Source organism: Streptomyces sp. NPDC101181 (assembly GCF_044767975.1).
In the GTDB taxonomy this organism is placed as follows: Bacteria; Actinomycetota; Actinomycetes; order Streptomycetales; family Streptomycetaceae; genus Streptomyces.
Window position 1 is genome coordinate 113,471 of record NZ_JBIWOX010000013.1, and the last position, 86,923, is coordinate 200,393.

Annotated in this window: 78 protein-coding genes, 1 pseudogene and 1 riboswitch (1 of these 80 only partly in view); of the genes and pseudogenes, 42 read left to right on the forward strand and 37 right to left on the reverse strand. The window is 73.3% G+C overall.

Annotation, left to right across the window (positions count from 1 at the left end; all coding sequences use genetic code 11):
• The 3 genes from ACIRRU_RS20255 to ACIRRU_RS20265 form a co-directional block, all read right to left on the reverse strand.
• A protein-coding gene (locus ACIRRU_RS20255) for a SpoIIE family protein phosphatase (protein ID WP_403682334.1) crosses the window boundary here: on the reverse strand, positions 1–1,061 show its beginning. 1,408 nt of this gene lie to the left of the window's left edge; 1,061 of the gene's 2,469 nt are visible here — the first part of the coding sequence; it begins with the start codon at positions 1,059–1,061; its stop codon lies beyond the left edge, outside the window.
• A 240-nt stretch (positions 1,062–1,301) separates the two neighbouring features.
• A complete protein-coding gene (locus ACIRRU_RS20260; RefSeq protein WP_403682337.1) occupies positions 1,302–2,540 on the reverse strand; it encodes a glycoside hydrolase family 26 protein in 1,239 nt (412 codons plus the stop codon).
• Between the two features lie 106 nt (positions 2,541–2,646).
• Positions 2,647–3,936, reverse strand: coding sequence for a cytochrome P450 (locus ACIRRU_RS20265; RefSeq protein WP_403682339.1), 1,290 nt, complete (start codon positions 3,934–3,936; stop codon positions 2,647–2,649).
• A gap of 234 nt (positions 3,937–4,170) precedes the next feature.
• Here ACIRRU_RS20265 and ACIRRU_RS20270 point away from each other — a divergent pair, with 234 nt between their 5' ends.
• Both ACIRRU_RS20270 and ACIRRU_RS20275 read left to right on the forward strand, forming a co-directional pair.
• Positions 4,171–4,644: a tyrosinase family oxidase copper chaperone gene (locus tag ACIRRU_RS20270; protein WP_403682341.1), complete on the forward strand. Its 474-nt coding sequence runs from the start codon at positions 4,171–4,173 to the stop codon at positions 4,642–4,644.
• Positions 4,645–4,663: 19 nt separating this feature from the next.
• The gene (locus ACIRRU_RS20275; protein ID WP_403682344.1) at positions 4,664–5,527 is read left to right on the forward strand and encodes a tyrosinase family protein; all 864 of its coding nucleotides are present in this window, start codon (positions 4,664–4,666) and stop codon (positions 5,525–5,527) included.
• Between the two features lie 60 nt (positions 5,528–5,587).
• Here the strand turns inward: ACIRRU_RS20275 and ACIRRU_RS20280 are convergent, their stop codons facing one another.
• From ACIRRU_RS20280 to ACIRRU_RS20335, 12 genes are all read right to left on the reverse strand, one after another.
• On the reverse strand, positions 5,588–5,869 hold the full coding sequence (locus ACIRRU_RS20280; protein ID WP_363203967.1) for a chaplin: 282 nt from the start codon (positions 5,867–5,869) through the stop codon (positions 5,588–5,590).
• A gap of 151 nt (positions 5,870–6,020) precedes the next feature.
• Positions 6,021–7,169 (reverse strand): GNAT family N-acetyltransferase, encoded by a 1,149-nt coding sequence (locus ACIRRU_RS20285; RefSeq protein ID WP_403682348.1) that lies wholly within the window; start codon positions 7,167–7,169, stop codon positions 6,021–6,023.
• Complete coding sequence (locus tag ACIRRU_RS20290; protein WP_363203969.1) at positions 7,166–7,834, reverse strand: lipopolysaccharide biosynthesis protein; 669 nt, start codon at positions 7,832–7,834, stop codon at positions 7,166–7,168. Before ACIRRU_RS20290 ends, ACIRRU_RS20285 begins: the two co-directional genes overlap by 4 nt.
• Positions 7,831–8,964 carry a glycosyltransferase gene (locus tag ACIRRU_RS20295; RefSeq protein WP_403682351.1) on the reverse strand — a complete coding sequence of 378 codons (1,134 nt, stop codon included), beginning with the start codon at positions 8,962–8,964 and terminating at the stop codon, positions 7,831–7,833. The genes ACIRRU_RS20290 and ACIRRU_RS20295 overlap by 4 nt, the downstream gene beginning before the upstream one ends.
• Positions 8,961–9,773: a polysaccharide deacetylase family protein gene (locus tag ACIRRU_RS20300; RefSeq protein ID WP_403682352.1), complete on the reverse strand. Its 813-nt coding sequence runs from the start codon at positions 9,771–9,773 to the stop codon at positions 8,961–8,963. The genes ACIRRU_RS20295 and ACIRRU_RS20300 overlap by 4 nt, the downstream gene beginning before the upstream one ends.
• Positions 9,763–11,484 (reverse strand): murein biosynthesis integral membrane protein MurJ, encoded by a 1,722-nt coding sequence (murJ, locus tag ACIRRU_RS20305; protein ID WP_403682354.1) that lies wholly within the window; start codon positions 11,482–11,484, stop codon positions 9,763–9,765. The genes ACIRRU_RS20300 and murJ overlap by 11 nt, the downstream gene beginning before the upstream one ends.
• Entirely contained in the window at positions 11,481–12,860 is a 1,380-nt protein-coding gene (locus ACIRRU_RS20310) for an O-antigen ligase family protein (RefSeq protein WP_403682357.1), read from the reverse strand. The genes murJ and ACIRRU_RS20310 overlap by 4 nt, the downstream gene beginning before the upstream one ends.
• Before the next feature lie 2 nt (positions 12,861–12,862).
• Complete coding sequence (locus ACIRRU_RS20315) at positions 12,863–14,335, reverse strand: exopolysaccharide biosynthesis polyprenyl glycosylphosphotransferase (protein ID WP_403682359.1); 1,473 nt, start codon at positions 14,333–14,335, stop codon at positions 12,863–12,865.
• Positions 14,332–15,507, reverse strand: coding sequence for a glycosyltransferase family 4 protein (locus ACIRRU_RS20320; protein ID WP_403682362.1), 1,176 nt, complete (start codon positions 15,505–15,507; stop codon positions 14,332–14,334). The genes ACIRRU_RS20315 and ACIRRU_RS20320 overlap by 4 nt, the downstream gene beginning before the upstream one ends.
• 539 nt (positions 15,508–16,046) lie before the next feature.
• Positions 16,047–17,096 (reverse strand): polyprenyl synthetase family protein, encoded by a 1,050-nt coding sequence (locus ACIRRU_RS20325; protein WP_403682365.1) that lies wholly within the window; start codon positions 17,094–17,096, stop codon positions 16,047–16,049.
• Positions 17,093–18,151, reverse strand: coding sequence for a hypothetical protein (locus ACIRRU_RS20330; RefSeq protein WP_403682367.1), 1,059 nt, complete (start codon positions 18,149–18,151; stop codon positions 17,093–17,095). The genes ACIRRU_RS20325 and ACIRRU_RS20330 overlap by 4 nt, the downstream gene beginning before the upstream one ends.
• Before the next feature lie 283 nt (positions 18,152–18,434).
• Positions 18,435–19,259, reverse strand: a complete 825-nt coding sequence (locus ACIRRU_RS20335; protein WP_403682371.1) for an aldo/keto reductase — start codon at positions 19,257–19,259, stop codon at positions 18,435–18,437.
• 402 nt (positions 19,260–19,661) lie between these two features.
• Here ACIRRU_RS20335 and ACIRRU_RS20340 point away from each other — a divergent pair, with 402 nt between their 5' ends.
• Positions 19,662–20,957 (forward strand): alpha/beta fold hydrolase, encoded by a 1,296-nt coding sequence (locus tag ACIRRU_RS20340; RefSeq protein WP_403682374.1) that lies wholly within the window; start codon positions 19,662–19,664, stop codon positions 20,955–20,957.
• Between the two features lie 63 nt (positions 20,958–21,020).
• Here ACIRRU_RS20340 and ACIRRU_RS20345 read toward each other — a convergent pair whose 3' ends face one another.
• Positions 21,021–21,593, reverse strand: coding sequence for a rhodanese-like domain-containing protein (locus tag ACIRRU_RS20345; RefSeq protein WP_403682377.1), 573 nt, complete (start codon positions 21,591–21,593; stop codon positions 21,021–21,023).
• 221 nt (positions 21,594–21,814) lie between these two features.
• On the opposite strand from ACIRRU_RS20345, the gene ACIRRU_RS20350 reads away from it, so the two are divergent.
• The 14 genes from ACIRRU_RS20350 (at position 21,815) to ACIRRU_RS20415 (ending at position 34,049) form a co-directional block, all read left to right on the forward strand.
• Positions 21,815–22,411 carry a helix-turn-helix domain-containing protein gene (locus tag ACIRRU_RS20350; protein ID WP_403682379.1) on the forward strand — a complete coding sequence of 199 codons (597 nt, stop codon included), beginning with the start codon at positions 21,815–21,817 and terminating at the stop codon, positions 22,409–22,411.
• A gap of 125 nt (positions 22,412–22,536) precedes the next feature.
• Positions 22,537–23,502 carry an NADPH:quinone oxidoreductase family protein gene (locus ACIRRU_RS20355; RefSeq protein WP_403682382.1) on the forward strand — a complete coding sequence of 322 codons (966 nt, stop codon included), beginning with the start codon at positions 22,537–22,539 and terminating at the stop codon, positions 23,500–23,502.
• Positions 23,499–24,689 carry an acyl-CoA dehydrogenase family protein gene (locus ACIRRU_RS20360; RefSeq protein WP_403682384.1) on the forward strand — a complete coding sequence of 397 codons (1,191 nt, stop codon included), beginning with the start codon at positions 23,499–23,501 and terminating at the stop codon, positions 24,687–24,689. Before ACIRRU_RS20355 ends, ACIRRU_RS20360 begins: the two co-directional genes overlap by 4 nt.
• Complete coding sequence (locus ACIRRU_RS20365; protein WP_403682386.1) at positions 24,686–25,801, forward strand: acyl-CoA dehydrogenase family protein; 1,116 nt, start codon at positions 24,686–24,688, stop codon at positions 25,799–25,801. The genes ACIRRU_RS20360 and ACIRRU_RS20365 overlap by 4 nt, the downstream gene beginning before the upstream one ends.
• 146 nt (positions 25,802–25,947) lie before the next feature.
• Positions 25,948–27,564 carry an ABC transporter substrate-binding protein gene (locus ACIRRU_RS20370; protein ID WP_403682389.1) on the forward strand — a complete coding sequence of 539 codons (1,617 nt, stop codon included), beginning with the start codon at positions 25,948–25,950 and terminating at the stop codon, positions 27,562–27,564.
• A gap of 23 nt (positions 27,565–27,587) precedes the next feature.
• Positions 27,588–28,553 (forward strand): ABC transporter permease, encoded by a 966-nt coding sequence (locus ACIRRU_RS20375; protein WP_403682392.1) that lies wholly within the window; start codon positions 27,588–27,590, stop codon positions 28,551–28,553.
• Positions 28,546–29,403, forward strand: coding sequence for an ABC transporter permease (locus ACIRRU_RS20380; RefSeq protein ID WP_403682394.1), 858 nt, complete (start codon positions 28,546–28,548; stop codon positions 29,401–29,403). The genes ACIRRU_RS20375 and ACIRRU_RS20380 overlap by 8 nt, the downstream gene beginning before the upstream one ends.
• Positions 29,404–29,498: 95 nt before the next feature.
• Positions 29,499–30,431 carry an ABC transporter ATP-binding protein gene (locus ACIRRU_RS20385; protein ID WP_403682513.1) on the forward strand — a complete coding sequence of 311 codons (933 nt, stop codon included), beginning with the start codon at positions 29,499–29,501 and terminating at the stop codon, positions 30,429–30,431.
• Positions 30,424–31,101, forward strand: a complete 678-nt coding sequence (locus ACIRRU_RS20390; RefSeq protein WP_403682397.1) for an ABC transporter ATP-binding protein — start codon at positions 30,424–30,426, stop codon at positions 31,099–31,101. The genes ACIRRU_RS20385 and ACIRRU_RS20390 overlap by 8 nt, the downstream gene beginning before the upstream one ends.
• 174 nt (positions 31,102–31,275) lie before the next feature.
• The gene (locus tag ACIRRU_RS20395) at positions 31,276–32,148 is read left to right on the forward strand and encodes a phosphatidylinositol-specific phospholipase C/glycerophosphodiester phosphodiesterase family protein (RefSeq protein ID WP_403682399.1); all 873 of its coding nucleotides are present in this window, start codon (positions 31,276–31,278) and stop codon (positions 32,146–32,148) included.
• Between the two features lie 120 nt (positions 32,149–32,268).
• Positions 32,269–32,460: a hypothetical protein gene (locus ACIRRU_RS20400; protein WP_363203990.1), complete on the forward strand. Its 192-nt coding sequence runs from the start codon at positions 32,269–32,271 to the stop codon at positions 32,458–32,460.
• A gap of 79 nt (positions 32,461–32,539) precedes the next feature.
• Complete coding sequence (locus ACIRRU_RS20405; RefSeq protein WP_403682402.1) at positions 32,540–33,280, forward strand: hypothetical protein; 741 nt, start codon at positions 32,540–32,542, stop codon at positions 33,278–33,280.
• A 97-nt stretch (positions 33,281–33,377) separates the two neighbouring features.
• Positions 33,378–33,767: a hypothetical protein gene (locus ACIRRU_RS20410; protein WP_363203992.1), complete on the forward strand. Its 390-nt coding sequence runs from the start codon at positions 33,378–33,380 to the stop codon at positions 33,765–33,767.
• A gap of 102 nt (positions 33,768–33,869) precedes the next feature.
• Positions 33,870–34,049 (forward strand): hypothetical protein, encoded by a 180-nt coding sequence (locus tag ACIRRU_RS20415; protein WP_403682405.1) that lies wholly within the window; start codon positions 33,870–33,872, stop codon positions 34,047–34,049.
• A 177-nt stretch (positions 34,050–34,226) separates the two neighbouring features.
• On the opposite strand, the gene ACIRRU_RS20420 is transcribed toward ACIRRU_RS20415, so the two are convergent.
• A complete protein-coding gene (locus tag ACIRRU_RS20420) occupies positions 34,227–34,436 on the reverse strand; it encodes a DUF6480 family protein (protein WP_363203994.1) in 210 nt (69 codons plus the stop codon).
• Between the two features lie 148 nt (positions 34,437–34,584).
• On the opposite strand from ACIRRU_RS20420, the gene ACIRRU_RS20425 reads away from it, so the two are divergent.
• Positions 34,585–35,790 carry an aromatic acid exporter family protein gene (locus tag ACIRRU_RS20425; RefSeq protein ID WP_403682408.1) on the forward strand — a complete coding sequence of 402 codons (1,206 nt, stop codon included), beginning with the start codon at positions 34,585–34,587 and terminating at the stop codon, positions 35,788–35,790.
• Positions 35,791–35,904: 114 nt separating this feature from the next.
• Positions 35,905–36,096, forward strand: a complete 192-nt coding sequence (locus ACIRRU_RS20430; protein ID WP_403682411.1) for a DUF6381 family protein — start codon at positions 35,905–35,907, stop codon at positions 36,094–36,096.
• Between the two features lie 171 nt (positions 36,097–36,267).
• On the opposite strand, the gene ACIRRU_RS20435 is transcribed toward ACIRRU_RS20430, so the two are convergent.
• Both ACIRRU_RS20435 and ACIRRU_RS20440 read right to left on the reverse strand, forming a co-directional pair.
• Positions 36,268–37,287, reverse strand: coding sequence for a PHP domain-containing protein (locus ACIRRU_RS20435; protein ID WP_403682414.1), 1,020 nt, complete (start codon positions 37,285–37,287; stop codon positions 36,268–36,270).
• Between the two features lie 142 nt (positions 37,288–37,429).
• A complete protein-coding gene (locus tag ACIRRU_RS20440; RefSeq protein WP_403682415.1) occupies positions 37,430–39,046 on the reverse strand; it encodes a helix-turn-helix domain-containing protein in 1,617 nt (538 codons plus the stop codon).
• A 145-nt stretch (positions 39,047–39,191) separates the two neighbouring features.
• Here ACIRRU_RS20440 and ACIRRU_RS20445 point away from each other — a divergent pair, with 145 nt between their 5' ends.
• Complete coding sequence (locus tag ACIRRU_RS20445; protein WP_403682418.1) at positions 39,192–39,809, forward strand: hypothetical protein; 618 nt, start codon at positions 39,192–39,194, stop codon at positions 39,807–39,809.
• Between the two features lie 150 nt (positions 39,810–39,959).
• Entirely contained in the window at positions 39,960–42,551 is a 2,592-nt protein-coding gene (locus ACIRRU_RS20450) for a SpoIIE family protein phosphatase (protein WP_403682421.1), read from the forward strand.
• A gap of 231 nt (positions 42,552–42,782) precedes the next feature.
• On the opposite strand, the gene ACIRRU_RS20455 is transcribed toward ACIRRU_RS20450, so the two are convergent.
• A complete protein-coding gene (locus tag ACIRRU_RS20455; protein ID WP_403682423.1) occupies positions 42,783–44,144 on the reverse strand; it encodes an FAD-dependent oxidoreductase in 1,362 nt (453 codons plus the stop codon).
• 452 nt (positions 44,145–44,596) lie between these two features.
• A riboswitch (cyclic di-AMP (ydaO/yuaA leader) is annotated at positions 44,597–44,784 on the forward strand.
• A 5-nt stretch (positions 44,785–44,789) separates the two neighbouring features.
• Between ACIRRU_RS20455 and ACIRRU_RS20460 the strand changes: the two genes are divergently transcribed.
• Positions 44,790–45,623 carry a transglycosylase SLT domain-containing protein gene (locus ACIRRU_RS20460; RefSeq protein WP_403682426.1) on the forward strand — a complete coding sequence of 278 codons (834 nt, stop codon included), beginning with the start codon at positions 44,790–44,792 and terminating at the stop codon, positions 45,621–45,623.
• 90 nt (positions 45,624–45,713) lie between these two features.
• Here ACIRRU_RS20460 and ACIRRU_RS20465 read toward each other — a convergent pair whose 3' ends face one another.
• The 3 genes from ACIRRU_RS20465 to ACIRRU_RS20475 all read right to left on the reverse strand — a co-directional run bounded on the left by ACIRRU_RS20465 (position 45,714) and on the right by ACIRRU_RS20475 (position 49,052).
• Positions 45,714–47,237 (reverse strand): helix-turn-helix domain-containing protein, encoded by a 1,524-nt coding sequence (locus tag ACIRRU_RS20465; RefSeq protein WP_403682428.1) that lies wholly within the window; start codon positions 47,235–47,237, stop codon positions 45,714–45,716.
• Between the two features lie 164 nt (positions 47,238–47,401).
• Positions 47,402–48,208, reverse strand: a complete 807-nt coding sequence (locus tag ACIRRU_RS20470) for an SAM-dependent methyltransferase (RefSeq protein WP_403682430.1) — start codon at positions 48,206–48,208, stop codon at positions 47,402–47,404.
• Positions 48,183–49,052, reverse strand: a complete 870-nt coding sequence (locus tag ACIRRU_RS20475; protein WP_403682432.1) for a helix-turn-helix domain-containing protein — start codon at positions 49,050–49,052, stop codon at positions 48,183–48,185. Before ACIRRU_RS20475 ends, ACIRRU_RS20470 begins: the two co-directional genes overlap by 26 nt.
• Before the next feature lie 207 nt (positions 49,053–49,259).
• On the opposite strand from ACIRRU_RS20475, the gene ACIRRU_RS20480 reads away from it, so the two are divergent.
• Both ACIRRU_RS20480 and ACIRRU_RS20485 read left to right on the forward strand, forming a co-directional pair.
• Complete coding sequence (locus ACIRRU_RS20480; RefSeq protein ID WP_403682435.1) at positions 49,260–49,631, forward strand: hypothetical protein; 372 nt, start codon at positions 49,260–49,262, stop codon at positions 49,629–49,631.
• 179 nt (positions 49,632–49,810) lie between these two features.
• Positions 49,811–51,454 carry a GMC oxidoreductase gene (locus ACIRRU_RS20485; RefSeq protein ID WP_403682436.1) on the forward strand — a complete coding sequence of 548 codons (1,644 nt, stop codon included), beginning with the start codon at positions 49,811–49,813 and terminating at the stop codon, positions 51,452–51,454.
• A 76-nt stretch (positions 51,455–51,530) separates the two neighbouring features.
• On the opposite strand, the gene ACIRRU_RS20490 is transcribed toward ACIRRU_RS20485, so the two are convergent.
• The 3 genes from ACIRRU_RS20490 to ACIRRU_RS20500 all read right to left on the reverse strand — a co-directional run bounded on the left by ACIRRU_RS20490 (position 51,531) and on the right by ACIRRU_RS20500 (position 56,162).
• Positions 51,531–52,010: a carboxymuconolactone decarboxylase family protein gene (locus ACIRRU_RS20490; RefSeq protein WP_403682438.1), complete on the reverse strand. Its 480-nt coding sequence runs from the start codon at positions 52,008–52,010 to the stop codon at positions 51,531–51,533.
• Positions 52,007–53,086 carry a dihydrodipicolinate reductase gene (locus ACIRRU_RS20495; RefSeq protein WP_403682439.1) on the reverse strand — a complete coding sequence of 360 codons (1,080 nt, stop codon included), beginning with the start codon at positions 53,084–53,086 and terminating at the stop codon, positions 52,007–52,009. Before ACIRRU_RS20495 ends, ACIRRU_RS20490 begins: the two co-directional genes overlap by 4 nt.
• 121 nt (positions 53,087–53,207) lie before the next feature.
• Positions 53,208–56,162 carry a CARDB domain-containing protein gene (locus tag ACIRRU_RS20500; protein WP_403682442.1) on the reverse strand — a complete coding sequence of 985 codons (2,955 nt, stop codon included), beginning with the start codon at positions 56,160–56,162 and terminating at the stop codon, positions 53,208–53,210.
• Positions 56,163–56,633: 471 nt separating this feature from the next.
• On the opposite strand from ACIRRU_RS20500, the gene ACIRRU_RS20505 reads away from it, so the two are divergent.
• From ACIRRU_RS20505 to ACIRRU_RS20520, 4 genes are all read left to right on the forward strand, one after another.
• On the forward strand, positions 56,634–58,274 hold the full coding sequence (locus ACIRRU_RS20505; RefSeq protein ID WP_403682445.1) for an MFS transporter: 1,641 nt from the start codon (positions 56,634–56,636) through the stop codon (positions 58,272–58,274).
• A gap of 3 nt (positions 58,275–58,277) precedes the next feature.
• On the forward strand, positions 58,278–58,733 hold the full coding sequence (locus ACIRRU_RS20510) for a VOC family protein (RefSeq protein WP_403682449.1): 456 nt from the start codon (positions 58,278–58,280) through the stop codon (positions 58,731–58,733).
• A 97-nt stretch (positions 58,734–58,830) separates the two neighbouring features.
• On the forward strand, positions 58,831–59,232 hold the full coding sequence (locus ACIRRU_RS20515; protein ID WP_403682452.1) for a DUF6221 family protein: 402 nt from the start codon (positions 58,831–58,833) through the stop codon (positions 59,230–59,232).
• 435 nt (positions 59,233–59,667) lie between these two features.
• Positions 59,668–59,871 carry a cold-shock protein gene (locus ACIRRU_RS20520; RefSeq protein WP_363063445.1) on the forward strand — a complete coding sequence of 68 codons (204 nt, stop codon included), beginning with the start codon at positions 59,668–59,670 and terminating at the stop codon, positions 59,869–59,871.
• 140 nt (positions 59,872–60,011) lie between these two features.
• Here ACIRRU_RS20520 and ACIRRU_RS20525 read toward each other — a convergent pair whose 3' ends face one another.
• Positions 60,012–60,260, reverse strand: coding sequence for a hypothetical protein (locus ACIRRU_RS20525; RefSeq protein ID WP_403682455.1), 249 nt, complete (start codon positions 60,258–60,260; stop codon positions 60,012–60,014).
• A 181-nt stretch (positions 60,261–60,441) separates the two neighbouring features.
• On the opposite strand from ACIRRU_RS20525, the gene ACIRRU_RS20530 reads away from it, so the two are divergent.
• The 8 genes from ACIRRU_RS20530 (at position 60,442) to ACIRRU_RS20565 (ending at position 65,874) form a co-directional block, all read left to right on the forward strand.
• Complete coding sequence (locus ACIRRU_RS20530) at positions 60,442–60,669, forward strand: DUF5133 domain-containing protein (protein WP_363204012.1); 228 nt, start codon at positions 60,442–60,444, stop codon at positions 60,667–60,669.
• Positions 60,670–60,688: 19 nt separating this feature from the next.
• A complete protein-coding gene (locus ACIRRU_RS20535; RefSeq protein ID WP_403682457.1) occupies positions 60,689–61,780 on the forward strand; it encodes a glutamate--cysteine ligase in 1,092 nt (363 codons plus the stop codon).
• 170 nt (positions 61,781–61,950) lie between these two features.
• Positions 61,951–62,514 (forward strand): type 1 glutamine amidotransferase domain-containing protein, encoded by a 564-nt coding sequence (locus ACIRRU_RS20540; RefSeq protein WP_403682459.1) that lies wholly within the window; start codon positions 61,951–61,953, stop codon positions 62,512–62,514.
• Between the two features lie 291 nt (positions 62,515–62,805).
• On the forward strand, positions 62,806–63,708 hold the full coding sequence (locus ACIRRU_RS20545; RefSeq protein ID WP_403682461.1) for a siderophore-interacting protein: 903 nt from the start codon (positions 62,806–62,808) through the stop codon (positions 63,706–63,708).
• Positions 63,709–64,116: 408 nt separating this feature from the next.
• Positions 64,117–64,674 carry an FABP family protein gene (locus ACIRRU_RS20550; RefSeq protein ID WP_403682463.1) on the forward strand — a complete coding sequence of 186 codons (558 nt, stop codon included), beginning with the start codon at positions 64,117–64,119 and terminating at the stop codon, positions 64,672–64,674.
• Positions 64,675–64,759: 85 nt separating this feature from the next.
• A complete protein-coding gene (locus ACIRRU_RS20555; RefSeq protein WP_403682465.1) occupies positions 64,760–65,188 on the forward strand; it encodes a DUF4190 domain-containing protein in 429 nt (142 codons plus the stop codon).
• Positions 65,189–65,216: 28 nt separating this feature from the next.
• On the forward strand, positions 65,217–65,603 hold the full coding sequence (locus ACIRRU_RS20560; RefSeq protein WP_403682467.1) for a VOC family protein: 387 nt from the start codon (positions 65,217–65,219) through the stop codon (positions 65,601–65,603).
• Positions 65,604–65,796: 193 nt separating this feature from the next.
• A complete protein-coding gene (locus ACIRRU_RS20565) occupies positions 65,797–65,874 on the forward strand; it encodes a 50S ribosomal protein bL37 (RefSeq protein WP_373558710.1) in 78 nt (25 codons plus the stop codon).
• A 297-nt stretch (positions 65,875–66,171) separates the two neighbouring features.
• Here ACIRRU_RS20565 and ACIRRU_RS20570 read toward each other — a convergent pair whose 3' ends face one another.
• The 8 genes and pseudogenes from ACIRRU_RS20570 to ACIRRU_RS20605 all read right to left on the reverse strand — a co-directional run.
• Positions 66,172–67,107 (reverse strand): carbohydrate kinase, encoded by a 936-nt coding sequence (locus tag ACIRRU_RS20570; RefSeq protein WP_403682470.1) that lies wholly within the window; start codon positions 67,105–67,107, stop codon positions 66,172–66,174.
• Positions 67,104–68,093: a zinc-dependent alcohol dehydrogenase family protein gene (locus ACIRRU_RS20575; protein WP_403682472.1), complete on the reverse strand. Its 990-nt coding sequence runs from the start codon at positions 68,091–68,093 to the stop codon at positions 67,104–67,106. The genes ACIRRU_RS20570 and ACIRRU_RS20575 overlap by 4 nt, the downstream gene beginning before the upstream one ends.
• Positions 68,090–68,962 carry a carbohydrate ABC transporter permease gene (locus ACIRRU_RS20580; protein ID WP_403682474.1) on the reverse strand — a complete coding sequence of 291 codons (873 nt, stop codon included), beginning with the start codon at positions 68,960–68,962 and terminating at the stop codon, positions 68,090–68,092. Before ACIRRU_RS20580 ends, ACIRRU_RS20575 begins: the two co-directional genes overlap by 4 nt.
• Positions 68,959–69,921: a carbohydrate ABC transporter permease gene (locus tag ACIRRU_RS20585; RefSeq protein ID WP_403682476.1), complete on the reverse strand. Its 963-nt coding sequence runs from the start codon at positions 69,919–69,921 to the stop codon at positions 68,959–68,961. Before ACIRRU_RS20585 ends, ACIRRU_RS20580 begins: the two co-directional genes overlap by 4 nt.
• Positions 69,918–71,288 (reverse strand): ABC transporter substrate-binding protein, encoded by a 1,371-nt coding sequence (locus ACIRRU_RS20590; protein WP_403682478.1) that lies wholly within the window; start codon positions 71,286–71,288, stop codon positions 69,918–69,920. Before ACIRRU_RS20590 ends, ACIRRU_RS20585 begins: the two co-directional genes overlap by 4 nt.
• A 159-nt stretch (positions 71,289–71,447) precedes the next feature.
• Positions 71,448–72,209 carry a DeoR/GlpR family DNA-binding transcription regulator gene (locus ACIRRU_RS20595; RefSeq protein ID WP_363204024.1) on the reverse strand — a complete coding sequence of 254 codons (762 nt, stop codon included), beginning with the start codon at positions 72,207–72,209 and terminating at the stop codon, positions 71,448–71,450.
• 348 nt (positions 72,210–72,557) lie between these two features.
• Positions 72,558–73,694: a PQQ-dependent sugar dehydrogenase gene (locus ACIRRU_RS20600; protein ID WP_403682481.1), complete on the reverse strand. Its 1,137-nt coding sequence runs from the start codon at positions 73,692–73,694 to the stop codon at positions 72,558–72,560.
• Positions 73,695–73,922: 228 nt separating this feature from the next.
• Positions 73,923–74,519 (reverse strand): annotated as a pseudogene (locus tag ACIRRU_RS20605) (TetR/AcrR family transcriptional regulator); the annotation flags it as partial.
• A 239-nt stretch (positions 74,520–74,758) separates the two neighbouring features.
• Here ACIRRU_RS20605 and ACIRRU_RS20610 point away from each other — a divergent pair.
• From ACIRRU_RS20610 to ACIRRU_RS20625, 4 genes are read left to right on the forward strand one after another with little or no spacing between them, the layout of a single operon-like run.
• Positions 74,759–75,337 (forward strand): (2Fe-2S)-binding protein, encoded by a 579-nt coding sequence (locus ACIRRU_RS20610; RefSeq protein WP_403682484.1) that lies wholly within the window; start codon positions 74,759–74,761, stop codon positions 75,335–75,337.
• The gene (locus ACIRRU_RS20615; protein ID WP_403682486.1) at positions 75,334–76,326 is read left to right on the forward strand and encodes an FAD binding domain-containing protein; all 993 of its coding nucleotides are present in this window, start codon (positions 75,334–75,336) and stop codon (positions 76,324–76,326) included. The genes ACIRRU_RS20610 and ACIRRU_RS20615 overlap by 4 nt, the downstream gene beginning before the upstream one ends.
• A complete protein-coding gene (locus ACIRRU_RS20620; RefSeq protein WP_403682488.1) occupies positions 76,323–78,491 on the forward strand; it encodes a xanthine dehydrogenase family protein molybdopterin-binding subunit in 2,169 nt (722 codons plus the stop codon). The genes ACIRRU_RS20615 and ACIRRU_RS20620 overlap by 4 nt, the downstream gene beginning before the upstream one ends.
• Positions 78,484–79,614 (forward strand): XdhC family protein, encoded by a 1,131-nt coding sequence (locus tag ACIRRU_RS20625; RefSeq protein ID WP_403682490.1) that lies wholly within the window; start codon positions 78,484–78,486, stop codon positions 79,612–79,614. The genes ACIRRU_RS20620 and ACIRRU_RS20625 overlap by 8 nt, the downstream gene beginning before the upstream one ends.
• Before the next feature lie 334 nt (positions 79,615–79,948).
• On the opposite strand, the gene ACIRRU_RS20630 is transcribed toward ACIRRU_RS20625, so the two are convergent.
• Positions 79,949–81,436, reverse strand: a complete 1,488-nt coding sequence (locus ACIRRU_RS20630) for an SWF or SNF family helicase (protein ID WP_403682492.1) — start codon at positions 81,434–81,436, stop codon at positions 79,949–79,951.
• The gene (locus ACIRRU_RS20635) at positions 81,433–84,453 is read right to left on the reverse strand and encodes an SNF2-related protein (protein WP_403682495.1); all 3,021 of its coding nucleotides are present in this window, start codon (positions 84,451–84,453) and stop codon (positions 81,433–81,435) included. Before ACIRRU_RS20635 ends, ACIRRU_RS20630 begins: the two co-directional genes overlap by 4 nt.
• A 259-nt stretch (positions 84,454–84,712) precedes the next feature.
• Here ACIRRU_RS20635 and ACIRRU_RS20640 point away from each other — a divergent pair, with 259 nt between their 5' ends.
• Together ACIRRU_RS20640 and ACIRRU_RS20645 are read left to right on the forward strand one after the other, a co-directional pair.
• Positions 84,713–85,876: a fatty acid desaturase family protein gene (locus ACIRRU_RS20640; protein ID WP_403682498.1), complete on the forward strand. Its 1,164-nt coding sequence runs from the start codon at positions 84,713–84,715 to the stop codon at positions 85,874–85,876.
• 104 nt (positions 85,877–85,980) lie between these two features.
• A complete protein-coding gene (locus ACIRRU_RS20645) occupies positions 85,981–86,163 on the forward strand; it encodes a hypothetical protein (protein WP_403682500.1) in 183 nt (60 codons plus the stop codon).
• The last annotated feature ends 760 nt before the right edge of the window (positions 86,164–86,923 follow it).

Here is an 86,923-nt window from a genome sequence, read left to right on the forward strand (position 1 = left end):
TCGTGCGGCGGCGGGACGAAGCCGACGCTCTCCCCGATCCGTACGACCGCCTCCGGGCACCCCTCGCGGACCGAACTCATCGCCGCCCGCCGCATCGAGGGCGGCCCCTCGGGCATCACCGGGGGCTCTCCCCGGCGGCCACCGCCGATCGCGGGCTCCAGCAGATCGACGAAGACGAAGTCCGCGAACCGGGGCACGGCGAAATCCGCCAGCTCCTGGGCCGTACGCTGCACGTCCAGGGTGCTGCCGATGCTGGCCCCCGCCTCGTTCACCAGCGCCAGCAGCCGCCGCGCGTTCCACCGGTCGGTCACGTCGAGCACCATGTAGCCGAGGCCGATCCGGTCGTCCCGGGCATCGGCCAGCGGGAAGAAGGAACCGGCATACGCCCGCCTGCGGTGCGGATCGGCCCAGCTCCAGCCCAGGTACTCGTAGTCGGTGATCGGCACACCGGTCGCCAGGACCTGCCGCATCAGCCGTTCGAGGGGTGCCGCGAGCGCCCCGGGCAGCACGTCGCCCGGCCGTCGGCCCAGCCGCTGCTCCCGGGGTACGCCGCCGAAGCGCTCCAGGGTGTCGTTGAGCCACAGATAGCGCAGCTCCGGGTCGAGCACGGCCATGCCGACCGGCGACCGGGCCAGGAAGTCGTCCAGGACGGCCCCCTCCATCGTCCAGTGAGGGGTCAGCTCCCGCCCGGACACCAGGAAGGCCTCGCGCCCCGCGACCTGGAACGAGGCGGAGACCCGCACGTCGACGTCGGCCGAGCGGCCCTGGCTCGTCCGCAGGGCGATGCGCCCGCTCCACCCCGCCCCGGTCCGGCAGCGGGCGGCCACCGCCGCCGTGCGCCGGGGGTCCGGCGAGCCGGCCAGCAGCAGCCCGGCGGACCGGCCGGTCACCTCGGCGGGCGGATAGCCGAGCAGCGCCTCCGCGCCGCGGGTCCAGCCGATGACCGTGCCGTCCCCGGCGATCACCGCCGCCGCCTCGTCGCCCACCCGCACCGCGCCCGGCGGGGCGCCGGAGGGCAGGGGTCCCGGCTCCCCCGGGGAGCCATCGTCGGCGGACGACATGCACCTCACCACCCTCCGTAGGTTTCCATGGTCGCGCGTCGCCCCCGGCCGTGCACCGGTGCGCGGTCACCGGGCTCCGGCGCCGCGCCGCTCCCTCGTTCGGCGGAGTGACGGAGCGGGCGGTCCCCGCGTTGGGGGAGTGGCAAGCGGTTGCTTGCCCGCCTGCCCCCGCGCTGGACCCGTGTGGGTGGACGGCTCCGGCCCTCGTGTTCGAGGGCCGGAGCCGTTTCCGTGTCCGGGTCAGTAGCGGAAGCAGACCTTGCGCTCCTTGGCCCAGGGGCCCAGCCAGTCGCCGAACGGGACGGTGAAGCACCACGTGCGGGTCCCCGGCTCGACGGGCTCCGTCGGGGTCGGGGACGGCGGCACCGGCGTGGTCGGCCGGACGGACGGCGGGGGGGTCGGGTCCGGGGTCGGGTCGGTGCTCGGCGAGGGCGTGGGAGTCGGGGTCGGCGTGGGGGAGGGCCGCTGCGGCGCCGCCATCTCCGTCAGCATCGTCCGGAACACCTTCGAGGACCGCGGGTTCTCCTTGCACTGCCAGACACCGTGCGGGCAGTAGTCCGTGACGGTCTGGTAGAGCGGCTGGTGCCGGTCGATCCATTCAAGCATCCGCCGCATGTACTCGGGGTTGTCGCCGTTGCGGAAGAGCCCCCACTCCGGGAACGAGATCGGCTTGCCGCGCTCCTTGGCGAAGTCGACGTGCTTCTGGAGGCCGTACGGATCGGTGATCTGGTCGTCGAACGTCTCACCCGGCGGCTGGTCGTAGGAGTCCATACCGATGATGTCGACGACGTCGTCGCCCGGGTAGCACTCGGTCCACGGCACCGCGTCCCGCCCCCGGCTGGGCGTGAAGTCGAAGCGGAACTCCTGGCCCGGCACCGCGCGCATCGCCGTGACGATGCGTTCCCAGTACGCCTTCCAGGACGTGGGGTCCGGTCCGCACCGGTGCGTGTAGGTGGTGCCGTTCATCTCCCAGCCGAGCACGATCACGGTGTCCGGGACGCCGAGCCGCACCAGCCGCTCCGCGAGGCGGGTGAAGTGCTGGTCGTAGTCGCCTGCCGCGCCCGCCCGCAGCAGCGTGCGGACCTCGCCGTCCGGGACCCGGTCCTCGTTGCGCTCCAGCATCGGCACGTTCAGGACGAACATCCGGTCCTTGTCCGCCTGCCGCCAGGAGGCCCAGGTCTCCAGGAAGTCGGGGGTGCCCTCGATGTTCACCCACAGATCGCCCGGCAGGTAGGTGTGGCCCACCCGCAGCTCCGCCCCGCCGAGCCAGCGCGAGAAGTCGCCCATCCTGCGCACCCCGTCGGGCCCGAAGTCCAGATACGCGCCGTGTGCGGTGCCGCTCCCGGCCGGCTGCGGTCCGGGAGCGGCGCTGTCCATGGAATCGGCCCCCGGTGACCGGCCCGCGATGCCCCCGCCGGCCAGGAGGCTGAGAGCCACCGCCGCGATGCACGTACTGACAAGACGGCGCTTGGCCGGCATGACTCCTCCTGGCTGCGGTGAATTCCGGCCTTTTCTTCGGCCGCCTGGAGAGAGGCTTCCATGCCTGGCAGTCCCTTTATCGTATTCAGCGCCTCGGACGTGCCGTTCAGGTGAATGTACGGCCGAACGTGAACGGCAGGGAGCCGACGCGGTTGTCGAAATTCGAATCCACCAGACGCGGATCTCCCATGGCGCCGATGACCGGACGCCTGCTCAGCAGTTCCCGGAAAAGCGCCGTCATTTCCAGCCGGGCCAGATGCGCCCCGAGACAGTGGTGCGGTCCGCCGCCGCCGTATCCCAGATGCGGATTGGGCGACCGGGTGATGTCGAAGCGGTCCGGGTCGGTGAAAACCTCCGCGTCGCGATTGGCCGACGCGTAGACCAGGGCGACCTTCTCGCCCGGGAGAAACGTCCTGCCGCCCAGTTCGTGCGCGGTGGTGACCGTTCTGCGGAACTGGATGATCGGCGTCGAGTGGCGGACGATCTCGTCGACCGCGCCGTCGATGTACCGCTCGAAGTCGGACGCCAGCAGCGCCCGCTGCTCCGGGTTCCGGTCCAGCAGGTACAGCCCGTGCGCGATGGCGTTGCGGGTCGTCTCCACCCCCGCCACCAGCAGCAGCGAGAAGAAGGCGCCCAGCTGGCGGCCCGACAGGGCCTCGCCGTCGATGTCCGCCGTGACGAGCGCCGAGAGGAGGTCGTCGCCGGGACGGCGGCGGCGCTCCCGGGCGAGCCGCGCCATCAGGAACTGCATCCGGGCCAGGGCCGCCACCCCCCGGCCGGGAATCCGCAGCCGGGCCCGCCCCCGGCGCTCCACGCCGACGTGCTCCGACGCCTGGTCGATCCGGTCGGCGATCCACGGGCGGTAGGCGGCCGGGATGCCCATCAGGTCGCAGATCACCTCCAGCGGCAGCCGGGACGCCGCCGAGGGCATGAAGTCCCCGGGGCGCTGCGCGATCAGCTCGTCCACCAGGCGCGCGGCGAGGGCGTCGATGTTCTCCTCGGCGTCGGCCAGCAGCCGGGGGGTGAAGCGGCGGGAGATGATCCGGCGCAGGGCCGCGTGCTCCGTCCCGTCCATGTTGACCATCGCGTTCCCGAACAGGGCCTTCGCCCACCCGGCGGGCTCCGGTGTGGTGACCCCCGGGGCGCTCGCGAAGACCTGCGGGTTGCGGCTCGCGGCCCGGACGTCGGCGTGCCGGACCAGGGCGTAGAACGGGGTGCCGGACGTACGGGCGGTGCCGGGCCGGGGCGTGAACAGGACGGGCGCCTCCAGCTCGCGCAGCACGGCGAACGCCTTCAGCCGCTCGGGGCGTGGCAGCCGCCAGAAAGCCGGATCGGCCAGGTCGACGTCCGGTGCGCCCGGCGCACGGCCTTTGGACATCGGGAACGGAACGGTCATGCCCACACCTCCACGAGTTCGACACGCCATGCTCGGCGGTACGGGCCCCGGCGGGCCGTCCGACGCGGCGCGCCGCCGCCGATGACCGCGCACGCTCACGCTTTTGAGGGAACGTGGCCGATGACGCTGTGCGCCGTACGCGGCACCCACGAGAACTGTTTCACCCTCGCCTCGTTGTCAACATCGCCATCAGCGGCACCTCGGACGAGTTAACGAGAGGCAGGCAGTCACCCCATGAGTCCCACCCCCGCCGAGCCCGGCGGCGCCCGTGGCCCCGCCCGCCGGATCGTCCTGCGCGGCGCCTTCACCGCCGCCGCGGTCACCGGCACCGGTCTCGCCCTGTCCCCCCTGCTCGGCCGGGAGCCGAGCGCCATGGCCGGACCCGCCCCCGCCCCCGCACCGGAGCACGTCCGTCCCGCGGCCGAGCGGTTCAGGGAGATGTACCGCGGCCGGGAGATCCGGGGGACGGCGACCGCCGTCCCCGCGAGCGCCGGTGACGGCGACCGGACCGCCCTCTCCGCCGTGCCGGACACCGAGGTCCGGATCGACGGCCGCCGGCTGCACATCATGCGCCGGGCGGACGGCACCTACCTGAGCGACGTCACGCACTACGAGTCGTTCCCGACGCTGCTGGAAACGGCCCGCGCCGCCGTCGACGAACTCGGCCCCACCGCCCGGCTCGCGCCCACCGCCGCGCACCACATGTGAACCAGGAGGAGCAGCACCGGTGTACACCCGCAAGAACCAGCGCGACCTCACGCGCACCGAGAAGCGCCGGCTCATCGACGCAATCCTGGAACTGAAGCGCTCGGGGCGCTACGACGACTTCGTCGTCATGCACCGGGAGTTCTACGTCATGGACACCGAGAACCGGCCCCGTCCCGCCCATATGACGTCGTCGTTCTTCCCCTGGCACCGACGCTACCTGCTGGAGTTCGAGAAGGCCCTCCAGCGTGTCGACGCGGGCGTCAGCGTGCCGTACTGGGACTGGACCGTCGACAACAGGCCCACCTCGTCGCTGTGGGCGGAGGACTTCCTGGGCGGCAACGGCAGGCCGGGCGACCGCCAGGTCACCACCGGCCCGTTCGCCTTCGCGGCGGGCAACTGGACCGTCGGCCGCGGCGTCACCGACGAGAACTACCTCACCCGCAACTTCGGCAGGCCCGGCAGCAACCCGGTCTCCCTGCCCACCAAGGACGACGTGGCGCGGGCGCTGAAGGACCCGGTCTACGACACCGCGCCCTGGAACAGCGTCAGCACCGAGGGCTTCCGCAACCGCGTCGAGGGATGGGGCATCCGGGACGTGCGCACGGTCGCCAACCACAACAAGGTCCACCAGTGGGTCGGCGGTCCGATGGCGGGCGCCGCGTCCCCCGAGGACCCGGTCTTCTGGCTCCACCACTCCTTCATCGACCTGCTGTGGGACCGCTGGCGCAAGGCCCACCCGCGCTCCGCCTACCTGCCGGGCCGCAAGCCCGCCTCACCCGGCCGGGAGCGGGCCTACGTCTTCGGACTCGACGACCCGATGCCCCCCTGGAACGTGACCCCCGCCAAGCTCCTCGACCACAGCAGGACCTACCGCTACGCCTGACCCGGACGACAGCAGGCCCCCTCCGTGAAGGAGGGGGCCTGCTGCTTCAGGCGGGGGAGATCAGCGGCCGTAGCCGTAGTCGCCCTTGTCGTCGTGGCCCTCGGAGGCGTTGACGCAGGTGTTGCCGAAGGCCGGGTTGAGCAGACCGATCACGTTGATCGTGTTGCCGCAGACGTTGACCGGCACGTGGACGGGGACCTGGACGCTGTTGCCCGAGCCGACACCGGGGGAACCGGCGGCGAGGCTCTGCGCACCCGCGTCCGCGGACGCCATGCCGGCGCCGCCGGCGATGAGGGCGCCGGTACCGGCCATCACGGCGGCAACCTTCGTCATACGAGACATTCAGAACTCCTTGTAAAGAAGGGGGTTGTGCTGCGGACGCGAGGCCCGCACCCCCTGTCAACGCGAGAACCGCCGGACGGTAACGGATCAGCTCATAGGTGATATCTCCGACGCGTCCGTCCGGTACCGCCGCCCGGTCCGGCCACCCGGCTCAGCGCCCGACCAGCGGCAGCGCGGTGAGCCGTTCGTGCCAGTCCCGTGCCGCCGGGAACCGGGCCTTCACCGTCTCCACCGCCCGTTCCCGTACCGCCACCTGGGACTCCCGCAGCCGCAGCAGCGGCTCCAGACCGGGGCGGGCCAGCAGCAGCCGCTGGTTGACGACGGGGACCGGCTGCCAGTGGTTCTTGTAGCTCTCCGCGCCGCGCAGCAGGCTCAGCACCTCGCGGCCGGTGTCGGACGCCTGCTGGGCCACCTCCCGCAGCAGCATCGTCGACACATCGACCTTCCGCTCACGCAGCGCCGGGTCCGCGCCGTACAGGTAGCCGCCCGCCAGACGGCCGGACTGGAGCGAGAGGTTGGCGGCCACCACCGCGCCGTCCAGCCGGAACTCGGTCATCGCCGCCGTGCCGTCCGCGACCATCCGTCCCACGGACCGCACCAGGTGGTCCGAGAACCGCGCCCGCAGATGCTCCGGATTGACGCCCCGGCCCTCCCACTGGCGCTCGTGCAGCCGCAGCAAGGTGCCGATCGCCTCGGGCACCCGCTCCCGCGCGACCGGGAGCGCCTGGACGCCCAGGGCGTCGACCTTGCGCAGCTTGGACCGCAGCCGCTGGCCCCGCGAGCCGGTCAGCCGCGCCACCAGATCACTCAGCGGCTCGGCCCGCAGCTCCATGCACGTCGAGTCCGTCAGCCGGCTCCGGGCCCCCGGCCACCGCCCGAAGAGCAGCTGGGCCGACGCGTCCGGCCGGACCTCCCGCAGGTCGACCACGGTGTGCCGGGCCGCCCGCTCCAGACCCCGCTGGAGCGCCCCGACCGCGTACCCCGCCTCCTCCTCGTCCAGCAGGATGTCGAAGAAGTCGGAGATGGCCCCGCCCATCGGGACCAGCAGCGGCATCGGCCGGTGCACCAGCATCAGCGGGGCCGCCCCGATCAGCCGTCCCGACCGGCGGACCAGCAGCACCCGCAGGCGGCCCTCCTGGCCGTAGGACAGCCACCACGAGTGCAGCCAGGCGTGGCTCTGGAAGGGCGTCGCGGTGGCGCAGCGCCGGTGCAGGGCGCCCCACTCCCCGGCGAGCGCGCCGAACTCCCCGAAGTCCCGGCACAGGGTCACCGAGATGTGGCCGGTGCGGAGGGCGCTCATCGGACCAGCTCCCGCTCCTCCTGCGCCACGCTCTCCCCGGCGGGCGCGGGCACCTGCGCCGACACGCTCCAGCCCGCCCGGCGCGGCCGCACCAGCAGGACCAGACCGCCCAGCAGACCACCGGCGGCGGCCCCCACCGCCATGCCCAGCGGCACGGACGGCGACACCGGCTGCTCCGGCGTCATCGCGTGGGTGAACTTGATCAGCTTCACCCCGGTGTCCTTGGAGACATGACCGCTGCTCACGATGACCGCCTCGATCACCGCGTTGGCGATGTCGGCCGCCTTGTGCCGGTCCTCGGAGGTCCCGGTCACCGCGATCATCGGCGAGTCGGGAGAGGTCTCCGAGCGGACCTGGGAGCGCAGTTCACGCATCGGCTCACCGGCCGCCCCCTGCGCGTACGAAAGGGTCGCGTCGCTGGTGACGAGGCGCCCGTACGACTGCGCGTAGCCCAGGGCCGCCGTCGGGTCGGTCTCGTCCTCGGCGACCGCCATCGCGTAACTGGTGGCCTCGTACTGGGGGGAGGCGAGCACGCCGTACGAGAGCCCGGACGCGGTGCCGATGATGGCGCAGACAGGCAGCGGCCACCACTGGGGCAGCCGGGTGAGTGCGGTGCGCAGCCGACGGACGACGGCGTGGCGCTGCTGCTCGGTTGAGTCGGTCATGAAAAGGCTCTCCGGTTCGGTGGGGCGGTGTCGAGGGCGTACGCGTAGACATCCATCAGGCGCTCGCTGCTGCGCTTGATGGCGTAATGGCCGACGGCCCGGGGCGGCCGCCGGTCGGGGCGCAGGTTTATCCGCTGCCGCAGCCGGGCCGTCAGCTCCTCGGGGCTCCCGGCGATCCGGGTGGCCCCCGGGGCGTGGGCGGCGGGCAGGTCGTCGATGGCCGGGCAGGCGTCGTGCAGCACCGGAAGACCGGCGGCCAGCGCCTCCACGGCGGCCAGTCCGAAGGACTCCTCGCGGGAGGTGGAGACGAACACGTCGAGCGCGCTCAGCAGCGCCGGGACCCCGGGCACCGGTCCGCCGTCCGCCTCGTCGCACTCGCCGAGGAACCGCACCCGGTCCGTCACCCCGAGCCGCACCGTCAGCGCCCGCAGCGCACCGGCCTCCGGGCCGTCCCCGGCCAGCAGCAGCCGCGCCCCGGGGAGCGCGGCGACCGCGCGGACCAGTACGTCGAAACGCTTCCCGGGCACCAGGCGCCCGACCCCGCCGACCACGAAGGCGTCCGCCGGGATCTCCAGCGCCGCCCGCACCGCCGCCCGCCGCCGCTTATCGAAGCGGAACCGGTCCGCGTCGATCCCGTTGGGGACCAGCCGGATCCGGTCGGCGGGCACGCCCCAGTCCCGCAGCCGCCCGGCCACGGTCGAGGACACGGCGACGGTGGCCGCCCCGAGGCGTTCGGTGGCCAGGTAGAGGGAGCGGACGGGGCGGGTGAGCGGGCGGCCCTCGATCTCGGCGCGCCCCAGGGAGTGTTCGGTCGCCACCGTCGCCCGGGTCCCGGCGAGGCGGGCCGCGATCCGGCCGTACACGCAGGCCCGGTACAGATGCGTGTGCACCAGGTCGTAGCGGCCGTCCCGGATCAGCCGGGCCAGCCGCCCGACCGCCCGCAGATCCCGGTTGCCGCCCATGCCCAGATGGGTCACCCGCACGCCGTCGGACCGCAGTCCGTCCGCCACCGCGCCCGGGTTGGTGAGCGTCACGACGTCGCACTCCACGGGCAGATGACGCAGCAGCAGCCGCAACTGCTGCTCGGCGCCGCCGACCCCGAGCCCGGTGATGACGTGCAGCGCCCTCACCGCGCGCCGCCGCTGCGCGCGGGGGCGGCCGCCCGGGAGCCCGCGCCGGGGACCGCCCCGTGCCGCAGCCCGTGCCGCAGGTCCTTGGCCCACAGCCGCACCCCCCGGTCCGCCTGGCTGATGTGGGTGCGGGGCAGCGCGAACCGGCTGAGCAGTGGGCCCGGGGCCAGCGCGCACCCGTAGCCGTAACCGGCCGAGCGGGCGGCCTCGGTGACCCGGGGGTCGAGGATGCCGTACGGGTAGCAGAAGCCCTCCGGGGCCGTGCCGGTGAGGTCGCCGATCAGCTCCCGGCTCTCGCGCGTCTCGCGGCGCAGCTCCTCGTCCGGGAGCGTCGTCAGGTCCTGGTGGTACAGCCCGTGCGAGCCGACCTCCATGCCCGCCTCGGCGATCCGCCGGATCTGCTCGTGGGTCAGCAGCGGCTTGCGCGGGCCCAGCGGGTCCCACTCGTTGACGCCGCCCGGCCGTCCCGGCAGCACGAACACCGTGGCCCGGCACCCGTGCCGGCGCAGCACCGGCAGCGCCTCGTGGAGGAAGTCGGCGTACCCGTCGTCGAAGGTCAGCCCCACCAGGCCGCGCCGCCCCGCCGCCTCCGCCCGCAGCAGCTCACCGACCCCCACCCCGGTGAGCCGTCTGCTGCGCAGCCAGGACAGCTGCTCGTCCAGGCGGCGGGGGGAGACGGTGATGCCGTACGGGTCGTCGCCCGGGTCGGTCACCGAGTGGTACGTGAGAATCCACGGCTGACGGCGGGTGTGCGGGCGGTGCGGGGACGAGGGGGCGTCGGCGCGACGTGCCGAGCGGTCAGCGGCCATGAGGAAACCTCCGTCGGATGAGTGCCAGCAGGGAAGCGACGTCGGGCGAGCGCAGGGCGAGCCCGGTCAGGAAGAACACGGCCGGGACGAGGAGGCACCCGGCGGCCAGACTCAGCACCGGGTCGGGCACGAGCGGCGCGGCCGCCCAGCCCACCGCGCCCGCCACCAGCGCGGCCCCGCCCAGGCGGCCGAGCGACAGCGCGACGTCCCGGGTCCTGATGGGCACCACCCGGGTGCCGAGCCCCATCAGCAGGAGCAGCGCCGTCGTGCTGATCCCGAAAGCGTTGGCCGTCGCGATGCCGTCGACGCCGAAGCGGTACGTCAGGGCGTAGCCCGCGCCCATCGTGACCAGCAGCCCGGTGCCCATGGCGAACGCCGGGAACCAGGTGGGCCGCCCGGAGGCGAAGAACGGCCGGCTCAGCGCGCCGACCAGGCAGTGCCCCAGCAGCCCCAGCGCGTACACCCGCATCACCTGGGCGGTGGTGTCGGTGTCGGAGACGTCGAACGCGCCGCGCTGGAAGAGGACTTCGATGATCTGGGGGGCGTAGCCGAGCACCACGGCCGTGCCGAGCAGCACCACCATCCCGGCCAGGGCGAGGTCCCGCTCCACCCGCCGCCGCGCCTTCTCCCGCTCCCCGGCGGCCATGGCCTGCGCGACCACCGGGAAGGTCACCGTGCAGATCATGAGCGACAGCACCATCGGCATCTGCGCGACCTTCTGCGCGTAGTTCAGATGCGAGATGGCCCCGGCGGGCAGGGTGGAGGCCAGGAACCGCTCGACCAGCACCTGCGACTGACGGCTCACCACGAACAGCACCACGGGCATGAGCACCGCGAAGCCCAGCAGGGGAGTGGTGCGCGCCGCCTTCCGCCGGGCCCGCCCGAACCGCGGCACCCGGGGGCGGGGGAGCGACACCAGCTTCAGGAACATCGGGAGCTGGGTGAGGATCATCAGCGCGCTGCCCACCGCGACGCCCGCCGCGGCCGCCCGCACCCCCCACACCGCGTGCAGGGCCAGCGTCATGGCGATGATCCCGACGTTGTACGCGGCGTACACCCCGGCGGGCGGCAGGAAGCTGCGGTGCGCGCGCAGCGCGGCGCTGAAGTAGCCGGTGATCCCGAAGGTGAGCACGGTGACGGCGGTCAGCCGGGTGCAGTCCACCGCGAGCCGCGGGTCGGCCAGCCCCGGGGCCAGGACGCCCACCACCCAGGGCGCTCCGGCGATGAGCAGCGCGGCGCCGCAGGAGAGCAGCACGAACACGCGGGGGAGCGTCGCCCCCACCAGCTCCCGCACGGGGTCGGAGCCGGAGCCCTTCGTGCCTCCCTCCGCGTCCCGCCGGGTGAGGGCCAAACTGAAGGCGGGGACGAGCAGCAGCGCCATCCCGTCCTCGATCAGCAGCGTCGCCGCCATCTCGGGGACGGTCCACGCGATCAGGAACGCGTCGCTGGCGTCGCTCGCGCCGAAGTACCGGGCGATGGCCTGGTCCCGGACCAGGCCGAGGACCGCCCCCAGCACCGTGAGCACCGCCGTGGCCGCCGCCGCCCGGGCGAGGAACGAACCGAGGCGGGACTCCTCGCCGCCCCCCGGCTCCGCCGCGGTCCCCGGGGCGGCGGGACCCTCGGGGCCAGAACCGGGCGCCGGGAGCAGCGGCGGGGCCGGCGCCCGCACCTCCCTCGGCTCCGCCTCGGTGCCCGTACCGCGCTCGCTCATGCGGTGACCGCCCGCTCCGCGCGGTCCGGCTCCGACAGGGCCCACCAGGCGGCGAGGCCCAGCACCACACCGCTGAGCACCGTGGTGGGGCCGCCGATGTCCGCGTAGAGGAAGTTGACGCAGCTCCAGGTCATCAGGGCGACCGCCGCCAGCCCGCAGTCCACCGCCGCCCCGCCCCGCGAGCGGGCCGACACCAGCCTGCGCACGGCCCCGGCCAGGATCGCCGCCCAGCTGCCGAGGATCGCGGTCAGCCCGATGAGCCCCTGTTCGCCGAGGACCAGCAGATACATGTTGTGCGGCGACAGCAGGGCCTGCCTGCGGAATGCCTGTCCCGCCCCGGCGGTGTCACTGCCGGAGGAGAGACCGATCGAGGCGTGGGCGTCGCGGTGGGCGGGGAAACCCTTGAGGCCGACCCCGGTGGCGGGGTGCTCGCGCCACATCGACCCGGCCGCGCTCCACATGGCGTACCGGTCGCTGACCGACTGGTCGGGGGCCCGGGTCACCTGGGTCACGCTCGCGGCCCGGTCCGCGATCATCTGCGAGCCGACGCCGAACCCGCCGACCAGCACCACCGCGGCGGCCCCCAGCACCGCCAGCGACGTCAGGGCCTGCCGCCGCCCGGCCAGCGCCAGGGCCACCAGGCCCGCGACGGCCGTGGCGATCCACACGCCCCGGCTGAACGAGAGCGCCAGGGGCACGATCAGCGCGACGGCGAGGACGGCGGCGACCGGCCGCAGCCGGGCGGGGGTCCGGCCCCGGGCACCCAGGGCGCAGGCCGCCGCGACGAGCAGTCCGTAGGCGACGACCGTCGCCATGCCCATGATGTCGCTGGGACCGAAGGTCCCGACCGCTCGGATCTCCTCGCCCATATACGAGGCGCCGGTCCCGGTGACGTACTGATGGACACCGGTGACGCCCTGAATGACCGCCAGGACCACCAGCGACCCGGCCACGATCCGGAACCCGGCCGCGTCCCTGAGCAACAGGAACACGGCGACCGGAACGAGCACGAACACCTGGAGGTAGCGGACCAGGCCCGGCAGCGCCGCCGCGGGGTCGGCGGCCGTGACCGCGGCCACCGCGAAGCCGACGGCGGGCAGCCCCAGGACGAGCGCGGCGGTGGCGCTGAGCGGCTGCCGGCGCAGATACAGCAGGCGCGCCACGCACACCAGTACCGCGATGCCGGAGGCGACGTCGGCCGGGCCCACGGCCGCTCCGCCCCCACCGGTCAGGCTGTGCGGCAGGGCGGGCAGCAGGACCGTCGCGATCAGCGGCAGCAGCGGCCACCGGCTCCGCCACCCGCCCGTCGACCGACGGGGCACGGGGCGCGGTCCGGCCACCGGGGCGGGGGCGGGCGGGGTCAGGGTGGCGGCCATGGTCAGCTGCCTCCGAGACGGAACACGGAGCCCGCCGTCCTGGCCAGCACGCACGCGTCCTGCCACAGCGACCAGGTCTCGATGTACCGGTTGTCGAAGCGGGCCCGCTCCTCGATCGAGGTGTCCCCGCGCAGACCGTTCACCTGGGCCAGACCCGTGATGCCCACCGGCATCCGGTGGCGCGCCTGGTAGCCGGGGTGGGTACGGCTGAACTGGGCGACGAAGAAGGGGCGTTCGGGCCGCGGCCCGACCATGCTCATGTCGCCGCGCAACACGTTCCACAGCTGCGGCAGTTCGTCGAGCGAGGTACGGCGCAGCGTCCGCCCCACCCGGCTCATCCGTCCGTCGGACGCGACGTTCCACCGGGTCGCCGACTCCTGGGCGTCGGCGCGCAGCGTACGGAACTTCAGCAGGACGAACGGGCGGCCGTGGCGGCCGACGCGCTCCTGGCGGAAGAGGACGCCCGGCCCGTCGGAGAGCCGCACCGCCAGCGCGCAGACCGCCAGTACGGGGGCCGCCAGCAGCAGGCCGGTGGCCGCCAGCACCGCGTCCGTCGCCCGCTTCACCCCGTGACCGAACGGACGGCGCGTGCCGTCGTCCAGGAGCCGGGCGTCGAAGCCCCAGAGGTGGTCGGCGCGGTCGGCCGCGCCGCGCGGCGGCACGGCCGCCGCCCCGGGGGCGGTGACCAACCACAGCCGGCAGCCGTGCTCGGCCAGCACGGCCAGGAGGGCCGCGCCGTCCGGGACGGACTCGGGCGGGGCGGTGAACACCACGTCACGCACGCTGTTCTGCACCACCGCCCGCCCCACGTCCTGGGGTGTCCCCAGGACCGGCAGCGGAAGGGCGCCGGAGCCGGCCGCCGGGTCCTCGTCCGGACCGACCAGCCCGACCGGGCGCATCCCGTACTCCGGGTGCTTGAACAGCGCCGACGTCACCTGACGGGCCGCCGGTCCCTGACCCGCCACCAGGGCGGAGCTGGGCCGCCGGACGGCCGCCCGCCGCCGGGCCCGGTGCACCGCGGCGCGCCCGGCACAGGTGAGCGCGGTCTGCGCCCCGGCCCCGTACACGAGCACCGTCCAGCCGATGGCGTGCTGCGGGGCCCAGACGTCCAGCACCTCCATCGTCACGTACCACTGGAGCAGGGCGAGACCGAGGAGCGCGGGCAGGTCGGACAGCGCCGAGGGGGACAGCCGCATCCGGTACAGCCCGCGACGGGCGAAGAACAGCACCTGCGCCAGGGCCTGGACGGCCACCACCGCCCAGGGCCACGACGCCGGGACGACCAGCGCGAACGTCACGACAGGGGCCAGCGCGTCGACGCACACCAACTGCGCGACCCGCCCGCAGCGCCGGGCCCGGCGCACCCCGGGCCGCACCCCGGGGCGTCCGTCGCTTCTTCGGGGCGGATGAACCGTGTGCGTCTGCACGGCTGTGGCCTGTGCCGTGCCGGGGACCGGTGCACTCTCCATCGTCATCGCTCGGTGCGCTTCCTCGTCGTGGGGCCGGACATGCCGACAAGTTCCTGGTAGAGACCGGCGACCGCCCCCGCGGTGCGTCGTACGTCGAAGGCCGCCCGGGTGTGGCGCAGGGCCCGGCGGGACACCGCCTCGCGCAGCTCCGGGTCGGTGAGCAGGGAGGTCAGCGCCGCGGTGAGCGCCGCGGGGTCCTCGGGCGGTACGAGACAGTGCTCCTCGTCGCCCGGCGGCAGGCTCTCCCGCGCGCCGTCCACATCCGTCATCACGACGGCCCGGCCGCAGGCCATGGCCTCCAGCGGGGCCAGCGCCATGCCCTCCCAGCGGGAGGGAAGCACCAGGACGTCCGCCGCGTGGAGCCACGGCCGTACGTCCTCGCTGGCTCCGGTGAACAGCACACCGGGCGGGGCCGACGCCTCCAGCGCCTCCCGGTCGGGTCCTTCACCCACCAGCACCAGCCGGGCCCCGGGCACCCGCACGTCCCGCCAGGCCCGCAGGAGGACGTCCTGCCCCTTCTGCCGGGTGAGCCTGCCGACGCAGACGGCCAGCGGCGCGTCCGCGTCGACGCCTTCCAGCAGGGGCAGCGAGGCGCGGGCCGCCGCGCGGTCGGCGTGGCCTCCGGGACGGAACCGGTCGAGGTCGATGCCGTTGTGGATGACCGACCAGCGGGCACAGATCCCGGCCCGCTGTCCGGTGCGGCGTTCGGACTCGCTGACACAGAGGATGTGATCGGCCCAGCGCGCCCCGAACCGCTCCCAGCCGAGGGCGAGTTCGGCGGTGCGCCCGCCGACCGCCTCGAACGACCAGGCGTGCGGCTGGAACACCGTGGGGACCCGTCCGCGCACGGCCATCCGGCCCGCGAGACCGGCCTTGGCGCTGTGGGCGTGCACCACGTGCGGGCGGCTGGCGCGGACGATCCGGCGCGCGGCCGCGACCTCCCCGGCCAGCCGGGGCCCGGGGGCCCGGGTGGCCGCCCAGGCGTGCACCTCCGCCCCGGCGGCCACCGCACCGGCGGCGAGCGGACTGTCCGGCGGACACGCCACCACGGGACGCAGCCCCGATCCCGCCTGGGCCCGGACGAGGTCGGTGACGACCCGGGCCACTCCACCGTCGACGGGCTGAACCAAATGAAGGACCGTCAATTGTCTTTCTTCAGTACGACACATCTGCAGCACGCACGGCTCTCTTCGTTCAATCCGGTGAGTAAAGCCGAAGTGCACTTTGGCAGAGATGTGGCGAAATGGTGCGTGTGACTCGCTCATACGACCACATGGGGAGTACGTGCCCGACAGGGCCGTCCGGGTGGTCACGCGGCGGAATCGCGCGAGGCGGCGTGAGCGGGAACGTCAGCGGGCGAAAGGGGCCTCGGAGGGCTTCCGTACCGAATTCCCGGGCCTTCGCCGACCGGTTCGCGGGCGGCCTCCGGGCCTTTTCGCGGCGTGCCGTGCGCGGCTGTTCGCCGCACCGGATGGCAGCACCACGTACTTTTCCCGGTTAGGCCGTTCTCGTGTCCATGAACGCGACGGCCCCGGACCGGAAGGCGTGGCTCCCGGCCCGGGGTGTGCGGCTCGTCCCGCCGTCCGGCCGCTCCGCCGAGAAACGGACGCACCGCGACGGGGGAGCGCGGCGGGTATGCGAACGGCCCTCGTCCGCCGGGCGTTTCCGGCGAGGGCGGGCGACGGGCGCTCTTCTGTCCGGCGTCCGCCCCCGGGGTTCAGCCGCTGCGGTCGACGAGATACGGGATCAGGGTCCGCAGGTCCTCCCGGGCGCCTTCGGCGATCCCCACCCGGTCCAGGCAGTCACGGGCGGCGGCCAGGTGCCCGTGCGCCTCGTCGGTGGTGGCCCGGCGCCCACCGGCGGCCTCGATCAGCCCGGCCGCCCGGCGGGCCGCCGCCTCGTCGAGGGGGCCGGGCGCGGTGAGCAGGGCCGTGAGCCGCCGGGCCGCCGGATGGTCGGCGGCCAGGGCGGCCAGCACCGGGTAGGTCTTCTTGAGCCGCCGCAGATCGCTGTACACCGGCTTGCCCGTGATCCGCGGGTCGCCCCAGATCCCGAGCAGGTCGTCCACCGCCTGGAACGCCACCCCCAGATGGCGGCCCGCCCGGTCCAGCGCCTCGACGGTGCTCGCCGGAGCGCCCGCCAGTACCGCGCCCACCGCCGCCGCGCAGCCGAGCAGCGACCCCGTCTTGTGCTGGGCCATCGCCCGGTACTCGTCCGGCCGCACGGCATCGGGACCGGTCCACGGGCGGGACTCGAACAGCAGGTCCTGCGCCTGGCCGTGCACCAGATCGCGCAGCGCGAGCGACAGTCGGCGCACCGCGGCCGCACCGGCGGGGCCGGGAACCTCCGCCAGGGTCGACACGGCCAGCGCGAACAGGGCGTCCCCCGCGAGGACCGCCGGCCCGGTCCCGTACGCCTTCCACACCGTGGGGCGACGGCGGCGGATCTCGTCGCCGTCCATGATGTCGTCGTGGATCAGCGAGAAGGTGTGGACCAGTTCGACGGCCACCGCCCCGGGCACGGCCCGGCTCCCGTCGCCGCCGACGGCCTCCGCGCCGAGCACCGCGAGCGCTTGGCGCACCCCCTTGCCCTGCGAGCCGGGCAGCGGCTCACCGCCCGCCCCGGCCCAGCCCAGCGAGAAGGCGGCCGTCTCCGCGTGCCAGGGATGCAGCCCGCCGACCGACTCCACCAGCGCCGGCCGGACCAGCTCGCGGCACCGGTCGAGTATCCCGGCGGGGCCGGTCCGGCGGGTCGTGGACCGTGTCATCGGCGGTCGTCCCCCTCGCCCGCCCGCGCCGCCTCCACGCCCAGTTCGGCGTACGCCTTCTCCACCATCTCGCGGGCGTTGAGCAGGCCGATCCGGTCCAGCCGGTCCCGCAGGCCGTCCAGGTCGGCCGCCGTGGCGGCGCGGTCCCGGCCCAGCCTGGCCCGTGCCTTGACGAGGCCGAGCGAGGCCAGGGCCTCGCCCCGGGGCTCGTCCATCGCCCGGAACTCGCCGAGCGCCTGCTCGTAGACCGAGCGCGCCTCCTCGTAACGCCCCGCGCGGAAGAGCACGTTGGCCCGCATCTTGTGGTTGTACGCCAGGGCGCTGGACAGGTTCATCTCGCGGCAGGTGACCTCGGCCTCGGCGAGCAGGCCCAAGGCGCGTCCGGTCGCGCCGTCCCGCAGGGAGACGATGTCGGCGATGCCGCGCAGCGCCCAGGCCCGGCCCCGCCGGTCGTCCGCCTCGCCCGCCAGCGCGGCCGCCTCCTCGAACATCTCCAGCGCGGAGTCCAGGCCGCCGGTGTTGCGGTGGATCTGCGCGATGCCCTCCAGGGCCCACACCGTGTGCCGCGCCTCGCCCCGGGCGCGTGCCTCGGCCAGCAGCTGTTCGTGCAGCGTCGCGACCGTCGCGTAGTCGCCCTGGATCCGGCCGGTCTCGGCGAGCCCCGCCAGCGAGTAGCCCCGGGCGACCGGGTCGCCGCCCCGCTCGCCCAGCTCCGCGGCGAGTCCCAGCAGCCGGAACGCCAGCCGCAGCGCCCCGCGTTGCCGGGCCAGCGTGCCGCCGCTCCACAGTGCCCAGGCCATCGCCCCGGTGTTCCCGGCCGCCCGCGCGGCCCGGTAACTCGCCTTCCAGGCCCGGTCCGCCTCCGCCACCTGCCCCAGCCTGCGGTGGGCCTCGGCCACGGCGAGAGAGGAGCGCGCCACTTCTTCCTGCGATCCGGACCGCTCGGCCTGCCTGAGATGGCGTAGGCCCTCGGCCAGTACGTCGGTGAGGGAGGCGTTCACCGACATCTTGGTCAGCGCTCCCTGGTATTCGGGCGCCAGTGCCTTGGTCTGCATGGGTGCCTTCCGCGCGGCGCCGGACCCGCGCCGGACCAACTATCCACTCCATGTATACATGGCGAGTATAGTCGGTCGGTCGTCCAGGCCCGGAGCATGTGGGGGTGGGCGCCGCCCGAACTCCGGCGGCGAACCGTTCTGTCGCCGGTCAAGACGACAGCCGGGCGTGCGGGGTTGCTCGCCCGGCCCAGGTCGTTCTCCTGCCGCTTACCGGACCGTTGCCGCGTGGCCATGCGCGACGGCGCACCGGGGCCCCGAACAAACGCCCCTGACCTGCGTCCGCTCAGTTGAAGGTGTCGGGGTCCGGGCCGGTGCGCATGCCCCGGTCCAGCGCGGCGACGGCGTCCATCTCCTCGGCGGACAGCTCGAAGTCGAACACGTCGATGTTCTGCCGGATCCGCTCGGGCGTGACCGACTTGGGGATCACGATGTTGCCCAGCTGAAGGTGCCAGCGCAGCACCGCCTGGGCCGGGGTCTTCCCGTGCCGCTCGGCGATGGAGACCAGCGCGTCCTCCGTGAGCAGGGCGCCCTGGGCGAGCGGGCTCCACGCCTCGGTGGCGATGCCGTGCTCGGCGTGGAAGGCGCGCAGCCCGGTCTGCTGGAGCCCCGGGTGCAGCTCGACCTGGTTGACCGCGGGGACGAGCGTGCCGGTCTCCAGCAGGCGGCGCAGATGGGCGGGTTGGAAGTTGGAGACCCCGGCCGCGCGGACGCGGCCCTCGGCGGCCAGCCTCTCCAGGGCGCGCCAGGTCTCGGGGTACAGGTCGTGGGCGGGCACCGGCCAGTGGATCAGGTACAGGTCCACGTGGTCGAGGCCCAGCGCGGCCAGGCTCGCGTCGAACGCCGCGAGCGTCGCGTCGTACCCCTGGTCGGTGTTCCAGAGCTTGGTGGTGACGAACAGCTCCTCGCGGGGGATCCCGGACTCCGCCAGTGCCCGGCCCACACCGGCCTCGTTGCCGTAGGCCGCGGCGGTGTCGATGGAGCGGTAGCCGGCCTCCAGGGCGCCGGTGACCGCGGCGGTCGTCTCGTCGTCGGGCACCTGGAAGACGCCGAAGCCGAGCTGGGGGATGCTCACGCCGTTGTTGAGGGTGACGGTGGGGACGGTGGACATGTGGGGGCCTTCCGGTGGAACGGTGCACGCCGCCTTCAATGGCGTGCGACGTTTACAGGCGTACACAATAATTGCGTACGCGGGATATGTGCAAACGCGGACGAGGTGTGGGGGCCGGCCCGGGACGCTTATGCGTCCGCCACGGCCGCCTTAGCCGCCGCCGTCCCGTCCGGGTGGACCTTGCCGACCTGCTCGAACCGGATCATGTCGCCACGCTAGGGCCGCCGCGCCCGCGGCGCACACGGGCCGGGACTGTCCGGGCGCGGCGGACTCCGGACGCGCGCACCCCGTGCCGCGCGGCGCCGCCCTCCCCGCCCCGCGGTCCCGGCCATGTGCTGAACTGGGGCTTCCGCCCGGATACTTTCGCCCGGACCGGCCCGCACCCCGGATTCAGGAGTTCTCGTGAGCAGTTACCGGCAGCCCGGTGTCGTCCTCACCGACCGGCACTTCACCGTGCCCCTCGACCACAGCGATCCGGGCGGCGAGCGGATCGAGATCTACGGCCGGGAGGCGGTGGCGGCCTCCCGGGCCGGTGACGAGCTGCCCTGGCTGCTCTACCTGGAGGGCGGCCCCGGCTTCGGGGCGCGCAGGTTCGTCGGCGCGGAGGCCTGGCTCGGCCGCGCTCTGCGCGAGTTCCGGGTGCTCCTGCTCGACCAGCGAGGCACCGGCCGGTCCACCCCCGTCAACCGGCAGACCCTCCCGCTGCGCGGCGGCCCGCGCGAACAGGCCGCCCACCTCGCGCACTTCCGCTCCGACTCCATCGTCCGGGACTGCGAGCTGATCCGGCCCCAGGTCACCGGCGGCGCCCCCTGGACGGTCCTGGGGCAGTCCTTCGGAGGCTTCTGCGCGGTGCGCTACCTCTCCGCCGCCCCCGAGGGCCTGGCGGCGGTCCTCATCACCGGCGGACTGCCCTCGCTGGACGCCCACGCGGACGACGTCTACCGCGCCGCGTACCCGCGGATCGAACGCAAGGTCGCCGCCCACTACGCCCGCTACCCGCAGGACATCGGGCGGGCCCGCGCCATCGCCGCGTACCTGGCCGAGCACCGGCCCGAGGGCGCCGGGCACCGGCTGACCCCCGAGGGCTTCCAGTCGCTCGGCATCATGCTGGGCACCGGCAGCGGCAGCCACCAGCTCCACTACCTGCTGGAGAACGCCTTCGTCCGCACCCCGCACGGCACGGAGCTGTCCGACGCCTTCCAGGAGGCGATGCGCACCGCGACCTCCTTCGCCGGACACCCGCTCTACGCCCTGCTGCACGAGGCCATCTACGGACAGGGCGAACGCCCCACGGACTGGTCCGCCGAACGCGTACGGGCCGAGTTCCCGCAGTTCGACGCGGCTGCCGCGCTCCAGGGCGACGGGCCGCTCCTGTTCACCGGCGAGACGATCCACCCCTGGCACTTCGACGTCGACCCGGCGCTGCGCCCGCTGGGCGAGACCGCCGGACTCCTCGCCGCGCGCACGGACTGGCCCGTCCTCTACGACCCCGAACGGCTCGCCGCCAACGAGGTCCCCGTCGCGGCCGCCGTCTACCACGACGACATGTACGTGGACACGGCGCACTCGCTGCGCACGGCGCGGGCGATCCGGGGGCTGCGCACCTGGGTGACCGACGAGTACGAGCACGACGGAGTCCGGGCGGGCGGCCCCCGGGTCCTGGACCGGCTGCTGGCCCTGGTGCGGGACGAGATCTGAGGGGACCGCGGCAGGGGCTCGGGCCGCTGGCCGTCCGGAGCGGTCCCGCACGCGCTCCCGGGGTCAGCGCTGGAGCGCGTCCAGCGTGGCCGTGAGGTCGGTGGTGGAGCGCGGGGCGCGGTTGTAGGGGAGCTTGGAGAGGACCGCGGCCATCCCGCAGGTGTTGCTGACCGCCGAGTACACCAGGCCCCCGCCGACACCGGCCGACAGCCAGCGGGCCGCCGGGTGGCGCAGGCCGGCCACGAGACCGGCCACCACCAGCGAACCCGCCGCGAGCCGCACCTGGCGCTCCATCGGCCAGGTGGAGCGCGCCCCCTCCGGGCGGTCCAGGCCGCGCCCGTCGCCCTGCCAGGCCGAGGTGCCGCCGGTCAGCGTCACCGCCTCGATGTCGGCGCCCGCGAGGATCTCGCAGGCCCGCGTGGAACGGACCCCGGAGGCGCACACCACCAGCAGCGAACCGCGCGCCGAGGCCGACTTCAGCGCGGGCAGCGCGTCGGGGAGCTTGTCGAGCGGGATGTTCAGGGCACCGGGCACATGGCCCGAGACGTATTCGCCGGGAGCCCGCACGTCGATGACGGTGAACTCCTCCAGGCGGGCTGCGGCCTGGGCGGGGGAGAGAGATGCGGGGCTGGTCACGAGGGGTTCCTTATCTTCACCGGGCGGCGCGGGAGGGCAGGGACTCTACACGGCGGCCCGGCGCCGGACCGCGGTCACGCACACCGCGTCCCGGGCCCACGGGCCATGCGCCCCGACCGTACGAGAAGGCTCCTCGGCCCCCGTACACCGGGGCCCGCCCTCCTCTTGTTGACAAACCTCCTTGCCGATTCTGCAATAGGGGCATGAAGGAACGTGGGGGCATGAAGGAACTCGACCGGGACGCTCCGGCACTCGACGCGGTGCTCTCCGGGGTCGGTCCCCGGCTGCGCCGACTGCGCAAGGACCGGGGCGTCACCCTCTCCGCGCTCTCGGCCGCCACCGGAATCTCCGTCTCCACGCTCTCCCGCCTGGAGTCCGGTGGCCGCCGCCCCAGTCTGGAGCTGCTGCTCCCGATCGCCCGCGCGCACGAGGTCCCGCTGGACGACCTGGTCGGCGCCCCCGCGGTGGGCGACCCCCGGGTGCGGGCCAAGCCGATCGTCCAGCACGGGCGGACGATGCTGCCGCTGACCGCGCGGCCGGGCGGACTCCAGGCGTACAAGATGATCCAGGAGCCCGGGGGCGACGCCCCGGAGCAGCGTACGCACGAGGGCTACGAGTGGCTGTTCGTGCTCTCGGGGAAGCTCCGGCTGCTGCTGGCCGAGCACGATCTGGTGCTGGGGCCGGGGGAGGCCGCCGAGTTCGACACCCGGCTGCCGCACTGGTTCGGGCCCGCGGAGGACGGTCCGGTGGAGTTCCTCAGCCTGTTCGGCCCCCAGGGCGAGCGCATGCATGTGCGGGCCAAGCCGAAGCGAGGCTGAGGCGGCCCGTTCCGGGGGCCGCCCCGGGGTGTTCCCAGGGAGGCAAGCGACCGCTTAGTATGCGCCGTGCAGTGGTAATGCCGACAGCGGCAGCGGTTGAGCCGACAGTGTTGTGGAGGCCCCTCATGCAGGCATGGCGAGTGCACCGGAACGGCGAGCCGGGCGAGGTGATGCGCCTGGAGGAGACGGACCGGCCCACGCCCGGCGACGGGCAGGTGCTCGTCCGGGTCCGCGCGGCGAACGTCAACTTCCCCGACGCCCTGCTCTGCCGCGGGCAGTACCAGGTGCGGCCGCCGCTGCCGTTCACCCCGGGCGTCGAGGTGTGCGGCACCACCGAGGACGGCCGGCGGGTCCTCGCCACCCCCGCCCTGCCCCACGGCGGCTTCGCCGAGTACGTCGTCGCCGACGAGGCCGCCCTGCTGCCCGCCCCCGACACGCTGGACGACGCCGAGGCGGCCGCCCTGCACATCGGCTACCAGACCGGCTGGTTCGGCCTGCACCGCCGGGCGCACCTCCGCTCCGGCGAGACCCTGCTCGTCCACGCGGCCGCCGGTGGGGTCGGCAGCGCCGCCGTCCAGCTCGGCAGGGCGGCGGGCGCCAGGGTCATCGGCGTCGTCGGCGGCCCCGAGAAGGCGGCCGTCGCCCGCGAACTGGGCTGCGACCTGGTGATCGACCGGCGGAGCGAGGACATCGTGGCCGCCGTGAAGGACGCCACCGGCGGGCGGGGCGCGGATGTCGTCTACGACCCGGTCGGCGGCGACGCGTACGCCAAGTCCGCCAAGTGCATCGCCTTCGAGGGGCGGCTGCTCGTCGTCGGATTCGCCAGCGGCGTCATTCCGACCCCGGCCCTCAACCACGCCCTGGTGAAGAACTACTCCGTCGTCGGACTGCACTGGGGCCTCTACAACACCAAGGACCCGGACGCCGTCCGCGCCTGCCACGACGAGCTGACCGCTCTGGCCGCCCAGGGCATCGTGAAACCCCTGATCAGCGAGCGTGTCGCGATGAGCGGGGCCGCCGACGCCGTCCAGCGCGTCGCGGAGGGCACCAGCACCGGCCGCATCGTCGTCCTGCCGGGAGACGCCCGATGAGCCCCGCCCCTGACGCCGCCGAGGTCCGCCGCCGCACCCGCGACCTGCTCGCCGCGCACCCGCCCGCCACCACCGGGCGCACCGACTTCCTCACAGCCCGGTTCGACGCGGGGCTCGCCTGGGTCCACTACCCGGTGGGGCTCGGCGGGCTCGACGCCCCCCGCTCCCTCCAGCAGGTCGTCGACGCCGAACTGGCCGCCGCCGACGCCCCGGACAACGACCCGCGACGGATCGGCATCGGTCTCGGCATGGCCGCGCCCACCATCCTCCGCTTCGGCACCGAGGAGCAGAAGCGGCGCTTCCTGCGCCCCCTGTGGATCGGTGAGGAGATCTGGTGCCAGCTCTTCAGCGAGCCCGGCGCCGGGTCCGACCTCGCCGCCCTCGCCACCCGCGCGGTCCGCGACGGCGACGACTGGATCGTCGACGGCCAGAAGGTGTGGACCTCCAGCGCCCACCTCGCCCGGTGGGCGATCCTCATCGCCCGCACCGACCCCGCCCTGCCCAAGCACCGGGGCATCAGCTACTTCCTGTGCGACATGACCGACCCCGGCGTCGAGGTCCGGCCACTGCGCCAGATCACCGGCGAGGCCGAGTTCAACGAGGTCTTCCTCTCCGGCGTCCGCATCCCCGACAGCCACCGGCTCGGCCCGGTCGGCGACGGCTGGAAGGTCGCCCAGACCACGTTGATGAACGAGCGCGTCTCCATCGGCGGCTTCCGCATCCCGCGCGAGGGCGGCATGATCGGCCCGGTCTCCGCCACCTGGCGGGAGCGCCCCGCCCTGCGCACCCACGACACCCACCAACGCCTGCTCACCCTCTGGGTGGAGGCCGAGGTCGCCCGGCTCACCGGGGAGCGGCTGCGCCAGCAGCTGGTCGCCGGACAGCCCGGCCCCGAGGGCTCGGGCGTGAAGCTCACCTTCGCCCGCCTCAACCAGGAGATCAGCGGCCTGGAGGTGGAACTGCTCGGCGACGAAGGCCTGTTGTACGGCGACTGGACCATGGTCCGCCCGGAGCTGGTCGACTTCACCGGCCGGGACGCCGGATACCGCTATCTCCGCTCCAAGGGCAACTCCATCGAGGGCGGCACCAGCGAGGTCCTGCTGAACATCGTGGCCGAACGCGTCCTCGGACTGCCCGCCGAACCCCGCAACGACAAGGACGTCGCCTGGAAGGACCTGAGCCGATGACCGCCCCCGCCCAGCCCGCCACCCCCGATCTGCTCTACTCCCAGGACGAGGAGGACCTGCGCGCCGCCGTGCGAGCCCTGCTGGCCGACCGGGCCGACGCGCCGACGGTGATCGCGGCGGCCGAGTCCGGCACGCCGTACGACCGGCGGCTCTGGGACGAGCTCGCCTCCGGCATCGGCGCCGCCGGGCTCCTGGTCCCCGAGCGGCTCGGCGGCCAGGGCGCCTCCCACCGTGAGGCCGCCGTGGTCCTGGAGGAGCTGGGCCGCGCCGTGGTCCCGGCCCCGTACCTGACCAGCTCCGTGATGGCCACCGAGACCCTGCTCGCGCTGGCCGGGGCGGACCGGGGGGCGGCCGCGCTCCTGGGCGAGCTCGCCTCCGGGAGCCGCACGGCGGTGCTCGCCGTCCCCTTCGCCACCCCGCCCTCCGGCGCGGGCAGCGCCACCGCCGGCCCCGGCGGCACGGTCCGGGGCGTCGCGGACGCGGCCGCCGCCGACGTCCTGCTGGTCCCGACCGCCGAGGGCCTGTACGCGGTCGAGGCGACCGCCCCCGGTGTGCGCGTCGAGCCGCTGGTCCCGCTCGACCTGACCCGCCCGCTCGCCGCCCTCACCGTGCCCGGTACGACGGGCACCCGGCTGGCTGCCCCGGAGGCGAGCACCGCCGCCGTACGGCGCGGGCTGCTCGCCGGAGCCGGACTGCTCGCCTCGGAACAGCTCGGGATCGCGGAGTGGTGCCTGACCGAGACCGTCCGATACACCCGCGAGCGCCACCAGTTCAACCGGCCCGTCGGCTCCTTCCAGGCGCTCAAGCACCGGATGGCCCAGCTCTGGCTGGAGGTCGTCTCGGCCCGCGCCGCCGCCCGCAACGCCGCCGACGCCCTCGCCACCGGCAGCCCGGACGCCCCGCTGGCCGTCGCGGTGGCCCAGGCGTACTGCTCCGGCGTCGCGGTCCACGCCGCCGAGGCGTGCGTCCAGTTGCACGGCGGCATCGGCATGACCTGGGAGCACCCGGCGCATCTGTACCTCAAGCGCGCCAAGGCGGACTCGATCGCCTGCGGTCCGGCGGGCGCCCACCGCGATGCCGTGGCCCGGCTGGCGGACCTCCCGGCCCCGTAACTCCCGTCCCGCCCGCACCGCGTATCACCGGCCCCGGTGCACCCCGTCCCACCTGCTGAGGCGGGGGTGTACCGGGGTCTTTACCGTGCTGTTTAATTGCACACTGTTCGCAACAACAGTCGATCTCGAACAGGGATGTGCAGAGTATGACGGCCCGATCGATACGCGGGGCGGCCGCCGCCGCGCTGGTGACCGCACTGTCCCTGACCGCGGCGGCCTGCTCCAACCCGGACAGCCCCCAGGGCGGTTCGGCGGCCGGTTCCGCCTCGGCCGTCGTCGGCATCGCCTACGAGCCCGACAGCCTGAGCCCGCTGCTCGGCTACGGCAAGGACGGCAACTCCAAGATCTTCGACGGACTGCTCGCCCTCGACGGGGACATGAAGCTCCGGCCCGCCCTGGCCACCGCGCTCCCCGAGGTCAGCGCCGACGGACTCACGTACACCTACCGGCTCCGCGAGGGCGTGAAATTCAGCGACGGGAAGCCCTTCGGGGCCAAGGACGTCGTCTTCACCTACCGCACCATCCTGGACGAGAAGACCAACAACCCCTCCCGCACCGAGCTGGACGCCGTCAAGGACGTCACCGCCCGGGGGGAGGACACCGTCGTCTTCACGCTCAAGTACCCCTACGCGCCGTTCGCCCAGCGCACCGTCCTGCCCATCGCCCCCCAGCACGTCGCGGGCAAGCAGGACGTCAACAACGGCCCCTTCACCACCAAGCCGGTCGGCACCGGGCCCTACGTCCTGACCAACTGGTCCAAGGGCGAGAAGCTCAGCTTCACCGCCAACCCCGACTACTGGGGCGGGGCACCCGAGGTGAAGAAGTTCACCATGGCGATCATCAAGGACGACGACGTGCGCGCCACCCGGCTGCGCTCCGGCGACCTCGACGGCGCGATCCTGCCGCCCAACCTCGCCAAGGGCTTCGCCGACGACCAGGGCAGGAAGACCTACGCGGCGGACAGCTACGACTACCGCACGGTGACCCTCCCCACCCACAACAAGGTCGCCGGTGACACCGCCGTGCGCCGCGCCCTGGACGTGGCGGTGGACCGGCAGACCATGGTCGACGCCATCCTCAACGGCAGCGGCAAGCCCGCCTACGGGCCCGTCCCCACCGACAGCGAGTGGTTCACGAAGGGCACCGAGCGCCCCCACGACCTCGCCGCGGCGAAGAAGATCCTGGACGAGGCCGGGTGGAAGCCCGGCAAGGACGGCGTCCGGGTCAAGGACGGGGTGCGCGCCACCTTCCCTCTCTGGTACCTCAGCGGCGACAAGCTCCGCCAGGAGCACGCTCTCGCCTACGCCTCCGACGCCAAGAAGGCGGGCATCGACATCCGCACCGAGGCCGGGACCTGGGAGGTCATCGAGCCCCGGATGAAGCAGGACGCGGTGCTCGCGGGCGGCGGCTCGCCCGCCGACCCCGACTTCGACCAGTACACCCTGCTCAAGTCCTCCCTCGCGGGCGACGGTTTCAACAACATGGCCTGGTACGACAACAAGGCCGTGGACGCCGCGATCGAGGCCGGGCGCAGGAGCGGGGACAAGGCCGAACGGAAGAAGGCCTACGACACCGTCCAGCGTGAACTGGTGAAGAACCCCGGCTACACCTTCCTCACCCACATCGACCACCTCTACGTCGTCGACGACCGCTTCGGCCCCCTCACCACGCAGGTCGAGCCGCACGACCACGGGCTGGCCTCCGGCCCCTGGTGGAACGTCGAGAAGTGGAAGACCGAGGACGCCGGGGGCTCGGACACGTGAGCCGCCGCCTCCCCTGGGGGCCGATGGCACGGATGGCGGGACGGCGCGCCCTGTTCGCCGTCCCGGTCCTCCTCACCGTCACCTTCGGCGTGTTCGCCGTCGCCGCCGCGTCCCCCTTCGACCCGGTCAAGGCCTACGCCGGCACCGCGGGCCTCACCGCGTCCCAGGAGAACCTGGACCAGCTGCGGGTCAACCTCGGGGTCGACCAGCCCCTGGTGACCCGCTGGTGGAACTGGCTGACCTCCGCGCTCCAGGGCGACTTCGGCGACTCCAGCGTGATGCGGCAGCCCGTCGCCGACGTCATCACCGAACGCATGGGCTGGTCCGCCCTCCTCGCCGCCTCCGCCTTCCTCGTCGCGATCCTGCTCGGCACCGGACTCGGCGTCCTCGCCGCCCGGCGCCCCGGCGGCTGGCTCGACCGGGCCGTCAGCTCCGCCGCGTACACCCTGGAGGCCGCCCCCGCCTTCTGGCTCGGCCTCCTCGCCATCTGGTTCTTCGCCCTGAAGCTGGACGTCCTCCCGGCCGGCGGGCTCACCGACGCCGCCAGCGAGGTCATCACCTTCGGCCAGGTCGCCTCGCACCTCGTGCTGCCCGCCGCGGTCCTCGGAATCTCCCAACTGCCGTGGTTCTTCCTCTACGTGCGCCAGGGGGTCACCGACGCCCTCGCCGAGGACCCGGTGCGCGGCGCCCGCGCCCGGGGGCTGAGTGAGCGGACCGTGCTCCTCGGCCACGCCCTGCGCTCCGGGATGCTGCCGATGCTCACCCTGATCGGCTCCCGCGTCCCCGAACTCATCACCGGCGCGCTGCTCGTCGAGACGGTCTTCAGCTGGCCCGGGATCGCCGCCGCCACCGTGCAGGCCGCGACGTCCGTCGACTTCTCGCTGCTCGCCGCGCTCACCGTCCTCGCCACCGCCGCGGTCCTCCTCGGCAACCTCTTCTCCGACCTCCTCTACGGACTCGCCGACCCCCGGGTGGCCTTCGATGGCTGAGACCGCACTCGCCCTGCCGGGCCGCACCTCCCGCCGCGTCCGGGTCACCGCCTCCGTGACCGTGGTCGTCGCGGTGGCGCTCGCCGTCCTGGTCGTGCCGCCGCTGGCCCAGCTCGACGAACAGGCCGTCGACCTCGCCGCGAAGCTCCGCCCGCCCTCCCTCGCCCACCCCTTCGGCACCGACGACGTCGGCCGCGACCTGCTGCTGCGCTGCGTCTACGGACTGCGCGTCTCGCTGCTCGTCGGCCTGGTCGCCGCCCTCACCGCCACCGTCGTCGGTACCGCGACCGGCGCGCTCGCCGGGGCGTTCGGGGGCTGGCCGGACCGGATCGTGATGCGGCTCGTGGACACCCTGTCGTCCGTCCCGCACCTGCTGCTCGGCATCTTCATCGTGGCCATGTTCCGGCCCGGCGTCTGGCCGGTGATCATCTCGGTGGCTCTCACCCACTGGATCTCCACCGCGCGGATCGTCCGCTCCGAGGTGCTGTCCCTGCGCACACGCCCCTTCATCGACGCGGCCGTCTCCGGCGGGGCCTCCCGCACCCGCGTCGTCGTGCGCCACCTGCTGCCCGGGGTGCTCCCGCAGGCCGGTCTGGCCGCGGTGCTGATGGTGCCGCACGCCATGTGGCACGAGTCGGCGCTGTCCTTCCTCGGGCTCGGGCTCCCCGCCCACCAGGCGAGCCTCGGCAACCTCGTCCAGTCCGCGCGGGGTTCGCTGCTCGCCGGGGACTGGTGGCCCACCCTCTTCCCCGGCCTCTTCCTGATCATCCCGACCCTCGCGCTGGCCGGACTCGCCGGAGCCTGGCGCGACCGGATCAACCCGCGCCGGAAATCGGAGCTGATGCTGTGACCGCCGACCGCGCCCCCGCGGACCTCGCCGCCGCTGGCCGCGCCTCCGCCGAACCGCCCGTCCTGGACGTACGGGACCTGTCCGTACGCTTCCGGATGCGCGGCGGCCGGGACATCGCCGCCGTCACCGGCGCCGGCTTCTCCCTGGCACCGGGGGAGTGCCTGGCCCTCGTCGGTGAGAGCGGCTGCGGCAAGTCCGTCCTGGCCTCCGCCCTGCTCGGGCTGCTCCCCGCCAACGCCGCCACCACCGGCAGCGCCGTCCTCGGCGGGGACACCGACCTGCTCACCGCCGACGAACGCACCCTCGCCCGCACCGTACGGGGACGGCGCGTCGGCCTCGTACCGCAGAGTCCCGCCGCCCACCTCACCCCCGTGCGCACCGTCCGGTCCCAGCTGGAGGAGACGCTGCGCGAGCTGACCGGGGCGCGGGGGAGCGGCCTGCGCGAAGCGGCCGCTACGGCCGCGGCCCGCGCCTCGTTCCCGGACGGCCACCTCGACCGCTACCCGCACGAACTCTCCGGCGGTCTCGCCCAGCGCGCCGCCACCGCCCTCGCCCTCATCGGCGACGCCCCGCTGCTGCTCGCCGACGAACCGACCACCGGCCTGGACCGGGACCTCGTCGAGCGGACGGTGGACGAACTGCGCCGCCACACCGACGAGGGCCGGGCGCTGCTGATCATCACCCACGACCTGGCCGCCGCCGGACGCATCGCCGACCGGGTGGCCGTGATGTACGCCGGACGCATCGTCGAGATGGCGGACGCGACGGACTTCTTCGGCGCCCCCGGCCCCCGCCACCCGTACGCCCGGGGTCTGCTGAACGCCCTGCCCGAGCGGGACTTCACCCCGATTCCCGGGATGCCGCCCGAACTGGGCGCGCTGCCCGAGGGGTGTGCGTTCGCCCCCCGCTGCGCGCGGGCGGACGCCCGCTGCACCGGCGAACGCCCGGCCTTCACGGGGGGCCTGGCGTGCCACCACGCGCCGGACGGCCGCGCCCTGTCCCTCACCAAGGAGGCCGCCGGTGCTTGAACTGACCGGGATCACCGCCGGGTACGACCGCCGTGACCCGGTCGTCCGCGATGTCACCCTGCACGTGGCGCCGGGCGAGGCGGTCGGACTGCTCGGCCCCAGCGGCTGCGGCAAGTCCACCCTGGCCAAGGTCGCCGCCCTCCTGCACCGCCCCGACGCCGGGACCATGACCCTGGACGGCACCCTTGTACGGGGCTGGCGCCACCGCGCCCCGCGGGAACAGCGCACGGCCGTCGGTGTCGTCTTCCAGCAGCCCCGGCTCGCGGCCGACCCCCGGCTCAGCCTCCGCGAGCTGATCGCCCAGCCGCTGCGTTCCACCGGCCGCCGCCGGGAGGTCCCGCACCGGGTGGCCGAACTGGCCACGCTGGTCGGCCTCTCCGACGAACTGCTGGACCGCCGCCCGCACGCGGTGAGCGACGGCCAGCTCCAACGGGCCTGTGTGGCGCGGGCCCTGGTCCTTGAGCCCCGGCTGCTGATCTGCGACGAGATGACCGCGATGCTGGACGCGTCCACCACCGCCGCCCTGGTCGCCGTGGTCGAGCGCTACCGCGCCACCTCCGGCGCGGCCCTGCTCGCCGTCGGACACGACCGGGTGCTGCTGGAGCGCTGGTGCGACCGTACGGTCCGGTGGGGCGAACGGAGCGGCACGGAGAGCGCCCTGACGGTCTGACGGGCGGTGGGCCGGGGCAGCGTGCCGGGGGCCCGGAGGCGGGAGCGGCGCACGAGTGGCCGGGGCGTGAAACGTGGTCGAACAGCTGTCAGGTACCTGACCGGAAGGGCCCGTGCGACTCCATACTCGTCGCGACCGTCCCCCTCCCACCCGTCCGCCGCTCAGGGAGTTCCCATGGCCCACCCCACCCGTCGCCGCGCGCTCACGGTCGCCCTCGCCACCGCCGCCGCGGGCTTCGTCGTCCCCACCGCGACGGCCGTCGCCGCGCCCGCCCGTCCGCACGGGCCGCGCCCGCTGCGTCACGCCCATGCGCACAACGACTACCTCCACCCCCGCCCGCTGCACGACGCCCTCGCGCACGGATTCACCAGTGTCGAGGCGGACATCTTCCTGGTAGACGGCGACCTGCTCGTCGCCCACGAGCCCGCCACCCTCGACCCCACCCGCACCCTCGCCTCGCTCTACCTGGACCCACTGGCCGCCCTGGTGCGCGCCGGACACGGCAGCGTTTACCCGCGCCACCGCGCCCCGCTGCAACTGCTCGTGGACATCAAGGCCGACGGCGTCGCCGCCTACCGCGAACTGGACCGGCAACTGCGCCGCCACCACCGCATGATGACCCGCGCAAGCCACGGCCGCGTCCACCCCGGCGCGGTCACCGCGGTCATCTCCGGCGACCGCGCCGCCCGCGCCCCGATGGAGGCCCAGCGCACCCGCTACGCGTTCTACGACGGCCGCCTCGACGACCTCGGCACCGCGGCCCCCGCCTCCTTCGCCCCGCTGGTCAGCGCCAACTGGACCCAGAGCTTCGGCTGGCGCGGTACGGGCCCCTTCCCCCGCGCCGAGCGCGACCGGCTCCGTACGCTGGTCGCCACCGCCCACCGCGAGGGCCGCCGCATCCGTTTCTGGGCCACCCCCGACCTGCCCGGCCCCGAACGCGAGGCCGTCTGGACCGAACTGCTCGCCGCGGGGGTCGACCACCTCAACACCGACGACCTCCCCGGACTCGAACGCTTCCTGCGCGACCGCCGGACCGTGGCCCCGTAACGGACCGCCTCCCGGAAGTACCCGTTCGGCGGACACGCCGGTCCGCCGAACGGCCCCTCCGCTCCGCGAGACTGGCGGCCGACCGCCGCACATCAGGCACGGCGGCGGAGGAGGTTGGTCATGGCCGTTTCCATCTCACTGCTGCTGCTCCTGGTGATCCTCGCGGTGGTGTTCCTGCGCAACGGCCTGAAGGTCTCGCACGCGCTGGTCTGCGCCCTGCTCGGCTTCTTCCTGGCCGGTACGAGCGTGGCGCCGTCGATCCACGACGGAGTGGGCGCCACCGCGCACCTGGTCAGCAACCTGCACCCCTGACCCGGTCGGACACCCGCGCCCTTCGCCGGTTCCCCGCTGCCGCCCGCATCCGCTCCGGCCGATCCCGCACAATGGGCAGATGGCTTTTCCGCCCCCGGGCCGGCACTCCGGCGCCGCCCATCACGAACACTGCAACACCGGCCTGTGCTGCCGGTGCCAGACGCGGATCTGGACCACCAAGGCGGGCACCGAACGGCTCTGCGGTCCATGCGCGGCCTGCTGCCACGCCTGCGGCCGCGCGCCCGCACCCCACCTCGACGGGCTCGACGGCGGACTCTGCGCCGAATGCCGCGGCCTGTGCGGCCGCTGCCACCTGCCCAAGCGGGCCGACGGCTCCTGCGGCTGCGACCGCTGGCGGGAGAACGCCAAGGGCAACCCGCGTGGCTACGTCCTCCAGGCCCTGCCGCCCCAGCTCCTCCAGGCGCTCGGCGGCCGGGTGCCCAGCACCGTCCACGACCTCATCCACCAGGAGACCGGCCCCCGCACCGCCGCCCAGCTCCGCGAACGCATCGAGCGCCGCTGGAACCTGCGCTGGGCCCACGCCCTCGGGGAACTCGACGAGGACGGCCGCCGCCGCTGGAGCGCCCAGGAGATCGCCGAGCACCTGCTGCGGTCCGGACCGTGCGCGGACCCGCAGTGCGAGGACGGCTACCTCCTCACCACCGACACGCCCTGCACGCGCTGCCGCCGGCCCCTGCACCGGTTCGTCACCTCCGTCGCCGACCACACCGCGACCCCCGAGCACGCCCGCGCCACCGCGGCCGGAATCCGCGAGGCGATGCGGGAGAACCGCTCACGTAGACGCCCCCCGCCGCGCTGAGCAGCCGCGCACTGTCGCACCCCGTCGGCGGCACACCCGGGCAAGCCGGACCGTACGCGCGTGCGGTCGAGGCTCTGCGGACCGGCCCGCACGGCCTATGCTCGCGCTCATGGAGCAACGGGAAGTCGTGAAGCGCGTGATCGGCATCCTCACAGAGGCGCGCGAAATGCAGCGCCTGCTGGAGGCGGACGTCGAACGGGAGGACCTGGACGCGGGGGCGGGCGCCGTCACCGCTCTGCTGAACGAGACCATGCCCCACATCGCCATCCCCGACGACTTCTCCGTCGAGGAGGTGGTGGCCGTGGTCGGACGTGAGGTGGGAGGTGCGGTCGAGCAGCTGGTGAGCGCCTTCACCCTGGCGTTCACGATGCTCGCGCAGGTGCACGACTCCGGCCAGACGGAGGTGTCCTCGGCCGACGTCCTCCAGGATCTCGCCCTGCGGGTCGAGGGCGGCGGGCCGGAGGAGGGCGAGGAGCCGCTGCTCTGACGGCCGGTCCCACGGACCGCGCTCCGGCCCCCTGCGTTCCGCGGTGCGGATATGCATAGTGGAGGGAGAAGCGCGTATCTCCCTCGCGGCATGGAGGCAGCTGTGGGAAAGAGCACCGACCTGGCCCGCGCCAAGGCGCGTCGGCTCAAAGGCATGATCAAGGAATCGGACGGCATCGCCCTCGACGACGAGCGGATGAAGGCCGAGGGTCGCAAGGAACAGGCCGAGGCCCGCCGTGAGGAGATCCGGGCACGCGCGGCACGGACCGCATCCCACGGCTGAGACCGGCACAGAAGTGCCCGTGACGCCCCGTGCGTCACGGGCACTCGTCATTCCCGCCCGGGACGGGCCGTTCTCCCGCCGCTCGCTGTCCACTGCGTGAACGGCCCCTGGGGCCTGTCGTCATACCGCCGCCCGTCGCGCGGCGTCCGGGCGACGACGGCAGTGCGACGGCAGGCCCTAGCCGAACCCGAAGATCCGGGCGATGAAGAAACCCGCGACCGCCACCGCGCCGAGCACGATCAGGACGGTCCATACGGCCGGGTGCTCCCACAGGCCCCCGTCCGGGCGTTCCTGGTGGGCCTCGCTGATGGAGCCCTCGGCCGGTGGGGTCTCGCCGGGGGGACGCGGTTGCGGGGGGCCTGTTCCTCTGGAGTGCGAGATAGCCATGCCTCCAGGGTCTCCCCGTACGCCGCGCCGCGCACCCCGTCCCGATCGCGGAGCCCCGCGGACGCCCCGGGTTCCCATCGCGGGGCCATACGGACGCACCGGCGGGGGAGTCCCGCTGCTCCGCGCCGAAAACGGGGACCGTCAAGGAATGCCCGCCGTCTCCGCCCCCGTCGTCAGACTCGTGCAACGCACCGCCGAGCCCGCGGGGGTCCAGACCCTGCGTTCCACGGCCGCCGCCGTCATCGCCTACTCCGTGGCCGTCTGGGCGCTGCCCGAGCCGGCGCCGCTGACCGCGCCCCTCACCGCGCTCCTGGTCGTCCAGGTCACCCTCTACGCGACCCTCACCACCGGCGTCCGCCGGGTGAACTCCGTCGTCGTCGGCGTGCTCATCGCCATCGCCTTCAGCTCCCTGGTGGGGCTGACCTGGTGGAGCCTCGGGCTGACGATCTTCACCTCGTTGCTGGTCGGGCGACTGGTGCGGGTCAACGAGTTCGTCCCCGAGGTGGCCATCAGCGCCATGCTCGTCCTCGGCGTCTCCCAGGTCGCCGACACCGCCTGGGACCGGGTGTGGGAGACGTTGATCGGCGCTGTCGTGGGGCTGCTGTTCAACCTGGTGTTCGCCCCGCCCGTATGGGTCGGGACAGCGGGCTCCGCCATCGAGTCGCTGGCCTCCCGCATGGGCACGATGCTCCGGAGCCTGGGGGAGGAGGTGGTGGGCAGCAACCCCGTGCCCCGCGCTGCCGCCCGGCTCCACGAGGCCCGCAGACTCGACCACGACATCGTGGAGGTGGACGCCTCGCTGCGGCAGGCGGAGGAGAGTCTCACCCTCAACCCCAGGGTGAGACAGGGGCTGCTCCACCGGGTGGTCCTGCGCACCGGCCTGGACACGCTGGAGATCTGCGCGGTCGTGCTGCGCGTCCTCTCCCGCACCCTCACCGACCTGGCCAAGGCCCGCACGGAGGAGTCGCTGTTCCCCGCCGACGTGGCGGGGCTGCTCCAGGAGCTGTTCGGCCGGCTCGCCGAGGCGATCGAGAGCTTCGCGGTCCTGGTCACCACGCCGCTCGCCGCCGACGCGGAGGAGGCGGAACGCCGGCTCGCCGACGCCCTCACCCGCAGCCGTGCCACCCGCGACCAGGTGGCGGACCTGCTCCTGGAGGACGTCCAGGAGCATCCCCGTCAGTGGCAGCTGCACGGGGCCCTGCTGGCCGAGATCGACCGGGTCCTCGACGAACTCGACATCGACCAGCGCACCCGGCGGCTCGGCGAGGAACTGGACCGCCGGGCCGCCGAGGCCCACTCCCGCCACCCCCGGCTCCGGGCGATCCGGCGCAGGCTGGACCGGCGGTCCGGCTGACGCCGTGCTCCGGCGCGTGGACGCGGCCCGCGCGGGATGCGGAATCGGCCGGCCGCTGGTTCGCTGGGGGCGGTGGCCTTGCCGCCGACATGTCACAGCGTCCAAGGAGTGGTGATGAGCGGTTCGGACGAACCCGCCGACCTGGCTCGGCAGATGCGTGAGAAGGCCCAGCAGCTGGCCGAGGCCGCGGAGCGTGCGAGCGACCCGCAGGAGAAGGAGCGGCTGGAGAAGAAGTCCCGGACGATCCGGGACCGGAGCGTGCAGCAGAGCGCCATGGCCGCGGGCGACATCTACCCCGAGAAGTAGCCCCCGGCCCCACCGGTCGGAAATTCCCGCGTGCCCGTCCCGGTCCCCCCGGGGCGGGCGATCACGCTCCCGCGCCTCCCTCGCGCCGGATGCCCCCGTGTGCCCCGCCCCCGCGGCGTCCGCGTCTGCCGCACGTCCGGGGCGCGGGGAGTCCGTGCGGCGCCGCCGAGGTCACCCGGCCCACTCCAGCACCCGCTCCGCGCTCCACGTCGTCACCACCCGATCCGCCGCGACCCCGCACTCCTCGGCGCGGGCGCAGCCCGACAGCTGCCAGTCCAGCTGTCCCGGAGCGTGCGCGTCCGTGTCGATCGCGAAGAGCACGCCCGCCGCGACGGCCGCGCGCAGCAGCCGGAGCGGCGGGTCCTGCCGCTCCGGACGGCAGTTGATCTCCACCGCCGTCCCCGCCTCCGCACAGGCGGCGAACACCCGTTCCGCGTCGAACCGCGACTCCGGCCTGCCGCGCCCGTCCAGCAGACGGCCCGTGCAGTGGCCGAGCACGTTGGCCCGCGGGTGGCGCACCGCCGCCTCCAGACGCCGGGTCATCGGACCCGGGTCCATGCGCAGCTTGGAGTGGACGGAGACCACCACCACGTCGAGCTGTTCCAGCAGTTCGGGCTCCTGGTCGAGCGAACCGTCCGGGAGGATGTCGCACTCGATGCCCGTCAGGAGGCGGAACGGGGCCCACTCGGCGTTGAGCCGCTCCACCACCGTGAGCTGCTGCCGCAGCCGCTCCGGCGACAGACCGCGCGCCACCGTCAGCCGGGGCGAGTGGTCGGTGAGCACCGCCCACGCGTGGCCGAGCTCCGCCGCCGTCCGGCCCATCTCCTCGATCGGGCTGCCGCCGTCCGACCAGTCCGAATGCAGATGACAGTCCCCGGTCAGCAGGGCCCGCAGCTCCTCCCCGCCCTCGGGAACGGTCTCGGCCGCCGCCTCCCGCTCCAGCCGGTCCAGATAGCCGGGCACCTCTCCGGCGAGGGACTCGCGGATCACCTCAGCGGTGCGGGGACCGATCCCGGTGACCCGCTCCAGGGAGCGCGCCGCCACCCGCTCGGCCGCCTCCCCGGCGGCCATCGCGTCCACGGCGGCCGCAGCGGTACGGAAGGCCTTCACCCGGTAGGTGGCGGCCTGGGAGCGTTCCAGCAGGAAGGCGATCCGCCGCAGGGCGGCGGCGGGGTCTCGCTCCGGGCCCATGGCCACCTCCGCCTCCGTCGCCCTGTGCGCCTCCCCGGACGGGAAGCGGTGGCGGTGGCTCCGGTCGCCCGAGCGCCGACCGCCTGTCACCCAGCATGGCCGCCGCCGGGCCCGCACGCCTCCGCTGGCGCCGCCTGCCGGCTCAGCGCCCCGCCGCCTCCCCCACTCCGCCGCTCTCCCCGTCTCCGCCGTTCTCCCGGCCCCCGCCGGTGCCCCCGGCCTCGTCGGCGTCCCGCACCGGTGCCCAGCGCCCGGCGCCGGTGTCGTAGTCGTGGACGGGCCGCCCCCGCGACCCGCTCGTCCGGAACGGGCGCCCGTCGTCATCGACCCGTACGGTGCCCGAGCGGCCGCCGCTGCTCCACGTCAGCTCGGCGAACCAGTCGCAGTCGCAGCCGACCGTACGCCCGGTGACGAGCAGGATCTCCGGGTCCGACGAGGAGACCCGGTAGGGGAAGGCGATCGCCTCGATCGGCACGCCGGAGTCATTGCCCGGCACCGAGTGCGCGACGGGTCGGGGCACGTCGAGGTCGACGTCGAACATCCTCGGGGTGAGCGATCCGCCGCATCCGGAACTCATCCGGTACACCTGCCCCGGGGCGGGCGACCGGCGTTCGACGACCCGGATACGCAGTGCCTCCAGCACCACCGCCCGCTGGTCCCGGCCCTGCACGGTGATCCGGACCCCGGTCTCGTCCGCGTGCACCGCGCCGAGCGCGGTGGCCCACGCCCTCGCGTCGGCCTCGACCGGAGGCGGCGGGACGGCCGAGGGCGCCCGGTCCAGCAGGTAGGAGTGGTCGCAGCCGTGCTTCCAGACCTGGTCGTCACTGATCCAGGTGAACGGAGTCCGAGCGGACCCGGACCCGGAGCTGGTGCCGGAGTCGCTGCCGGGTCCCGCACCAGCAGCGCCACCGGGCCCGGTTTCCGGCTTCGGTGAGACCTGCCGCGGCCCGGTCCCCGGCGGGGCGCTCGCCTCCGGCCCCTTTGACGGTGTTCCCCGCGGCGCCTTCGGGGACGAGGAAGCCCCGGGCCGGGGTGAGCCGGAACCTGGGAAGGGCCCGGCGACGCCCGCCGAGGGGCGGCCCGGCCCGTCGGCTCCCGACGGTTGCCGTTCCTGTCCCGGCGGGAGCGGCAGCCCGGACCCTCCGAAGGCCGCCACCACGGCGAGCACCACCGCGGCGGCGGCGAGGGCGGCGAGCGCCTGCCCCGACCGCCGTACGCGGCGCACCCGCCACGCCTGCCGCATCCGCCGCGCACGGCCCGCCGGACCAGCTTCGAACCCGCCCCCGCCCCCGCCGCCCGGTCCGCGCTCGCCCACCCCGCCGACCAGCACCGGCACGGAGTCCTCCCGTGCGCCCGCCACCCCGGTTCCGGCCACCGCCGGGGAAGCCTCGCCCCGCCCCTGCCCGGACTCCGCTCCCGGCCGGTCGACGCGCTCCGCGACGGCCCGGACCCACAGGCGGTGCAGTGCCTCCCGTTCCTCGCCGGGCGCTCCGCACAGCCGGGCCAGCCGCTCCACCGGGGCGAACTCCACCGGCACCGTCCGCCCCGTGCAGTACCGGTGCAGCGTCGAGCCGCTGATCCCGATGCGCCGGGCCAGCGAGGCGTACGTCCGGCCCGAACCCTCCCGCAGGGCGTTCAGCCGCTGCGCCAGAGCGTCACGGGCGTACCCCTCGGTCCCGTCGCCACCACCCTCACCCAAGCCGTCCGCCTCCCACCGCTGTTCCAGGGCGTTCCAGCCCTCCGGGAACACCCACGTCACCGGGGGTGGGACGGTTCCAGCCCGGCCGGAAACCGTGCCGGGCTTGTCCTGATCCGGAGCGGCCGCCCAGGCTGGTGCCCGTTCCCGTACGACTCGTACGGCAACACGACCGACCGTCCGAACGGGGAGCACCACCACCATGCGCATGAGCCGCCCGCACACGATCCGTACCTTCTTCCTGGCCACCGCGGCAGCGGGCCTGGCCCTCACCGCGGCGGCGCCCGTCGCCGCGGCGGCCACGCCCGCACCCGCCCCGACGTTCCTGAGCGCCAGGGAACTGCCCGCCTCGCTCACCCCGTGGACGGCGGGCGCGGTACGCCGGGGGCTGCCCGAGGAGGGGTCCCCGTGCACGGCCGGGACCGCCCCCTCCGCCCAGAGCCGCTACCGGGACTTCCGTACCGAGCTGGACACCGGCGCCCGCCAGACCGTCACCGTCGCCGCGACCACCGCGGGGGCGAAGGACCTCGCGGCGAAGCTGCGGACCGCGGTGGAGACCTGCCTGGACCGGCTCGCGGAGCAGAACCCCGGCCTGGCGGGAGAGGCGTCGCACCAGGGCCGGATCGCGGTGGAGGACGGCGCTCACGTCTACAGCGTCGACACCTCCTCCCCGGGGACCGGCACCACCGACATCCGGCTGCTGTCCGTGGGCCGCGACGGCCGCGCGGTGACCGTCGTCGAGTGGTGGCAGCTGGGCGAACTGGACGGCGCGCCGCTCACCGGGTTCAAGAAGACCACCCGTACCGCCGTCGCCAAACTCTACTGACCCGCGGCCGCGGGTCGCCGGGCCTCGCCCCGCACCCGCGGCCGCGACGGGCGGGCCTCACCGCCCCGGACCCGCGACCGGCCGCCCACGGGGGTGGCGGCCGGTCGCGCCGAAGGTGCGAGGCCCCCCTGACCGGGACATCCTGGCTGTGTGACCCGGCACGACAGGACCCGGAACACCCCGCCCGCCGGAAGCGGGGCCGCGGACGGGGCGCACGGGAACGGCCGCGTACCGGACGAGCTGTCGCTGGTCCTTGCGCAGTCGCTTGTCAGCGCCGTCGAAGCGTGCCCCGGCTACGCGGGCGGGGTCTACCTGCGCACCGGGACGCCGGGGCTCCTGCGGCTCGCGGTGCTCGCCGGACTCCCCGGGCCGCTGTTCCGGCCCTGGTGGCGGATCCACGTGAACCGGCCCTTCCCGGTGTCCGAGGCCTACCGCACGGGACGCCCCGTGCTGCTGGCCGACGCGGAGGAGGGGATGCGCCGCTTCCCCCAGCTGATGGCCGGGCTGCCGTTCCCGTTCGGCTCGCTGTGGGCCCCGGTCACCGGGCCGGGCGGCAGCATGGGCGTACTGGCGATCCTGCGGCCCTCCACCCCGGGGAACCCCATCGCCGCCGCCGACGGCGACCGGCTCCACCAGCACGGTGAGCGGCTCGGCGCCGCCCTCACCGACCTGGAGGACCGGGGCGTCGACTGCGTCTGGGAGGCCGAACCGGTCCCCGTGCAACTGCCCGCCGCCGCCGCGCCCCCGGTGCGGGTAGGCCGCTTCGACTGGGACCTGCACTCCGGCCGGGTCACCGCCGACGACGAACTGTGCCGGATCCTCGGCTTCGCGCCCGCGGTCTTTCCGGGCACCGTCGACGCCCTCGCCGAACGGCTGGTCCCCGAGGACGTCTACGGGCTGTGGGCGCTGGCCCGGCAGACCGTGGAGTCGGCCGAGCCGGTCGTCCGCCGGATGCGGCTGCGCGGCCCCGACGGCAGGTCCCATCTGCTGGAGCTGTCCGGCCGCTGGACGCAACCGCGCGGCGACGCGGCCTCCAGCCACCTGACCGGCTTCCTGGTCGACCTGGGAGCGGGCCCCGTCGTCCCGGAGGCCGCCGACCGGCTGCCCCGGGGCATCCTCTCCCTGGACCGGCTCGGCCGGATCACGTACGCCAACGGCCTCGCCGAGGAACTGCTCGGGCACCCCCGGGCGGAGCTGGTCGGCCACGGCGTGTGGCAGGCGCTGCCGTGGTTCGGGCACGAGGCCTACGACGACCACTACCGGGCCGCGCTGATCGCCGACGAGCCGGTCCACTTCCTCGCCCGCCGCCCGCCCTCCCGCTGGCTGTCCGTCTCCCTGTACCCGGGCCACGACGGGGTGAGCGTCGTCCTCCAGGCGGCCGGACAGCCCGCCCACGCCCCCGGTTCCGTGACCGCCCCGGGCCTGGGGATCGGCTCCACCGCGGACCGGTCCTCGGCGTTGTACCGGCCGGTGGCCCTCGCCATCGCGCTGACCGAGGCGGTCACGGCCCGGCAGGTCTCCGCGGTGGTGACCGAGGAGTTGCTGCCCGCGTTCGGCGGCCGTCAGCTCGCCATCTACCTGCTCGACGAACGCCACCTCCACCTGGCGTGGGAGACGGGGTTCCCCCAGGGGTTCCTCGACCGTTTCGACGGGGTCGGACTGGACGTCCGCATCCCCGGGGTGGAGACCCTGACCACCGGCCGTCCGATCTTCTTCGAGTCCATGCAGCGCCTCGCCGAGGCCTATCCGGGCATCCCCATCGACGCGGACGTCGGGGCGCGGGCGTTCCTGCCGCTGATCGCCTCGGGGCGCCCCGTCGGCTCCTGCATCCTCGGCTTCGACCGCCCGCGCGGCTTCAGCCCGGAGGAGCGCACGGTGCTGACCGCGCTGGCCGGGCTGATCGCCCAGGCGCTCCAGCGCGCCCAGCGCTACGACAGCGAGTCCGCGCTCGCCCGCGGACTCCAGGACGCCCTGCTGCCGCACCGGCTGCCGGAGATCGACGGGGTGGACACCCTGGGGCGCTATCTCTCCGGCACCCAGGGCATGGACGTGGGCGGCGACTGGTACGACGTCATCGAGACCGGGCACGAACTGGCCCTGGTCATCGGCGACGTGCAGGGCCACGGCGTCGCCGCGGCGGCCACGATGGGCCAGTTGCGCAGTGCGGTGCGGGCCTTCGCGTTGAACAACTACGACCCGCAGGAGGTGATCAGCGGGACGAACCGGCTGCTGATCGACCTCGACCCGGGCCAGTTCGCCAGCTGCTGCTACATCGCCCTCGACCCGGCGACCGGGGTGGCCCGTGCCGTACGGGCGGGGCACCCGCAGCCCGTCCTGCGGCGGCCCGACGGCCGGACCGAGGTGCTGGACCTGCCCGGCGGCATCGTGCTCGGGATCGACGGCCAGGCCACGTACCCGGTCACCGAGATGCGGCTCGATCCGGGCGCCATGCTCGCGCTCTTCACGGACGGCCTGATCGAGCGGCCCGGGACCGACATCGACGAGGGGATCGAACGGCTGCGTGCCACCGTGGAGCGGATCGGCGCACTGCCCCTCGCCGAGGCGGCGGACCAGGTCATCGGCGAGGCCCGCGCGGCTGTCGACCGCCCCGACGACATCGCCCTCCTGCTGGCCGCCCGCTGGGCCCGGCCTGCCGCGTCCCACCGCCCCGCCACGGCGCGCACCCCCGGTCCGGACCTGTGGCGGACCTTCCGGGGGCCGGACCCCCGGCGTACGGCGTAGCCCCCGGCACCGGCGGCACGCCGGTGGTCCCGGAAGCCTGCTCCTCGGGGCCGGGCGCCGACGAGCGGTCCCCGGTCCCGGGCGCGCGGACGGCCCCGGCCGGGACCGGGTCGTGGTCCCGGCCGGGGCCGCGGGTGTCCGCCGGGGCGAGACGCGGCCCTGGTCCGCGCGTACGACCCGGACCTGAGCGCCGCCGAGACCCCCGAGCGGCTCACCCGCCCCGGCCGGAGGTCAGGCGCCCGAGGCGTCCAGCATCCCGTCGCGCTCCACGACCTTGATCCGCTCCCGGCCCTGGGCCGTTCCGAGCGCCTGCTCGTGGGCGTCCAGCTTGTGCCAGCCCTCCCACGTCGTGAAGCGGACGCCGCGGCTCTCCAGGAAGGTCTCGACGGCCTCCGGGGCGGGCGCTGCCGGTTCGGGCAGCCGGCCGGCGGCGCGGTCCTCCAGGAGGCAGGCCACGGTCTCGTTGGCGTCGCCCTTGGTGTGCCCGATCAGCCCGATCGGACCGCGCTTGATCCAGCCCGTGACGTAGACGGAGGCCATGTGCTCGTCCCCGGCGATGACGCGGCCCGCCTCGTGCGGGACGGTGCCGGAGTCCACGTCGAAGGGGAGCTTGGACAGCTCCTCCGAGTAGTAGCCGACGGCGCGGTAGACGCTCTGCATGTCCCAGTCGGTGAACGTCCCCGTACCCCGGACGTTGCCGGTGCCGTCCAGCTCGGTGCGCTCGGTGCGCAACGCCGTGACCTCGCCGTTCTCACCGAGGATCTCGACGGGGGACTCGAAGAAGTGCAGGAACAGCTTGTGCGGGCGGTCGCCGACATCGCGGATCGCCCAGTTCTCCAGGGTCTGCGCGACCATGTTGGCCTGCTTGTTCTCCCGCCGGGTGGCGATGGAGCCCTCGTCGTAGTCGATGTCCTCGGGGTTGACGATGACCTCGATGTTGGGGGAGTGGTCCAGCTCCCGCAGTTCCATCGGGCTGAACTTGGCCTGGGCCGGGCCACGCCGCCCGAACACATGCACCTCCAGCGCCTTGTTGGCCTTGAGGCCCTGGTAGACGTTGTCCGGGATCTCGGTCGGCAGCAGCTCGTCCGCCGTCTTGGCCAGGACCCGGGCCACGTCCAGCGCCACGTTGCCGACGCCGAGGACGGCGACCTTCTCCGCGGTGAGCGGCCAGGTGCGGGGGACCTCGGGGTGACCGTCGTACCAGGAGACGAACTCGGCCGCGCCGTAGGAGCCGTCCAGCTCGATGCCCGGGATGTCGAGGGCCCGGTCGGCCTCCGCGCCGGTGGAGAAGATCACCGCGTCGTAGAAGGACCGCAGGTCGTCCAAACCGATGTCGTCGGGGTAGGAGACGTTGCCGAAGAGGCGGATCTGCGGCTTGTCCAGCACCTGGTGGAGGGCCTTGACGATGCCCTTGATCCGGGGGTGGTCGGGAGCCACGCCGTAACGGATCAGGCCGAAGGGCGCGGGCATGCGCTCGAAGAGGTCGATGGAGACCCCCGGGTCCTGGCAGACCTCGGATTTGAGCAGCGCGTCCGCAGCGTAGATACCGGCGGGGCCGGCTCCGACAATGGCGACGCGGACGGGGCGTGTCATGGGCGTGGTGATCCTTCGGGGCGGGCGAACGCGGGCAGGTACAGCGTACGTCGGAGGTAAGGGTGGGCTTACTAGCCTCCACCTCACACCGTAAGCGATCGCCCGGCGGACCGTTCGGCCGACCCCGCCGAACCTGTCCGGTATGACCGTTTCGGTTGGTCGGTATGGTCGATTTACCGTTTTTGAAACGCTCATCCTTAAACATGCTATTGGGACTTTTGAGGACTTTTGCCCGTGCGTTTCTCCGGCCTTGTCCTGGGAAGTGGCGAGCGTCACGTCGTGGCGCGCGGACGAGTATCCGGAAGGTTCGGTTCCCTTTGGTGCGGGGAAAGTTGACGGCGTGACGGGACGGCCCCCGGAGCGCATTCCCTTTTTTCGATCATGCGGAGAAAGGGAATTGCGGAATGCGGGGCTTGTTCCGCTCGCCGTTTCTCGCCTACGGTCGCCGCAATCCGGATGGAACGCCGAATCCTGCCGCCGTCCGGTAATCCGCTACCCACTCGCGTACGGCAGGAGCGGGGGACCCAGGTAAGTCGCCGAACCGTCACCGGAACGGCTTGGGGTGAAGTCGCGTCTCCACGCGGCCAGACATCTCCCGTCTGAACCCGACAGCTCACCTCGCAGGCGCCGGAGAGGAAATCCCCCATGCCCGCACAGGGTAAGCATCGTCGTCCCAAGTCCCTCCCGTCGATCCGCGGCCTCGCCGCCGTGACCACGGGCGGAGCCGTCCTCGCCCTCCCGGTGATCGGCGCCACCACCGCCGCCGCGGCCCCCGCCCCGGCCGCCGTACCGCACCAGGGCACGCCCGCCGCGGCCGCCGCCCCGGCGAATTCCGCCGCGAAGTCCGCCGTGAAGGCCGCGCCCGCCCAGCATTCCGTGGCGTCCGGAGAAACCCTTTCCAAGATCGCTCGCGAATACTCCGTGAGCGGCGGCTGGAAGAAGCTCTACGAAGGCAACCGGAAGGTCGTCGGCGGGAATCCCCACCTCATTCACCCGGGTGTCACGCTGACCATCACCGCCAAGGCCGCCGCCCCGTCCGGCGACACGGCGGACAAGGCCGCGACGGGCGGCGCCCGCGGCGCGTCGGCGGAGCGCGCCGACCGTTCGGAGCGCGCCGCGGCCCCGGTCGCCCAGGCCGCCGAGAAGGCGACCACGTACTCCGACGACCTCGACGGCTGGATCCGGGAGTCGCTGGCGATCATGGCCGAGCGCGGGATCCCCGGCAGCTACGAGGGCATCCACCGCAACATCCTGCGCGAGTCCTCCGGCAACCCCAACGCCATCAACAACTGGGACTCCAACGCCGTCAAGGGCACCCCGTCCAAGGGTCTGCTCCAGGTCATCGACCCGACCTTCCAGGCCTACCACGTGCCCGGCACCTCGACCGACAGCTACGACCCGGTCGCCAACATCACCGCGGCCTGCAACTACGCCGCCGACCGCTACGGCTCGATCGACAACGTCTTCGGCGCCTACTGATCCGGCCGCTTCGACCCACCGGACCACACAGAGGGCGGTGCCACCCCGGGGACGGGGGGCACCGCCCTTCGCCGTCGGCCGCTCGCGCGCTCAGACCCGCCGGTAGGTTCGGCCGCCGCGCCGGGGCAGGGTCCGCGGGTCGTCCCCGGCACCGGTGGCCTCGGTGGTCCTGAGCGCCAGATGGAGTTCGGCGCGGACCGCGGCGTCGTCCAGGTTCCGGTCCAGGCGCTCGGCGCACTGGGCGAGCCAGACCGTCAGGGTGGTGCGGTGGACGTGGAGTTCGGCCGCGGCCGGGGCGGTCCGCGCCCGGTGACGCAGCCAGCAGGCCAGCGCGATCCGCAGCCGCGGTTCGAGACCGCCGACCAGTCCGGTGGCCCAGGCGAGGGCGGGCGCGGTGTCCAGGACCCCGGGCGGCAGCGTCTCCAGCCGGGCCCGGCCGGACGGCCCGTCGGCCGCGTCGCCCCCGGCCGCGTCACCCCCCGGCGGGGTCCGGGCCGGGCCCTCCTGCCCGTCGGCGTGACCGGTGCCGGGACTCTCACCGGACACGGGCGCGCGCAGGGCCAGGAGGAGATGGGCCCGCACGGTGACGTCGTCCAGGTCCGCGTCCAGCAGGGCGGTCAGCTCACGCAGCCGGGACCGCAGGGTGCCGGGGGAGAGGCCGAGGGTCGCGGCGGCACGCGGGGTGCTGCCGGTGCGGAGCCAGACCAGGAGCAGATGCCGGTGCTCCGGGGCGAGCGGGGTGAGGACGGCTCTCGCCCACCGGCTGTAGGAGCCGGGCTCCAGGAAGCGGGCCAGGAAGGCGGCGTCGGCCGGGACGACACGGTGGGCGGGGGTGGCGTTGTGCCGGGCGGCGGCCGCCTCCGCGTGCGCGGTGGGCATCTCGGCCAGTGGCAGCGGACCGGCGAGGCCCGCGAGGAGATGGTGGCGTTCGCCGACCCGGGAGACCAGCCGGAGGATGCGTCCGTCGTCCCGCCCGCAGTGCAGCTCGGCGACCAGGAGCTCGCCGTCCAGCTCGCCGATGAGGACGCAGGAGCCGCCGTGTCCGGCGAGGGTGGGGCGCGCGGCCCGCCAGAGCACCTGGTGGGCGGTGGGGATGTCGGGGCCGGTGAGCCGGTAGACCGTGACGTGGGTGAGGCCGTCGGCGCCCAGGGTGTTGGTGACGGCGGTGAGGTGGCCGCCCAGGAGCAGCCGGAGCAGCGCGCTGTGCAGCCGCATCTGCTCGGCGCGCAGTTCGGCGGCGCGTTGCCCGCGGACCTCCAGCAGGGCTGCGGTGGTCGCGGCGACGAGGTCGGTGTGCTCGGCGGACACCGCGGACGACGGGTGCAGGACGAGGAGCGCCCCGGCCGCCGGACGCAGGACGTGATGCGGGTGGTCCCGGGGGTGGGCGGCGGCCTGGACGCCGGTGGCCGCCGCGACGGCCGGGGTGCTGTAGACGGCACCGGCGATCGGGTCGGCCAGCACCGCCGACCCGCCGATCAGGGTCGCGGCCTCGCTGATCAGATGGGCGCCGGAGCGCGTCGCGGCCCGCATCAGCCGGACCGTCGCCGCCTCCCGCAGTTCACGGGCGCGCGACGGATCGGCTTCGAAGGGCTCTGCCGTTCCTCTGGTGCTCATGCTGCGCGCCTCTGCGGGCCGAGCGCGCCGCGCCCCCGGGCGATCCGGGTGCGCGGCGCGGCGGTTGCGGACAGGGTCGAGGGGATGGCCCGTACCGGTCGGACCGGATCAGGGCGTGGCGCCGGACCTCGCGAGCCCGGTGCGGCCGGCGGGACGCATTCCCCCTACGGGACGCGGGCGACGGCGCCCCACCCGGCCCGCGCCGTGGTGGTGCCGGTGTTCGCGTCGGGCCGCCAGTTCGGCCAGGACACCATCCCCGGCTCGACCATCTCCAGCCCGTCGAAGAACGCGATCGTCGTCTCCGGCTCACGGAAGATGTAGGGGATCGCGCCCGAGGAGTTGTACTCGTCCTGCACCGCGCGGTGCGCCTCGTCGGATGCGGTGGAGTGCGAGAGCGAGAGGTAGCTGCCCGACGGCAACCGCTCCACCAGCCGTCGTACCAGGGATAGCGCGTCGTCCCAGTCCACGATGTGCCCGAGCACGTCCGAGATCACCAGGGCCACCGGCCGCGTCAGGTCCAGGGTCTCGGCGGCGCCCGCGAGGACGGTGTCGGTGTCCCGCATGTCCGCCTCGACGTACGCGGTCGCGCCTTCGGGGCTGGACGTCAGCAGGGCGTGGACGTGGAGCAGGACGAGGGGGTCGTGGTCGACGTAGACGATCCGCGACTCCGGCGCGATGCGCTGGGCCACCTCGTGGGTGTTGTTCGCCGTCGGCAGACCCGCGCCGACGTCCAGGAACTGCCGTATCCCGGCGTCCCGGGCGAGGTAGGTGACCGTGCGGCGCAGGAAGTCGCGGGACTCCTTCGCGAACGTCTCGATCAGCGGGTACTTGCCCCGGTACGCGTCGCCCGCGGCCCGGTCCGCGGGGAAGTTGTCCTTCCCGCCGAGCCAGTAGTTCCACACCCGGGCGCTGTGCGCGACGGACGTGTCGATCTGTGCGGGCAGTTCAGGCCCGTTCCCGGTCGTGCTCATCCTTCAGGATCTCCCTTGTTCGGGCCGGGCGTATCGCCATGACGCACGACATGTCCAGCATCGCTTGATATTCCTGTACGGCCGGATTGGTGTCCCAGACCTCCGCCGTCCCGGGCAGCCCGCCGCCGCGGACCACATGGTCCGCGATCTCCCGGATCTCCACCCGGTACAGACTGAGGGAGGGGATTCCGGTCAGCGGGTGCGGCGGCGCGCTCTCCGCGTGCAGTTGCACCGTCACATCCTGCCGTTCCGCCGCCTCCTGGAGCGCGTCGAGCTGATCGCGCATCACCTGGGGGCCGCCGACCCGGCAGCGCAGCGCGCTGACCGGCAGCACCGCCCAGACCCGCGTCTGCTGTTCGCGCAGCCGCTTCTGACGCTCCGCCAGCAGGTCCGCCCGCCGCGCCCGCGCTCCGGCGTCCAACTCCGGGCGCAGGGCCGCGTCCACGGCCATGGTGTAGGCCCGGGTCCGCAGCAGCAGTGGTACGAGCGCGGGGTCCCAGGTGCGGACGACGCTCGCGGCGGACTCCACGCTCATCAGGTCCATCAGCCACGGGTCCATCGCGTCCCGCCACGGATGCCACCAGCCGGGCATGTTGGCGCTGTTGAGCCGCCCCATGATGTCCTCGGCCTCCGTGGCGCCCGCCCCGTAGAGGCCGAGCAGCGCGGACACCTGCCCGACGTCGAGCGAGGTCTGGGCCTGTTCCAGCCGCCGCAGCGTCGTCGGATGCCAGCCGAGCCGCTTGGCGACCTGCGGTACGGACAGGCCAGCGCCTTCCCGCAGATGCCGCAGACGCGCCACCAGGACCAGGTGTTGCGCCGTCCGGCCCGACCGCTCCCGCGCCACGTGGTGCCCCCTCCCGCTCCGGCTCGAACTATTCGACACTCCGCGCAGCCTGAGCGCAATGCATACAGCGCACCTTGCGACGACCGCACGTCGCTTCCATGGTGAGTATCTCCGATGCCCCCACCGGCGCCCCGAGTACCCGCACCCCCGGCGAACACCACCGCACCCGACGGCGATTCCGCACCACCGCACCCTGGAGCCCACCCCGTGACCCACCCGAATCCGCTGTCCGCGGTCCCCTCCCGGAGGCCGTCCGCCGCCCGCCCGCTCGACCTCCGAGTCCGTGCTCAGCGAGTCCAGATCGACGAACTCATCGTCGACGACCCGCACGCCGTCCTCGCCCACGCCGAACGCGCCGCCCTCGACGCCCCGGACACCGCGGCCCTGCTCGGGCACGACGCCGACACCCCCCTTAGCCTCCCGGCCGCCGCCGCGCTGCTCTGCGCTCTCCACGAGCCCCACGAACTCCCCGCCATGGGGCTGCGTTTCACCCGGCACACCACCCACGTCACCGCGCACAACCAGCAGACGGAGCCGGTCTCCCTGGAGCTCTCCCACGCCCCCGAACAGGGGCGTTGACCCGCCCCGCGCGGTGGACACCCAGCTCTCGCGGCGGTGACGGCGACGCCGGCCGCCGCTCCCGGCATGTCCGGCGCCGCGCCGTCGCGTGCACCGGAAGTTACCCCCAGGTTTCTCGTGACTTACCACACAATTGACAGTAGAACCTGTTTCACTCTGTCGAGAGTGAGGTACGTCACATGGCTGACCTTGCCATGCACAAGAGCGGGGCCAAGGGTGTCTCGCGCCGAAAATTCATCACAAGAACAGGTTCTCTTCTTGGTGCCGCGGCGATCGCCGGGCACACCACGTCGGCCTGGGCGGACGTCCGCCCGGCGGCGGCGCCGATCGGCTCGGGGGCACGCGTATCGGCGCTCGTCATCGGCACCGGATACGGCGGATCGGTCGCCGCGCTCCGGCTCGCCGAGGCCGGCGTCGACGTCCACATGATCGAGATGGGCATGGCCTGGGACACCCCGGGCGCGGACGGCAAGATCTTCGCCAACACCACCCGGCCCGACGACCGCTCCTTCTGGCTGCGGACCCGGACCAAACAGCCGCTGAGCAACTTCCTCGGCTTCCCCATCGACAAGAACGTCAACCGCTACACCGGCATCCTCGACGCCGAGGAGTTCAGCGGCATCACGGTCTACCAGGGCCGGGGCGTCGGCGGAGGGTCGCTGGTCAACGGCGGCATGGCCGTCACCCCCAGGCGGGAGCACTTCGCCTCCGTCCTCCCCACGGTGAACGCCGCGGAGATGTACGCCACCTACTACCCGCGCGCCAACAGCGCGCTGGGCGTCACCACCATCGACCCCGCCTGGTTCGACACCGTCGACTGCTACCAGTACGGGCGGGTCGGCCGGAAGCACGCCCGGCGCTCCGGCTTCCCGTTCCTCTTCGTACCGGCCGTGTACGACTGGGACTACATGGAGCAGGAGGCGGCCGGGACCGTACCGAGTTCCGCCCTCGACGGGGAGATCCTCTACGGCAACAACCACGGCAAGAAGTCGCTCCAGAAGACCTACATCCAGCGCATCAGAGCCACCGGGCGGGTCACCATCTCCCCGCTCCACCAGGTCACCTCGGTCGCTCCGGCCCCCGGCGGCGGCTACACCGTGCTCATCGACCAGCTGGACACCGGCGGCCGGACCACGGTCACCAAGTCCGTCACCGCGGACAAGGTCTTCTTCGCCGCGGGCAGCGTGGGCACCTCCAAGCTGCTGGTCGCCCTCCGGGCCACCGGCGCACTGCCCCTCCTCAGCAACGAGGTCGGCAACGGCTGGGGCGACAACGGCAACGTCATGTGCGGCCGCGCCAACCACCTGTGGGACCCCACCGGGAAGGTCCAGGCCTCCATCCCCACCGGCGGTATCGACAACTGGGACGCGGGCGGCGCCTTCGTCGAGATCGCCCCGCTGCCCACCGGCATCGAGACGTACGCCTCGTTCTACCTGTCCATCACCAGGAACCCGCACCGCGCCCGGTTCAGCTGGAACGCGGTGGCGGGCCGGGCCGAACTGGACTGGCGGACGGACTGGAAGCAGCCGTCCATCGACGCGGCGAAGACCATCTTCGACAAGATCAACCGCAAGGAGGGAACGATCTACCGCACGGACCTGTTCGGCACCTACAAGATCTGGGGCGACCACCTCACCTACCACCCGCTGGGCGGCGCGGTCCTGGACAAGGCCACGGACAACCACGGCCGCCTGCACGGCTACCCGGGCCTGTACGTCATCGACGGCGCGCTCATCCCCGGCAACACCAGCGTGAACCCCTTCGTCACCATCACCGCGCTGGCCGAACGCAACATCGAGCGGATCATCGCCACCGACCTGTAGCGGACGCGGCGGGCGAAGAGCCCGGGGCCGGGAGTGCCAACCCGGCGGCCCCGGACTCCGTCAGTGACCGGCTCCCTCAGTGACCTGGCAGAGCGCACACCGCGTCGATCCCCAGCACGTGGTTGAGCCGCCCGAAGGCCAGCCACGAGCCGATGCTCATGCTCAGCTCCACGATCTCCGCCTGGCTGTAGTGCGCCGCCATCCGCGCCCAGAAGGCCTCGTCCAGACCGTGGTGGTCCAGCGTGTACCGCTCGGCGTACTCGGCCGCGAGCCGGGTCCGCTCGTCGAAGGCCTCGGTCGTACGCCACCGCGTCACCGCTTCGGCGAACTCCTCCTCGACCTTCGCCCCGTCCCGCTCGGTCCGCCAGTCCAGGCAGAACAGACAGCCGTTGAGCTGGGCGACCCGCAGCCGGGCGGCCTCGAACTCCCGCAGCCCGAGCGTCGTGTGCTCGTAGACGGACATCGAGAAGGCGGCCGCGGCCCTGCCGATGCCGGGGACCATCTCCCCCCACACGTAGCCGATGGGCTCCTGGCCCTCCGGGACGTCGATGATCATGCCGGTCTCCTCCCCAGCCTGCCGACCGCGGGCCGCAGCGGGACGTCGAGTGCGTCGTACAGCCCGGGTTCCGCCTCCACCAGCCAGTCGATGGCCGTGACGAGCCGGCCCACCGCGGTGGCGTTCCCGCCCGCCGACCGGTTCTCGCCCTCGTCGGACGCCTCGACCGTCACCTCGATCCGGGGGCGGCCCTCGATCACCACCCGGTGCGCGCCCACCCCGTCGGGCGGGGAGGGCCAGTCCGGGGCGCAGGAGGCGTGGATACGCGTGATGTGCTCGATCACGATGCGCGGCTCACCGCCGACGATGCCCTGCACCTCGAACCGTACGGCCCCCTGGGTGCCCGCGGCGAAGTCGCCCATCGTGCGGGTGGTCACCGTCTTCTTGAGCGCCCGCCGGTCCAGCGTCTCGCGGATCTCGTCGAGTTCGACGTCCAGGGCCCGTGCCATCAGACGGATCTGGCCGCCCCACGCCATGGTGGGGACACCCTCCGCCAGCATCAGCGGCTGGTAGTCCAGCGGGTGCCCCATGCCGATCAGATGGCGGACCGACTCCTCCTGCTCATAGGTGGAGTAGTCGAAGATTTCCTGGCAGCGGATGACGTCCACCTCGGTGCCCAGCCCGCTGACCAGCAGCGGCAGCACGTCGTTGCCCCAGCCGGGGTCGACACCGGAGACGAACAGGGAGCCGCCGCCCTCCGCGACCGCGGCCAGGAGGGGGTCGCGCAGTTCGGGAGGGGCGTTGCGCTGGTCGTAGAGCGGATAGAGGGAGGGCGTGACGACCACCGCTCCCGCCCGGATCGCCCTGCCGATGTCGGCGAGGGCGTCGTCGGGGCGGATGTCGCCGGACGCCGCGTAGACCACCGCCCCCGGCCGGGCGGCCAGGACGGCGGTGATGTCGTCGCTCGCCGCCACCCCGAGCGGGCCTCCCAGCCCGGCCAGTTCACCCGCGTCGCGGCCCGCCTTGGCGGGGTTGTGGACGAGGACGGCGGTGAGCGCCAGCGCCGGATGGGCCGCGACCGCGCGGATCGCCGCGCGGCCGACGTTGCCGGTACCCCAGACAACCGTGGGAATCATGCGCGGAGGGTAGCCCCGGGGTCATGGACTTCCCAGAGGCATCACCTCACCAATTCGCCTCGGATACACGGGTGTTCCCGGGCCGACGGCGAACCGCCGGCCCGGGAACCGGTCGCGGGGTCTACCGCCGCGCCTGTACACCGCTCGGGCTGCCGGTGATCGTGAACTGCGAGCCGGGCTCGATCAGCACATGGCCGTCGCGCGAGTTGGTGATGCTCACGCCGGTGAGCGTCGCGTTGCCGCGTGCGCCGCCCATGGCGAGGATGCCGGAGCCGTTGTTGGACTTGTCGATCCGGACGTTCGTGATCTTCACGTCGGGCATGAGACCGCCACCCGTCTTGAACTGGATGCCGTCGTAGGTCGAGTCGAGGATGTCGGTGTCGCGGATGGTCACCCCGGGGATGGGCAGGTTCTGCGGGAACAGGGTGATCGCGCCGAACTCCTGGTCCTCGTTCCAGAATGCCCCGCCGGTGCGGTGCAGCGCGTTGTTCGCGATCAGCGTCTGACCGGAGAACGGCAGCGGGTCGTGGTCGGTCGCCAGCATGATCCCCGGGTAGTTCATGGTGTCGGCGATGATGTTGTTCTCGATGCGGTTGCCGTAACCCCCGTAGACCGCGATGCCGTTGGCCCGCCACGGCAGCTGGATGGTGTTGTTGCGGAAGCTGTTGTCGTGGCCGATGTCGACGGACTGGTCCTTGACGTACTTGCTGGACCAGACCGCGAGGGCGTCGTCACCGGTGTTGCGGAAGGAGGAGTTGTACACCGTCGAGTTGCGGGTGCCGTTGGCGAAGTTGATGCCGTCGGCGTAGGTGTTGCGGATACGCATCCCGGTGAACTCGACGCCGTCGCCCGGATTCCACAGGGCCTGGATGTTGTCGTAGTCCCGGCCCGCCCAGACGCCGACGTTGGCGTGCTCGATCCACACGTCGCTGATCTTGGTGCCCTTGCCGAAGCGGCCGTTGAGCGCGACGCCGCCCTCGTGGTTGCCGTCGCCGCCCCGGATGGTGCCGGAGCCGAAGATGGCGATGCCGGAGATCTGCGTGTTGTGGTCGATGTCGAAGCCGAAGTTGCCCTCGTGCGGGTGGTTGATGCCGCCCGCCTCGTGCGGCGGGGTGAGCGTGTAGAGCTGGGAGTGCCACATGCCCGCGCCCCGCACCGTGACGTCCCGGATGCCCACCTGGTTCCACTGACCCCGGTCCAGCGGGTCGTCGGTGAGGATCTTCTGCTCCTGGCGCCACTGGCCCGCCGGGATCCAGACACAGTCGATGGCGCCTTCCTGATTGGCCGTCACCGCGCGCTGGATGGCCGCCGTGTCGTCGATCCCGTCGTTGGGGACCGCGCCGTACGTCGTGATGGAGACGCAGCCCGCGGGCTGCGCGGAGGGCGGCGCGACCTGCTCCAGATCGATCAGGTCGATGATGTGGAAGGCGGCGTTGTCGCTCGCGTCCCGCTGGAGGCGGAACTTCGTGCCCGCCGGGTAGCTCCGCGCGAGCAGGGCGTGGGACTCGTCGAAGAGCCGCCGCGCGTCGCCACCGGGGGTGTTGGTGAGCCCTTCGGGGCTGTCGGTGCTGCCGTAGAGCCAGCTGTGCTTGGAGGACAGGTCGAGCTTGCGGACGAACGTCCCGTCCGCGTACAGGCTGATGGTCGCCTCGCGTCCGCCGCCGCCCGGGGCGTCCGGGACGGAGTTGCGCACCACGATCGAGTTCGACGCCGAGGTCGAGGTGAACTCCACGTAGTCGCCCGTGGTGTTGAGCCGTACCGACTCCCGGCCCGAGGACTCGGTGGCGAAGTTGGTGTGGCCGAAGGTGCGTTCGGCGTCCGCCTTCAGCAGGGTGCCGCGATAGGCGGCGGCCTCCGCTTCCAGCTCCGTGTACGGTACGGCGGCGCCACGCCCCACCACGATGGAGCGGGCGAAGCTGTTGTTGTTCTCGTTGGTCTCGGCGACCAGCCCCGTGGCGTCCGCGGTGGCGGTCAGCGTGGCTCCGCCGCTCGCCGCCGTCCAGCTGCCGCCGATCGTGACGTTGGCGGTCGCGCCCGCCGCGATGGCCGGGGCGGTGCCGTTCAGCGTGGTCGACCCCACGGTCAGCCGGGTGACGGTGCCCGCGCTCACCGGGCTGGTGCCGCGGTTGTGCACCGCGACGGTGAAGGTGACCGCCGCGCCGACGGCCGGGTTGGCCGGGCTGGAGGTGATGGAGCGGACCTCCAGATCCGGTCCGGGGCTCTGCCCGACCACCAGCGGGGTCGCGGTGGTGCGGCTGTTGTTGGTGTCGTCGGTCTCGATGACCGTGTCGGTGGGGTCCACGAGCGCCGAGACGGGGTAGGACCCCTGCGGCCGCTTGCCGGCCTTCACCGAGAACGGGGCCGACGCCCCGGCCGCCAGCGCGCCGACCGGGGCGGTGCCCACGACCGTGCCGCCCAGGCTGACGTTGACGGTCGTCGCGGGCGAGGCGGCCGAGCCGCTGTTGCGTACGGTGCCCCCGACGGTGATGTCGTCCTTCTCGGACGGGGACGAGGGGCTCCAGGACAGGGCGCTCACGGTCAGGTCGGGGTTGGGCGCCGGGGTCCCGAGGACCTGGATCTCGGCGACCTGGGCGCCGGGAGCGCCGGTGTTGGCGGAGAACTGGAGACGCAGGTCCGCGACCCGGCCCTCCACCGGGATGGTCACGGTGTTGCGGTTGGCGGCCGGGTCGAAGACGTAACCGGCGCGGGCGCGCAGTGAGGTGAACGCGGTGCCGCCCTGGGTCCGGCCGAGCACCTGGATGTCCTGGGTCCGGGTCGCCCAGACGGGGTCCGGGTTGAGCTTGACCACCACGGAACTGAGGTCCGCGTCGGCGCCGAGCGGCACCGTCAGGGTGGCGGGGAGGCCGTTGGACTCCCAGTAGCTGGTGATGGCTCCGTCATTGGCACCCGCGGCGGGGAAGCCGCCGTGCGACCCGCTGACGGTGACGGTCCTGCCGCGCGCCAGATCGGTGGGCTCGGCCGCGCCCGCGGCGGCCGGGGGCAGGAGCCCGACGGAGACCAGCCCGGCTATCAGCAGGCCGGTGATCGATCGTGCGATGCGTCTTTTCCCTCTCATGGTGTCCTCTGCTCGCGTGGGGTGGCTGGACATTTGAGTGTGCAAGTCAATTTTTTGCGTTCAGCGGTTCATAGATTTCTGGCAGGTTTCTGATTTGTCAACGGTCCTCGCAGGATCCCGTTCGCGTCCGTGAGAATCTGACGCAAGGTCACAAGGCTGGAACGGCAAGCTTGTTCAGACCACGCCCGAGACCGGGTCGTCATGTCCGGGGCGGACGAGGGCAGCGGTTCGCCTCTCGGTCACCGGACGTCCCACCGGGCCGTGCCCGCTTCCGCACGGCGGTCCGCGCCCTCCGCCCGAGTCCCCTCTCCGAGGGGCCCCGCGGAGAGGGGCGAGTGATCGATTGGCGGGTCCCCGGGTTCCGTCATAACGTCGATCGGGTGAACGCCCGCGTTCACCGTTCACCCGACCGGTGGAGACCATCCGACGCCCTCGCGGCGCACTGGCCCCGGCACGAGAGGCGGCCCTCGTATGACGGGCTCCCGACCGACACCCGCGCACCCCGCGACGACCTCCGGAACGAACCGGGGCAGCGCCATGGCGCTGCTGGTCATCGCCTCGTGCCAGCTGATGGTGGTGCTCGACATCACCATCGTGAACATCGCGCTTCCGCACATGCAGAAGGACCTCGGCTTCTCCACCGAGAACCTCTCCTGGGTGGTCAACGCCTACACGCTGACCTTCGGGGGCCTGCTGCTCCTCGGCGGACGCCTCGGCGACATCCTCGGCCGCCGCAGGGTCTTCATCTTCGGTGTGCTGCTCTTCGTCTTCGCCTCGCTGCTCGGCGGACTGTCCCAGGAGTCCTGGCAACTCCTGGCGTCCCGCTCCCTCCAGGGCGTCGGCGGCGCGATCGCCTCGCCCACCGCCCTGTCGCTGATCACCACCACCTTCCGAGAGGGCCCCGACCGCAACCGCGCCTTCGGGGTGTTCGCCGCGGTCTCGGCGGGCGGCAGCGCGATCGGCCTGCTGGCGGGCGGCATGCTCGTGGAGTGGCTCGACTGGCGCTGGGTGCTGTTCGTCAACGTCCCCATCGGGCTGCTCATCGCCGTCGCCACGCCCCGCTACATCCCCGAGTCCGAACGACGCCCCGGCCACTTCGACGTCGCGGGCGCCCTGACCTCCACGGCGGGGATGGTCCTGCTCGTCTACGGCTTCATCCGGGCCTCCGAGGACGGCTGGAGCGACGGGCTGACGCTCGGCTCCTTCGCCGCCGCCGTGGTCTGCCTGGCCGCCTTCATCACCATCGAACGCGGCTCCCGGCAGCCCATCACCCCCCTGTGGATGTTCCGCGACCGCAACCGCGCCGGGGTCTACGGCATGATGCTCAGCCTGGCCGCGGCGATGTTCGGGATGTTCTTCTTCCTGACCCTCTTCGTGCAGAACGTCCTCGACTTCACCCCGCTGCGGGCCGGTCTCGCCTTCCTGCCGGTGAGCGCCGTCATCGCGGTCAGCGCGGGCATCGCTTCCCAGCTGCTGCCGAAATGGGGGCCCAAACCCTTCATGGTGACCGGCGCGCTGCTCGCGGCCCTCGGCCTCGGCTGGCTCACCCAAACAGATGTCCACAGCAGCTATCTCGGCTCCATCCTCGGCCCGATGCTGGTCTTCGGCTTCGGGATGGGCATGCAGTTCGTGTCGCTGACCCTGATGGCCGTCTCGGGCGTCGCCCCCAGGGAGGCGGGCGCCGCGTCCGGCATCCTCAACGCCACCCAGCAGGTCGGCGGGTCCCTCGGCCTGTCGATCCTGGTGACGATGTTCGGCACAGCCAGCCGTCATGAGGCCACCGATCAGGTGCCGCGATTCCTTCGGGAGGCCACCCCGGCCCAGCGGCTGGAGTTCAGCAGGACCGGTGAACTGCCCGCACCCTGGGGCGATCAGGTTCTCAGCTCGGGCGTGTCCAGCGCCTTCGTCGTCGCGGCCTGCTTCGCCGTCGTCGCGGCCCTGATCGCCCTGCTGGTCATCCAGGTCCGGCCCACGGACCTGGCCCGCCTCCAGGGCGGCGCCGTCCCGGTCGCCGGTGGCGGGGACGACGCCGGGGGACAGGATGCCGAGGAGGACGGGCAGCCCGTTCGCGGGTCCGCCCAGGATCCCGGCCGACCTGCGAAAGGGAGCTGAACCATGGACTGGACCCTCGAAGTGATCGTGCTTCCCGTCACCGACGTCGACCGGGCCCGCGACTTCTACCGGGACAAGCTCGGCTTCCACGTCGACATCGACGCGGAGGTGATGCCCGGCGCCCGCGTCGTGCAGCTCACCCCGCGCGGCTCCGGCTGCTCGATCGCCCTCACCGACGGCGTACCCAACCCGACGGGCACCCCGCAGCCGGGCACGTACCACGGGCTCCAGCTGTGCGTGACCGACATCGACGCCGCCTACGCCGAACTCGTCGGCCGGGGCGTCGAGGTGTCCGAACCCCAGCGCTACACCGACGAGGACGGCGCGACCTTCATGTACTTCACCGACCCGGACGGCAACGGCTGGGCGGTGCAGGAATACCGCCGCCGGACGACCGAACCCCTGCACCGGCTCCTCGCCGGCCAGGCGGCGAGCGGCGGTGGCGACACGGCGGGGTGAACCGGCCGGAGGCGGATCGTCCCGCGTGCCGGTCATCCATCAGAATGCTCCCCGTATCGAGTGCGGAGATCCGGCAGCGCGAGGGAGCATCATCACGATGGGCAACGGCAACGCAGACATGGTGGCCTTTGTCCGGGCCCGCCTGGCCGACGAGGAGCAAGTGGCCCTGGGTGCCGGAGGGGACCGGTGGCGGTGCCCGGCCGACGTGCCGGGCGAGGTCCACGACCGCACCGGCGGGGTGGCGTTCACCGTGCGGGGCCGGGGCTTCGACCAGCACATCGCCCTCCAGAACCCCGCGCGGGTCCTGGAGCGCATCGAGACGAACCGGGTGCTGCTCGGTGAGTACGTCGAGGTGGCCGGCCTGGACACCGACCGCCCCGCCGACGACTTCCCCTCCGGCCGCGCGGTGGGCCTCGGCTTCGCCGTACGGCAACTGGCCGCCGAGTACGCGGGGCACCCCGACTACCAGGCACGGTGGCTGCCCCGGTTCATCCAGTAGCACCCAGGGAGCCGTCGCCCCCGGCGGACTGCCCTTCCGTTCGTGCGCCCGCACGGTGGGCAACCTGCCCGGGGAAGCAGCTCATTACCGACGGGGTGAACCGGATGCGGAAGGGGTTCGTCCCCGTCGCCGAGCGGGAGCGGTGGGACGAGCGACTGAGCGGGCCGGTCCGCGAACGCCTCGCCCGCTTCCCCGTCGAGGACGGGATGTGACCGCGGGGGTGCGGCCCGGTGACGGTGACACTGATCGTCAGCGAAATGGCGTTGCTCTCTGGTGAGGAGTCATTCCGCCGTGTAGCGTCGCCGTCAGATGTCGTGGTTCGCAGTACCTGCCCGCGCCTGGCGCGGGCGTTTTGCTGTGCAGTGCCTGAGAACCAGGGCGATCACCTCCGGGTCCGCGCGGTGCGGATCCGTTTACCGCATGAGAGGTACAGGCATGGCCAGCGGAACCGTGAAGTGGTTCAACTCCGAAAAGGGCTTCGGCTTCATCGCGCAGGACGGCGGCGGCCCCGACGTCTTCGCCCACTACTCCAACATCAACTCCTCCGGCTTCCGTGAGCTTCAGGAAGGCCAGGCGGTGACCTTCGACATCACCCAGGGCCAGAAGGGCCCGCAGGCGGAGAACATCACCGCCGCCTGATCCCGACGGTCCGTCCCTCGGCCCCGGAGCGCGACGCTCTCCGGGGCCGAGGGCGTTTTCGGACCGGCCGAGCCCGGTGGGTGCGGGGCACACCGGCGTACGCGGGGAGCCCGGCACACCCCAGGAGCTCGGGACAGGCCCTAGCCGGGTGACTCGTGCGGGGCCGGATGGCTCTCGGGGTGGGCGCCCGCGTTGAGCGGCGCGCCGCGGCCCGAGCCCGCCTCGTCCGGGTCCGGCTCGTCGGCCTCACGGGCCACCCGGTCCGGCACCGGTATGTCCAGCGGATCCTCCCCGTCCCGGGCCTGCTGGTCCGGCATGTCCGCCGGTACCGGCGGCTTGCTTCCGGAAGCTCCGGTGTAGGCGGTGCCTTCCGGCCTGCGGTCGGTCATGAGAACTCCTTCACATACGGCCCGGTGTGACTGGTTACGCCACGCTGAGTACCCGCTGCCGCCCGAACCAGTCTTCCGCCCCGGGCCGCGCACCGAGGGGTGTGGACCGCCCGGGTGCGGGTACTCGGCGCGGTGCCCCGGGCGCCGCCCGTCGCCTCCACGCCTGCCGGAAGGACCTCGCATGCTGATGGCTCACCCCACCGTGCTGCGCAACCTGCTCGACCAGTACGAGACGCTCCGTGTCCTGCACGCGGACAGCGGAAGCCACGAGGCCCGGCAGCGCATGGACGACATCGCCTACACGCTGTGCGTGTCGACGGGCACGAGGGACGTGGAGAGCGCGCTGGTCATGGCCCGGCACCGGCTCCCGGGCGCGCGGCCCGAGGACGACTCTGTCCTGTCCGCCTGACCGCCGGGGAGAGACCGCCATGCCGCGCACCGTCGGTGTCGAGGAAGAACTGCTGCTGGTCGACGCCGCGAGCGGGGAACCGCGCGCCCTGTCCTCCGCCGTACTGGCCATAGCCGAGAAGCACGCCGAGGGAGAATCCGCCTTCGAGCCCGAACTGCACAGTCAGCAAGTGGAGTTCGCCACGCACCCGTGCGCCACCATGGATGAGGTCGCCGAGTCGGTCCGCCGCTGGCGCACCGAGGCCCTGCGGCACGCCGCCGACGCCGGGACCTCCGTCGCCGCCCTGGCGACCTCCCCCCTGCCGGTCAGCCCCACGATCGGCATGGGGGAGCGGTACCAGTGGATGGCCGAGCACTTCGGGCTGACCGCCCAGGAGCAGCTGACCTGCGGCTGCCACATCCATGTGTCGGTGGAGTCGGACGAGGAGGGTGTCGCCGTCCTCGACCGGGTCCGTGGCTGGCTCCCGGTGCTGCTGGCCCTCAGCGGCAACTCGCCCTTCTGGCAGGGCCAGGACAGCAAGTACGCCAGCTACCGCAGCCGGGTGTGGGGCCGCTGGCCGTCGGCCGGGCCCGTGGACGTGCTCGGCAGCGCCGAGCGGTACCAGGCGCAGGTGAAGGAGCTCGTCAGCACCGGGGTGCTGCGGGACGAGGGGATGGTCTACTTCGACGCGCGCCTCTCGCACCGCTACCCCACAGTGGAGGTCAGGGTCGCCGACGTCTGTCTGGACCCGGCCGACACGGTGCTGCTGGCAACGCTCGTCCGGGGCCTGGTGGAGACGGCGGCCCGGCAGTGGCGGGCCGGGGAACCGGCCCCCGACACCAGCACGGCCCTGTTGCGCGTCGCGTCCTGGCAGGCGGCGAGGGCGGGGCTCGGGGACCGGCTCGTCCACCCCCGTACCCTGCGCCCGGAACCCGCCCGCGACGTACTGCGGGACCTGCTGGACCACGTGCGGGACGCCTTGGAGGACGCCGGAGACCTGGCGGACGCGCAGAAGGCTCTCGCTCTCGTGGAGCGGCGGGGGAACGGTGCCCAGGTCCAGCGCGAGATCCTGGCGCGCACCGGAAGCCTGCGGGACACCGTGGCGGAGTGCGTGCGCATCACGGCGGGCTGACGCCCCGCACCAGCGGCGGACGGCAGGCGGCCCGGGCGAAAGGCCGGAAGAGCCGGAGGAGCAAGGGCGGCAGAGGAACAGGAAGAGCAGATGAACGGGAGGGGCGCAGGCACCGGAGAACCCGAAGACATACCCGTATCCACAGAGGCATCCGAGGAGAGGAGCAGTCCATGACCACCACCGAGCTGGACGGCCGCAGGATTCTGGCCGTCGTCACCAACTACGGCGTCGAGCAGGACGAACTGACCGTCCCCGTGAACCACCTGCGCGAGCGCGGGGCGCGGGTCGACGTGGCGGCGGTCTCCGACGACGAGATCCGCACCCTCGTCGGCGACCGCGATCCCGGCGAGAGCGTGCGGCCCGACCTCACCCTCGCGGACGTCGACCCCGCCGCGTACGACCTCCTGCTCATCCCCGGCGGCACGCTGAACGCCGACTCGCTGCGGCTGGAGGAGGCCACGACCCGCATCGTCAGCTCGTTCGCCGCCTCCGGCAGGCCGGTGGCCGCGATCTGCCACGGTCCGTGGGCGCTCGTGGAGGGCGGCTACGTCCGGGGCAAGACGCTGACCTCGTACCCCTCGCTGCGCACCGACCTCACCAACGCGGGCGGCACCTGGGTGGACCAGTCGGTGGTCCGTGACGACGCTTCCGGCTGGCCGCTGATCACCTCCCGGAACCCGGGCGACCTGGAGGACTTCGTCCGCCAGATCGACAAGGCGCTCACCGAGGCCTGACCGGTACCCCGTACGCGGGCGGGACACGGGAGCACCGACCCGGTCCGGGGCACCCGCGACGACCGAACCGACGCCGCCTTCGCGACCATGAGCCGCGAGGGCGGCGTCCGGCGTGACGTCCCCGGACCGGTCCGGTCCCGGCCGGTGCGCGGTTGATGCGTTCTGGGAACCCAGGGGGAGCGCGGTCTCGTAGCGCCGCCACGGAGAGGTTAGGCTGACCTAAGTCCGTGCGGCGCTCCTGTCGGCGGGCGAGGCGATCCGGCCGACCACGCGTTCGAAGGGGCAGTGTCCATGACGATCCACCGAGCCGTCGTCGCCCGGGTGCGGCCGCTCTCCGCGAGCATGGTCCGCGTCACCTTCCACGGGGACGGCCTGGCGGGCTTCCGGACCACCGGCACCGGCGACGAGTACGTGCGGATCTTCCTGCCGCACGGCCCCGACCGGACCGACGTCTCGCTGCCCCGGACGACCGACAAGGGTGGCTGGGAGACCCCGGAGGGACAGCCCGTCGCCCCGATGCGCACCTACACGATCCGGGCGGTCCGCCCCGAGGCGGGCGAGGTCGACATCGACTTCGTGCTGCACGAGGGCGGGATCGCCGCCACCTGGGCCGCCGAGGCGGGGCCCGGGGACGTGGTCGGCCTCAACGACCCGACCGGGCTCTACAGTCCGCCCGCCGATCTCTCCTGGCAGGTGCTGGTCGCCGACCAGACGGCCCTGCCCGCCGCCGCCCGGTTGCTGGAGAGCGCCCCCGCGGGCGTCCGGACCCGGGTGGTCATCGAGGTGCCCGACCCGTCGGCCGTGGTGCCGCTGCCCGAGCTGCCCGGCTCCAAGGTGACCTGGACCTACGGCGGGAACGGCCACGGACCGAGTCGCATCGCCGAGCTGGTGGCCGCCGCGGTGCCGCCCGGCACGGACCTGGCGGGCGGCTACGTCTGGGTCGCCGGACAGACCAACGCGCTGCGGACCGTGCGCCGTTACCTCCGCCGCGAGCTGGGCCTCCCGGCGGACCGCTTCAAGGTCGTCGGCTACTGGATACCCGGCTCCGACACCTGGAGCGAGCGGTACGAGGCGCTGCCGGACTCCGTCCGGGCCGAGCTGGAGGCCCTCTGGGAGGACCCGGTCGACGGGCAGGGAGCGCAGGAGGACCTCACCATCCGCTACGAGGCCCGGCTCAGCGAATTCGGGCTGTGACCCCGGACGGCGCGGCCTCGCAGGCCGGTTGACGTAGGCGCCGCCCAGGGCTGGCGCACGTGCGGGGGGAGTGCCCCGGCCCGGGGACGGGGGAGTACGTCGAAGCGGTCACCGTCCTGTCCCTGGCCGCAGGCGACTACCGTGACCCGGGCGACCCGCTGTCCGCGGGCCACGCCCTGTCGAGGCCGGGAGAGTCCGGGCGGCGACAGGAGCGTTCAGGGCCGCCGCCGTCTCCCGCGCCGACGAGCCCGCCGCGTACGGCGCGGCGGGTTACCAGGAGGGAGCGGCGGGCACCGAACGGAGCCTCCTCCCCTGCCTCCTTCAGGCGGAGGGTCCGGCCGGACGGCTCCTCGGCCCGCGTCACCGGTGACACCGACCGCCGCCCGCCGAACCAGGAGCGCACACCCCATGCACGACCCCGACCCTCGCCTCCCCTTCCCCGACGCCACCGGCCCCGACGGCTCCCCGGCCCCGCATCCCCTGCTCGCCCCCGTCCTCGGATACCTCGGGACCTGGACGGGCCGGGGGAGCGGCGGCTATCCGACCCTGGACGAGGAGTTCACCTACGCCCAGGAGGTCACCTTCAGCCACGACGGGCGTCCTTTCCTCGCGTACGAGGCGCGGGCCTGGCTGATCGGTCCGGACGGGCAGCCCGTGCGGCCGTCCGCCCGGGAGAGCGGATGGTGGCGGTTGCAGCCGGAGGGGCGGGTGGAGGCGCTGATCACCCAGCCCACCGGCATCGCGGAGCTCTGCACCGGCCACGCCCACGACGGGGCGGTCGACCTGACCACCCACCAGGTCGCCCTCGCCCCCACCGCCAAGCCGGTCGACGCCACCCGCCGCCGCTACGCCCTCACCGAGGGGGGCCATCTCAGCTTCGTCCACGATCTCGCCGCGGTCGGACAGCCGCTCCGGCACCACCTGTCGGCGGAGCTCCGCAGGGCGGCGGCCGGCCTTCGCGTTTAGTTGTCCGAGCGTGACCTTGAGGGCGCATGGCGTCCGGAGCGGCGGGCAGACGCACGGGACCCAGGAGAACAGGAGCGCCCACCAGATGTCCCTTCCCTCGTACCCGGACCCCTCGTACTCCGGCCCGCCTTCCCCCGGGCCGGACCCCTACAACGACCAAGGGCCCGCCCCCAAGAACGGTCTTGCGCTCGCCGCCCTCATCCTCGGTCTCCTCGCCTGCGTGTTCTTCTGGACCGTCGCCGGAGGGCTGCTCTTCGGCCTGCTCGCCGTCGTCTTCGGGATCATCGGCGCACTCCGCGCCCGACAGGGCCGCGCCCCGCGCAAGGTGATGGCGATCATCGGCGGCGTGCTGGGGGCGCTCGGGCTCATCGCTTCCGTGGTCCTCCTGGTGTGGGTGGTCAACGTGCTCGACTCCCAGGAGTTCAAGGACTACGAGCGGTGCGTGGACCGCTCCAGCGGGCAGGCGGCGGAGGACCGCTGCACCGACGACCTCATCGACGAGCTGACCAACTGACCGACGGCGCACGGCGTACGCTCGGGGCATGGTGCACGTACTGGGCAGCAGGATTCTGCTCCGCCCCACCGACCCCGAGCGTTCGCGCGCCTTCTACGGCCAGGCCCTGGGCCTCGCCGTCCACCGCGAGTTCGGCACCGGGCCCGAGCGCGGCACGGTGTACTTCCTGGGCGGCGGATTCCTGGAGCTCTCCGGGCGCGGCGAGGACTCGCCGTCCCCTCACCTACGGCTCTGGCTCCAGGTCGAGGATGCCGAGGCCGCCCACGAGGAGGTGCGGGCGAAGGGCGTCGAGGTGCTGCGGCCGCCCCTGCGGGAACCCTGGGGGCTGATCGAGATGTGGATCGCCGACCCCGACGGGGTGCGGATCGCCGTGGTCGAGGTTCCGGCGGACCACCCGCTGCGCCACCGCCCCTGAACCGCCGCGCCTTGGCCGACGCCCCGTCGAACCGCCCGGGGGACGGCCCGGACCGGACCTGTGTGCGCCGTGTCACCGGTTGCGGCACCTGCCAGGTGTTTGCCACGGTGTCCCTGGGCAGGAGGCCGATGATCGCCGGGCTTCGCCGCCCGGTGCACGGTCCGCACGGAACAGAGCAGAGAAGGAGGGTTCGATGTCCTCGAAGCGACGTCGGAAGAAGAAGGCCCGCCGTAAGAACGGCGCGAACCACGGCAAGCGCCCCCAGTGCTGAGCCACCGGAACTGAGCCGGACGCCCCGCCCCGGGGCCGGTGCCACCAGAGCCCCGGCCCCGGGGCGGCGTGCTGTCCGCCCACGGACCCGGCAGCCCGGACACGGCTCCACGACGACCGCCCGCCCCTGCGCGGCGCCACCGCGGCCGCCCGGCACCGCGACGGTCCCCGGACGCGCCGCGGCCCCACCCGGCGGGAGAGCCGGATGGGGCCGGGCGGTTTCCGCGGGCCGGGGGAAGGGCCTTCGGGAACTCGGGTCACGGTGCTGATGCCCGGTGAACGGGCTTCTCACACCGGATCACACCGGAAGCGGGGCCGTGGGTTCCGTCCCCGCCCGCGCGCAGACCGACGCGGCGGTTCCGGTCGCGTACTCCAGCATCGACCGCGCCTCCCCGGCCGTCAGCGTGGTGCGCCATCCCGCCACCGCGCCGAGCCAGGTCAGCATCCCGGCCATGAACGCGTCGCCCGCGCCGATCGTGTTCACCACCCGCACCGGGCGGGCCTCCACCGCCACCTCCGGCGCGCCGTGGGCGTAGGCGACGGCCCCGCGCGCGCCCCGGGTCAGCACCACCAGCCGCCCCTGCCCGGCGAGCCTGCGGCAGCTGGCTTCCGGCTCCGCGTCCGGCCACAAGCGGACCAGGTCCTCGTCGCTGGCCTTGACCACCTGGGCCAGGGCGCACAGCTCCCGCAGCCGGTCCAGGCCCCGTACGGGGTCGAGCGTGCGGTCCTCGCGCACGTTCGGGTCGACCGCCAGCAGCCCGTCCCCGGCGGCGGCCCGCGCGGTGGCGGCGACGATCCGGGCGGCGGGCTCCACGACCGCGGCGAGGCCGCCCACGTACACCGCCCCGAAGCGCGGCGCCTCCGCGGTGCGGTCGGGCAGGTCGAAGGTCGCGGTGTCCCGCAGATGGAAATGGTAGCTGTTCCCGGAGTCGCTCGGGTCGGCCACCGCGAGGGCGGTGGGCAGTGCCGGACGGCCGGCGAGGGAGAGGTCCACGCCCGCGCCCGTCAGCCACTCCTCGATCATCGACCCGAAGGCGTCGTCGCCGATCCCGCCCACGAAGGACGGCCGCCCGCCCAGCCGGGCCAGGCCCACCGCCACATTGGCGGGCGCGCCGCCCGGCTGAGCGGCCCGGACCCCGGGATCGCCGTCGACCGGCACCAGGTCCACCAGGGCCTCACCGACCACCAGCACCGGACCGGGGTCCGGTGCAGCGGGCGGCGGGGCGGCCGTCACGGCTCCACCACGATCTTGCGGCCGATGCCCGCCTGGAAACGCTCGATCGCCTGCGGGTACTGCTCCAGCGGCAGCCGGTCGCTGATGAACACCGAGGCGTCCAGCACTCCGCTCGCGAACAGCGCCGCGGCCCGCTCGTAGCTGTGCAGGACCGCCATCGAACCGGTGATGGTGATCTCCTGGTTGTAGATCTTGTACGGCTCGATCACCGCCGTGGTCGCGTAGTCGGAGACCCCGAACTGGAGGAACGTGCCGCCCTTGGCGACCCGCCCCAGCCCGTCCTGGATGGCCGCGGCGTTGCCCGTGGCGTCGATGACCACGTCCCAGCCGCGCGGGCGGTCCAGCTCCTCGGCGCGAGCCGCCGAGCCGGTGCAGCCCAGGGCCGCGGCGGTGGCCAGGCGCTGCGGGTTGACGTCCAGCACGTCGACCGACGCGGCGCCGGTGCGCTTGGCCAGCTCCAGCATCATCAGGCCCATGGTGCCGGAGCCGTAGATCAGCACCTCCGCGCCCAGATTGCCCTGGAGCACGTCGTAGCCGCGCACCGCGCACGACAGCGGCTCGATCAGCGCCGCGTCCCGCACGTCCACGTGCTCCGGGAGCTTGACGCAGTTGGCGACGGGCGCCACCGCGTACTCGGCCGCGCCCCCCGGCACCGTGACCCCGATCGCGGCCCAGTTGTCGCAGAGGTTGCCCCGCCCCGAACGGCAGTAGCGGCACTCGTGACAGTGCAGCGAGGGGTCCACGGCCACCTTGTCGCCCACAGCCAGCTCGGTGACGTCGGCGCCGAGGCCGACGACCTCCCCGGCGAACTCATGACCGGGCACGATCGGCAGGGTCGGCGCGAACTCGCCCTGGAGGATGTGGAGATCGGTGCCGCACAGCCCGCAGGACGCCACCTTGACCACCACGTCGCGGGGGCCCGGCGTGGGGTCCGGGACGGTGGTCACGGAGACCTTGCCGACGGCTTCGACGATGGCTGCCCTCATTTGACGGCTCCCAGGGAGAGGCCCTGGACGAGTTTGTCCTGGGCGGCGTAACCGGCGATCAGCACCGGCAGGGACACGACCACGGACGCCGCGCACAGCTGGGCGAGGAAGAGCCCCTGGCTGGTGACGAAGGTGGTCAGGTGGACGGGCGCGGTACCGGCGACGACACCGGTCAGCACCCGTGCGAACAACAGCTCGTTCCAGCTGAAGATGAAACAGATCAGGGCGGTGGCGGCGATACCGGGACCGGCCACCGGGGCGACGACCCGGCGCAGCACCGTCGGCAGCCGGGCTCCGTCGACCTGCGCCGCCTCGATGATGGAGACGGGCACGTCCGCGAGGAAGGACTGCATCATCCAGACCGCGATCGGCAGGTTCATCGAGGTGTAGAGCAGGACGAGCAGCCAGATGTTGTCCAGCAGACCGGTGTTCCTCGCGAACAGGTACACCGGCAGCAGCCCGGCGACCACCGGCAGCATCTTCGTGGACAGGAAGAAGAACATCACGTCGGTCCACTTGCGCACCCGCCGGATCGACAGCGCGTACGCGGCGGGCAGCGCCAGGAGCAGCACCAGCACGGTGGAGAAGAACGAGGCCGCCAGCGAGTTCACCAGCGGGGGCCACGGCGTGGGGCCGCCCCCGCCGCCGAAGAACGTCCGGTAGCCGTCGAGCGTCAACGCGGCCGCCACCGACGGCGGGTTGGTCGCCGCGTCGGCCTCGGCGTGGAAGGACGTCAGGACCATCCACAGGGCGGGCAGGCAGAATCCGATGCCCACCGCCCAGGCGGCCACCCCGAGTGCCGCCGAACGCCGACGGGCTTTTCGGGAAAGGGAGTTGTCCGAAGCGGACGTCACGGTCGAGGCGCTCATGCGCGGCTCGCCTCCTCACGGAAGAGCGACGAGACCACCCGCAGCGCGAAGGTGGCGATGATGATCGTGCCGATCACCACGACCACACCGGCGGCCGACGCGAGCCCGTACTCATGGGCGCGGTAGAAGGTCTCGTAGACGGTGTACGGGAGGTTGGCGGTGCCGAGGCCGCCGGAGGTGATGGTGAACACGGCGTCGAAGTTCTGCACGATGTACACCGAGCCCAGCAGGATGCCCAGTTCGAGGTAGCGGCGCAGATGCGGCAGGGTCAGGTACCGGAAGATCTGCCAGGGCCCGGCCCCGTCCAGCCGCGCGGCCTCGATCATCTCGGCGGGCCGGCTCTGGAGTCCGGCCAGCAGGATCAGCATCATGAACGGCGTCCACTGCCACACGAGCGCCGCCTCGATCGCGATCAGCGGCATCTCGGACGTCCACTCCGGCTGGGCGATCGACTCGATGCCGAACAGGTCGCCGAACCAGGTCAGCGCTCCGTTGAAGAGCCCGTACTCCGGGTTGTAGAGCGCGTGCTTCCACAGCAGCGCGGCGGAGACCGGCACCAGCAGGAAGGGCGTGATCAGCAGCGTACGGACGAAGCCCCGGCCGAAGAAGGTGCGGTCGAGCAGCAGCGCGAAGACCAGACCGAGCATGACGCTGACGAGCACCACCGACACCGTCAGCACGACCGTGGTCAGGACGGACTCGCGCAGGGACGCGTCGGTGAAGACCGAGGCGTAGTTGGAGAAGCCGGTGAAGTGGCGCTTCTCCGGCTTGAGGGAGTTCCAGTCGAAGAGGGATATCACCAGCGTCGCCACGAAGGGCAACTGGGTGACGACGATGAGGAAGACGAGGGCGGGAAGCAGCGGGGCCCGGGTGAGCCAGGCACGCTTGCGCTCGCCGCGCCCGGCCTTCGTCGCCGGGGCGGGCGGGGCTGCTGTCTCCCTGGTCGCGGTAACGGTCATCGGTACTCCTCCGCGACCTTCTCGGCCAGCTTCTGCGAGGTGGCGAGCGCGGCGTCCACCGACTGGCGGCCCGCGATGGCGGCGCTGATCTCCTGGGCCACCTTGGTGCCCAGATCGGTGAACTCCGGTACGCCGACGAACTGGATGCCCGCGGTCGGGCGGGGCTGGGTGCCGGGGTTCTTCGGGTCGGCCTCGGAGATGGCGCGCTCGGTCACGTCCGCGAACGCGCCCGCCTCCGCGCGGTAGTCGGGGTTGGCGTAGGTGGAAGCGCGCTTGCCCGCGGGCACGTTGGACCAGCCGCTCGTCGCGCCCACCAGCTCCTCGTACTCCTTGCTGGAGGCCCAGGAGACGAACTTCCAGGCGTCGTCGGACTTCTTGGACGCCTTCTGGAGGCCCCACGCCCAGGTGTAGAGCCACCCGGAACTCCTGGTCTCCTCGACGGGCGCGGGGACGTACCCGATCTTGCCCTTCACCGGGGAGCCCTTGGCCTCCAGCGACCCGGCGCCCGCCGTGGCGTCGTACCACATGGCGGTCTTGCCCTGGGTCATGTTGTTCAGGCACTCGGCGTACCCGGACTGCGGGGCGCCGAGTTCGCCGTGCTCGCGCACCAGGTCCACGTAGAACTTGGTCGCCTTCTTGAACTCCGGTGCGGTGAGCCGGGGCTTCCAGTCCTCGGTGAACCAGGTGCCGCCCATGGTGTTCACCACCGTGGTGAGCGGGGCGATCACCTCGCCCCAGCCGGGCAGCCCGCGCAGACAGATGCCCTTCATGCCGCGCTCCGAGCCGTCCGTCTGCTCGGCGAGCTTCGCCACCTCCTGCCAGGTGGGCTTCGCGGGCATCGTCAGGCCCTGCTTCTCGAAGACGTCCTTGCGGTACATGAGGAAGGACGACTCGCCGTAGAACGGCTGGGCGTAGAGCTTGCCGTCCTCCGCGGTCAGCGACTCCCGCAGCGGCTTGAGGATGTCCTCCTGGTCGAAGCCGGTGTCGGCGTCCGCGTAGTCGTCCAGGGAGTGCAGCCAGCCGTTCTTCGCGAAGAACGGCAGCTCGAAGTTGCTGATGGTGGCGATGTCGTACTGACCGGCCTGGTTGGAGAAGTCCTGACTGATCTTGTCCCGCACATCGTTCTCGGGGAGCACGGTGAAGTGGACCTTGATGCCGGTCTTCGCCGTGAAGTTCTTCGCCGTGAGCTTCTGCAACTCGACCATCTGCGGGTTGTTCACCATCAGCACGTTCAACGCGTCACCACCCCCGAAGGCGGTTCCGCCTGCCCCGGCACAGCCGGTGGCCAGCAGGGCGAGAGCGGCGGCCGCGGCGCAGGCCCGGCCGGTCAGAGGTGGCCTACGACGTCGTCGTCGTGGGTGGGGCATGGGGGACTCCTGATCAGTCGTAGCGGCTCGGTGATCGGGCGTTGCGGGCACGACGGACCGTGCCTGGGCGGAGAGCGGGGTCGAGCGGTGCGGAACGGGTACGTCGGGGGCGGCGCCGGAGCACGTCGCCGGACAGGGGCGGCGCGCGCGGGACACCGGTCAGACGCGGATGACCTGAGGGCCGAGGAGGGAGTAGCGCTGGGCCTCGGCCGAGGAGAGCCCGGCGTCGGTGACGATCGCCTCGAAGTCGCCGACACCGGCGAACCGGCAGAAGCTCACCGCCCCGAACTTGCTGTGGATGCCCGCGAAGACCCGGCGCCGCGAGCTGCGCAGCGCCTGGGCCTTGACCTCGGCGACAGCGGGGTCCGGGGTGGTCAGGCCGTATTCGCGGGAGATGCCGTTGGCCCCGAGATACGCCAGGTCGATGACGAACTCGGAGAGCATCCGGCCGGCCCAGTGGTCGACGGTCGCCATGGTCGAACCGCGCACCCGGCCGCCCAGCAGGAGTACCGAGGTCTTCTCCAGCCCGGCCAGGCAGGTGGCGACGGCCAGCGAGGCGGTGACCACGGTCAGCGGCCGGTCCTTGGGCAGCGCCTCGGCGACGAGCTGCGGGGTGAAGCCCTCGTCGACGAAGACGGTCTCGGCGTCGCCGAGCAGATCGGCGGCGGCCGCCGCGATCCGCGACTTCTGCGGGACGTTACGGGTGGTGCGGACGGCCAGCGTCGTCTCGAAGCCCGCCGACTCCACCGGATAGGCGCCACCGTGGGTCCGGCGGACGAGACCGTGTTCCTCCAGTACGTGCAGATCCCGGCGAACGGTCTCCCTGGCCACCTGGAACAGGTCCGCGAGGGCGTTCACCCCGACCGACCCGTCCCGTCGGGCTGTGTCCAGAATTCCCCGACGGCGTTCCTCGGTGTCCACGGCGCACTTCCCTGATCGCAGCTGGGCCCGGTCGGGCGGAGCCCACTGTCCGTTCGGGCTCGTGTGTCGTTTCTACAAGCACTCACCCTGCTTCGACCAGCCGTTTCACCGAATCCCCTGGGCCCGTTCATGACCGTTTGCCTGAGACTCCCGTGCTGGTCATGCCCGCTACAACCGCTGTTCCGGGGGTCGGGCGTGCCCGCTCCCGGCGAATCTGGGCCCGGGTCATGCCCGAATGCGCGAGGGGCCCGATGATGGTCCGGACCTGGAATCCGGGCCGGAGACGGAAACGGGTGAGCCGGGGCGGCACCGCTCGGTGCCGCCCCGGCTCACCTGAAGATGATCCGCTTACGCGGGGTCGATGCGCAGGATCGCTCCGCCGATGTTGAGGACGTACAGTTCGCCGTCACCGTCCTGCACGAACGAGATGACCTCGCCGCCGCTGACCCCGAGGTCGCCCTCGCCGGTCACCTTCCCGTCCTCGATCCGCAGGGTGCGGACCGTGCCGTCGCAGTAGTCGCTGAACACGTAGGAGCCCTGGAGCTGCGGGAGCGCGTCGCCGCGGTAGACGAAGCCGCCCGTCACCGAGCACCCCAGGCCGCTGCGGTCGTACTCGTGGACCGGCGGCACGTGGTTCGCGGGCTCAGTCCCCCCGCGGAAGGGGTGGTTGCCCTCCATCGAGGCCCAGCCGTAGTTCTCGCCGCCGGGGCTGTCCGCGGGGGCCCAGTCGATCTCCTCCCACTCGCTCTGGCCGACGTCCCCGATCAGGAGGTCGCCGGTGCCGGAGTCGAAGGAGAACCGCCAGGGGTTGCGCAGCCCGTACGCCCAGATCTCGTCCTTCGCGGCCGGGTCGTCCACGAAGGGGTTGTCCGCCGGGACCGCGTACGGCTTGCCGCCGGCCGGGTCGATCCGCAGGATCTTCCCCAGCAGGGTGTCCAGCTTCTGGCCGTTCCCCTGCGGGTCACCGCCCGAACCGCCGTCGCCCAGCGCGATGTAGAGGTAGCCGTCGGGCCCGAACTTGATGTCCCCGCCGTTGTGGTTCGGGTAGGGCTGCTCCTGGGTCAGGACCGTGCGCCGGGTGTCCGGCTGGATCGCGCCGTCCGCCACGGCGAACTCGTCGATCGTGCTGGTGCCTTCGAGATCGGTGAACGAGATGTAGAAGTGCGCGAACTCCGGGTCGAACGCGACGCCCAGCAGGCCGCGTTCGCCGTCGGTGGTGGTCTCGTCGGAGATGTCGAGCACGGGATCGCCCAGCTCCTGGCCGTCCAGGACCCGTACGGTACCGGCGCGTTCGGCGATCCATACGGTGTCGCCTGGACCGGCGGCTCCGGCGGTGGGGCTCTGCGCCCTGGCCACCTCCGTGAGGGCGGCCGACACCGGCTGGAGCGGGGCGTCGGGCTCGTCCGCCGAGGCCGTGGCCAGGGCCAGGGACGCGACGAGGCAGAGGGTGCCGAGGACGGCTGAGCATCTGGTGCGAACGTTCACCGTGGCCTCCTGAAGGGGGCGGCATGGGGGAGTTCACCCGGCTGCTCGGGGCGGAGCGTGCGTGGGGGCGCCCGAGCCAGCACACAACCTGGGTGGGGGGATGGTGGGTCGCTGGCCACGGATGAGGATAGAGGGACAGGGGGGTCCTGGACTAGACCAACGTTTCGGTCAGTTGTCCGGTGACGGCCTCGCGGACCGCGCCGGTCCGGGTTCCGGAGAGGGGGCCCGGCGGCCGGGCGCCCCGGCGCGCAGGCCGTCCATGACGAGGTCCAGGAGCCGGGTGGCCTGCGGCTGCCAGTCCTCCCGCGGATCGATCTGCCACAGGCCCGCGATGGCGAGGAAGAAGTCGTCCGGGGTCACCCCGGAGCGGATGGCCCCGGCCTCCTCCCCGGCGCGCAGCAGCACCCCGGCGGCGTCCAGCACCGGGGTGGGTCCGGGCCTGGCGGGTCCGCCCGGCGCGCTGGTGACCAGCCGGATCGCGTCCGCCAGTCCGGCCTTGGTCATGGCGAACCGGGCGAGGCGGTCCATCCACTCGCGCAGGGCCTGTCCCGGCTCGTGGGTGTCGAGCAGCGCGTCCGCCGCGTCCGCCACCTGCTGCATCTCGTAGCGGTAGACCTCCAGGACCAGGGCCTCCCGGTGCGGGAAGTTGCGGTAGAACGTGCCCTGCCCCACGCCCGCCTTCCTGGCGATCGCGCTGAGCGGAGCGTCCGCGCACCGGGTCAGCTCCGCTGTGGCCACCCGCAGGATCCGCTCGCGGTTGCGCTGCGCGTCCGACCGCAGAGGGGCGTCCTTGCGCGGGGGAGTGTTCTTCGGCGGCTGGGGCACACGTCCTCCTCACGGGTTCATGGCCGAAACCCGTTCTTGTTAACCGGACAGCTGTCCGTTACGTTTTCAAGAGAGCGGACACGTGTCCGGTTAGGTACACCTTACCGCCCATCGGCCGACGGTCACCACCCTGGGCTCCTCCTGTGCCCCCCATGTCTCTCCCCCCGGGCTGCCCTCGGCTCCCGGTTCCCAGCCATCCGCCACCTCCCCCCCATCCGCGACACCAGAGAAGGCTGATCATGGCTCCAGCGCCCTCCTCGACCTCCAGCGCGATCACCCTGAACATCAACGGCGAGAAGCACCACCTGTCCGTCGACCACCGCACGACGCTGCTCGACGCCCTGCGCGAACGGCTCGACCTCACCGGCACCAAGAAGGGCTGCGACCAGGGCCAGTGCGGCGCCTGCACCGTCCTGGTCGACAACCGCCGCGCCGTCTCCTGCCTCAGCCTCGCGGTCGCCGCCGAGGGACGCGAGGTCACCACCATCGAGGGCGTGGCCGAGGGCGACGAACTCCACCCCGTCCAACAGGCGTTCCTCGACCTCGACGGCTACCAGTGCGGCTACTGCACGCCCGGACAGATCTGCTCGGCCCTCGCCGTCATCGAGGAACACGCCGCGGGCTGGCCCAGTGCCGTCACGGACGACGTGGACCCCCAGGCCGGACCACCACCCCTGACGCCAGAGGAGATCCGCGAGCGGATGAGCGGCAACCTCTGCCGCTGCGGCGCGTACGTCTCCATCGTCCAGGCGGTCGGCCGCGCCGCCGAGGCCCACGCCCGGGCGCGGACCGCCACCGGGAAGGAGGCCGCCGCATGAGGGAGTTCGACTACGCCCGCGCCCACGACGTGACCGGGGCGGTCACCCTGCTGGCCGCCGACCCCGACGCCCGGTTCCTCGGCGGCGGCACCAACCTCGTCGACCTGATGAAGACCGGCGTCGAACGCCCCGGCCGCCTCGTCGACGTCCGCGACCTTCCCCTGGACGGCATCGAGTCCACCCCCGGAGGCGGCCTGCGCATCGGCGCGACCGTCACCAACAGCGACCTCGCCGCCCACCCCGAGATCCGCCGCCGCTACCCGGCGCTGACCCAGGCCGTCCTCGCCGGGGCGTCCGGACAGCTGCGCAACATGGCCACCGTCGGCGGCAACCTCCTCCAGCGCACCCGCTGCGGCTACTTCACCGACGTCAGCAAACCCTGCAACAAACGCGTCCCCGGCAGCGGCTGCCCGGCCGTCGACGGCGAACACCACAACCACGCCGTCCTCGGCGCCTCCGACCACTGTGTCGCCGTACACCCGTCCGACATGGGCGTCGCCCTGACGGCGTTCGACGCCGTCGTCGCGTACGAAACCCTCGACGGGCCCGGCGAGATCCCGGTCACCGACCTCTACGTCCCCGTCGGCGACAGCCCGCACCGGGAGACCGCCCTCCCGCCCGGCGCGCTGATCACCCACGTCACCCTCCCGGCCGCGCCCGTGGCCGCCCGCTCCCGCTACCGCAAGGTCCGCGAGCGCGCCTCGTACGCCTTCGCCATCGGCTCCGTCGCCGCCGCGCTCGACATCCAGGACGGCCGCGTCCGCGACGCGCGGCTCGCCCTGGGAGCCGTCGCCTCCCGGCCCTGGCGCGCCCGCGCCGCCGAAGCCCTCCTGACCGGAGCGCCCGCCGACGGGGAGACCTTCGCCGCCGCGGCCGACGCCGAACTCGCCGCCGCTCGGCCGCTCCCGCGCAACGGATACAAGGTGACCCTCATGCGCAACCTCGTCGTCTCCGTCCTGACCGAACTCGCCGAAGGGACCGGCCGATGACCACCACCACGCCGGCCTCGGCGGCGCGCCTGCGCTCCGTCGGCTCCGCCCACACCCGCGTCGAGGGCCGCGAGAAGGTCACCGGCGCCGCGCGGTACGCCGGGGAGATCCCCTTCGCCGAACTGGCCCACGGCTGGCTCGTGGTGTCCACGGTCACCCGCGGCCGGATCCGCGACATCGACACCGCCCCGGTGCTCGGCATGCCGGGCGTCCTCACCGTCCTGCACCACGGCAACGCCCCGCGGCTGAACACCGACTACGTCGGCCTGCTCGGCGTACCCCCGGACCCCACGACCGCCGTCTTCCAGGGCGACAACGTGCCCTACGCGGGCTGGCCCGTGGCGCTCGTCGTCGCCGAGACGCCCGAGCAGGCCAGGGAGGCCGCCGAAGCGCTCGTCGTGACGTACGAGGAGGAGCCGCACGACACCGCCCTCGTCGCCGGGCACCCCGACGCCTACGGCGCCGACGGCCACATGCCCGCGGAGACGGACAAGGGGGACCTGGAGACCGAGCTTGCCGCGTCCGCCGTCGTCGTGGACGCCGAGTACACCACCCCCGAAGAGCACCACAGCATGATGGAGCCGCACGCGGCGACCGCCCGCTGGGACGACGGACGGCTGGAGATCGTCGACTCCAACCAGGGCGCCAGCTGGGTGCAGAGCGAGCTGGCCACCATGTTCTCGCTGGACCCCTCCGCCGTGCGCGTACGCTCCGAACACATCGGCGGCGGCTTCGGCAGCAAGGGGCTGCGGGCCCACCAGGTCTCCGCCGTCATGGCCACGACCGTCCTGCGGCGCCCGGTGCGCGTGGTGATGACCCGTCGGCAGATGTTCTCCCTGGCGGGCTACCGCAGCCCCACCACGCAGCGGATCAGGCTCGGCGCCGACGCCGACGGACGGCTCCGCGCCCTGGAGCACCGCTCGCTGAACCAGACGTCCACCGTGTACGAGTTCGTCGAGCCCAGCGCGGGCGTCGCCCGGGTGATGTACGACGCCGACGCCCACCGCACCGCCAACCACGTCGTCCGGCTCGACGTGCCGACCCCGACCTGGATGCGCGCGCCCGGCGAGGCTCCCGGGTCGTTCGCGATCGAGGCGGCCCTGGACGAACTCGCCGAGGGCTGCGGCATCGACCCCGTCGAGCTGCGCCTGCGCAACGAACCCGAGGTCGGCCCGGTCTCCGGACTCCCCTTCAGCAGCCGCAACCTGGTGGCCTGCTTCCGCGAGGGCGCGCGCAGGTTCGGCTGGGCCGACCGCGACCCGCGCCCCGGCGCGCGCCGCGACGGCCGCTGGCTCCTCGGCACCGGTACGGCCGCCGCGTCCTTCGGCGCCGGAGCCGCCCCCTCCACGGCCCTGGTCACGGCGGAGGCGGACGGTTCCTTCACCGTACGGATCGCCGCCGCCGACATCGGCACCGGCGCCCGCACCGCCCTCACCCTGGTCGCCGCCGACGCCCTGGAGACCACACCCGAGCGCGTCCGGGTCCGGATCGGCGACAGCGACTTCGGCCACGCGATGATCGCGGGCGGCTCGATGGGCACCCGTTCCTGGGCCTGGGCGGTCACCGCGGCCGCCGCCGAGCTGCGCGAGAGGCTCGCCCTCGGCACGAGCCTGCCCCCGGAGGGCATCACGGTGCGGTCCGACACCACGGAGGCGCTCGGCGCCCTCGCCCAGAAGGAACGGCACTCCTTCGGCGCCCAGTTCGCCGAGGTCGCCGTCGACACCGCGACCGGCGAGGTCCGGGTGCGCCGCATGCTGGGCATCTTCGCCGCGGGCCGCATCGTCAACCCGCTCACCGCCCGCAACCAACTCGTCGGCGGCATGACCTGGGGCATCTCCATGGCCCTGCACGAGGAGGCCGTCCGCGACCGTAACTCCGGCGGCCACTACGCCCCCGACCTCGCCGGGTATCACGTGGCCACCCACGCGGATGTCCCGGACATCGAGGCCGACTGGGTGGACGACCACGACCCGGACGACCCGGTCGGCATCAAGGGCATCGGCGAGGTCGGCATCGTGGGCGCCGCGGCCGCCGTCGCCAACGCCGTCTGGCACGCGACCGGCGTACGCCACCGGCAGCTGCCGATCCGGCCCGACCGGATTCTCACGGCGGCCCCGACCCAGGCGGCCCGGACCCCGGCGGACGGGGGAGCGGCGGATGCTTGACATCGCCGCTGAGCTGGACAGGTGGATGGCGGAGGGGCGGGAGTTCGCCGTCGGCACCGTCGTCTCCACCGGCGGCAGCGCCCCGCGCGGACTCGGCGCCGCCCTCGCCGTCGACAGCGCGGGCACGGCGATCGGATCGGTCTCCGGCGGCTGCGTGGAGGGCGCCGTCTACGAACTGTGCACGGCCGCCCTCCAGGACGGCGGGACCGTCCGCGAACGCTTCGGCTACAGCGACGAGGACGCCTTCGCGGTCGGGCTGACCTGCGGCGGGGAAATCGACGTGATGGTCACACCGGTCCGGGCCGGCTCGCCGGACCGGGCGGTGCTGCGCAGTGCCGTCTCCGCCGCGACGTCCGGCGTCGCCGCCGCCCTCGTCCGGGTCGTCGGCGGCCCGGACCAGCTCCTGGGGCGCTCCCTGCTCGTGCGGGCCGACGGGACGCGGGAGGGCGGTCTCGGCGGCCACCCCGCCGTGGACCGCCTCGCGGTCGCCGAGGCACGGGCCCTGCTGGACGCCGGGCGCAACGGCACCGTGGAACTCTCCGAGGACGGTTCGCACTGCCCCGGCGGGCTCACCCTGCTCGTCGAGAGCAGCACACCGCCGCCCCGGATGATCGTCTTCGGCGCCGTCGACTTCGCCGCCGCGCTGGTACGGGCGGGGAAGTTCCTCGGCCACCATGTGACGGTGTGCGACGCCCGCCCCGTCTTCGCCACCCGCGCCCGCTTCCCCGAGGCCGACGAGGTGGTCGTCGACTGGCCGCACCGCTATCTGCGGCAGACCCCGACCGACGGCCGCACGGTGCTGTGCGTGCTCACGCACGAGGCCCGGTTCGACGTCCCCCTGCTGACCCGGGCTCTGCGCATGCCCTTGGCGTTCGTCGGTGCGATGGGTTCACGCCGTACCCACGAGGAACGGACCCGGCTGCTGCGCGAAGCGGGCCTGGGCGAGGACGAACTGGACCGGCTGCGTTCACCCATCGGTCTGGACCTCGGCGCCCGTACGCCGGAGGAGACGGCCCTGTCCATCGCGGCGGAGATCGTCGCGGCCCGCCACGGCGGCACCGGCCGGCCCCTCACCGGCGGAGCGGAGCCCATCCACCGGGACCTGTCGGCGGCGGGCGTCTGACAGCGGCGGTGGAGACGCCGACGGCGGGGGCTGCCCCGGCCCGGCGCGGTGCCGGGCCCGGCACCGCTGGCTGTCGAGGACGGACGCGGCCCCCACGGGCGGGCTGTCGGGACTGCGACCTTCACCGGCCGGTGCTGCGGGCCGCGCGGCCCGCACCGGCTTGCCCCGCCCGTCGAGGGTGGGCGGGGTGGTCGAGGAGACGGAGGCCGGAGACCAGAGACCGCAGAACGCAGACGGCTGACCAGAGACCGGGACGACGAGGTCCGCCGCCCGGTGAGCACCTGCTCGTACTCCACCGCCGCCCCGACGCGTGCGGTGACCGTGCGGGCATGTGTCAGCCCGCTCCCGTCTCCGCCCCCGTGCCCCTCTCCGCCCCCGTGCCCTCCTCCGTTCCCGTCGCGATGCCCGCCCCCGCCAGCGCGCTCGCCGGATCGTCGTCCGAAGGCCCGGCGGGCACCCAGCGGCCGCGCTCCTTGCGGTAGGGCCACCACCGCCCGTCACGGTCGAGGCGCAGCTGCACGTCCGCGCCCACGACCGTCCAGCGGGATGGTCCTCCGGCCCGCAGTACCGGCCGCTCGCCCGCCTCCCAGGCCGAGGCGAGCTGGTCGCGGGCCCGGGCCAAGGACTCCGCGCCGGGCTCCAGGTCTTCCTCCAGCACCGTCAGCGCGGCGACCCCGCCGTACCGCCAGGCCTCGACCGCCGTGTCCAGTTCTCCGCGCCGACGGCCCGATCCCGAGGCCAGTCGGGCGGCGATCCACGCTTCCGGCCGGGTATCCGCCGCCAGCCGCACCGCGTCCTGCCGCGCCGTCAGCTCCACCGGCAGCGGCTGGCCCCCGTGCCCCGGAGCCACCGCGTCCAGCAGCATCCGGCGGGCCCGTACCGCGCTGTCCGCCGCCAGCACCTCCAGCGCGGCCGGGTCGATCCCGGGCGGCGGGGCCGTCTCCGGATCCAGCGACGGCCCGGTCCCCGCCTCGGCGGGCACCGGCGGGGGAGCGGGGAGCGCGGGCAGGATCCCGGCGGCGGCGAACGCCTCCCCGGCGAGGACCCCACGCGCCTCGCCGCCCGCGTCGTCGGTGGTCCGCGGACCGTCACCGTCCGCGTCGCGCATTGCCCGGGCGGTGCTCCGTTCCTGGAGTTCGTCCACCAGCCGCCGCTCGTCGCGCCCGCGCACCAACAGCAGCACGAACGGGTCCTCGTCCAGCAGCCGCGCCACCTGGTAGCACAGCGCGCCCGAATGCGGGCAGTGGTCCCAGGCGCCGCAGGAGCACTCCGGCTCCAGGTCGCCGATCCCGGGCAGCAACTCGACCCCCGCGCCCGCCGCGTCCTCCACCAGGTGCGGCGGCATCTCCCGGTCCAGCAGCGCCGCGATGTGCCCGGCCCGGTCCACGGCCATGTCCAGGAATCGGTCCCACGCGCCCTCGCCGAGCTGCTGGAGCAGCACATCGCTGCGGTGGGCCGTGCCGTCGCGGTCCCGCACCACCGCCGTGATCCGGCCCGGTCGCACGGAGACCGCCCCGACCCGGCCCTCCCGCGCCAGCCGCCGCCCCCGCTTGAGCTGCTCACCGTCGAGCGCCGCGTCCTCCAGGGCCTTCAGCCACGCCAGACCCCACCAGGAGGTGGCGAAGCCCCGGCCCGGCGCGGGCGGCAGAGCCCCGAACGTACGCTCCGGCCCGCCACGCCCCTCCGGGGAGCTCCCGGCGTGCTCCTCGGGACGGTCGGCGTACGCGTCGTCGTATCCGCCGTCGTCGCCGTACCCGTACCCGTTGTCGCCGTACCCGTATTCGTCGTCGTTGTGTCCGTCGTCGTATCCGGTGCCGTTCATCGTGCGCCCCCTCGCAGCTCGACCAAGTCGGCCAGTTCCGCGTCGGTCAGTTCGGTCAGCGCCGCCTCGCCCGCGCCGAGCACCGCTTCGGCGAGACCCTGTTTGCGGGCGAGCATCCCGGCGATGCGGTCCTCGATCGTGCCCTCGGCGATCAGCCGGTGGACCTGTACGGGCTGGGTCTGCCCGATCCGGTACGCGCGGTCCGTCGCCTGCGCCTCGACCGCCGGATTCCACCAGCGGTCGAAGTGCACGACGTGACCGGCCCGGGTCAGGTTGAGCCCGGTCCCCGCCGCCTTCAGCGACAGCAGGAACACCGGCGCCTCGCCCGCCTGGAAGCGGTCGACCATCTCCTCGCGCCGCGCCACCGGCGTACCGCCGTGCAGGAACTGCGTACGCACCCCGCGGGCGGCCAGGTGCTCCTCCAGCAGCCGGGCCATCCGCACGTACTGCGTGAACACCAGCACCGACCCCCGCTCGGCCAGGATCGTGTCCAGGAGTTCGTCCAGCAGCTCGACCTTCCCCGATCGGCCCGTGATCCTCGGGCGCTCCTCCTTGAGGTACTGCGCGGGGTGGTTGCAGATCTGCTTCAGCGCCGTGAGCAGCTTCATCACGAGCCCGCGCCGCTCGAAGCCGTCCGCGCCGGAGATCTCCGCCAGCGTCTCGCGCACCACCGCCTCGTACAGGCCGGCCTGTTCCGCCGTCAGCGACACCGCCCGGTCGGTCTCCGTCTTGGGCGGCAGCTCGGGCGCGATCCCCGGGTCGGTCTTGCGCCGCCGCAGCAGGAACGGGCCGACCAGCGCGGCCAGCCGCTCCGCGGTGCCGGGGTCCTCGCCTCCCTCGACTGCGGCGGCGTACCGGCTGCGGAAGGTGCCAAGCCTTCCGAGCAGCCCAGGGGTCGTCCAGTCGAGGATCGCCCATAGCTCCGACAGGTTGTTCTCCACCGGGGTGCCGGTGAGGGCGACCCGGGCCCGGGTGGAGATGGTCCGCAGCTGCCTGGCCGTCGCCGAGTGCGGGTTCTTCACGTGCTGCGCCTCGTCGATGACGAGCAGCCCCCAGGCGGTCCCGGCCAGGCGTGGTGCGTCGAGCCGCATCGTCCCGTACGTCGTCAGCACGAACTCGCCGTCCACCACCCCCTCCAGGGAGCGCGCCGCGCCGTGGAACCGGCGGACGGGGGTGCCCGGGGCGAACCTCTCGATCTCCCGCTGCCAGTTGCCCATGAGCGAGGCCGGGCACACCACGAGCGTCGGCCCGGCCGTGTCCCGGTCCTGCCCGCGGCGCAGATGCAGGGCGATGAGCGTGATGGTCTTGCCCAGTCCCATGTCGTCGGCGAGGCAGGCCCCGAGGCCCAGCGAGGTCATGGTGTCGAGCCAGTTCAGCCCGCGCAGCTGGTAGTCGCGCAGCGTCGCGGCGAGCGCGTCGGGCTGACCGATCGCCTGGCGCCCGGCGGACTCCGGGTCGGCCAGCCGGTCACGCAACCGCCGCAGCCAGCCGGTGGCCTCCACCTCCACGCGACGGCCGTCCACCTCGGTGGAACCCGTCAGCGCCGCGCTCAACGCGTCGATCGGAGTGACCTTGCGGTCCTGGGTCTCCCTGGCACGGCGCGCCGTCTCGGGGTCGACGAGCACCCATTGGCCGCGCAGCCGGACGATGGGTCTGCTCGACTCGGCGAGCCGGTCCAGCTCCCGCCGGGTCAGCTGCTGGTCGCCCAGGGCGAACCGCCAGTCGAACGCCAGGAGCGCGTCCGCGGACAGGAAGGAGGGCGTGTCCGCAGTGACGCGGCCCCTTCGGCCGTCCTGCGTGCCGTCGTCCTCCTGACCGGAGAAGTCAGGGCCGGGGAAGCCGGGGTCGTCGGCGTGCGGGCCCTCCGGACCGATCACCGCGCGCGCGGTCAGTTCCCGGGCGAGCTGCTTGGGCCAGTGGACCTGCACCCCGGCGGCGGCCAGCGCTCGCGCGGCGGAGCCCAGCAGCTCGGTGATCTCCTCGTCGGCGGGTTCCACCGAGTCCGGTACGGCGGCGGAGAGCAGCGGTGCCAGCGGAGGCCAGGCGCGCGCGGCGCGCCGCAGGGTGAGCAGGGCGTCCATCCGGGCCCGCGGCCCGAACGCGGCGGCTTCCCGTGAGCCGCCGACCCACACGTCGGCCGCGTCCGCCACCAGTGAGGGGTCGCTGACGCTGTGGATCTGCAACACGGCGCGGAACGCCGGAGCCTGCCCGCCGTCCCCGTGGTCCGGCCAGGATTCCGGTGCGCTCCCGTCGGCTGCCACTCCCGAGACCTCGACGCGCAACGAAAGCCGTACGCCCGCGTCGTGACCGGCCGCCACATCGGCCGCCCAGGCACGGCCCTCGGGCAGCCGCAGCGGCTCGGCGGACGCGAACGCGGGGCCTGCGGCGACGAACCCGGCGGCGGGCGTACGGGGCATCGTGTCGGCCACGGCGTCGAGGTACGCCCGAAGCAGCCACTCCGGTTCGGGCAACCGCGGTGCGTCGCCGGAGCCGGCCGGGCCCTGACGACCCGCCCCGCCCGGGAGCGGGGTCGCGTGCGCGCTCGGGGGCATGGACGCGGCCAGCTCCCGGAGCCGCGCGATGCCGTCGGCGCTCAGCGGGCCGATCCGCCACGCCGCGTGGTCGGTCGGGCTCAGCCCCGGCAGCAGCAGCCCGCGGGCGACGAACTGGAGGGCGAGCAGCCCGGCGGCGCCCCAGAAGGCGACGGACGGGGACGCCTGGGCGTCGGTGCGCGCCCGCGTCAGTACCGGCAGCGCGTCGCGTACGGGCAGGCGCAGAGCCGGGACGGTGTGGTGACGCAGGTCGGGCCCGACCACGACCAGATCCTGGACGTCCGGCTCCGCGGCGAGTCCGGAAGTGGTTCCGGGAGCGATTCCGGAGACGTCGGGGAGACTGTCGCCGTCCGGGTTCCAGAACGCGACCCGACCCGTGCGGGCCGGATCCCCGGGGAGGAAGACCGCTGAGCAGCGGGACAGTTCGGCGATCTCGAAGGGTGTGGTCGCGGGATGCCTGTGCACAAGAATGCCGAATTCCTCAAACTTGACTAGTGGGCGAGGCCGCCGAGGGTACTCCCATCCGTTCTCCGGCGGGCTGACCTTTTGCGTGACCCGCGTCACTCCCTGCTGGTGGTCCGGCTTCGGTGGGGGAGTCAGCCCCACCCCTCGCCATGGCGTCACCCCCCTGGAGAACCAGGGGGGTGACGCCATGGCTGCCAGATGCTCTTGATCCGTACGTTCTATGAGGTCAGAGCAGAGGTTTCCAGAGACCGGAGACGCCATGTCCCAGGCGACAGCCACCGTCACGGACCCCGCAGGTGACAGCGGCCCCCACCGCTCCCAGAGCCCCGGCCCTCCCGGTGGTGGACCCGCCCCCTCGGGTCCCTCGGCCCCACCAGCCCTCTCGGACCCCTCGGCATCCGCAGCCCCTCCGGACCACCCGGCCCCCTCCCTCCCCGGAAGCGACTTCGCCCCCCTGTTGCGTGCGGTGAAGAGCCAGGGGCTGCTGGAGCGCCGCACCGGCCGGTACGCGTTCGGAATCGCCGCCAACCTGGCCGCCCTCGGGGCGGTGGTCACCTCCCTGGTCCTGCTGGGGGACACCTGGTGGAGCCTGCTCCTCGTCCCGCCGCTGGCGCTCCTGTGGGCCCGTACGGCGTTCATCGCCCATGACGCGGGGCACGCGCAGATATCCGGTGACCGCAGGACGAACAAGTGGATCGGCCTCGTCCACGCCAATCTGCTCCTCGGTATGAACGAGGCCTGGTGGAACGACAAGCACGCCCGGCACCACGCCAACCCCAATCACGTCGACAAGGACCCCGACGTCGGCGTCGGCGCCCTGGTCTGGACCCGGAAACAGGCGGCGCGACGTGAGGGATTTGCCCGGTGGCTCACCTGCAACCAGGCCCGGCTGTTCTTCCCGATGCTGCTCCTCGAAGGCATCGCCCTGAAGATCTACGGATTCGCGTACCTGCGCTGCCAGCAGAGCCGGGAGCGGACCCTCGCGGCCCTGCTGCTGGTCACGCACGTCGTCCTGTACGCGGGGCTGCTGCTCAGCACCCTGTCCCCGGGCCGCGCGATCGTCTTCGCGCTGCTGCTGCACGCGGTGTTCGGCCTCCACCTGGGTCTGGCCTTCGCCCCGAACCACAAGGGCATGGAGATGCCCGACCCCGACGGGGAGCGCTGGGGGCATCTCCAGCGGCAGGTCCTGACCTCGCGCAACGTCCGGGGCACGGTCCTGACCGACTGGCTCCTGGGCGGGCTGAACCACCAGATCGAGCACCACCTCTTCCCGAGCATGCCGCGCCCTCATCTCCGGCTGGCCCGACCGCTGGTCAAGGCGCACTGCGCGAGCATCGGCATGCCGTACGCGGAGACCGGGCTGACCGACTCCTACCGCCAGGCGCTGGCACACCTGCGCGATGTCGGCGAGCCGCTGCGATGAGACCTGCCACGGCCGTCGCTCAGAGGGCCACGGCGGGGAACGGAAGGACGCGCGAGGGCGTTCACAGAGCAGAAGCGGCGTCGGCCGCGAAGGAGGCGTGGACCATGACTAATGGTGCGAAGGTCGCTGTCGGCGGAGTGGTCGCGGCGGTCATCCTGTGGCCCCTGATCGGATTCTGGTGGGCTCTGCTGGTCGTGATCGGGATTCCCGTGGCGGGCTATCTGCTGCTGGACCCGTCTCAGCGACGCAGGCTCCGCAGGATCAACCGCAAGCAGATAGGCCGCTAGGGGGCGTCCTTCCGGTCGCCGGATCATCGGTCCGGGCAGGAGGGACGGGGAGACGTCTGACGCCGCGTGGGCGGTGTCCGAACCGCTGCCGCCGCCTGGCCGGGCACGTGGCAGGTCGGCGGGACCACCGTCAGTGGCCTCCCTGGTCACCGGCGGCAACCGCAGCGGCCGCACCCAGGCCGAAACCGTCATCGACCTGATTCGCGTGATCGGCCGGGTCCGTGAAGACTCCGGCCCCGGCCCGACCACGTCACCGGCGACAAGGGCTACTCGCTCCGCACCTTCCGCGCCGACCTCCGCCGACGCGGCCTCACGACCACCATCTCCGAATGCGCCGACCAACTCGCCGGACGCACACGCCGCCGGGAGCGGCCCTGCGGATTCGACAAAGCCGTCTACCGGCGCCGCAACGTCGTCGGACGCTGCTTCCACCACCTCTAACGATGGCGCGGCACCGCCACCCGCTACGACAAACGCCCCGACCGCTACCTCGTCGCCATCACCCTCGCCAGCACCCTCATCCAGCTCGACACATGATCGACAAGACGCTGCCTCGGGCCCGGGCTTCAGGATCTTGTCCTGACCCGTAAGGTGTCGCGGGACCGCCTCATCGGGGCGCCGTGCACTGGCCGAACGCCCCTACGGGCATACCGGGCGGCCGATTGGGGGGGTGCCCCTATGTCTTTGGTCAAGGGAAACGGGAGTGCGTCGAGTCGGTGAGCCGGGGCAGCATGGCGGGGTGGCTGATCTGCTGTGGGAT

What these genes read in the sequence shown, in the direction of transcription:
- ACIRRU_RS20430 (WP_403682411.1), top strand. Translation starts at nt 35,905, where the DNA reads ATGAGCGGTTCGGACGAACCCGCCGACCTGGCTCGGCAGATGCGTGAG.
- ACIRRU_RS20290 (WP_363203969.1), bottom strand. Translation starts at nt 7,834, where the DNA reads ATGACCGACTCAACCGAGCAGCAGCGCCACGCCGTCGTCCGTCGGCTG.
- ACIRRU_RS20530 (WP_363204012.1), top strand. Translation starts at nt 60,442, where the DNA reads ATGCTGATGGCTCACCCCACCGTGCTGCGCAACCTGCTCGACCAGTAC.
- ACIRRU_RS20435 (WP_403682414.1), bottom strand. Translation starts at nt 37,287, where the DNA reads ATGGGCCCGGAGCGAGACCCCGCCGCCGCCCTGCGGCGGATCGCCTTC.
- ACIRRU_RS20575 (WP_403682472.1), bottom strand. Translation starts at nt 68,093, where the DNA reads ATGAGGGCAGCCATCGTCGAAGCCGTCGGCAAGGTCTCCGTGACCACC.
- ACIRRU_RS20590 (WP_403682478.1), bottom strand. Translation starts at nt 71,288, where the DNA reads ATGCCCCACCCACGACGACGACGTCGTAGGCCACCTCTGACCGGCCGG.
- ACIRRU_RS20385 (WP_403682513.1), top strand. Translation starts at nt 29,499, where the DNA reads ATGCGCGGCGGCCGGGACATCGCCGCCGTCACCGGCGCCGGCTTCTCC.
- ACIRRU_RS20380 (WP_403682394.1), top strand. Translation starts at nt 28,546, where the DNA reads ATGGCTGAGACCGCACTCGCCCTGCCGGGCCGCACCTCCCGCCGCGTC.
- ACIRRU_RS20405 (WP_403682402.1), top strand. Translation starts at nt 32,540, where the DNA reads ATGGCTTTTCCGCCCCCGGGCCGGCACTCCGGCGCCGCCCATCACGAA.
- ACIRRU_RS20330 (WP_403682367.1), bottom strand. Translation starts at nt 18,151, where the DNA reads ATGCAGACCAAGGCACTGGCGCCCGAATACCAGGGAGCGCTGACCAAG.
- ACIRRU_RS20270 (WP_403682341.1), top strand. Translation starts at nt 4,171, where the DNA reads ATGAGTCCCACCCCCGCCGAGCCCGGCGGCGCCCGTGGCCCCGCCCGC.
- ACIRRU_RS20355 (WP_403682382.1), top strand. Translation starts at nt 22,537, where the DNA reads ATGCAGGCATGGCGAGTGCACCGGAACGGCGAGCCGGGCGAGGTGATG.
- ACIRRU_RS20490 (WP_403682438.1), bottom strand. Translation starts at nt 52,010, where the DNA reads ATGATCATCGACGTCCCGGAGGGCCAGGAGCCCATCGGCTACGTGTGG.
- ACIRRU_RS20630 (WP_403682492.1), bottom strand. Translation starts at nt 81,436, where the DNA reads ATGAACGGCACCGGATACGACGACGGACACAACGACGACGAATACGGG.
- ACIRRU_RS20425 (WP_403682408.1), top strand. Translation starts at nt 34,585, where the DNA reads ATGCCCGCCGTCTCCGCCCCCGTCGTCAGACTCGTGCAACGCACCGCC.
- ACIRRU_RS20620 (WP_403682488.1), top strand. Translation starts at nt 76,323, where the DNA reads ATGACCACCACCACGCCGGCCTCGGCGGCGCGCCTGCGCTCCGTCGGC.
- ACIRRU_RS20285 (WP_403682348.1), bottom strand. Translation starts at nt 7,169, where the DNA reads ATGAGCGCCCTCCGCACCGGCCACATCTCGGTGACCCTGTGCCGGGAC.
- ACIRRU_RS20545 (WP_403682461.1), top strand. Translation starts at nt 62,806, where the DNA reads ATGACGATCCACCGAGCCGTCGTCGCCCGGGTGCGGCCGCTCTCCGCG.
- ACIRRU_RS20310 (WP_403682357.1), bottom strand. Translation starts at nt 12,860, where the DNA reads ATGGCCGCCACCCTGACCCCGCCCGCCCCCGCCCCGGTGGCCGGACCG.
- ACIRRU_RS20500 (WP_403682442.1), bottom strand. Translation starts at nt 56,162, where the DNA reads ATGAGAGGGAAAAGACGCATCGCACGATCGATCACCGGCCTGCTGATA.
- ACIRRU_RS20280 (WP_363203967.1), bottom strand. Translation starts at nt 5,869, where the DNA reads ATGTCTCGTATGACGAAGGTTGCCGCCGTGATGGCCGGTACCGGCGCC.
- ACIRRU_RS20515 (WP_403682452.1), top strand. Translation starts at nt 58,831, where the DNA reads ATGGGCAACGGCAACGCAGACATGGTGGCCTTTGTCCGGGCCCGCCTG.
- ACIRRU_RS20585 (WP_403682476.1), bottom strand. Translation starts at nt 69,921, where the DNA reads ATGACCGTTACCGCGACCAGGGAGACAGCAGCCCCGCCCGCCCCGGCG.
- ACIRRU_RS20565 (WP_373558710.1), top strand. Translation starts at nt 65,797, where the DNA reads ATGTCCTCGAAGCGACGTCGGAAGAAGAAGGCCCGCCGTAAGAACGGC.
- ACIRRU_RS20465 (WP_403682428.1), bottom strand. Translation starts at nt 47,237, where the DNA reads ATGAGCACCAGAGGAACGGCAGAGCCCTTCGAAGCCGATCCGTCGCGC.
- ACIRRU_RS20265 (WP_403682339.1), bottom strand. Translation starts at nt 3,936, where the DNA reads ATGACCGTTCCGTTCCCGATGTCCAAAGGCCGTGCGCCGGGCGCACCG.
- ACIRRU_RS20395 (WP_403682399.1), top strand. Translation starts at nt 31,276, where the DNA reads ATGGCCCACCCCACCCGTCGCCGCGCGCTCACGGTCGCCCTCGCCACC.
- ACIRRU_RS20580 (WP_403682474.1), bottom strand. Translation starts at nt 68,962, where the DNA reads ATGAGCGCCTCGACCGTGACGTCCGCTTCGGACAACTCCCTTTCCCGA.
- ACIRRU_RS20470 (WP_403682430.1), bottom strand. Translation starts at nt 48,208, where the DNA reads ATGAGCACGACCGGGAACGGGCCTGAACTGCCCGCACAGATCGACACG.
- ACIRRU_RS20520 (WP_363063445.1), top strand. Translation starts at nt 59,668, where the DNA reads ATGGCCAGCGGAACCGTGAAGTGGTTCAACTCCGAAAAGGGCTTCGGC.
- ACIRRU_RS20610 (WP_403682484.1), top strand. Translation starts at nt 74,759, where the DNA reads ATGGCTCCAGCGCCCTCCTCGACCTCCAGCGCGATCACCCTGAACATC.
- ACIRRU_RS20560 (WP_403682467.1), top strand. Translation starts at nt 65,217, where the DNA reads ATGGTGCACGTACTGGGCAGCAGGATTCTGCTCCGCCCCACCGACCCC.
- ACIRRU_RS20485 (WP_403682436.1), top strand. Translation starts at nt 49,811, where the DNA reads ATGGCTGACCTTGCCATGCACAAGAGCGGGGCCAAGGGTGTCTCGCGC.
- ACIRRU_RS20300 (WP_403682352.1), bottom strand. Translation starts at nt 9,773, where the DNA reads ATGGCCGCTGACCGCTCGGCACGTCGCGCCGACGCCCCCTCGTCCCCG.
- ACIRRU_RS20540 (WP_403682459.1), top strand. Translation starts at nt 61,951, where the DNA reads ATGACCACCACCGAGCTGGACGGCCGCAGGATTCTGGCCGTCGTCACC.
- ACIRRU_RS20335 (WP_403682371.1), bottom strand. Translation starts at nt 19,259, where the DNA reads ATGTCCACCGTCCCCACCGTCACCCTCAACAACGGCGTGAGCATCCCC.
- ACIRRU_RS20460 (WP_403682426.1), top strand. Translation starts at nt 44,790, where the DNA reads ATGCCCGCACAGGGTAAGCATCGTCGTCCCAAGTCCCTCCCGTCGATC.
- ACIRRU_RS20365 (WP_403682386.1), top strand. Translation starts at nt 24,686, where the DNA reads ATGACCGCCCCCGCCCAGCCCGCCACCCCCGATCTGCTCTACTCCCAG.
- murJ (WP_403682354.1), bottom strand. Translation starts at nt 11,484, where the DNA reads ATGAGCGAGCGCGGTACGGGCACCGAGGCGGAGCCGAGGGAGGTGCGG.
- ACIRRU_RS20350 (WP_403682379.1), top strand. Translation starts at nt 21,815, where the DNA reads ATGAAGGAACTCGACCGGGACGCTCCGGCACTCGACGCGGTGCTCTCC.
- ACIRRU_RS20505 (WP_403682445.1), top strand. Translation starts at nt 56,634, where the DNA reads ATGACGGGCTCCCGACCGACACCCGCGCACCCCGCGACGACCTCCGGA.
- ACIRRU_RS20550 (WP_403682463.1), top strand. Translation starts at nt 64,117, where the DNA reads ATGCACGACCCCGACCCTCGCCTCCCCTTCCCCGACGCCACCGGCCCC.
- ACIRRU_RS20445 (WP_403682418.1), top strand. Translation starts at nt 39,192, where the DNA reads ATGAGCCGCCCGCACACGATCCGTACCTTCTTCCTGGCCACCGCGGCA.
- ACIRRU_RS20410 (WP_363203992.1), top strand. Translation starts at nt 33,378, where the DNA reads ATGCTCGCGCTCATGGAGCAACGGGAAGTCGTGAAGCGCGTGATCGGC.
- ACIRRU_RS20400 (WP_363203990.1), top strand. Translation starts at nt 32,269, where the DNA reads ATGGCCGTTTCCATCTCACTGCTGCTGCTCCTGGTGATCCTCGCGGTG.
- ACIRRU_RS20510 (WP_403682449.1), top strand. Translation starts at nt 58,278, where the DNA reads ATGGACTGGACCCTCGAAGTGATCGTGCTTCCCGTCACCGACGTCGAC.
- ACIRRU_RS20325 (WP_403682365.1), bottom strand. Translation starts at nt 17,096, where the DNA reads ATGACACGGTCCACGACCCGCCGGACCGGCCCCGCCGGGATACTCGAC.
- ACIRRU_RS20535 (WP_403682457.1), top strand. Translation starts at nt 60,689, where the DNA reads ATGCCGCGCACCGTCGGTGTCGAGGAAGAACTGCTGCTGGTCGACGCC.
- ACIRRU_RS20455 (WP_403682423.1), bottom strand. Translation starts at nt 44,144, where the DNA reads ATGACACGCCCCGTCCGCGTCGCCATTGTCGGAGCCGGCCCCGCCGGT.
- ACIRRU_RS20360 (WP_403682384.1), top strand. Translation starts at nt 23,499, where the DNA reads ATGAGCCCCGCCCCTGACGCCGCCGAGGTCCGCCGCCGCACCCGCGAC.
- ACIRRU_RS20615 (WP_403682486.1), top strand. Translation starts at nt 75,334, where the DNA reads ATGAGGGAGTTCGACTACGCCCGCGCCCACGACGTGACCGGGGCGGTC.
- ACIRRU_RS20370 (WP_403682389.1), top strand. Translation starts at nt 25,948, where the DNA reads ATGACGGCCCGATCGATACGCGGGGCGGCCGCCGCCGCGCTGGTGACC.
- ACIRRU_RS20640 (WP_403682498.1), top strand. Translation starts at nt 84,713, where the DNA reads ATGTCCCAGGCGACAGCCACCGTCACGGACCCCGCAGGTGACAGCGGC.
- ACIRRU_RS20420 (WP_363203994.1), bottom strand. Translation starts at nt 34,436, where the DNA reads ATGGCTATCTCGCACTCCAGAGGAACAGGCCCCCCGCAACCGCGTCCC.
- ACIRRU_RS20625 (WP_403682490.1), top strand. Translation starts at nt 78,484, where the DNA reads ATGCTTGACATCGCCGCTGAGCTGGACAGGTGGATGGCGGAGGGGCGG.
- ACIRRU_RS20645 (WP_403682500.1), top strand. Translation starts at nt 85,981, where the DNA reads ATGACTAATGGTGCGAAGGTCGCTGTCGGCGGAGTGGTCGCGGCGGTC.
- ACIRRU_RS20525 (WP_403682455.1), bottom strand. Translation starts at nt 60,260, where the DNA reads ATGACCGACCGCAGGCCGGAAGGCACCGCCTACACCGGAGCTTCCGGA.
- ACIRRU_RS20315 (WP_403682359.1), bottom strand. Translation starts at nt 14,335, where the DNA reads ATGACGATGGAGAGTGCACCGGTCCCCGGCACGGCACAGGCCACAGCC.
- ACIRRU_RS20555 (WP_403682465.1), top strand. Translation starts at nt 64,760, where the DNA reads ATGTCCCTTCCCTCGTACCCGGACCCCTCGTACTCCGGCCCGCCTTCC.
- ACIRRU_RS20260 (WP_403682337.1), bottom strand. Translation starts at nt 2,540, where the DNA reads ATGCCGGCCAAGCGCCGTCTTGTCAGTACGTGCATCGCGGCGGTGGCT.
- ACIRRU_RS20375 (WP_403682392.1), top strand. Translation starts at nt 27,588, where the DNA reads ATGGCACGGATGGCGGGACGGCGCGCCCTGTTCGCCGTCCCGGTCCTC.
- ACIRRU_RS20495 (WP_403682439.1), bottom strand. Translation starts at nt 53,086, where the DNA reads ATGATTCCCACGGTTGTCTGGGGTACCGGCAACGTCGGCCGCGCGGCG.